We start from the raw sequence: 112,356 nt of genomic DNA, 5'->3' as shown, positions 1-112,356 counted from the left end.
TTTTGATCCAGGTATTTCTCGTAGAGGCCATTCGAGGCCTCGCAGGAAGGCCCGGCAAAGCCATAGTCTTTCTTTAGGTAAGAAAGGTTTTCTTGAATTTTTCTGCAGCAAAAGTGAAGGCTGCGCGGCATTCGCTGATCCAAGATCAAAAACTGTGCGATATCAGACGGCTGGGTTTTCTCACCGTGGGTCATTCGATATCCTCCGCCAGCGCCGACGGAACGGAGAATGCTTTCCCATTGGATGTTGTCCAGTGATGAGCCAACTGAGAAAGCTGTGGGCAGAAGAACGTAGTATTTCACGTCCAGAATGCGTCCGGTATTGTCGGCTCGTTCGACGAACGTACCAATGCGGGTGAAGTCGAAAATGTCATTGCGTAGCATCGTGCCCAATGTAGCGCCACGAACCAGAGCTGCCTGTTGGCGAATAAGCTCCAGCGTCGCAGGCAGGTCCCGCTCATTCACGCGGCGCTTCATGACATCATCAATCTGCATCCAGGTAGAGTTTACTGCGCTCCAAACATCGTGTGTCAGTGCGGTTCGAACAAGACGCGCATTGTCTCTTGCCTGCTTGATGACTGATTTGATCGAGGATGGATTATCCGCATCACGCATCATCCAATCCACCGCGTTGTCTTTCGAAACATCATCGTATTTGGCGTGGTACCCATCCAGAACGCCGGCCGTTTTCAGAACAGAACCCCATTCTTCGGTCGAATTCTTGGTGCGGGTCAACGCCATCCGCTGACCTGTTTCAAGCAGCCTGGCCGTGTTTTCCGCTCGTTCCAGGTAGCGGGACATCCAAAACAACCCACCAGCAGTTTTTCCCAGCATGGTCAGTCCTCCAGAACCCAGGTGTCTTTGGTTCCACCGCCCTGACTCGAGTTTACGACCAATGACCCCTTTTTAAGTGCCACGCGGGTCAGGCCGCCGGGAGTGATCTTGATCCCCTCAGGCGACACTAATACGAAAGGCCGCAGATCGACATGTCTGGGGGCCAGCCCCGAGCGCGCGAAGATCGGAACGGTTGAAAGCGACAGTGTCGGCTGAGCAATATAGTTCGCTGGCCGCGCTTTGAGCTTGTCGCGGAAAGCTGAAATCTCTTTCTTGCTGGCGGTCGGGCCGATCAACATCCCGTAGCCGCCAGACCCGTGCACTTCTTTCACAACAAGGTCGGAAAGATTGTCCAGTACGTAGGACAGAGATTCGGGATCGCTGCAACGCCACGTGGGAACATTTTGAAGCAGGGGCTTCTCACCCGTGTAGAATTCAACGATTTCAGGCATGTATGAATAGATCGCCTTGTCATCGGCTATGCCTGTTCCCGGGGCGTTCGCAATCGTGATACCGCCAGCGCGATAAACGTCCAGAATACCCGGCACGCCCAATGCGCTGTCGGGGTTGAAATTCAACGGGTCCAGAAAGTCGTCATCCACTCTGCGATAGAGAACGTCGATGGGTTTATAACCTCTGGTGGTGCGCATGCAGACACGCCCGTTTACAACCCGCAAGTCGTGACCTTCAACCAATTCCACGGCCATCTGATCTGCCAAGAAGGCGTGCTCGTAGTAGGCTGAATTGTAGATGCCAGGCGTCAACACGGCGACAGTGGGTTCTCCTTCGGCGCAAGCTGGCGCGCATGCAGCCAAGGACCGTCTTAAACTACGCGGGTAATCGGAAACATTCCGGACATTTGTGGCGCTAAACAGTTCCGGGAACATTTTGAGCATCGTTTCCCGGTTCTCGAGCATATAGCTCACACCGGACGGCGTACGCGCATTGTCTTCCAGCACAAAAAACTCGTCCGGCCCGGTTCGCACCAAATCAACACCGACTATGTGCGTATAGACCTTACCAGGTGGCGTGATGCCCAACATCTGCGGCAGGAACGCTTCGTTTGCGGCGATCATCTCAGCCGGCACACGGCCAGCGCGAACAATTTCCTGACGGTGGTATATGTCATGAAGAAACGCGTTGATTGCCCGAACTCGCTGTTCGATACCTCGTTCCAGCCGCTGCCACTCTCGTGCCGAAATGACACGCGGTACGATATCAAACGGTATCAGTCGTTCTTCTGCCTCTGCTTTGCCGTAAACATTAAAGGTGATGCCCGTCAGCCTAAAAACTTCTTCGGCTTCACGCTGTTTCGCCCTCAGCCGTGATACGTCTTCAGCATTGAACCAGCGGCCGATCTCTTCATATGGACCTCTGAGTGATCCATCGCCGTTGAACATTTCATCAAAATACTCACTCATGTGTTAAGTTTCACGCTCAAATCAGAATTTTCAAGTCGTTCAGGCTCGATTTGATACTGTCGTCGTAAGTAACGTCTAATTTTCAGGCGAATTGAATATCGTGGTGATCCTAACAACGTGGCGTTATTCGCGTTTCCAGCTGTTGAAGTACCACGCTGCGAACGGGCAAATGAAGCCTATAGATATTGCCAATTTTCTGTGAAGGATGACCGGCCAAACTCGGATAGAGAGCGTTAAGTTCGCGCCAAGACGCCACGAACTCCTCCAATGGCTTCATCAATCAGCCTAGCCATTTTGAGTAGTCGCTGACCAGAAGATGTGTCGGCGCGACGTCCTCCTGAACCTCGGCAAATCGGCCAATTGGGTCGCGAAAAACATTGTCGGTCTCGTCGTCATTGACGGTCGAGACCTCGCCGATCAGCACATCGCCACCTTCGCCCCAAAACGCGTGCCAATCACCAGGGCGAAGGGTGACGCTTTCACCGGGGGCCAGGCGCAGTTTCTCGCCCGGGCCGTAGTCGCGGCGGATACCATCCAGCCAGACTACGCCGCCGCGATCCTCTGCAAAACCTCCGGCATCATCCGAGCCGAAAAGCTCGACCACTAGGGTCGCGCCACCACGGTTGATGATATCTTCTGCCTTCAGAACATGCGTGTGCATCGGCGAAAGCTGATCCTGCCGTGAAATCAACAGCTTCTCAGCGTAACACATGCCGCCGCCTTTCGCCAAGTCGCTCTGCAGACCGTTGCGCAGAGTGAAAAGAAACAGGCCCATCCGATCAAAATCACCGTCGCCGTAATCAGTGATATCCCAACCGCAACGCGCGTCAATCACGTGACGGGCATCGCTTTCACGAGCCTTAAATTCTTCCGGCGTCCAATAGGCAAACGGCGGCAATGTGAAACCGTGAGAGCGTATTAACTCATCTGCTTGAGCCATAATCTCGTTGATGCGCGAACGTTTCATGCGGGCACTTTTTGAATCTTGAGAATTTCAATCACCATTGCAGCTGTCCAAGTGAAATCTCCACCCCCACACGGTTCACCGCTAATGGGATCATAGTATTCCGCAAAGCCGCTTTTCTCAATGAGGCGTAAGCTGCCAGCAAGGATACGTTGTGCCATTGCTTCCTGTCCTGATTGGATAAGACCTTCGGCAATCATATAGTTCACGACCAGCCATGTCGGTCCACGCCAATAGCGTTTACTGTCAAAGGCGTCATCTGCCGGGTCGTGGCTTGGCACCAGATAATCGCATCGCTCGGACAGCAAGGCGATCCTTCGCACCAGGGCTTCGGCGCGCTCGGGAGGCACCTCAGCAATTGCCGCAAGTAACCCGCCGACCGTTGGCGTGTCTTGCAGAACTCCGGCGGCGCGGTTGTAACACGTGTATTGTCCAAGATTTGCATTCCATAAGCTTTCCAACGCTTCACGGCCCTTGGTGGCCATTTCGCGCGCTTCAGAGGCCATGGCAGGAACACCCAAAATCTCCGCTAATTCCGCAACATCGTCACAAGACCGAATAAGGATGGCATTGAACCCCGGGTCAACCAATCGGAAAGGCGAGGCGTCATGTAGTTTTGTGTTATCCCATCGCAATCCGCGGAAGTGTTCCACCAACCAGATATACCTTTGGTACTGATCATCTGTCGGGCGATGATCGGGATTGGCATGAGTTGTATCGCGTCGCGTGAACGGTGCTATGCCCTCAGTCGGTACAGCATCCAGCCCTTCGTCCCAGTCCACCGAGTTGTCTCGCCCGGATTCCCACGGGTGAATGATGGCCACCAGCCCGGTGTTTTCTGGGTCGCGGTTGCGGTAGAACCACTGATGCCATGCGTGGACCTTGGGCAGAAGTTCAGCAAGCCGCGTCCGGGCGGCGGCTTTGTCTTCGGCGCGATTATAGAGTTTGCGCAGGGCAAGTCCCGCAACCGCCGGCTGGGTGATACCGGTCGTCGGTACAGATTGGCCGGTTTGCCAGACGTCAGGACCGGGGAAATAGCCGTCATCGGGTTCGTGAAATACGATATGGGGCACCATACCGTCTTCCCATTGATGGGCCATTAGGGTCTCGACCTCGACCCAAGCCCTGTCCATGTCAAAATGCGAAAAGCCTAGCGCAGACAATGCGCTATCCCAGTTCCACTGAAAGGGATAGAGACCGTGGGTAGGCACGGTATAACTGCCACGGTCGTTGCCTTCCATTACTTTGCAGGCCTGATCGATCAGCGCTTGGCTCATCGTGGTTCTCCTTTACGCAACGGCCAGAGTTGTTTTGGGGTCAAACCAGCGTCCGCGACCCTCTTGCGGGGCCAAGGTGAGTACGTCACCGGGTTTCACGTCGAGCTCACTATCCAGCACAGCGCGGAATTGGTGCCCGTCCACTTCGCAAGTCACCAGCAAGTGCGCGCCCAGAGGCTCCACAACTTTGGCCCGCGCTCCGAAACCCTGATCTGCAATGCGCAGATCTTCCGGTCGAATCGCCCATTTCAGCTCTTTGCCGTTTGCCGGCCCGTCAAAGTTTTGCCCGGCCACATTCCAGCGCCCGGAACCCGCTGCTTCGGCAGGAAGGAAGTTCATTGGCGGATTGCCGATAAAGCTGGCCACAAACTCGGCCGCAGGATCCCGGTACACCTCGATAGGCGAGGCGGCCTGAACTATTTTGCCCTGATGCATGACGCTGATCCGGTCAGCCATGGACATGGCTTCGACCTGATCGTGGGTCACGTAGATTGCCGTGGTTTTACTTTCAGCCAGAACACCCTTCAGCTCGGCCCGCATCTCCATCCGCAACAATGCGTCAAGGTTAGACAGCGGCTCGTCCATCAGGATCACATCCGGTTCCATCGCCAACGCACGGGCAACGGCGACCCGTTGGCGCTGTCCACCCGAAAGCTCGCCCGAATAGCGCTTCAGAAGCTGCTCGATATGCATCAACCCAGCGGTGCGTTCGACCCGACGTTTGACTTCCTCATCGGGCAGTTTCTGCATCCGCAGACCAAAGCCGATATTTTCGAACACCGTCAGATGCGGGAACACCGCGTAATTCTGGAACACCATCGAGATACCGCGATCCTTTGGCGACAGGTGATCCACCCGGCGGCCACCGATCCAGACCTCGCCGGTGGTCGCTGTCTCGAGCCCGGCAATGATACGCAATAGCGTGGACTTGCCGCAGCCCGAAGCACCCAAAAGCACCATGAATTCCTGATCTGAGATGGTCAGGTTGATGTCGTGCAGAGCCTGGTAGGACCCAAAGTTCTTGGCGATGTTTTTGATCTGTATTTCAGCCATAACAGTTTCCTTTCAGCCACCGCTCAGCGGTTGGCAATACCCCACATGGCAAAGAGATATTTGCGCACGGCGAAGATGAAAATCAGTGCAGGCACCACGAGAATGAACCCGCCTGCAAATTTCAGATGCAGCGGTGCTTCGCCCAGGGTCTGCAACAAGAACGCGGGAAGCGTCCGGTTTTCGATGGTCAGAACGGCGGCTGCGAAAACCTCGTTCCACGAGATTACGAAGGCAAAGATAGCCGAGGCCGTGATCCCCGGGAGGACCAACGGCAGGATCACCTTGGTAAAGGCGGTCAGCCGCGTGCAGCCCAATGTCCAGGCCGCTTCTTCCAGCTCAAGCGGAATGCCTGAGAATAGCGAAAAGGTTATGAGCACCGCAAAGGGGATTGCCAGTGTGGTGTGGACAAGGGCCAGACCGAAGGCTGTGTCATCCAGACCCGTGCGGATAAAGAGAACCGCCAGAGGCAACGCCAGCAGTGGCAGTGGGAAAGCCCGTGTCAGCAGGATCAACAGGCGGAACAGTTCCTTCCCCCGGAAGTCGAACCGTGACAGGGCGTACCCAGCCGGGGCTCCGATCGCGATGGACATCACCATCGTCATCAAAGCAACCACAACTGAATTCCACAGTGCCGCCAGCATTCCCTGGAACCCCGCAAAGAATTCCAAGGATCCCATGTCAAATTCCGGGAGGAAGCTCTTGGGGAAGCTGTTCACAGTATCCGGTGAGGACATCGTGTTCACAAACAATAGGTAGAGCGGGACGATCACCCAGGCGCACAGCAGGATAACCCCGGCCCGGTAAAGCCCCTTCCCCGCCTTACGTGCGTCGGGGGCAACTACGTCTGCAACAGCCGTCATATCGTGGCTCCTTTCGGGACGCGCAAGGCGCGCATAATGATCAGAGTGAAGACGATTGAGATAATCAGAACGATGATCGCGAGTGCTGCTGCTGCACCGCCATTTTGCAGATCAAACTGATAGGCGTAGATCTCGCCCATAAGCACCGGGAAAATCGTGCCCCCAAGGGCGGCGACCACGGCAAAAACCTCAAAGGCAAGGATGACGCGCAGGACCAGGGCCGTTTGCAGCGATGGGCGCAAAAGTGGCAGGGTGATCCGCGTGAATTGCTTCCAGCGCGAGGCTCCAAACACGTCTGCGGCCTCGTAGTATTCCTTGGGTATCAAGCCGATGCCTGCGACAAGGATCACAAGCATAATCGCGGTTGCGCGCCAAATCTCGGCCAGCATAATCGCAAGGAATACAATCCAGGGGGTCTGATAGCTCAGCAAACTCACAGGTTGGTCAGTGACACCCAATCCCACCATCATCGAATTCAGGAAGCCTGACTGCTCGAAGATTGCCAACCAGATGATACCAGCTGCAAGGTCCGAAATGCCCAGCGGGATGGTCCAAATGTACAGAACCAGATCGCGTCCCCTTTGCATCTTCGTGACCATTGTGGCCATCAGAAGCGAAAGGGCCAACTGGATCGGCACCACAGCCGCTGCCAGAAGAAAAGTGTTCTTCATTGAAATCGGGAACTTCCAGTAGTTCACAACCTCGCGAAAGTTATCCAGTGAGAAACCGCTCTCGGTTCCAAAAGCCTGCTGCGCCACCAACGCAAACGGGTAAAGAAAGAACAGGCAGAGAAACAGAGTCACCGGGAGGATCAGAAGGTATGGCAATAGCCGCGCTTCCATCGGACCGCTCCTTCAAGTTGGGAAAATGCTGGGGAGCCGGGCCGCTATTTCAGCGGCCCGACCGTTGGAAGGTCTTACTCGACCGGGCACGCGCCTTCCGAAGGCGCATCAGGTGCCCAGCAGGGCGCGCCGGTTTCAGTCATGATTTTTTCAAGCTGTTTCTTCTGATCATCCAGGACCTGCTCGATGGGCTGGCCAGCCAGAACAATGCGTTCAAACGTATCTACGTAGACACGATTGAAATCACCGCCCATGCTGCCCAGACCTGCGGGCAACAATCCAGGATTGGCATCTGCCGAACCGCTCATCTTGGCAACGGCTTCACCGGCAGCTTTTACCGAAGGCGGCAAATCGTCTGGCAACTCGACGTCAACTACAGGAAAGAAGTTAGTGGCTCTCAGAGTTGCGATCTGCGTCTCTGGCTGCATCAAATAAGTTACCAGAGCTTTGGCACCTTCTGCATCCGGCGCGGTGCGCGGGATGGCAACACCTGCCAGAACAGGCATGAAGCCACGGCCGGTCGGACCTGCGGGTGCCGGGAAGGCGACGAAATCATCGGGGCGCTCATTGAATGCCTGCGCCAGGCGCGAGGTGTGATCGAAGACGATCCACGCATCTCCGTTCAATAGCTGTTCCTGCATAAACGAGAAGTTGGTTGATGCAGGGTTCGTATGGCTCCAAAGCTCTTTGAATTTCTCCCATGCGGTCACAGCCTCGGGCGAAGCAAACGTTCGCACGACACCGTTAGTGTAGGACGGGTAAAGATAGCCTTGGAAGAATCGGTGTTTCAGCCCTTTGGGCCCAGCCGGAAAACCGAATTTCTTCTGACCAGTCGCTTGTTCGACATTGGCTGTCCATGCGATCAACTGGTCATAGGTCAGCGCGTCAATGTCTGCACCTTCTGGCAGGTATTGCAGCGCTTCCTTGTTGGCGGCCATGATATAGCTCGCTTGCATCCACGGCATGTATTGCAGGCTGTCCGTTCCCAGCTCAGCCAGATCGTTGAAAGTGTCCGACGCCGACATCACACCCAGATCGCTGAGATCCATCAGATCATCGGGGTTCATTGCCGAGAAGTTGCCGTGCAAAGAGCCCAGCAGATCAATACTACCCGAGCCCGCCTGCAACTCGGCTTGGAGCCGGGTCAACCAAGGGCCATCTTCGTTTGGCTGGTAATCAACTTCGCCATCAAATCCACCAAGCACCTCGGCCCGCATGGCTTGCGCCTCTTCAGCAGGACGGGCTTGGGTCGACCAGAACAGAGTTTCGGCTTGTACGGCAGCTGCGCCAACAAGAATAGCCAAACCTGATACGGCACCCGCAAGTTTCGAATGAATGGACATGTTTTCCTCCGTTTGTCTGAGGCTGGCCAAATTCTGGCAACCTCCCTCCCTCGCCGACAATCTTGGATCAGTCTATGGCGAATGTTTGCACTATGATATATCGTTTTATCATGAGTCAAGTCGGATGACCCGTTAATATTTCCATATTTTACTTGAAGTATTCGATTTAGACTGCAAAATAGACAAAACGTTATATCTGTAAAAACTCATCAATGGCGAAGAAACCCACCCTTTCCAGCGTTGCCAAAGAAGCTGGCGTGTCAGTTCCAACTGTTAGTCAGGTCTTGCGCGACACAGGTCGAATTTCAGAAAAAACGCGTCAAAAAGTTTTGAGCGCGGCTAAGCGGCTTCGATACGTCCCAAATCACGCTGCGGCCACAATGCGATCGGGCGACAATCGCGAAATCGGCTTTATCCTTAACAAGTTGGCAAACCCGTTCAACGCAGAGGTCGTTAGCGGCGCTGTTAACCTGCTGGAGGCTGAGGGCTTCATGGTTTCGGTGCTCGATGCTCAAGGAGACCTTCAGCGCCAGGACCGCCTTTTGGAAGCCTGCATCAGATTTGGTCGACGTGGTCTGATTTGGGTTCCGGCACTCAACACCAGCGGGGACGCCATGGGGCTTCTGGATGCCCACGGTGTTCCTGCTGTCACATTCATGCGAAAGGTGTCTCAGTCTCTGGATCACGTTGGTGTTCTAAACAAAGAGGCCCTCGTGCAGGCCACACAACACTTGATTGATTTAGGGCACAGGCACATCGCCTACTTAGGCGGAACCGAACAAACGTCTGTGCGCGAAGAGCGCATCGCCGGTTATCTGAGTGCCTTGGAGAAATTGGGCGGCGTGCATCCGGTTATCTGGCCATGCGAAGAAACCAAACGCTCTGGTGTTGAAGCAATCACCGCACTTCGTCAGCGACACCCTGAGGTAACAGGCGTTGTTTGCAATGGCGATGTTGTTGCACTTGGGGCATGCTTTGGCTTGATCCAATCCAATTTGAAACCCGGGCGTGACTTTTCAGTAGTAGGCTTCGACGATATCGAAGATGCCGCTGTCTCGACACCTGGCCTCACAACAATGGCGATCAACCCAAAAAAATTGGGTACGCGATTGGCCGAGATCCTTCTGGACCGCATGCGAACACCTGAAATGCCAGTTCGCCATTTCGAGTATTCTGCAACCCTTACAATTCGAGGAACATCAGGGGCAGCCTCTGACCAATAAAGTGTAAGTCTCGGCTGCTGTTCGCGTCCATTCCGGGTAACGCACTGTACTGTCCGTCTTGCTATGGCCAAGCAACAGTTGGACAAAACGCAAAGTACCCGTTTTCTGATAGATCAACTGAATCAACGCCGCTTTGGTGCGTCTGAGTGAATGGGTTCTCTGGCCTGATGACGCTCATCCAATCGCTTACACCTACTCTCGGACAAGCTTAGCGTATTGGCTCCGGGCCCAAGCTTCGACACCGCACCGACGAACACATTATCCACTGCCATGATTGATCAACCGGTCTGCGGACGATGAAGTCGTCAGCTTGAGCTGATTGCCGCAAGGGGTCGTCTGCGAGGCGCGTGCCTGTGATCATGTTTTCGTTGGTTTTCCAGATGTGCTGTCTTTTTGACTGACCGCCAGAACTTCTTCAAACTCTTGTAAGGGTGCTCAGGATCGGCCGCAGGGAACAGCCACGGGCATTGTGGGGCTCTCTCTTCTTGCGTTTTCGATGACAGCGTGATGGCCGGCGAGGACAAAGGCAGATGCTTGCGCCGCGTCTGTGAGATGGCGGGAAAGCCCCGAAAGCGCCGGACATCCGGCGACCCGATCTGGCCCGCGTTCTGCAACGGGCAGAAAAACCGCGCCGAAAACCGCAGCGGGTGTCAGCCACGCTGCGGCTTTGATCGGGATGCGAAGCACCTAAACCTCGACTTCGACCTTGCCGATCGGGTTCGAGCAGCAGGCCAGAATGTACCCCGCGTCGATGTCGTCTTCCGAGATCCCTCCGTTGTGGACCATATGGACCTCTCCGGCAGTTTTCTTGACCTTGCAGGTACCGCACACGCCGAAGGTACAGCCTGACGGAATGTTCAGGCCAACCGAGCGGGCGGCGGCAAGCACCGTGTCGGTCTCGGCAACCTTGGCCGTCACGCCCGAGGTCGCGAACAGGATCTCGGCGCTGCTGTCGTCGTCCAGAACAACGTCATCCAACTCGGGCTGATCCGCCTCGGTTTCCACCGGCGCGCCGAAGCTTTCCTGATGGTAGTTGTTCATATCAAAACCAAGACCGGCCAGCGCGTCGCGCACCGCTTGCATGAAGGGCTCAGGACCGCAGCAATAGACTTCGCGCTCAAGGTAATCCGGCGCCATCAGGCCCAGCATCAATTGGTTGAACTGACCCTGATATCCCGTCCATGGGCGGTAGCGGTCCGGCTCTTCCACCACGAACTTCAGGTCCAAACCATCCGTGCGGCTGGCCATCTGTTCCAAGCGCTGGCGGAAGATGATCTCGGATGGCCTTTTGGCGCAGTTGATGAAGACAACGTCCAGATCGCGGCTTTCGTCCCACATGCAGGTGGTCATCGACATCATCGGCGTGATGCCCGAGCCAGCCGAGATAAACAGGAACTTGCGCGCATCGCTCAATGCGTTGGTGAACAGGCCCGCAGGCCCAATGGCCTTGATCCGCATGCCGGGTTGAAGATTGTCCAGCATCCAGCGCGTGCCGATACTGTCGGGTTGCGCTTTGGCGGTGATGGTGATCGACCGCGGCCGCGACGGCGACGATGAGATCGTGTAGGTGCGATGCACAACGCCTCCGGGCTGGCCGGGCGCCGGAATCTCGAGCGTCAGGAACTGACCGGGGTGATAGGCGAACTGCGCCCCCGAGGGGGCACGGAACGAAAAGCTGGCAGTGTTCGGCATCTCGGGCACGACCGAGACACATTCCAGCATCTCTCCATCCTGCCAGACGGCTGATGAAAGCGTGTTCAGGTCTTTCATCAGACTTACTCCGCCGCCATGGAGTCAGGGGACAGGCGGGCCGACACTGTGTTGCAATACCAATCCACGAATTGCAGCACGCCGGATTCCTGAATGGCTGAATACGGGCCGGGCACATAGGCCGGGCTGTTGATGCCCTGCTGGTTGTCCTCGACCACCTGACGGTCTTCGTCATTCGTGGCGACCCAGACTTCGGTCAGACGTTTCACGTCATAGTCAACGCCTTCAACGGCATCCTTGTTGACCAGCCATTTGGTCGTGACCTCGGTCTCTGTCGGGCTGATCGGCGTGACGCGGAAAACAATCGAGTGATCGGCAAGAAAGTGGTTCCACGTGGTCGGATAGTGGAATTTCAAAAGCGATCCCGCATCCGCAAAGGGCGACCGGCCCAACCAGCGGCGCACGGCGGATTTCCCGTCCATCGTATAGCTCTCGGCCCCTTCTTTCAGCGGCATCCGCGCCAGACGATATTGGCCGTCCTCGTGCAGATAGAACTGCGACGGCATGCCGGCAGCCTGGCACCTGTCGAAATGGGCTTGCATATAGGCAGGGGTTTCACCGCCTTCGATCCCCGTCACGCCCGGATCATCAGGGAAGGTCCGGCACAGCGCAGGGTGGTTGCCGCCGCAGTGATAGCACTCGCGATTGTTTTCCCAGACCAGCTTCCAGTTGCCGTTCTCGATGATCGTGCTTTCGAAGGCGACCTTGGCATTCGCAAGATCATGCGGCTCAAGATACGGGCGCGCGATATTGGCGAACGTGTCAAAATCCGGGGCGACATCCGCCAGACAGATGTAAACCAGCCCGGCAAGCTCGCGGCAATGAACCGTCTTCAAACCATGCTGTCTGGGATCAAACTCCGGCCCCATGTCGCGGGCCCACAGCAAAGAGCCGTCAAGCTCGTAGGTCCATTGGTGATACGGGCAAACCAGCTTCGGCGCGTTGCCTTTTGCCGCCTTGCATATGATCGAGCCGCGATGGCGGCAGGTGTTGTGAAACGCCCGGATCTGGTTGTCGGCGCCGCGCACGATGATCACGCGATAGGCACCCACGTTGTACGTTACATAGTCGCCGGCTTTCACCAGTTCACAGGCCGGAATGGCAAAGAGCCATTCGCGATAGTGGATGGTTTCCAGGTCGGTCTGAAATATCTCGGGGTCGGTGTAAAAGGCCCGTTCCAGAGCATAGCCCGGGATTCGACGCGCCAACAGGTTTTGGACATTGTTCACTTCTGGCTCTCCTGCCGCGCCCCGCGGCATTGCTTGGGCAGATGACAGGGAGGAACCGTCCGGAGGCGCGCGAGGACCACGTCCGAAACCCGTGCCCCCACCGCCACCCGCGGTTTGACATATCTGCAAGGCTGGTTTCCGGACTTGAAAGGGGCTTGCACCCGGTTGCGACACCTTCCCGGGATCCTCGTCCCAGTGGTTGATTGTCGAACCTGACCTTTCTTACCGTTGCGGGGGCAGTGCCGGAATTCCACCGGCTTCCCAATTCTCCGCTGTCTGAGAATCAAACAGCGGCACCTCACGATGGCAGCCTACTTTTTACCCGCTTGGGCGCTGAAATGCTTGCGACATTTCCGGTTTCAAAACAGACATAGAAATATTCCGGCAGAGTGGACGGTGCCGGGACCACAGTCCTTGGCAAAGGGGCGTGGCAGGCCCGCCAGCATGGCGTTTTGCGGTGGCCGATGGCCTTGCGATGGATGCGGCCACGTCTGACATCGGCGCCGCCAAATTGTCCCCCAACCGCGACGGCGAAGGCCCGGCTGCTCGGATCAGAAACGAAACGCTGCACGTCGCCTGAGCATGGCTGGAAAAGAGAGTGTCGGGCCAAGTGAAGTAGTTTTGCCGCAAGCCCTTTTGGGTGAAGTTGATCCGTTTGGGATAGTGCTGGCTTTCAATGGGGCAGGTGAAGAAGGCGAATATCCGTCATGCGAGAGTTGCCAGTCCACCCTGTCAACGGCCGGTAGAAAACCTCATTTTGTCCATAAAAAATTGTCTTTTTCGGGAAAAACCATTACGTTTTCCGAAAATGGTGGAAAACACCGGAGGCAGTAAGAGAGCAGATGCCAAAACCGAAAACAGGTGTTTTGCGGACAACAGTTCCTTCGCGCCTCATGGGAAAACGGGATGGCCTGTTTTTCCTCTGGGGGCAGATAGAACGCGCGCGCTTGAAGGTCGAGGGCGGCGAACGCGCCGAGGGCGCGGCCTCGGACGGGCCAAGGGCGAACACGGCCGGTGAGGTCAAGGGATCGACGACAGCATTGGTGGACGAGTTTATTTTCTACTGACTTTTGTGATGCAACCGGGCCTGGCGGCCCTATTTTTTCTCGAAGAACAGGATGACTTCACCCAGACGGACGCCATAGCGTGAGACATACGCACGGTTCAGCAGACGGTCGTCATCCAGCAGCCACATCCAGTCGTCGAATTTGACACGCATGGTCCCGTCCTTGATCGGCAGGTCGATCTTGTATTTCCAGTTGAACGTATCCCCGCGTTCAATTCCGCTGGCGGTACCCAGCACGCCAGGCGCCGTACCGGTCCACGTATCCTCTCCGGTTTTGGTCAATGTCCAGATGCGTTGTTCCGTCGCGCCATCGTCGTACACGAAGTCTTCGATCAGGGTCAGGGTTTCGCCGTCCCATGTCCCATCGATATCAACCGTGAATCTGCGGGGGATGTTTCCCAGAACATCCTGAAACTGACCGTAGGCCACTGTTTTGCCGTCGAAAAACTCTTCCAGGTTCAACTGCCGGTCCGACAGAAACGTTTTGGGTACCTTCGGTTTGCCGGAGCAGGCCGCCAGAAGTGCAAGGCTTGCGATTGCGACGCAGGCTATGAAAGAGCGAAAGGTGATCATTGCAACGGCTTCCCTTCCGACGTCGCGTCATACCCGTTTGACCCACTTGGATGCATCGGTTTCGATCTGGGGCTTGGACGCATTGTGGCGATCAGTTCCGCGACCTTGACGCCAAACTTGCGCATCTCGGACCGGTTCATGATGACGCCGGTTTCCGTCAGATACATCCAATCGGTGACATCCAGCGTATGTCCACCAGCGTCATCTGGCAGAATGATGCGATAGGTCAGTTTGACCGTGGACCCCGAGATGATGCCCCGACCTTCGCCCACGATATCATCCGCCATTGCCGTGAATGTGTCTCCGGTTCCCAGCGTCAGGTACCATTTGCGAGTCATCTGTTTTCCGTTGGAATAGGTGAAGTATTCGGTCAGCGTGCCCGAGTTGCCTTGCCATTCGCCGGACATGCGCGCGACAAAGCTGTTCGACATTTTGCCGTTGGGGCCATAGATCAGGCCCTCGGACAAGATCTCTCCGTTCAGGTGTTTTTTCAGGGAAAAATCTGGCCCGGTGCCACTGTAATCGGACGGCGATTGCGCGCGAAAGCTCAGCAGCCTTGCACGGATGAAGACAGCGGTCAGAAGGACCAGAAGGATGATGGTGAGAGCATTCATTTGCTTGTGACCTCGGTGGGCAGGGTCAACACCATCCCGAACGCTCCGACTTTCAGGATGCAGGGCAGCACCGCGTAGGCAAGATTGAGTGTTTCCAGCGCCTGTGCGGAATTGGTTTGACCGGGGGTGAAACCGCTGCGTTCCAGCAGCGGCAGAGTGAAAAAGGCAGCCAGGGCGAGGCCCAGTTTGCCAGCGAAGGACCAGATGCCAAACGCGGCTGATGCGTTCAGCCCGGCCCGGGTAAGGACGATCGAGAACATGGCCGGCAACACGACCATATCCGCGCCCAGCGCCGCGCCCGAGGCGAGACAGATCATTGCAAAACCCGCAAGGTTTCCTGCACTCAGTGTGGCGGCGCCGATAAAGCCGGCGATCGAGAGCGGCATGGCGATAATCAGAGTCTGTTTCGGGCCAATTTTGTTGCTGAGCTTTGCCCAGAGCGGGACGCTCGCGCCTGCGCTCAGGAAGAACAGGATCAACAAAGGACCCGCCTTGCCCGGCAGTTGCAGCCGGTCTTCCACAAAAAACAGAAACAGGGTGGAGGTTATGGCAACCGGGAGGCTGTTGACCAAAGCCAGCGCAAGAAGGCGCAAGCCACCGGCCTGACCCAGACCTGCAAAGGACAGGCCTGATCCGGTGATCGGTCTGCGCCGCCAGATCGGGATTGTTAGTATCAGGGTCAGAACGGAGAGCAGCCCCAGAAACGCTCCGAATGCGGGGTAGCCTTGGGAGTGTGCCCCGAAAGCAACCAACAGGGCCGGAGCGCTGGCTGCGATGACCACCCCGGTCAACTGCCCGCCTTCACGATAGGCGGCCAGTGTCATCAGCTCTTTCGGATCGGTTCGCTTCGCCAGAGTTGCGCTGCGACCATACAGAAGAATGGTTCCCAGGCTGTACGCCGAGAACAGCAAGATCAGGATCGCGACCAGTTCCGGCACGCTGGCACCCTGCGGCAGATTGAAAAGCAGGGGAAACCCGATCGCCAGCCCCAAAGCCGCCATCGCCGCAAATGCAAGCTGGCCGCCGGGCCATCGGTCGATTGCCCAACCGATCAGCGGATCCTGCACCAGATCCACCAAACGGATCACCAGCAGCACCGTACCAATGACCCCAAGGCCAATACCCAGGTTCACGGCTGCAAAGCGCGGCAAGTGGATATAAAGCGGGATACCCGCCGCAGCGAGCATCAACGCATAGAGACTGACCCGGGGATAGAGCATCACCGCCCCTGTAGCCTGCGCGTGAAAGACGCGGACCGCGTGTTGTCTCCCAGGAACACGGACATGAAACTGCGCTTGATGCCCGGATACGCCATGGTGCAGGTCTTTTGTCCGTTCAGCCAGAAACTGACCTTGTCGGGACCATCAGAAACCGCCAGATAACTGTCCCCTTTTGCCACGGCTTTGAAACACCGGTTCAGTTGGTCGCGAACGGGTGCTGAACGGCCGATGCGGTCCATCTCGTCAAGTGTCGAGTTGACCAGCGCTTTCTTCTTGATGTTCTTGCGATAGGTCAGTTGCAGGGCGATATCTTCGCTCCAACTGAACGGCGCACCTTTGGGCGTGTAGAGTTTGGCGTCATAGATTGGCAAACCCAGATAGCGGAACGTCGCGGTTCCGCGCAGTTGGGCATCGTTCAGTTCTTCCGTGACCGGTGACGCGACCAGCCCATTGGGGATCAGCAAGGAAAGTGCAAGAAACGCTGTGCGCCATATCGCCTTATTCAGCGGCAACAGATAGGGCCGGGTCTTTCCCAGGAATGCCATTTTCAGCTCCGATGGTTTGCGGGGCGCCATTTATTCGAGCAACGACATGCATCGCGCTGGCTATCCCGTCTTCGTGAAATCCGTGCCGGTTGTAAGCACCGGCAAACCAAGTTCGGTTCTGTCCCTGCATCTCGCGGATTTGTCCTTGCGCCTTCAGGGCGGCCTTGTCGAAGACCGGATGGGCAAATTCAACCTGGTCATAGATATTTTCCGCGGGAATTTCTGATGAAGCGTTCAGCGTTACAAACAGCGGGTCACTGTCCGGAATGTTCTGAAGCCGGTTCATCCAGTAGGTTACCCCCACATCTCCGGCTTGCGAACGATAGGTCCAGCTTGACCAGCAGGCGCGCCGCTTTGGCATCTGACCTGGGTCACAATGCAATGTGGCCGTATTGGGCTGGTAGCGGATTGCGCCCAATGCAGCGGCTTCCGCGGGGGTCGCGCCATCACCCAAAATGGAAAGCGACTGGTCCGAATGGGTGGCCAGGATGATTTCATCGAACTGATCCACGGCGCCCTGGCTGTGGATGGTGACGCCCATCTCGTCACGGGATACATTCTGAACAGGGCTGGCCAGACGTATTTCTGCCCCCCGCGCACGAAGGGCCGCGTCGATCCGGCGGACATACTCTATGCTGCCGCCTTTGACCGTGTACCATTGATGCTGGTTTGCGCGACCACTTGCCAGCAAAGCGTGATTGCGGAAAAACTGCACCAAAGAGCGTGCGGGGAACTGATCCACGAACTCGACCGGCGTAGACCAGATGGCACCGCACATCGGCATCAGATAATTGTGCCGGAACCAGTGACCCAGCCGCAGCTGGTCCACCAATTCGCCAATCGTGGTGTCATCGTCCTTGGCGGCTTCGGGGGCTTCTTTGCCAAACCGCAGAATATCAGCGATCATTTTATAGTAAGCCGGACGCGCCAGATTGCGCTTTTGAGCGGTCAGTGTGCGCAGATTGTTCAACCCGTATTCAATGCGGCCATTGTCGATTGTCGCGCCAAAGCTCATCTCGCTTTCGATCACGGGCACGCCCAGTTTAACAAACAGCCGGGTCAGGTAGGGATATGTCGCATAGTTGAAGACGATGAAGCCCGTATCGACCGGTTGATCCCCGTTCTTTCCGGCCATCACCGTGCGGGCATGGCCACCAAGCCGAGGTTCGGCCTCATAGACTGTCACGTCGTTGTTTTCTGAAAGATAGTAAGCGGCGGAAAGACCCGAAATGCCTGCACCTACAATCGCGATTTTCTTCCGTACACCCCGGGGTTCGTCGAACATTCCAGCCTCTTTATGTGTCAGTTTACAAAAAGATACGCAGGGTAGGCACAAGTGGATCAATCCGATTAGAAGTTTTTAACAGATGCACTATCTTGTGGCTTCTGGTTTGAGCTTCCGTGACCTGCGCCACCGTTTTGATCCGAAGCGGATGCGAGGCCGTATTATGGTGAAACACAACTGAATCGGCCCACACATGAGCAGCTTTGACGGCAAAACCATTTGGATCATCGGCGCAAGCGAAGGGCTGGGTCGCGCTTTGGCGCGTGCGCTTGGCCAACAGGGTGCTTCCCTGATCCTGTCTGCGCGCAATCTTGAGCGGTTGTCCGAACTGTGTTCTGAACTGCCGGATGCGCGCGCGATCCGGTGCGATGTGACCGAGTTAGACTCTGTTCGTTCGGCTGTTGCCGAGGCGGGGCATGTCGACGGGCTGGTTTACAATGCAGGTGCGTATGACCCCATGCGTTCGGCCGAATGGGACACCGAGGCGTCGCTCAGGATGAGCGATGTGAACTATCTGGGTGCGCTGCGGGTTCTGGGTGAAACCGTTCCGGGTTTTGTCCGAGCAGGCCAGGGAGAGGTTACTTTGATCGGGTCACTGGCCGGGTATCACGGGCTACCCGCCGCCATCGGGTATGGCGCCAGCAAGGCCGCACTGATTTCTCTGGCCGAGACGATGCGGCATGATCTGGCAGGTACGGGCGTGACGGTGCGTATCGTCAATCCGGGCTTCATCAAGACCCGCCTGACCGAGAAGAACGGTTTCAAGATGCCGATGTTGATGTCGCCCGAGGATGCGGCGGATCGCGTGGTCAAGGCGATGGCGCGTCGTCGTTTCCGTACGGATTTTCCGGCACCGTTTTCCTGGTGCATTCGTCTGATCGACTGTCTGCCGGATCTGCTGGTTTATCGTGGAAAATAGACTCTAACAAAACTGCCCCTGACAGAACCAGCCGGCGGACATCGCGCCTCCGTGGCCATAGAACAACCACAGGCGCTCTCCCTGTTCTGTCACCACCACCCAGTAATCTCGTACTCCGCTGCGCCAGTTGGGGTCATCCAGCCACCATTCCGGCGCGATGCGTTCCGGGCCGGTGGCCTGCGCCAGTCGCCAATCTCGTCCACGCCAGCGAAAGGTGCAGGGCACATTCGGGGTTTCCGGGGCCATCACGGGTTCGGGCTGCCACATCTGCAAGGGGCGGGGGCGCGGCGGGGCAGGCCAGTCGCGCGCGGGTTCCGACCAGGCCGCCGCCAGCGTTTGCGCCGTTTTCTCGGGGATATGAGAGGCCGCAGGATGCCGCCGGGTGATCGCGTCCAGCCCGACCCGCGCGCCCAGCTTGGCCGTAAGGTCATCCACGGCTGTATTGCCCTCAAGCCGGTTGCAGGCCACGCGGCGCGCTTCGGCATGACCGGCGATGGTGCGGGCGTGGATGGGTTCTGTCTGGATCGCTTCAAGCCGCAGCAAGTCGATGCCATAGCCTGCGTCGATCTTGTCAACTTTCATCTCTAACAAAGGGCGAATGCGATTTTTGTCATAGGTCGGACGGGCCAGGCCGATCTCGATGATTTCTGCGGCCTGATCCGCACGGTGGGCTTCCAGACGCAGCGTGCGGGCCCCGCGCCCCTTCTCTTCCAGTTTGGTGCAGAGCGTTGGCAGAATCCGATCGACAGCGGCCATCACGTCTTCGACCAGGCCAATCGGGTTGGGCAGAGTCATCCGCACTGCAAAGTGATGTGGCGGACGGGCGGGCGAGACCGGCTCGGGCGCGCTGCCCATGGCCTGATCCAGACGCAACACCAGCCCGCGGCCGAACCGCCGTGCCAAACTGGCACGCGGCTGGCCCAGCAGATCACCGATCCGGCGCAGGCCCAGGCGGTTCAGTTGCGCCACGGTCTGATCGTCCAGCCGCAGCGCCGCGATGGGCAGGGGGCTGAGCGCGCCATAGGCCTGCCCCGGCGTGGCAATCCGCGCGCCACCGCCCAGCGCCATCACCTGTGGCGCGGCCCCGCCCCTGGTCCAGTGCCGCCGCTTGCTTGCCCGGGCGCGGGTGGCGCGGGCCTCTTGGTTGATGGCGTCGCCGTTGCGGTCAGACGTGGCCTCTTGCCCGGCATAGCGGGCCAGCGCCCATGCCGCGCCCAGCGTGTCGGCGATACCCATCTGCACGCTCAGGCCCATGTCGGCGCAGTCCGTTTCAAGCACGCTCAGCAAGGTCTCTTCACCGCCGAACAGATGGGCACAGCCTGACAGGTCAACGATCAGGCCATCGGGGGCCTCTTCGGCCACCCATGGGCTGAACTTGCCCGCCCAGCGGCGCAGCGCGGTCAGAAACGCAGCCTCGGCCGGGGCGTTGCGAGGGCGGGTGATCAGGTTGGCGCACATGGCATGGGCATCGCGCACCGGCTGACCCACGCGCAATCCGGCGGCCTGTCCTTCCGCATTCAATGACGTGACGATCTGCATGTTCGACTGTTCGGCCACAACGGCCAAAGGCCCGCTATGCAGGCCCCGCGCGGCGCGGACCAGCCGTTCGGCCCCCAGACGGGGAAACCACAGCGAAAGAATTCGGCGTTTGGGCATCGGCAGGCATCATTGATGTTCTTATTTTGTTCTTAATTCAGAATCACCTGCCGAGTCCACGCTTACCCGCAGGTCAGACGCTGAATAACACCGGCGTCGCTCACATAGACGTTCAGCCTGTCGATACGGTAATCCTGTGTGGCGATGTCATCCGGGCCCAAAACACGAGACCGTTCGGGAAGATCGGCCTGAATCGCTGAAACGGGCTGACCGACGGTTTCGGCAAAGGGCTCACCTTTGCAAAATGCCAGATCAACAGGTGCGTCTTCTGAGGTGGTGGCGACATCCTGCGGAACGCCTGTGTCTGCGCAGGCCGCCAGAAAGATAAAGATCGGTAAAAAACGGTGCATTGGCGTTCCTCATTCTGGCAATGTCGTTTCTGCAATATCAAACAATTAGCCAACCTGCCAAGAAAGCACAGTTGAAAACACCCTGTATTTGACGCAGGGTCGGGGCAAAAGTGACAGGGAGATAAGTACCATGCGTACCCGTGCTGCCGTCGCCGTACAGGCGGGCAAACCTTTGGAAGTGATGGATGTGAACCTTGAAGGCCCAAAGGCGGGCGAGGTTCTGGTTGAAATCAAGGCCACTGGCATCTGTCATACGGATGAATTCACCCTGTCGGGCGCGGACCCCGAAGGCCTGTTCCCGGCCATTCTGGGCCACGAGGGCGCCGGCGTGGTGGTCGAGGTCGGCCCAGGCGTGACCAGCCTGAAGCCGGGCGATCACGTGATCCCGCTCTACACGCCTGAATGCCGTGAATGTGAATACTGTCTGCATCCCAAGACCAACCTGTGCCAGGCCATCCGCGAGACGCAGGGCCAAGGGCTGATGCCCGATGGCACCTCGCGGTTTTCGACGCTGGATGGCGATCCGATCCTGCATTACATGGGCTGCTCGACCTTCTCGAACCACACGGTTCTGCCCGAGATTGCACTGGCCAAAGTGCGCGAGGACGCGCCGTTCGACAAGATCTGCTATATCGGCTGCGGCGTGACCACCGGCATCGGCGCGGTGATAAACACCGCCAAGGTGGAAATCGGCAGCCGCGCCATCGTGTTCGGTCTGGGCGGGATCGGCCTGAACGTGATCCAGGGCCTGCGTCTGGCCGGGGCCGATCAGATCGTCGGCGTCGACCTGAACCCCGCCAAGGTCGAGATGGCCACCAAGTTCGGCATGACCGATTTCGTCAACCCGTCCGAGGTCGAGGGCGATCTGGTGCCCTATCTGGTCAACCTGACCAAGGGTGGTGCGGATTACACCTTTGACGCCACCGGCAACGTGCAGGTGATGCGCGCGGCGCTGGAATCGGCGCACAAGGGCTGGGGCGAATCCATCATCATCGGCGTCGCACCCGCGGGGGCCGAGATCTCGACCCGTCCGTTCCAGCTGGTCACCGGCCGGTCGTGGCGCGGCACCGCTTTCGGCGGCGCACGTGGGCGCACGGACGTGCCCAAGATCGTCGACTGGTACATGGAAGGCAAGATCGAGATCGACCCGATGATCACCCACACCATGGGTCTGGACGACATCAACACCGGCTTCGACCTGATGCACAAGGGCGAAAGCATCCGGTCGGTGGTGATTTACTGACAACCAGAAATTGCAAGGGCGGGGTTTAACCCGCCCTTTTTGTCTCCTATCTTCAGAGCATTGATAAATACCTGAATAGAGAGACTAAATTGACCACCACCACCACAGAACGCCTTGCCGTTCTGATTGATGCCGAGAATGTTCCGGCAAAACACGTCGCCGAAATCTTCGAAGAAGTCGCCACATTGGGCGAGGCCAGTCTTCGCCGGATCTACGGCGATTTTTCCGGCGGTATCCCACAGGGTTGGAGCGCCGAGAAACTGGCGGAATACGCCATCGTACCGCACCAGCAATTTGCCAACACAACCGGCAAGAACGCCGGAGACATCGCCTTGGTGATCGACGCGATGGACATTCTGCATTCGGACCGGTTCGACGGGTTCGTGCTGGTGTCCTCGGACAGCGATTTCACCCGTCTGGCCAGCCGCATCCGCGAACAGGGGTTGAGCGTGTTCGGGATCGGCGAGGAAGAAAAGACGCCCAACGCCTTCAAGAAAGCCTGCAACCGCTTCATTCTTATTGAGAACATCAAAAGGGAAGAGGCGAATGGCGGCGAGAAGGCAAAGGCAGTTCAGTCCAAAAAAGAGCTGAACCATGCTTATCAGTTGATCCGGAATGTCGTGCTCAAATCCGAGGAACCGGACGGATGGGCGGGCCTTGGCTGGGTCGGCAGTCAGCTCGGCATGAACTATCCGGATTTTGACACGCGAACCTATGGCTTCAAGCGGCTGAGCGACTTGGTACGAGCCACCGGGAAGTTCGAAGAAACAGGCGAAAACGGTGGCCGGAAGATCAGGCTTAAAGATCAGTAGCGGCCGCCCTACGACCCTGGCCGCGCCGAGGCGCCGGTGTCGGAACGCGGCGAGCGGACGCGCAGAACCGGCTTGTTCGGCGATACATTGGCGCGGCTCTCGCGCCAGACAACGAACACACCGGACGCGATGATGATGCTGGCCCCGACTGCGACCCACATGTCGGGCGTTTCGCCAAAGAACATCATGCCGAATATCGTGGCCCAGATGATCTGGCTGTACTGGCTGGGCGCGATGACGCCGGCGGGCGCCGCGCGATAGGCCAGGATGATCAGGTGCTGGGCGATCACAGAAAACACGCCGACCAGCGCCATCATGGCCAGATGCAACAGGGACGGCGGCTGATAAACGGCCGGTTGGGCCAGGCTCATGACCACGATCGCCAGCAGCATCGGATACAGGATCAGGACGGCCGAGCGTTCCTCGTTCCCGATCTTGCGCACCAGCACCGATGCAAAGGCGCTACAGAATGCGGCCATCAGGGCGGCCAGATGGCCGAGCGTGATATCCGTTGCGCCGGGGCGCAGAACGATCAGCACCCCGATCAGACCCACGCCAACCGCAGCCCAGCGCTGAGCCCGGACGACTTCGCCCAGTATCGGAATCGACAGGACCGTGACGATCAGCGGGAAAGAAAACAGCAACGAATAGACCTCGGCCAGGGGCAGGACCGAAAAGGCATAGAACGCGCAGGACATGGCCGTGACCATCAGGCCCGAGCGCAGCAACACCAACCAGGGGTGATGCGGCCGGAAGTTGCCCGTGGTCCGGTCCGTCAAGATCGTCACAGCCATCGGGACAAAGGAAAACAGCGTGGCAAAAAAAATGATCTGCATCACCGAGTAGGTCCCGCCCAGCGTCTTGATCAGCGCGTCATGGGTGGCGAAGACCGCAAAGCCCGCGAATGCATAGCCAAGACCCCGAAGGGTGGTGTTCTGAGTGCTCATGGGTCGGCCTCGGGTGATGTGTCGATGTGAAGGGGCAGCGCAAAAGGGGCTGTCTTGTCTCTGACTAACCCTATTTCCCCGACCCGCATAGCCCCTAATTTACCGCTAACATCGCAAGGCAGCCATGACGTGGGCTCAACGCAGGATCGGTGGCGCGTCCTTGGGCTGGCGGGCCGATTGCACCCCGGCCTTCATCCCAACACCGATGCGGCGCGCCAGAGCGACCCATGGTGTGGCGGTTTCCGGAGGCAGGGTCTGGGTGGCGACTTTTTCGAACAGGTCCAGCCAATGGGCGAACATCTCGGGCTTTACGTCCGGTCGTTCGATATGCACCCGCTGCGGATTGCCGTCATAGCTGCGCTCGAACAGGATGGCGTTGCGCCAGAAGGATGCGATCTTTTCCTCATGCGCGGGCCAGTCGGTGACATGGTTGGCGAATACCGGGCCAAGTACCGCGTCCTGCCGCACACGGGCGTAAAAGGCGCGAACCTGTGCGTTGATCTGCTCGGGCGTCGCGGGAAAGCGCGGCGGAAGGGTTGGTCTGGTCATGGTGGCCTGTTTTCGACTCTGTTTTTTGGCAGATAGGCGGTTCCGGCGTTATGTGACAGAGGTGGTATTGTCGCGCTGCCCCGGCGTCAGCAGGTGCCGCAGCAGGGCCACGGGATGCGCCCGCAGGCTGAGGCGGGTGGCGACGTAATCCTCGACCACCTGTTCGCCCAGCGACATCTGCGGCAGATGGGCGGCGGGTTCGTCCAGCGCCTCGCCTTCCAGATCCTGCGCGAACAGCGGCAGGGGCCTGGCGGTGGCGATCGCCTTGGCCTGCCACAGCGCCTCGCGCCGGGTCAGGCCGCAGGCGGCAAAGGCATCCGCCTCGGCCAGCCGCTCGATCACCGAGGGACCAAGGCCCGCGCGGCGCCAGACGTCGTCAACCTGATGGTAGCCGTTGCCGCGCGCGGCGGTCAGCCAGCTGGCGTCCTCCTCGCTCAGGCCCTTGATCTGGCGGAAGCCCAGCCGCAGGGCCAGCCCGCCATGGCCGTCGGGCTCCATCACGTTGTCCCAGAAGCTGGCATTGATGCAGACCGGGCGCACCTGCACGCCATGTTCGCGCGCATCGCGCACGATCTGGGCGGGGGCGTAGAAGCCCATCGGCTGCGAGTTCAGCAGCGCGCAGGCGAAAATCCCCGGGTGGTGGCACTTGATCCAGGCGCTGGCATAGACCAGCAGCGCAAAGCTGGCCGCGTGGCTTTCGGGGAAGCCGTAGGAGCCGAATCCCTCGATCTGCGAAAAACACCGCTCGGCAAATTCGGCGTCATAGCCGTTGCGCTGCATCCCGCGCAGGAACAGGGTGCGGAATTCGCTGACATTGCCATGCTTCTTGAAGGTCGCCAGCGACCGCCGCAGCCGGTCGGCCTGTTCCGGCGTGAAGCCCGCGCCGACGATGGCGATCTGCATCGCCTGTTCCTGAAACAGCGGCACGCCCAGCGTCTTGCCCAGCACCTCGCCCAGTGCGTCCGAGGGAAAGCTGACCTCCTCCTCTCCGTTCCGGCGGCGGATATAGGGATGCACCATGTCGCCCTGGATGGGGCCGGGGCGGATGATGGCGACCTCGATCACCAGATCATAGAAATTGCGCGGCCGCATCCGGGGGAGGAAGTTCATCTGCGCACGTGATTCCACCTGGAACACGCCCACCGAGTCTGCCTTGCACAGCATGTCATAGACCGCCGGGTCCTCGGGCGGCAGGGTGGCGAGCGTATAGCTGGTCTGATGATGCTGGCCGATCAGGTCGAAGGCCTTGCGGATGCAGGTCAGCATCCCCAGGCTCAGAACATCGACCTTGAGGATGCCCAAGGAATCGATGTCATCCTTGTCCCAGCAGATGACGGTGCGGTCCTCCATGGTGGCGTTCTCGATGGGCACCAGCTCGTCCAGACGGCCCTCGGTGATGATGAACCCGCCCACATGCTGGGATAGGTGGCGAGGGAACCCGTTGATCTGATGCACCAATGTTAGAGTCTGTTTCAGGCGGCGATCCTCGGGGTCGAGGCCGATTTCGCGCATCCGTTCCGCCTCGAGCCCCGAGGCCGAGAAGAACCCCCACAGCTGCGAGGACAGGGCGGAAATCGTGTCCTCGGTCAGGCCCATGGCGCGGCCCACCTCGCGGATGGCGCGCTTGCCGCGATAGTGGATCACGGTGGCGCACAGCCCCGCGCGATGGCGGCCATAGCGTTCATAGATGTGCTGGATCACCTCTTCGCGGCGTTCATGTTCGAAATCGACGTCGATGTCGGGCGGCTCGTCCCGCGCCTCGGAGACGAAACGTTCGAACACCATGGTGCCCATCTCGGGGCTGACCTCGGTGATGCCGAGACAGAAACAGACGACAGAGTTCGCCGCCGAGCCGCGCCCCTGGCACAGGATCCCGCGGCCGCGGGCGAAATGGACGATGTCGCGGACGGTCAGGAAATAGGGTTCGTATTTCAGCTTGCCGATCAGCGTCAGTTCATGCGCCAGCATCTTTTGGGCTTTCTCGGACGCCCCGGCGGGATAGCGCCATTTCAACCCTTCATGCGCCAGCCGATGCAGGCGCTGGGTCGGGGTTTCCTTGTCGCTGCCCTCGCTGGGATATTCATAGCGCAGCTCGTCCAGCGAGAATGTGAGTTCCTGGCTGAGCGCATAAGCGCGGGCCACGGCGTCCTCAAAGCCCTTGAAGATGCGCAGCATCTCGGGTTCCGAGCGCAGGCGCTGTTCGCCATTGGCCAGCGCGTGGCGGCCCAGATCGTCCACCTTGCGGCGCAGGCGGATCGCGGTCAGCACATCACCCAGTTTGCGGCGCGACCCGTGATGCATCATCGGTGCGGCGCTGGCGATTGTGGGCAGGCCCAGATGATATGATTCAGTCTCTAACAAATGGAAAAATGCCGCATCCGCCCCGTCATAGCGGGGATGCATCAGCAGATGCATGCGCCCGGCAAAGCGGCGCGTCAACTGTTGCGCCTGTGTCCGCCACCCGCTCGTGCCGCCGGTCGGACGGCCCGCCTGTGGCCAGAGCAGCAGGTGCAGACCGTCGGAAAATTCCAGCAGGTCGGACAGGTGCAGGATGCAGTCGCCCTTGGCCGCGCGCAGCCGCCCGGTGGACAGGAGGCGGCACAGGTTGGCCCAGCCCTGCCGGTTGATGGGCAGGGCGGTGACGGGCGGGGCGTCGGTAAAGATCAGCCGCGCCGCCGGGATCAGGCGCGGCACCGCATGCACCGGGAACGAGGGCGGTTTCGGGATTTGATCGGGGCAGGGCGGGCCGATGGGCGTGTTCTGCTCCTCCCACGCGCGGCGCTCGCGCACCTTGCGGGCGATCTCGCGCGCCTGGGTATGGGCGCGGACGATGCCGGCCACCGAGTTGTCATCGGCGATGGCGATGGCGGGCAGGCCCAGGGTGACGGCGCGCTCCATGTACTCCTCGGGGTGCGAAGCCCCGGTGAGGAAGGTGAAGTTCGACGTGATCGACAGCTCGGCATACATGGCGATTCCACATTATATTCACGTTTTGTTCTTTTTCGAGTCCTTTGCGCACGAAACGGGTCGTCTGGACCAGGCCAGGCGCGCATGGTTGCAGAAAAAGGAGACCTGATATGTTCAAGATCACCGCTCTGCCCACTGACGAAGTCCGCGCCCTTCAGGCAGGTCAGCCTGATGCATATGGCGCCGCGCCCGAGCGCGCCGTTTCGTTGGGGACTGGCAACCCCTGTCGCCACTGCCTGAAGAACATTCCCGAAGGCGCAGAGATGCTGATATTGGCGCATCGCCCCTTTTTAGAGCCACATCCATACGCTGAAACAGGGCCGATCTTTCTGTGCGCAACGCCTTGCGAGCGCTATGAAGGCGACGCCCTGCCCGAGATCTTGACCACTGCACCCGACTATCTGATCAAGGGGTATGGACCAGATGAGCGGATCGTCTATGGCACCGGGGCAATCACGCCCAAAGATCAGATCGACGCAAAAGTCAGCGACATTTTTGCCCGCCCGGACGTGGCCTATATTCACGTCAGATCGGCGCGGAACAACTGCTACCAAGCGCGGATAGACCGGGCTTAGAGCTTGACCCGGTGCAGGCCCCGGCGAGGCTGGTCCTGATCGTCGGCCGGAGCATCGTCGGCGCGTGAGGAGGTCAGGGCCAGGAACACATCCTCGAGATCGGCCTCTTCGGTGCGCACGTCGCGGATGCGGATGCCCGCCGCCCGGACGGATTCCAGAACCTGTTCGGCGCTGGTCCGGGCGCTGCGATATTGCAGTATAAGGCTGCCGTCTTCACGTAAGCTGGCCTCGACGCCTTCGGTCACCGGCAGGTCGACCACCGGGGTGTCCGGCACAATGACCATGGTCCGGCTGTCCATGCGGCCCAGCAGGTTGGCGGTACTGTCCTGAGCGATCTTTTCACCGTGGTTGATGATGGCGATTTCGTCGCACATCTCCTGCGCTTCTTCCAGATAGTGGGTGGTCAGGATGATGGTCATGCCCTGCTGGTTCAGTTTGCGCACATTGGCCCACAGCATCTGGCGCAGTTCGATATCCACGCCTGCCGTGGGTTCGTCCAACACGAGGATTTTGGGGTGATGCACCAGCGCCTTGGCCAGCAGGAGCCGCCGCCGCATCCCGCCCGACAACGTGCGGGCATAGGCCTCGGCCTTGTCGCTGAGGCCGACCAGTTCAAGGATTTCATCGCTGCGACGTTCGGATTTCGGTACGCCGTACAGGCCTGCCTGTACTTCCAAGGCGCCCCGCGGGGTGAAGAACGGGTCAAGGTTCAGTTCTTGCGGCATCACACCAATCGCGGCGCGGGACTGCCGCGGATTCTGATCCTGATCGAAGCCCCAGATCGACACACGGCCCGAGGACTTCACCACCAACCCGGCCAGAATATTGATCAGGGTCGATTTCCCGGCGCCGTTCGGGCCCAGCAGCCCGAAAACCGAACCCCTCGGAACAGTCAAATCAATGCCTTTCAGCGCGTGTTTCTCAGGCTGACCCTTGCCGCCACGATAGGTCTTGCGCAGACCTTCGATCCTGATTGCCGCATCGCTCATGTGGCTCTTGCCCCCGGATTGCTCATCGCTCATAAACGCACCTATTACATGCCCGCGAGGCCGACAACCGAAGAAGGATCGCCAGCCGTGACCATCGAAGCGCCGGAAACCAAGATCGTCGAAACCGCCCGTGTCGCCTGTGACGGCGGCGAAGGCGCATTGGGCCATCCGCGCGTCTGGCTGCAAATCCCCGAGGATACAGGCTGGGTCGAATGCCCGTATTGCGACTGCAAATATGTGCTGAAGGGCCGTGAACAGGGCTGATTGCCCGACCAGCCGGGTTTTGCCCAAATCTTGCCTCGGTTTTCATGTTAGTGCTTTGGCGCAACCAAAGCAGGGATACGTGATGACCGGAATTTCGGCCACTGACAATGTTAACCCGGTTTTCGGCTGGGTTGGGTTCTGCATCGCATCTTTGGCGTTGTTTGCTGCGTTGTTTGTATTCTGGGCGGGGCCCTTTGCACCTCAGCAGACTGCGGGTGTGTCGCTGGGCGAACTGGCGGCCGAAATCGGCAAATCGACACTGAGGGCCGCCGCGGGGATGGAACAACCCGAGCCCGTTGCCCGCGCCCGCGATCTGGATGATTTCCTGCGGATCGGTGTCGCCATGCTTGGCGGGCTTGCGATCGTCATCTCGGCCGTTGGCATCCTGCGTCACGAAAAGCGGCGCCCTGCCATCGCCGGAATGGTTATAGGTACGGGGGCAATCCTGTTCCAGTTCTTTGCCTTTGCGTTTTTTGCGTTGCTGGGGGTGTTGGTGATCATGGCTTTGCTGAACAGTTTCTCTGACGTCTTCTCGGGATTGTTTGGCGGTTAGGCTGCGTTCTTGGCTGGTCACCCGCGTGACCCTGTGGCAGAACCATCCCTGACCGACAGGGAGCGCGCGCATGAGCAATTTCGGAAAAGGATGTCACCTGCATCTGATCGACGGATCGGCCTTTATTTTCAGGGCCTATCACGCGCTGCCTCCGCTAACCCGCAAGTCGGATGGTCTGCCGATTGGGGCGGTGTCCGGGTTCTGCAACATGCTTCAGAAATATGTCGAAGGGAACACCGGGCCGGATGCGCCAACCCATGTGGCGGTGATTTTCGACAAGGGGTCGCACACATTCCGGAATGATCTGTACGACCTGTACAAGGCCAACCGCGAAGCAATGCCCGAGGACCTGCGCCCGCAAATTCCACTGACCCGCGAGGCGACAAAGGCATTCAATATCGCCTGCAAGGAACTCGAAGGCTATGAGGCCGACGACATCATCGCCACCCTGACCGTGCAGGCGCGCGAGGCTGGGGGCCGCGTGACCATCGTAAGTTCCGACAAGGATCTGATGCAGTTGGTTGGTGACGGCGTCGAGATGCTGGATGCGATGAAGAACAAGCGTATCGACCGGGACGGGGTGATCGAGAAGTTTGGAGTTGCTCCTGAGCGCGTTGTGGATGTTCAGGCGCTGGCGGGGGATTCCGTTGACAATGTGCCGGGCGCTCCGGGAATCGGGGTCAAGACGGCCGCGCTGTTGATCAACGAATACGGTGATCTGGAAACACTGCTGGACCGGGCCGACGAAATCAAACAGCCCAAGCGCCGGCAGACTCTGATCGAAAAGCGCGATCAGATCAAACTGTCGAAGAAACTGGTGCAGCTGGACAAGAACACGCCGCTGGATTTCACGCTGGATGACCTTGAAGTGAGAGAGCCCGATGCAGAGACCCTGCTGGGTTTTCTTGCGGATATGGAATTCCGCACACTGACCAAACGGATCGCCGACAAGCTGGGGGCCGAAGCACCGGCCATCGCCGACGCTCCGGCGCCTGCGGCCAAAGAAGTTGAGGTCGAGACGATCCCGTTTGACGCGGCAAAGTATGAATGTGTCCGTGATGCAGCGGCTTTGCAAAAATGGATCGACCAGGCCCATGAACGAGGCTGGATCGCTGTTGATACCGAAACCACCGGTCTGAATGAAATGATAGCCGATCTGGTCGGTATCTCGCTGTGTGTCGAGGCCGGCGAAGCCTGTTACATCCCGCTGACCCACCGTGATGGTGCGGCGGATGATCTGTTCGGGTCGGACGCGCTGGCTGAAGGGCAAATGCCGCTGGATGAGGCGCTGACGCTGCTGAAGCCGGTGCTTGAGGATCCGTCGATCATCAAAATCGGGCAGAACATGAAATACGATGCCAAGATTTTCAGGCGTCACGGCATCGATGTGGCCCCGATCGATGATACGATGCTGATGTCCTATGCCATGCATGGCGGTGAGCATGGGCACGGTATGGATACACTCTCGGAACGGTATCTCAGCCACACGCCGATCCCGATAAAGCCGCTGCTGGGGTCAGGCAAGTCTGCGATCACCTTCGACAAGGTGCCGATCGACGAGGCCACCGCCTATGCCGCCGAGGATGCGGATATAACGCTGCGCCTGTGGCAACTGTTCAAACCGCAGCTGCACCGGGTGCAGGTGACGACTGTCTACGAGACGCTCGAACGACCACTTGTGCCGGTTCTGGCAAAGATGGAGATGCATGGCATCAAGGTCGACCGTGATGTGCTGAGCCGTATGTCGAACGCCTTTGCCCAGAAAATGGCCGGTTTAGAGGCTGAAATCCACGAGTTGGCGGGTGAGAATTTCAATGTCGGCTCACCCGCGCAACTGGGTGAGATCCTGTTCGACAAGATGGGCCTGGAAGGCGGCAAGAAGGGCAAGACCGGCAAGTACTCGACCGGGGCCGATATTTTGGAAGATCTGGCGACCGAGCATGAACTGCCGCGCCGTGTGCTGGATTGGCGCCAGCTGTCCAAGCTGAAATCGACCTATACCGACGCGCTTCAGACCCATATCAACCCCGACACGGGCCGGGTGCACACGTCTTATGCCATCACCGGGGCGAATACCGGGCGTCTGGCCTCGACCGACCCCAATTTGCAGAATATCCCCGTGCGCACCGAGGAGGGCCGCCGCATCCGCGAGGCCTTTGTCGCCGAGCCGGGCAATGTTCTGGTCAGCCTCGACTACAGCCAGATCGAGCTGCGCATCCTGGCGCATATCGCCGACATTGCGACCCTGAAACAGGCCTTTGCCGATGGGTTGGACATCCACGCCATGACCGCGTCGGAAATGTTCGACGTGCCACTGGACGAGATGACGCCGGACATCCGCCGCCAGGCCAAGGCGATCAACTTTGGTGTGATCTATGGCATCTCGGGTTTCGGCTTGGCGCGCAACCTGCGCATCCCGCGGGCCGAGGCACAGGGTTTCATCGACCGCTATTTCGAACGCTTTCCGGGCATTCGCCAGTATATGGATGACACGGTGGCATTTGCCAAAGAGCACGGCTATGTCCAAACCCTGTTCGGGCGCAAGATCCACACGCCCGAGATCAACGCCAAGGGGCCGCATGCAGGATTTTCGCGCCGGGCGGCGATCAACGCGCCGATTCAGGGCACGGCGGCGGATGTGATCCGGCGCGCGATGGTGCGGATGCCGGGTGCGATCAATGGGCTGCCCGCCAAGATGCTGTTGCAGGTCCATGACGAACTGTTGTTCGAAGTCGCCGAGGATTCCGTGGATCCGCTGATCGACGTGGCGCGCGAGGTGATGGAGGGTGCCTCGGACCCGGCGGTGAAACTGGATGTGAAGCTGAGCGTGGATGCCGGCCAGGGTGCGAACTGGGCCGAGGCGCACTAGCGCCAGGTCGGCCTTCCGGGTCAGCCCTGTGGCCTGACCCACCCTTCGACCATACGTTTGACCGAAGGTCCAAGGATCAGGATCACTGTGAACGCGATGGGCCAGCAAAAGGCCCAGGACGCCATCCAGTCACCCAGCGTTTCAGGATGGAACCCCACTGCCTTGACCGTAGCGATCCCGGTGACAATGCACGACATCAGCCCTGACATGATCAGTCCAAAGATGGCATGGGCAAAGCGGGCAGGAATCATATCGGGCATCCTCGAAAGCGGCTTGCCCGATATGTGCGCCTTTCGGGCAGCGAATTCCAGCCCGATGAACGGCGTCAACGTCGCATCCAAGCCAGGGTCGCATCCGTTCGAGCCGTCGAAGGCGCGTATTCGGCGCTGACCCAACCGGTGTAACCAGCTTCATCCATTGCCGCGAAAAGCTGCGCGAAATCCGTAGGCCCGAGCCCCGGTTCAGAACGTTCGGGGGCGGCCCCGATCTGGGCGTGGACAACACTGGGGTGAAAACGCTCCCAGACGGCCAGCGCGTCGCCGTGGATCATATGTGCGTGAAAACTGTCATATTGCAGACCGACATTCGGGCGATCCACGCGGCCCAGTACCTCGGTCGCTAGATCATAGTCGTTCAGGAAATAGCCGGGTTGGGACATCGGATTGAGGGGTTCGATCGTAAATGTCTGCTGCGGTGCGAAATCGGCGGCCCACTGCAAGTTTTGCACGAAGCAGTCCAACGCATCCGTCCCGGCTGCGTATCCGGACATGATATGAATGAAGCCCGGCCGCAGCACCTGAGCGTAGCGCAGAACGCGGCGGATATCAGACTGAAACCGGGACGCACCGCCGGGGATGGCGGCATAACCCGGCACGCCACCGGTATAATTCGGCGGGGGCGCGTTGATCAGAACCAGTTCGAGCCCGTTGGCCAGCAAGGCACGCCGGGTTTCTTTTGCAGCAAGTTCATACGGAAACAGGATCTCGACCGCCTGGAACCCGGCATCTGCCGCTGCCTGAAACCGATCCAGATACGGAAGTTCGGCAAAGAGCAATGAGATATTCGCGGCGAATTTTGGCATAGGCGGCCCATGGATTTCAGGTGGCCCGACCTTATCCGCGCGTTGATTTCTATGAAAGTGACAGAAAACGACAGTTTGTCGAAATTCGACCAGATCGACCCGATGAAATCGGAAACGCTTCCTGCATTGCGGCGAATCAATTTTCTGACGCCGTGGCAATGGAAGGTTTGAAAACGATGGCGTTGAGCCCAGACCCCGTCCGCGGGAACGGCCTTTCTGCGCCGGCGGGACAGCATTCTGCCTTGTCGGGCAACGGGTTGGCCGTGGCTTCGATGCTGACATGGGCGGCCGGGTTTCCGGCGGCCGAAGTGCTGTTGCAAACATGGCCGCCCGTCGCCCTGTTGGCCGCGCGACTGGCGCTGGCCGTGTTGGTAATGGTGCCGGTCTGGGTGGTTCTGGACGGGCCGCGCCGGGTTGTTTCAGCCCGCTGGGGTCATGCAATGACCGTCGGCGGCCTTGGGATCGGGTTAGGAATGTTCCTGTTGATCTTGGCGCAAAAGCTAACCGACCCGGTAACGGTGGCAATCATCGTCTCTTGCGCACCTTTGGTGGCCACATTGCTTGAATTGGCTGCTGGCACACGCCGGCTGAAGTGGAATTTTGCGCTGGGCGTGGCTGTATCGATTGTCGGCGGGTTGATCGCCACCAGCGCCTTGGCCCCGGCCCAGTTGGGTCTGGGCGCGGCCTGTGCGGTTGGATCAACGGTGCTATTTTGCTGGGCCAGCATGGCAACCGCCCGGGATTTCGCCGAACTGAGCCAGACTGGACGCACGACGATCACCTTTGTCGGAGGGCTGGCCATGGCATCGCTGCTGGTTTTCGGATCGGCGCAGTTTGGTCTGGACGTGATGCCTGCAACTGCGTTCGACATGCAGCAGGCAGGCATGCTGATGATCTATGCGCTTATCTCCATGGGTCTCAGCCAGGTATTTTTCATCACCTCCGTCGGCAAGCTGGGCGTTGCGCTGGCCTCTTTCCACATCAATGTTGCCCCGTTCTACGTGATGCTGATCATGCTGATGCTGGGGGACGAATGGAACTGGACCCGGGCATTGGGTGCGGGCATTGTTGCAATGGCTGTCGTGCTGGCACAGGATCGCGCGCCACGGTCAGCTCAGGTCGGCTGAAGGGATCAGGCCAAAGAACTGCCCGCCTGACCAAACACCGAACCAGCCGTCATGGTGCGTTCCGATCTCGACGAGGCGGTAAAAGCTTTTGCGATCTATGCGGGCTTCGAGGTTGTCGCGGATCAATATGTAGGGTGAGGGTTCGTCTGTCTCCGGGTCGATTACAATTCGGATCGGATGATCAACTCCGGCCACGGCCCTGTCGCCAACATGGGTTGTGAAGGTCAAGGACTGGTCCTTTCCATCCCCGTCCCGGTCGAAATCCACAGCGACAAACGGCGCGTCTTCGACAGTGATTCCCACCTTCTCGACCGGGGTGACGAGGAAGTATTTGCCGCCTTCCTTCTTAAGAATTGAGGAAAAAAGCTTCACAAGCTCGAAACGGTTGATGGGTGAGCCTAAATAACTCCATGTGCCATCTTTTGCGATCTTGATGTCCAGATCGCCGCAAAACGGAGGATTCCAGAGGTGAACGGGCGGTAATCCGTTGGTTTTGGCCGCCTTGACCGATGCCGCCAGACCATCTGGCGACGGTTTCACAGGTTTTTGTCCGCTCATTGCTTTTGCCATTTCCTCTCAGCGCGATACACTTCAATCATAATAGTCCACGGAAGGGAAAGTCATGACCGAACCTGCCGACCTCGTAGCCGAGATCGAAGCGCTGGAAAACAAGCTGCAAGAGGCCAAGGCCTCGATCACCCGCCGCTTCATCGGGCAGGAGAGGGTCGTGGACCTGACGCTGACCGCACTTTTGTGCGGCGGCCATGCCCTGTTGATCGGTCTGCCGGGTTTGGGCAAGACACGCCTGGTCGAGACTCTGTCGACGGTGATGGGCCTGCATGGCAGCCGCATTCAGTTCACGCCCGATCTGATGCCCGCCGATATTCTTGGGTCCGAGGTTCTGGACACTGCCGACGATGGCAGCCGGCATTTCCGGTTCATTCCCGGCCCGATCTTCTGTCAGTTGTTAATGGCGGATGAAATAAACCGGGCAAGCCCGCGGACACAATCGGCACTGTTGCAGGCGATGCAGGAACGCACCGTTACCGTGGCAGGTGAAGATCGTTCATTGGGTACGCCGTTCCATGTGCTGGCAACGCAAAACCCGATCGAGCAGGAAGGCACTTATCCGCTGCCCGAAGCCCAGCTTGACCGGTTCCTGGTGCAGATTGACGTCGAATACCCCGACCGCCAGACCGAGCGGGATATTCTGCTGGCCACGACCGGGGTTGAAGAGGAAGAGGCGCATCAGATTTTCAGCAAGGAAGAGTTGCTGGCTGCGCAGGTCTTGTTGCGCCGGATGCCGGTCGGAGAATCCGTCGTTGAACTGATCCTTGATCTGGTGCGGGCTTTCCGCCCCGAAGAACCCGGTGTGTCCGAACGGGTTGCCGAAACCGTGGCCTGGGGCCCGGGCCCCCGTGCCGCGCAGGCGCTGATGATGACGGTGCGGGCGCGGGCCATGTTGCAGGGGCGCCTGGCGCCCAATGCCGAGGATGTTCTGGATATGGCGCGCCCGGTGCTCAGCCACCGGATGGCACTGAACTTTGCGGCAAGGGCGCGTGGTGACAGCCTTGCAGAGCTGATTGACTCGACCGCTGTCGGGCTGATCCGGACCGAGGCCGCGGCGTGAATGCCGAGCTGACCCTTCGCGAAAGATCCGAGGCCGAGGCATCGCGGCTGCCGCCCCTCTTGGCGCGGGCCGAGCACTTGGCCGGAACCGTTCTTCTGGGCGACCACGGTCGACGGCGGTCCGGAATGGGGGATGATTTCTGGCAATACCGCCCGGCGCAGGTCGGCGACAGCCGTCGCTTGATCGATCACCGCCGCTCGGCGCGGGGGGATCAGCAGTTCGTACGTGAACGGGAATGGCAGATCGCGCAATCCGTGATGCTATGGGTCGATCAGGGGGCTTCGATGCGGTTTGCGTCCGACAAGACCCTGCGGACCAAAGCGGATCGCGCCCGGCTGTTGGGGTTGGCGACATCCATCCTTCTGGTGCGCGGCGGTGAACGCGTAGGTCTGACCGGCACCACCTTGCCGCCCCGGCGCGGCAATGCGCAGATCATCCGGCTGGCACAGGCCTGGACCGAGGATGATCAAGCGGATTACGCCCCGCCCGAACACCGCGCCATGATCCCTCATGCCCGCGCCGTGTTCATCTCGGATTTTCTGGGCCCCATGGATGAGGTTGAACTTGCCCTGACCAAAGCCGCCGACCGTGGCGTGCGCGGCGTGGTTCTGCAAGTGCTGGATCCGGGTGAAGAGTCGTTTCCCTATCGCGGACGCACCATTTTCGAAAGCGTCGGAGGGTCTGTCCGACACGAAACGCTCAAGGCCGCCGAGCTGCGAGACCGTTATCTGGAGCGCCTGGCGCAGCGCAAGGACGCGCTGAGGCAACTGTGCCGAGCGACGGGCTGGCAACTGGGCCTGCACCACACGGGCGACAGCGCACAAGCGGCTCTGTTATGGCTTTATCGGGCCTTGGATGGGGGCACGCGATGACGGTTCTGGCGGGCATCGGCTTTACCGCGCCATGGGTGTTGCTGGGTTTTCTGACCCTGCCGATCCTGTGGCTGATCCTGCGCGCGGTTCCGCCCGCACCGATCCGCCGCTTGTTCCCGGCGGTCACGCTGCTGTTGGGCCTGAAGGACGACGAAAGCGTATCCGACCGCACCCCATGGTGGCTGCTGCTGCTGCGGATGCTGGCGGCGGCTGCGATCATCATCGGGCTGGCAGGGCCGGTTCTTAACCCGTCACGGGATGAAAGCGGAACCGGGCCGCTGCTGCTGGTGCTGGACGCCAGTTGGGCCGGAGCCGCGCGCTGGCCGGCGACACTTGACCAAATCGACACGCAACTGTCGGAGGCCGGGCGCGCGGGCCGAACGGTTGCAATTTTGCGCCTGACAGAACCGGAAACACCGGTATTTCAGGCGGCGGAAGCGTGGCGCGGGCGTTTGCCTGGGCTGACCCCGAACCCCTGGCAGCCGAATGCAGATCAGATTGCTCAGACCGTTGCCGCGTTGAACGCCGTTGACGGCGGATTTGATACCCATTGGTTCAGTGACAGGCTGGACTATGCGGACCACGCTGAACTGGTGTCCAGCCTTCAGGCGCGCGGAGATGTGACGGTCTATCAGGCGGCCTCCCGGCCTGTTGCGATCCGGCCTGCGGCCTATCAGGACGGGCTGATCCAATTGACCGTTCAGCGCGCGGGCCCCGGACCGGAAGACCGTGTGACGGTATTGGCGCAAGGCCGTGATCCGGCGGGCACGGCCCGGGTGCTGCATTCCGTTGAGCTGACCCTTGAAGCCGGCGAAACCACGGCGCAGGCCGATCTGGCGCTGCCATCGGAATTGCGCGCCCGTATCACGCGGTTTGAAATTCAGGGCCAAAGGTCCGCCGGGGCCGTGACCTTGACAGATGACAGCTTGCGTCGGCGTGAGGTTGCGCTGATTGCCGGAACCCGCAACCGTGAAGGGCTGGAGCTGTTGTCACCCCTGCATTACCTGACGCAGGTCCTGGTCCCGACCGCGGATTTTGTCGATGGCGGCCTGCTTGAGGTTCTGCCCGCCAACCCGGATGTGATCGTCCTGTCGGACGTGGCGCAGGTGTCGGAGCCAGAAGAGGCCGCTTTGATCGAATGGGTCGAACAGGGCGGGCTTCTGCTGCGTTTTGCCGGTCCGCGCATGGCGGCCAGCGATCTGGGCAGGGACACCGAAGACACCCTGTTGCCGGCGCGGCTGCGCAGCGGTGGACGATCCGTCGGCGGTGCGATGAGCTGGGGCGAAGCCAAGACGCTGGCTCCATTCCCCGAAAGCTCTCCGTTTTTCGGCCTGGATATCCCAAAGGACGTGGTTGTTTCGACCCAAGTCATGGCTCAACCAGACCCTAACTTGGCGGATCGCGTGATTGCTTCGCTGTCCGACGGGACTCCGTTGGTGACACGCAAGGCTTTGGGGCTTGGGCAGGTGGTGCTGTTTCACGTCACTGCGGATGCCGAATGGTCCAGCCTGCCGTTGTCGGGCCTATTCGTCGAGATGCTGGATCGTTTGGCCGTGGCTTCGGCAGCCAAGTCGCGGCAAGAATCGCAACTGCAAGGCACCACGTGGGAGCCGGTTCAGATCATGGACGGGTTTGGCGCCCTGTCAGATGCCGGAACCCTGGCCGGTGTGGATGGCGTTCAGCTGATCTCGGGCCGGATCGGACCAGATTTGCGTCCGGGTCTCTATGAAAGCGGAAAGCAGAAGCTGGCATTGAACGTGGTCTCGGAAGAAACCGAGCTGCGCCCGGTGACCTGGCCCGCCAATGTGCCGATCAAAGGGCAGGAGGTCAGCACGGAAACCCCGCTTGGTGGCCTGTTACTAAGCCTCGCACTGATCTTGCTGACGGTTGACGTGATTGCCTCGCTGGCCTTGTCGGGCAGGCTGGGTCTGGCGCGAACGGCGGCTGCCGCGCTGGCCGCTTTTCTGCTGGTGCCGGACGTACAGGCGCAGACGCCCGAAGATACCGAATTTGCCCTTGCCGCAACGCACGAGCTTGTGCTGGCGCATGTGCTGACTGGTGAGGCGCAGGTGGACGATATTGCCGAGGCCGGATTGCGGGGCTTGGCGCAAACCCTGTTCTTTCGCACCTCTGTCGAACCGGCGGACCCAATCGGCGTTGATCTGGAACGAGACGAGCTGGCATTCTTTCCGCTTCTCTATTGGCCCATTACGCCGAACCAGCCGCAACCTTCGGCCGAGGCGTATATCAAACTGAACGCCTATTTGCGTTCGGGTGGAATGATCCTGTTTGATACACGCGATGCGGATATTGCCGGTTTCGGCGCTTCCAGTCCGAATGGCCGCAAGTTGCAGCAACTGGCCGGACCGTTGAATATCCCTGCATTAGAGCCGATTCCCCGCGATCACGTCCTGACCAGAACATTTTATTTGCTCCAGGATTTCCCGGGCCGCTATTCCGGCGCAGAAGTCTGGGTCGAAGCTGCGCCCGGGGATGCAGAACAGATCGAAGGTATGCCTTTCCGAAACCTCAATGACAACGTGACACCGGTGGTTATCGGCGGCAATGACTGGGCCGGGGCCTGGGCCGTGGATCGCAACGGCCAGGCCCTTTTGCCTGTCGGTCGTGGGTATGCCGGGGAACGGCAACGCGAACTGGCCAATCGTTTTGGCGTCAATCTGGTGATGCACGTGCTGACCGGGAATTACAAATCCGATCAGGTCCACGTGCCCGCTCTTTTGGACAGGTTGGGACAATGACCGGAACCGTCATATTCGACCCGCTGATCCCGTGGCCGCTTTTGGCTGCTGTGGGGGCGATTGCCGCTGTCGGAGTAGCTCTGGCCTTGTGGCGCGGCTTGTCGGGCTGGGCCCTGCGGGGATTGGCGGCCCTGGTTGTCATCGCGGCGCTGTCCGGTCCGGTCTATCAAGTCGAAGACCGCGCGCCGCTGACGGATATCGTTTTGATGATCGAGGATGAAAGCGCCAGCCAGTCACTTTCGGACCGGGCCGAACAAACGGTGCAGGCCGCCGAAGATCTGGCCGCCGAGATCGAGGCGCGGGACAATACGGAACTGCGCCGCATTCGGGTCGGCGACGGTGACGGGGATGAGGGCACGCAGGTCATGGCCGCCCTGAATGAGGCCCTGGCCGAAGAACCGCGTGCGCGCATCGCAGGCATTCTGGTGATATCGGACGGGATCGTGCACGATGCCGATCAGGCACCGGAATTGCCGGCGCCGATGCATCTGCTGCAAACCGGGCGTGCGGACGACTGGGATCGCCGGCTTATCGTCCGAAATGCGCCTGCTTTTGCCATCATCGGTGAATCGGTGACTTTGACCCTGCGCGTTGAAGACAGCGGAGCAGCCCCCGCGGGTGCCGCAACAGCGCCGTTGGAGATTTCCGTGGATGGTGGTGAGCCTCAGCAACTGAGTATTCCAATCGGTCGGGATGTCGAACTGCCTGTCACCCTGCCTCATGGCGGGCGCAACGTGATCCAGTTTTCCGTGCCCCTGGCCGAAGGCGAGTTGACCGACCGCAACAACACCGCGCTGATCCAGATGAACGGCGTTCGGGATCGCCTGCGCGTACTGCTGGTCTCGGGTGAACCTCATCCGGGCGGGCGCACATGGCGCAACCTGCTGAAATCCGACAGCTCGGTCGATCTGGTGCATTTTACCATCCTGCGCCCGCCCGAGAAGCAAGACGGCGTGCCGGTGGACGAATTGTCTTTGATCGCCTTCCCGACCCGCGAGTTGTTTCTGGAAAAGATCAACGATTTCGATCTGATCATATTCGACCGCTACAAGCGGCGCGGCATCCTGCCTGCGATCTATCTGGACAACGTCACCAGTTATATCAATGACGGCGGCGCGGTTCTGATTGCGGCCGGTCCCGATTTCGCCGGAGCTGACAGCATTTTCCGGTCGCCGCTGGCGCCGATCCTGCCGGCGCAACCTTCCGCGCGTGTCTTCGAGGAACGCTTCGTTCCGAAGGTCAGCGAGTTGGGTCAGCGCCATCCGGTGACAACAAATCTGGGCGATTCCGAGGATTGGGGGGCCTGGTTGCGCCAGATCGATGTGAACCATCGCTCGGGCGAGGTTCTGATGACGGGCATTGACGAACGCCCCCTGCTGGTTCTGGACCGAGTGGGAGAAGGGCGTGTTGCGATGCTGGCATCGGACCACGCCTGGCTGTGGAGCCGCGGCTTTGAAGGCGGCGGCCCGCAACTGGAGCTTTTGCGCAGGTTGGCCCATTGGATGATGAAGGAACCCGAACTCGAGGAGGAGGCGCTGTGGGCCGAAGCCAACGGCCAATCCATGCGCATCATTCGACAGACGCTTGGGGATGATGTGGGTCCGGTGACTGTGACGCGCCCGAACGGCGAAACGCTGGAAATCACCTTGCAAGAGGTCTCTCCGGGGCGGTTCGAAGCGCAATACTATGGGCCCGAAATTGGTCTTTACCGTTTGCAGGAAGGTGACCACATGGCCGTGATCGGGCTTGGTCCCGCCGCGCCGAAGGAGTTTGAACGCACCATCGCAACGGGGGATGTTCTTGAACCGGTTCTGGCCGGCATGCGGGGCGGCGTGATCCGGGTGGAAGATGGGTTGCCGTCGATCCGCAACGTGCGCGCCGGGCGCCCGGCGGCTGGTCGGGGCTGGATCGGTCTGACCCCGCGCGATGCCTACGAGACTCGGGATGTTACCCAGGCGGGTCTGCTGCCACCTTGGCTGGTATTGCTGTTGGCAGGAGGTTTCCTGTTGGGCGGTTGGCTGCGCGAGGGGCGGCGCTAATCGATCCTGATTGACGCCCTGTCGGATTGACCTTGCGCATCCACCACGACAAGTGAGGTGAAGCCGGTCCCCGGATTTGGGATTTCAAACTCTCGTCGCCGCTGCCCGGTCAGCACCGGCACGCCATCTGCCAGTACGAAAAACGGCCCGACGCCGCCACGCAGTTTGACCGTCAGAGGTGCTCCTGACGTCTCTAACACGGCGTTATCGGGCGGGAACAGCAGGTCCGGCGCGGAAGGATCATCCTTGAAAGCTGTCGTGCGGGGGCGAAATCGCTGCAACGGCTGAGGCAATTGGGCCGCGCCCACAAGCAAGGTCGAAGGCGGCGGTGGGCGCAGGGGCGTGAGCTCGGGTTTCAACAGGTTGAAAGCCTCGGCCAACAGGGGTGCGGCAAGGTCGCCCCCGAATGCACCGGGAACAGGCGTTCCATCGGCGCGGCCCAGCCAGACCCCTATGACGTGCTGCCCGTCAAAGCCGATGGCCCAGGCATCGCGGTGGCCATAAGACGTGCCGGTCTTGTAGGCCAGCGACCCTGTTGCACCGCCTGCCGGTGGTGCAAGCCCGGCCAGAATGTCCGAAACCTGCCAGGCCGAAGTTTCCGACAGAACGCGCCGGGTGCGCTGGGCGTCTGCCAGAACGTCATGATGCAGGATCGGGCCTGTTCCGCCAGCTGCCAGAGTGGCGTAAAGCTGTACCAGATCGTGCAGGCTCAACCCCACGCCACCCAAAGAAATCGCCAATCCGGGTGTTGCGCCATTCAGGCGTGGCTCTGACCCGGCCAACCGCAAAGCCGTCATCAACCGAGCGGGCCCCAGCTCATTCGTCAGGCGCACGACGGGGATGTTCAGCGACAGCTGTAGGGCGTCCCGCACCCGGACATCGCCACGGAAGGCGCCGTCGAAGTTGCGCGGTGCGTATCGGTCAAACATTACGGGGCTGTCGCTGATCAGGGTCTCGGGATGGGCCAGCCCCTGATCGAAGGCCAGCCCGTAGACCAGAGGTTTCAGGGTCGATCCGGGCGACCGTACGGCCCGGGTCATATCCACGAACCCCTGACGGGCATCTTGATACCCGGCAGATCCGACCGATGCCAGAACCTCGCCGCTGCGATGGTCGGCCACGATCAGAGCCCCGGAAACGCGTGGTCCGACGCGGGTGGCGGCCTGGGCCACCAAGATTTCCAGCCGGGCCTGCAATCCGGCATCCAGGGTCAGATCGAAGGCCTGGATTGCGGGTGCTTGCCGCCTTGCGCGGTCAGTCAGATGGGGTGCAAAGCGCGGAAACGGATTCATCCGATCCGGAAGGGGTTCGGTCATGGCCGCGCGCGCTTCGGCATCGGTCAGGACGGTGTGGCGCACCAGCCTGTTCAGAACCCGGTCGCGGGCCTGTCGGGCAGCCTCTGGCCTGCGATCCGGGCGCCGCGCCTCGGGGGATTGCGGCAACGCAACCAACAGGGCGCTTTGCGCGGGGGTCAGCCGCGTGGCGTCCTTTCCAAACCACGCGCGGGCGCCGGCACGGAGCCCTTCCAGATTGCCACCATAGGGGGCATGGGTCAGATAAAGGTTCAGGATTTGCTGTTTGCTCAGACGCCGCTCCAACGCCAATGCGACTCGGATCTGGCGAAATTTCCCGCTCCAGCGCCCGGTTGGGCCATCTTCGATCAACCGCGCCACCTGCATGGTCAGGGTGGACCCGCCCGACACGTTGCGCCCGTTCCACAGGCTCTGCCCCGCAGCCCGCAGCATCGCGATGAGGTCCACTCCGGCGTGGGACCAAAACCGTTTATCCTCGTACCGGATCAGCATCGCGATGAAATCCGGGTCAACTGCGCCGGGCCGCAGCCTCCAGATGCCATCCTCGACTGGAAACGCCCGCAGAAGGTCGCCATTACGGTCCCGCATCTCGACCGAAGTTTCAGCCAGAACGGAAGGCAGGGTTGTGGCATCGACCCAGCGGTCAACACCATCCCGTGCCAGTGCCGTCAGGTAGAGTGCTCCGGCCAGCGCAAACAAGAGCTTCGTTCGCTTAGGCATGACGACCACCCAAACAAGGGTATGGCGCAAGGCCGGTCACTGGATCGCGACCCGTCCGGTAGATGTCCGCGCCCGGTTCTGCGGGCGGTACATGTCCTCGACCGAGGCTGCCGGATGATGGAACACGCCAGGTGTCACGGCGCGCGCCACGTAGGCCAGCGTCACGGTTTCACGACCGGATAAATCAACGGCGGCCAGGAACCGGTCCGAGCGGAACTCGGTATGGGTGGCGTCGGACAGATCCAGCCAGTCCAGCGATCGGACATCGCCCGAGCGCAGCAGGCTTGGGTTATCAATCTCGATCCCGGCGGCCAGTGGATCGTTCACCATCAGCCGCGCACCGCCGTTTTCGAACGGTGTTATTTGCAGCACAGTGACGAACCGATCACCCGCGGCAAAGCTGTTTGAATCGATCAGATCGCCATCCATCGAGTAATACCGCCGTTCGATTGCATAGCCGGTGCCGCCTGCCTCGGGCGGAACCTCCGGGATGCCTGTGACCGTCAAGGTGATATCCGTCGCCTGACCGTCGCCGGCCGTGACGTTGATCTCGTCCGCCTGTCCGGATTGCAGAACTTTCACGAACGGACCGGAAACCGGCGCCCCGTTGACCATCAAGCCCGACCCCGTTGGGTCAGACACAAGCGCGTGCGCCGCCAGCAATGACCACGTGGCCTCCTGCGTGGACAGCGGCGTGCGGCCCGTGCTCACCCGTTGGATCAAAGCATCGCGGTCGATCGCCTCGCTGCCCGCGTCCACGGCAAGGGTCAACAGACCGGCCGCATCCCGCAGGTGGGTGCCGTAGTCAGCGCGCCAGACGTTCTGTTGCTGGTTCCGTTGCCGATCATCCAGCATTCGCGCGGCACGGTTGAACATCGCATCCGCGCGGGTCTGGTCGCCGTAAGAGGCCAGAGCTGCGCCCAATTGCGCCGCCGCCAGAGGGGTGTCGAAGGCATCCCCTTTGACATCCGCGTAATAGCGCAGATCGCCCATCGAGGCCGCGCCTTCCCGCGCAAGAACCATCAGGGCATAGGCGATGTCCTGACCGCCTTCGTCGAAATCAGGCGCGTAATTGACCCTGTTCCGAAGATTGTCCATCGCCTGAGCAAACGCCCGGTCCGGCACGGGATGCCCCTGAATGCGGGCACGGGACAGGAAATCGGTCACATAGGCGTCCAGCCAGAAATCCCCGCTGTCTGCGCGCCACAGGCCAAAGGCGCCGTTTGCGGCCTGACGGGTCAGGATACTGCGGATCGAATCGGCGATGCGTTGATCCACAACCGGGCCATCCCCCAGCCCCGTTGCTTGCGCAACGGATGACAGGTACAGCAACGGCAGCGCTTTGCTGGTGATCTGTTCGGTGCAGCCATAGGGGTAATGGTTCAGCTGATCCAGCAGACCGGGCGTGTCGAATTTGGCCAACGCTCCGGCGGACAGGATGGCCTTGGCTGAACCCGGCTGGAACCCGTCAAACACATCCTGAGAAAACAGGAAGCTATCGCCTGCGCCCAAGGCAAAACGCCGCGTCTGTGCAATCACCGGGTCATTGGCCCGCACCGGCATGCGCAGGGTTTGCGACAGGTCGCGCCCATCAGGTGTGGTGATCGATACGCTGATTTCAGGATCGCCGATGGCGCTGGCCGTGATCGGGATCTCGAAAACCGCCTTGCCACCGTCCTCCAGCACAAAGCTGGCCGGTGCCGCGCCCAGTTCCAAACCATCGGAGGCGGTCAGCCCAAGTGCCATTTCTCCGGGTGTGGCATCTGCATGGACGATCTCAAGACGCATCCGGCTTTGATCGCCCGGGGCAAGGAAGCGCGGAAGGCTGGCGGTGACGACCACCGGGTCGCGGACGATCATTTCAGCCTCGGCCTGACCGACGGCTTTGCGCGACCACGCGACGGCCATCAACCGGACGGTTCCGTTGAAGGCGGGAAGGGGAATGTCGATCTCAACCTCTCCATCCGCGCCGATCTCGACCGGGCCACTGAACACGGCCATCAGGTCTTGTGTCGGTGGCGGAGACTGGCGTCGCATCCCGCTGTCATTGTCGCCGCCCGAGCGCACTGTGCCCATGGCTCCGTTCATGCCGTCGATCAGTCGCCCGTAGACATCCCGCAGATCAACACCCAGGCGGCGTTGCCCGAAATAGTATCCTTGCGGGTCCGGGCTTTTGAACCCGGTGAGGTTAAGAATGCCCACGTCGACGGCGGCCAGCGTCAGCCAGACCGGTTCGTCGTCCACGGAATTTTCGACCCTGATACGGGCTTTTTGCGTCTGACGCGGTGCGGTGACCTCGGGCACATCGACAGTTACGGAAAGTCTGCGGTCCCCTGGATCGATGCTGGCATGGGCCACGCCCATCGCCCGCGCGGGGTTCCGACCAGCTGCAACATCCATTGGGCGGATCACGGTTGCGGTGACATAAGCCCCGGCGCCCCAATCCTGGGTCACCTCAATCGGGATCAGAGTTTCCCCTTCGGGCACCTCCACGATCTGGCGATGGATCAGACGGTTCGAAAGGACTTCGATCTGAGCGACACCGGCCATGCGGGGCACGATCCGCAACTGCGCGGTATCCCCGATGCGATAGCTGTCGCGATCCAACGACATTTCCAGCCGGTCCGGCGTGGTCGATGCATCGGCGGCCTGATACCAGCCCGCATAGAAATCGACGGCGGTTTCGGTATATGTTCCGTCAACTCGCTGCACCACCAGTTCATAGCGCCCCCATTCCACCGGTTGGGTCAGTGTCAGAGGGTCAGAGGAGACGTCTACCTCGCCGGTGGCGACACGGCTGCGGCGCGTTGTCGGTTCCCAGTTCCAGTCGCCGTGAAGCTGGTACCACTGATAGCGCGTTTCTATCTTGTTCAGCGTCCAGCGGAGATGCATCGGAATGGGCGTCAACTCAGGAGACAGGCCAACGATCTCGAATGCAGCTTCGGTGCCTTCCGGAATGACTTCGTCGAACAGAGGTTTGACACCAATAACAGGGTGCGGCGGCAGGACGGGCGCGGTCAGGCGACGCTCGACCGGGCGGCCTGAGCCATCGGCAAGCCGGGCGACGATTTCGGCCTCGATTGGCTTTGCTTCAGTCTCTAACACGGGGATTTTGACCGCCATGGTCGCGTGCCCGGTTGCGTCTGTGCGCGTGTCTCCGAAATATGTGCTCTTGATCGAGGTTTCTGCATCATAGCGGCCAAAGCGATACCCGTCGTAGCCCGGGACCGTGTCCGCCGGGCGGGCGATGACCTGCCCGTCAATGCTCAGGTCCGACCCCGGCGCTCCAAACAGATAGCGCGCGTCGATCGCGAGCGGTGGACTGTCGCCGGGGCGCAAGGGTGCGTCGGGCAGGGTCAGTTCGAAATCGATACGCTCGGGCAGGAAATCCTCGACAAGAACGGTCTGACGCGCCAGCGCATCGCCCTTGGGATCGGATTTGATTTCAATCTTCCATGCGCCGCGCGGTACGTCTGCGGCCACGGGCAGGGCAAAGACATGGCCCCCGGCAACACCGCCATCCGAGACAGACCGGCGGTATTCCACCCCGTCCGGGCGATACAGGATCGCCGTCAGAGGCAGGCCCTCGATGGCCTGCGCCTTGCCATCGCGGGACAGGGCGGTGACATGGATCACTTCGCCGGCCCTATAGGCACCTCGGTCGGTGGTCAGGAAGACATCGACCGGCCCCGCCGGTGCGCGCCCTTCAACGCTGCGATCCGACAGGTCAAAGGCAGGATCGGTCAGCGAGAGAAAGCTGAAATCCCTATCATCGATTGCCGCCGTCACCAGAGCAGGCGCGCTGGCCCCTTTGCCGCGTGTCAGGCCGGGATCGAACCTTGCATAGCCGGTTTCATCGGTCTGTGCCGATGCGATGACGGCGTTCGCCCCTGAGATCAGCGAAACTTCGACACCTTCGCGCGGTGCCGCGTCGCTTAGCCCGCGCACGGTCACGTGCAGCCCGTCAGTGCCCAGGGCGGTGCTGATCCCCAGATCAGAAAGCACAAACCATTGCGTTGCGCCGGGATCGTCATAGGGATCGGCCCCCGGAACCCGGGCGGTCAATGCATAGATACCCGCAGGTTGATCCGAGATCGCTTCGGCCATGGGAAGACGTGCCGTCATGGTTTGGTTCAACTGGTTTGAAACCTCGGCAGTACCCGTCCAGATGTCTTGGGCAATCTGGTCCGAGAATTCTTCCTCCTGCCATTCGCTGAGCGGGCGGCCGAAAAAATCCTGTTGCACGGCACGCAAAAGGTTCCGGTCGCTGACCCGCCGCAGGGTCAGGTCAAGTTCGGTGACATTGACCGTTTCGACGGGCAAGGCCGCGTCGGCTGATTTCGGAAGGACATAGCTGCGCCCGGGAAACCGAACCGAAGGCGTCCGGTCGCGTACATAATGGGTCAGTTCGATGCTGCGATTCAGTGCTTCGCCCGAGGCGGCAGGCAAGCCTTCGCGCAATTTCAGGCGATAACGCTGGCCATGCGCGACCCCATCGACGCAAAGCTGGCTGTCCTCGGCCTGCACGACCAGCCCGTCGGCGTCACGTTGAACGAAGGGATCATAGTCGACCCCGGCCTTGACCAGCGATTCCGAGAATTCGATACAGATCCTGGGTGCTGCCGCATCGCTTTCGACCGAGCTGTCGACCACGCGGAAACCGTATTTGCCGATCGCTTTGTCCAATGAGGACAGCACGTCTTCGCGCGGCTGCACCTGCTCGGCCAACCGAAGAACGGGAATCATGTCGCGCCCGCGCTCAACCTCTTCCAGGGCGTCCGCAAGGGTCATCAGGGCAGCGATCTGGGTGCCGGGGGTTTCGGCGCGCAGATAGCCATTGATCGCCGCATTCAGCGCGCGGTTGCGCAGGTCGCGCCGCTCGTTCCAACCCGAAGGGTTCATGGCCAGCAGCAGGTGCGCATATTCCACCCAAAGATCCGCGCTGTCGCTCAGCGATACGGCGACACCGGTCCACTGCATCGCTTGTGCGACACTGCCCGCGTCGCGCGCCGCATCCAGTACGGCCCGCAGATCATACCCCCCTGCCGGGTGCAGGAATCCCAGATCACGGGCTTGTTTTCTTGCGTGCCCCAGATCGTCAGAACTCAGGACGCTCAGCGCTTGTGCGCGCGTTTTTCCCAAGGTTAGGGTCTGTTCGCTGCTTGGCACCTTTTGCGCGGACAATGCGCCTTGATACGCCTCTTGTCGGTTCACGCCACTTTTGGGAAAGCAGGCATCGGATCGAGTGTTGTAGGTGAACGCCGTACATTGCGCGTTGGCCGAGCAGGCCTGAATACAGGACTTCAGATCGGTGTCAAACAACGGATCCAGATCCGACCCGTAAAAATCCGTGTCCCGAGAGGTGACATAGCGGAACTCGGGCACCGCAATCTGCGCCAGAACGGCAGTGGGAAGGATCAGAAGGCAAATTATGTAAGTTATTGAAATAAAAACAAAGCGGTGCATCGTGCTCTCCTCTTTGCGCTCAACCTTGCATGGCGCGCGCCTGTAGCGCAACGGCTTAAGTAGTTTTTCATTCTCTGTCGCGATGCTGAGATCCGAACGTCCCGGAATCGATCAAAATGAGTCTTGCAAACAAACTGGCACAGGAACGGCGTGCGCGTCTGGCAGCCGAACGAATGCTTGCCTTGAAACAGGCCGAACTTTCGGCCGCCAATCGCAAACTGGGCCAACACGCCATGGCGTTGACCAGGCGCATTGGTGAAACTCAGGCCGAAGTTGAAACTGTTCGCGGCGAAAACGAAAAGGTCAAATCCGATCTCACCGTCGCTCATGCCAAGATCGAGATTGCCGAACGCCGCCTCTGGCATTCGATCCAGACCATTCAAGACGGGTTTGCATTCTTTGACGGCGACAGCAGGCTCATCAGCGCAAACGCTGCATATCTCAGCGTGTTTGAAGGGCTGGATGAGGTGGTGCCAGGGATTTCCTACCAGCGCATTCTGCAATTGCTGACCACCGAAGGAATTGTCGATACCGGTGACGAAACTGCCGAGGAATGGCAGGCCAGAATGCAGGCACGCTGGAATCGGGCCAATCCACCTCCGATCGTCATGCAACTGTGGAACGGTCACTACATCCGCCTGATCGATCAGCGTGGCAGCGGCGGTGACGTGGTCAGCCTGGCGCTCAACATCACCGCCTCGGTCCGGCACGAAACAGAACTGAAGGCTGCCCGCGAACGGGCGGAAGCAGCCAACAGGGCCAAATCAGCCTTTCTCGCCAATATGAGCCACGAAATCCGCACGCCGATGAATGGTATCGTGGGTATGGCCGAACTGCTTGATGAATCTCCGCTGGACGAAGAACAGCGGCTCTATGTCAACACGATCCGCAATTCGGGTGAGGCGTTGTTGGTCATCATCAACGACGTGCTTGATTACTCCAAGATCGAGGCGGACAAACTGGTTCTGCACCCTGAACCCTTCGATCTGGAGCGCTGCATTCTTGAAGTCGCAATGCTGTTGCAGCCAAGCGTGCGCGACAAGGGGCTCACGTTGCTTGTGGATTACGACCTGTTCCTGCCCACCCTTTTCGTGGGCGATCCGGGCCGAATACGGCAGGTTCTGACCAATCTGGTCGGCAACGCAGTCAAATTCACCACGGAAGGGCATGTCCTGGTCCGTGTGACAGGCGTTCCGCATGCTCAGGCTCAGACATGCGACATCCATGTTGCCATCGAAGATACCGGCATCGGTATCGATGCGGACAAGATCAACCACGTTTTTGGTGAGTTCAATCAGGTCGAAGATGAACGCAATCGTCAATTTGAAGGTACCGGGTTGGGTCTTGCGATCACCAGGCGCCTGATCACCATGATGGGCGGTTCAGTCTGGGTCGAAAGCGAACCGGGTCGGGGATCCTGTTTCGGGTTCAGGGTGTCGCTGCCCACGGCAGAAGGCCCACAGCCCGAGCCTCCGAAACTGGCGGATTGCGTGAAACACGTCATGGTGGTCGAGGATCTGGCCGTAAACCGGGCCATTCTGGCGAAACAACTTGGCCGTTTGGGGGCCGAAGTGACGGTTTGCGCATCAGGGGCCGAGGCGCTGGCAGAAATGCATGACGCGATTGAACTTGTCCTGTGCGATCATGATCTGCCGGATATGGATGGCTTGGATCTTGCCGTCACCCTCAAAGACCGTGGGTGGGGCGACGCCTCGGTCATCGTGATGTCTGCAAATCCATCTCTGATCCACACGCACCCAGCCCGCGAACTGATCGACGGTGTGTTGCAGAAGCCGATCCCCAGGGCCGAGTTGTATTCCAGGCTCGTGGCTCTCAAGGACATCCCGCCGCCAGAACGTCGTTCGACGCAGCGAAAACCCGTCTCTGACGGCCGAGAAACCAAGGTCTTGGAAACAAGGCGCATGAAGGTACTTGCGGCCGAGGACAATCTTACCAACCAGCTGATCCTGAAAAAGATGGTCAAAGACCTGCATATAGATCTGCGATTTGCGTCCAATGGAATAGAAGCCGTCAAGATCTTTCAGGAATTTGACCCGGACTTGATCTTCATGGACATATCGATGCCAAAAATGGACGGCAAACAGGCCACTGCTGAAATCCGCAGGCTTGAGGTCGAAACAGGGCGTCATGTCCCGATCGTCGCCTTGACGGCTCACGCAATGGCCGGTGACGATCAGGGTATCCTGTCCGCGGGGTTGGATCACTACATGACGAAACCGCTGCGCAAAAACCACATTCATCAAATGATCCTGCAACACCAACCGGATGGCGTATGCGAAGTCATGGACAATCACCTCGCCCAGAAACATGCACCCATGTGTGACCGCAAACAGGATCCCACTTCATCTGGCTGAAAATATCCCGGGGAGCGCGAGGGGCTGGCCCCTCGCCCGGACCCACGGCCCAAAACCGTGGAAGGAAGTATCGATCAGGCTGTCAGGGTCTCAGGCCGAATAAGGTCGAACAAAGACAGGTTTATCCTTTTCCGACAGGTCAGCACGATACGCGTAACCGCCCGTATCGAAATCCAGCAAGGCATCGGGGTCGGTCAGGCGGTGCTGAATGACATATCGCGCCATTGCACCACGCGCCTTTTTGGCAAAGAAACTCACGATCTTCGGTGTGCCGTTCCTGTCTTCCATGAACACCGGCGAGATGACGCGCAATTTCAGCGCGTTCGGGTCCACGGCGCCGAAATACTCCTGACTGGCGCAGTTGATCAGAACGTCGCTGCCGATCATGTTGCCTTGTGCGTTCAGAGCTTTGCTCAGCTGGTCGCGCCAAAACTCGTAAAGGTTTTTGCCGCGCCGTGTTTTCAGCTTGCTGCCCATCTCCAGCCTGTAGGGCTGTATCGCATCGAGTGGCCGCAATACACCATAGAGACCGGAGAGGATGCGCAGATGATCCTGTGCCCATGCTAGTTCGTCAGGATCGAGCGAAGCTGCTTCCAGACCCTGATAGGTGTCCCCCGCAAAGGCCAGCGCGGCCGGGCGCGTTGCATCGGCGTCTGGCATGTCGGAAAAAGCACGATAGCGATCGCGGTTCAGACGCGCCAGATCATCGCTCAGACCCATCAGCTTTTTCAGATCTCCAAGGGTCAGATTGCGCGCGGTTTTGGACAGTCTGATCGCATCATCCTGAAAATCGGGCTGTGTGACTTCAACGTCCCGCTCTGTCCAGTCCAGCCGTTTGGCCGGGGAAATCACTACCAGCATACCTGCCCTCTTTCCTTACCTGTCCCGGCGTATCTAGCCCGCCTCACGCAGCACGTCCAGAAAGGCGGTGCCAAACCTTTCGTGACGCCGGTCGCCCAGCACCTGTTCAAGCCCGCGCAGGTCATCCGGGCGCATCTGTGCCACCTTTGCCAGTTGCGAGGCCGAGCAGGTCAGAGGCTTGTCTATCCCGTCGGGACCGCGGGACAATTGGGACTGTACTTCCAGCAAGCGGTCATAGATGTCGCCCTGATCGCGACCGGCCAGCTTGCGGCGCGCCGGGTGCAACGCCTGGGCCTCGCCCGCGATCACTTCAAGGAAGGTGTCGCCATAGCGCTCCAGCTTCTTGGCGCCGACGCCGCCGATCCGGGCCATCTCGTCCAGCGTCATGGGGCGCTTTTCCGCCATTTCGATCATGGTGCGATCCGGGAAAATGACATAAGCCGGAACCCGGGCGGATTCTGCCAAAGCGCGTCTTTTGGCCTTGAGAGCCGACAGCAAGGGCGCATCTTCTTCGGACACCATGGCTTTCACGGCGGGGCGACGGGTTGCCTTGCGCAGGGCGTCCTTGCGCAGGTTGATCTTTGCCTCGCCCTTGAGAATAGGTTTGGCGGCCTCGGTCATGCGCAAGGCCCCGTGACGTTCGGGGTCGGGGCGCACCAGATCGTGCCCCATCATCTGGCGGAATATCGCCTGCCATTGCGCGCGCGACCAGTCCTTGCCGATGCCCCAGGTGGACAGACCATCATGACGACGGGCGCGGATCTTGTCGGTCTCGTTCCCCAGAAGGATGTCGATCAAATGACCGCTGCCAAACCATTCCTCGGTGCGAAGAATCGCGGACAAGGCCATTCGGACGGGTGTTGTGCCATCAAATACTTCGGGCGGTGTATCGCACAGGTCGCATTTGCCGCAGGGTGCGGCCTGTTCCCCGAAATAGCCCAACAGCGTCTGGCGGCGGCAGTGCAGCGCTTCGGCCAACCCCAGCAGCGCGTTCAGCCGCGCATGATCCGCCATGCGGCGTTCGGGTGGCGCCAGCCCCTCGTCAATCTGGGATCGCCGCAAACGTATATCGTCGGGGCCGAACAGAGTCAGGGTCTCGGCCGGCCCGCCGTCGCGTCCGGCGCGGCCGATCTCCTGGTAATAAGCCTCGATGGATTTCGGCAGGTCCGCATGGGCGACCCAGCGGATGTCGGGCTTGTCGATGCCCATGCCAAAAGCCACGGTGGCCACCACGATCAGCCCGTCCTCGCGCGCGAAACGGGTTTCGACGATGCGGCGGTCCTCGGCTTCCATCCCACCGTGATAGTGGCAGGCGCTGTGGCCCTGTTCGCGCAGCGCCTGCGCCAGCACTTCCGTCTTGTTGCGGGTGCCGCAATAGATGATGCCCGACTGGCCCCGGCGCGCGTCGGCGAAATCCAGGATCTGCCTGCGCGGGCTGTCCTTGGCGGCAAAGGCCAGGTGGATGTTCGGCCGGTCGAAGCCCCGCAGAAACTTGCGCGGGGGTGTGCCGTCGAACAGTTTCTCGACGATTTCGTCCTGGGTTTCCGCATCCGCCGTGGCGGTGAAGGCGGCCAGGGGCACGTTCAGCGCGCGCCGCAGCTCTCCGATCCGCAGATAGTCGGGGCGGAAATCATGGCCCCACTGGCTGACGCAATGGGCCTCGTCCACCGCGATCAGGCTGACATTGATCCGCCGCAACATGCCCAGTGCCGACCCGGCCGCCAGCCGTTCGGGCGCCATGTAAAGCAGTTTCAGCCGCCCGGCCTCAAGCGCCTCCCACACGGCATCTGTTTCCTCGGGGGTGTTGCCCGAGGTCAGCGCGCCGGCTTCGACCCCGGCTTCTTGCAGCCCCCGCACCTGATCGCGCATCAGGGCGATCAGCGGCGAGATCACCACCGTCACCCCGTCGCGCAGCAGGGCAGGCAGTTGATAACAAAGGGATTTTCCGCCGCCCGTGGGCATGATGGCCAGCACATTCTGGCCGGCGGTTACGGCATCTACGATCTCTTCCTGCCCGGGGCGGAATTCATCGAATCCAAAGACATCTCGCAGCAGAGGCGCGGCGTCGAACATGTGCGGGGGTGCCCTGTTTCAAGATTTGACTGCTCTTGAAAGGACAATCACACAGTCGGAATCGGGGAACAAGAGGTCAGTAGAAATAGACCGCGTTGTTGATCAGGATGATCCGCAGCGCATAGACCCCGATCAGCACCACCAGCGGCGTCAGGTCCAGACCGCCCATGTTGGGCAGAATACGCCGGATCGGGCCATAGATAGGCTCTAACAGGCGGTTCAGCCCGTACCAGATTTGCGCGACCAGCTGTTGGTGCAGGTTGAGCACCTGAAAGTTGATCAGCCAGCTCATGATCACATGGGCCAGGATGATGAACCAGACAATGTCCAGGATCAGCAGCAGGATTTGGATCAGCGACAGCATGGGTTCTCCGTATTCTTGTTGGCCGAGACCTAAGCACCATGGCGACAAAGAGCAAGTGTCTGGCACTCAACGCTTGCGATTTGAATTAAAGCCCAGTCATATAATCGCAACGATAAACAGGGGCAGAGATGGCAGAAATATCCAAGCGCAGGCGCATCTGGGGCTGGTGGTTCTTTGACTGGGCCAGCCAGCCCTATCATACCCTTCTGGTCACCTTTGTCTTTGGCCCTTACTTCGCAGGCGTCGCCGCCGGGTATTTCACCGCTGAAGGGCTGGATGCGCAGGCGGCCGCGGCGCGCGCGCAGATCGTTTGGGCCAACTGTCTGACGATCACCGGGTTGATCATCGCTTTTGGTGCGCCGCTGCTGGGGGCGATGGCGGATGTTTCGGGGCGGCGCATCCCGTGGATATTTGCCTTTTCGGTCATGTATGCGGTCGGGTCTGCGGCGCTTTGGTATACGATGCCCGATGGCTCGAACATGTGGCTGATGCTGTCGGCTTTCGGTTTTGGCTTCGTAGGTGCGGAATATGCGCTGATCTTCATCAACTCGCAGCTACCCGATCTGGGCGATGACAGCGAAGTGGGAGAGATCTCGGGCTCTGGCTTTGCCTTTGGCTATTTTGGAGGGCTGATTTCGCTGGCGATCATGCTGGCGCTGTTTGTGGAACAGCCAAACGGCAAAACCCTGATCGGGATGGTGCCCGCCTTTGGTCTGGATGCCGCCACCCGGGAAGGCACGCGTTTTGTCGGCCCATTTACGGCAATCTGGTTCATTCTATTCATGGTTCCGTATTTCCTGTGGGTCCGCGATGATGCGGCGACAGACAGGAAAGGAAGCGTGGGAGAGGCGCTGCGCCTGCTGTCGAAATCAGTGTCTAACTTGCGCTATCGCGTCAGTCTGGCCAGTTACCTCGGTTCGTCCATGTTCTATCGCGACGCACTTAACGGGCTGTACAGTTTTGGTGGTGTCTATGCGCGGCTGGTGTTGGAATGGGATCTGATCAAGATCGGAGTATTCGGGATCGTCAGCGTTCTCGCTTCGGCCGTTTTTGCGTGGATCGGGGGGAAGGCAGACAAGAAATACGGCCCGAAACCAGTGATATTGGTGGCGATCTGGGTATTGATTTTTGTCTGCGTCACAGTGGTGTCGATGGACCGGACGCAGATCTACGGCATCGGCCTGCCTGACGGATCCAACCTGCCTGACCTGGTCTTCTTTGGCTGTGGTGTGCTGATCGGTGGCATGGGAGGCATTCTGCAATCGGCCAGCCGTTCGATGATGGTGCGCCACACCGACCCCGAAACCCCGGTCGAAAGTTTTGGTCTTTATGGTCTGTCGGGGCGCGCGACCGCTTTTGCGGCCCCGTTGTTGATCGGGATTGCAACAACCGCAACCGGCAGTGCGCGTCTGGGGGTGTCACCAATCATTCTGTTGTTTATTCTGGGTCTATTCCTGATGCGCTGGGTCAGACCTGAAGGGGATCAGAGCAGATGATTTTACTACGTTTTTTGGCACTACTGGTAATAACCGCGCTGGCGCATACGGCATCGGCGCAGCCCTTGGCAAAGCAGTTGTTCGGGGCACAGAAGGTAAGCTCGCAACAAAAAGCAGCGGCGTTCGGCAGTTATTCGCGCGGATGTGCGGCCGGATCGGTTCAATTGCCCGAGACCGGGCCCACGTGGCAGGCAATGCGGCTGTCGCGCAATCGCAACTGGGGACACCCCGAAGCGATCGATTACGTGCAGGACCTCAGCCGGTTTGCAGCGAAACAGCCGGGTTGGAACGGTCTCTATATCGGGGATATCAGCCAGCCGCGGGGCGGGCCAATGACTTCGGGCCACCGCTCGCACCAGCTGGGGTTGGATATCGATATCTGGATGCTTCCGGGTGACAACATGCGCCTGTCGCGCAAGGCGCGCGAGAATATTTCGTCCATATCGCTGCGTCGCTCGAACGGTGCCTATGTCAACAGCAACTGGACCAAACAGCACCACGCGGTACTGCGCGAAGCCGCCAAGGACAAGCGCGTGGCACGTATCTTCGTGTTCCCCGGGGCTAAGGTTCAGATGTGCAACGATGAAAAAGGCAACCGGGCCTACCTGCGCAAGATCAGGCCCTGGTGGGGGCATCACTACCACTTTCACGTGCGCCTGAAATGCCCAAGAGGATCAAAGGGATGCGTCAACCAGGATGCACCACCCAAGGGCGATGGCTGTGCCGAGGCGCAACAATGGGTACGTAACATCCTGAACCCGCCGCCGCCCGACCCGAACGCGCCGGCGCCCAAGAAACGCCGGGAATATGTGCTGGCCGATTTGCCGAAACAATGCGCCTCAGTCTTGCAATCCAAGTAGGTGCGGCACTGTTTCTGGCCACGGCGGCCCCTGGAGTGGATGTAAAAACCGCCACACATCAAAGCAGTTTTGCATGGCGTCACAAGGCGGATTGGTTCGGTGGATTCTCGGCGCTGCACATTTCGGACAATGGGCAGCAGATGATGGCGCTGAGCGACCGGGCGCGGTTGGTGACGGCGCGCATTGACCGTCTTGATGGCGAGATCACCGGCATTCGCATTCTGGGGCAATGGCCGGTTCTGTCCAGCAACGGGCACCTTATGTCCGGCGGCGTTGGCGATTCCGAAGGGATTGCGGCGGCTCCTGACGGTGGATTCTATATCTCATTCGAAGGGGTGCACCGCGTCGCCCATTACTCCGCACCGGGCACGAAGGCGCGTGTATTGCCACGCCCGCAGGCATTTCAGCATCTCGCCGACAACGGGTCCTTTGAAGGTCTGGCCATCGACAGGCGCGGGCGGCTGTATACGCTGCCGGAAACGAACCGCACCTCGGACGGAGATATTCCCGTCTATCGCTGGAATGGCCAAACCTGGTCGACCCCATTTGTTCTGCCCCAGCGTGGTTGGTTCAGACCGGTTGCCGCTGATTTCGGTCCTGATGGGCGGTTCTACGTGTTGGAGCGAAACCTCACGGCAATCGGATTTCGCTCGCGCCTGCGGCGATGGGATCTGACAGGCGACGTGCCAAACGCCGAGGAAACCCTGTTCGAAACCGGAACCGGCGCGCATGACAACCTCGAAGGCTTGTCGATCTGGCGGGATGATCGGGGACGTTTGCGGGCCACGATGATCTCGGATGACAACTTTCTGGCACTGCAACGGACCGAGTTGGTCGAGTATCTGCTGCCCGATTGACACGCGGCAGATGAAGGTCTAAACGCACAGCCTGCCTTGGGACGGTCCCTTGGCCAAGTCGCCGCTACCTTGTCAAAACGGGCATCAAAAAATGCAACGCAACTATATTCCCGGCATTCTTGCCATGGCCGCCATCGTCGTGGCCTCGAACATCCTGGTCCAGTTCCTGATCTTTGATGGCCTGTTGACTTGGGGTGCCTTCACCTATCCGCTGGCCTTTCTGGTCACTGACATCATGAACCGCGTCTACGGTGTGGGTCCGGCCCGCAAGGTTGTCTTCGCGGGCTTCGTCACCGGGGTGATCTGCTCGCTGATCGGCAGCCAGATCATGCTTCAGGGCGACGGGTTCACCTATGCCGCCGTGCCGCTGCGCATCGCCGTCGCCTCGGGCACGGCGTTCCTGATCGCGCAGCTGACCGACGTCACCGTGTTCAACGCCATGCGCGGTGGTCAATGGTGGCGGGCTCCGCTGGTCTCGACCTTGGTTGGTTCAGCGCTGGATACCGCGATCTTCTTCACCATCGCCTTCTCGGCCTCGGTCACCTTCTTTGGCGCCGATGCAGATGCGGCCATCAATTGGGCGTGGGAGCCCGTGCCCTTCCTGCTGTCAGGCCCCGAGGCACCGCTGTGGGTAACGCTGGCCTTTGCCGACTGGTTGGTGAAACTGTCGCTAGCCCTGATCGCGCTGATCCCGTTCAAGGTGATCGTTGCGCGACTGACCGCTGCACAGCCTGCGTAAAAAAAGTGCTTTGAGAATGGCGCATCTTGTGTCACGCTTCTTTTCAACCGCAACAGATAGAAAAGGAGGTGATCCAGTGTCGAGAAAGAGATTGGAGAGAGGTGTCGGAACAACCGGGGGGACCGCCTGCTAGGGCAGCCCTTGGCCGAGCGTACGCTCCGGCTGGTCGATTGATCTAACCGACCCGACCTCCTGAACTTTCGAAGGGCCGTCCCACCGGGGCGGCCCTTTCTGTTTTTGACCGCTCCAGCTATGGTTTTGCCCATGTTGCGCATCTCTGACGATATCACTCTGCAAGACTGGGAAATGACCGAGAGCTTCATGCGTTCCTCCGGTCCAGGTGGGCAGAATGTGAACAAGGTCTCGACCGCGGTCGAGCTGAGGTTCGAGGCCGCGCGCTCACCCTCGCTGCCCGATCCGGTCAAGGCGCGGCTGAAACGGCTGGCCGGGCGCCGATGGACCAAGGATGGCGCGATCATCATTCAATGCGAAGAAACACGTTCCCAAGCCCGCAACAGAGAAATTGCGCGAACAAGGCTGGCCGAGCTGATCGGCAAGGCGCTGGTCAAACCCAAGCGGCGCATCGCGACGAAACCCACCTATGGTTCGGTCAAACGCAGGCTTGCGGCGAAAAAGGCGCGGGGCGACGTCAAGGCGCTGCGCGGCAAGGTGTCCGAAGATTGATCTGGCATCTCGTCCGGGCGTTGATAGTCTGGCCTGCAAAAGGTGCAGGAGAGTAACACCATGAGGCTGGAGGGAAAAACCGCAATCGTCACTGGCGGTGCATCCGGGTTTGGTGCGGGGATCGTAAGGAAGTTCCTGGCCGAAGGCGCGCGTGTCATGATCGCTGACATCAATGGCGATGCTGCGCATGAACTCGCAACCCGGCTTGGGTCCGAGGCGGTTGCCCAGCAGGTCGATGTAGGCGAGGGCGCTTCGGTTCAGAAGATGGCGGATGCGGCTTTCTCAACCTTCGGCCATCTGGACATCCTTGTGAACAACGCCGGTGTGACCCACTTGCCGGCGCCGCTGGAGGAGGTAAGCGAAGCGGATTTCGACCGTGTTTTCAACGTGAACATGAAATCCGTCTATCTGACCGCCCGCGCATTGGTTCCACCCATGAAGGCGCGCGGGGCGGGTTCAATACTGAATGTTGCTTCAACCGCGGGCCTGTCACCGCGCCCGAACCTGAACTGGTACAACGCTTCCAAGGGCTGGATGATCACCGCAACCAAAACGATGGCGGTCGAGCTCGCCCCGTCCGGCGTGCGGGTGAACGCGATCTGCCCGGTCGCCGGGGAAACGCCGCTATTGAAATCCTTCATGGGCGAGGATACGCCCGAAATCCGTGCCAAATTCCTGTCGACCATCCCGTTGGGCCGCTTTTCAACCCCCGAAGATATGGCCAATGCCGCCTGTTTCCTGTGTTCGGACGAGGCCAGCATGATCACCGGCGCCGCGCTCGAGGTGGACGGAGGCCGATGCATCTGATCCGCTCTTCATCTGGCCAAAAATATCCCCGCCGGAGGCAGCGCGCGCCAGCGCGCTTTCCCGCTCGACCACCGAGGCTTGCATGATCCCCGGACCCAGAAACCTGATCACGGATGTCCCCGGCCTGAAGGTCGGCAACGCACAGAACGCAACTTTGAAATCAGGCGTCACCGTCCTGACCGGCGCGCAACCACTCCGCGCCTCGGTGCACGTGATGGGTGGCGCACCCGGCACACGCGAGACAGATTTGCTGGCCGCCGACAAGACCGTTGACCAGGTGGATGCGATCGTGCTTTCGGGCGGGTCGGCCTTCGGGCTGGATGCCTGTTCGGGCGTCATGGATGCGCTGCATGCCCTGGGCCGCGGGTTCAAGGTGGGTTCCGCCGTGGTGCCGATCGTGCCCGGGGCAATCCTGTTCGACCTGCTGAATGGCGGCGACAAGGCGTGGCACGAGAATCCCTATCGCGCCTTGGGCCGCGCGGCGTTCGAATCCGCGTCGGACCGATTCGAACTCGGAACTGCAGGTGCAGGAACCGGGGCTTTGACCGCGATGCACAAAGGCGGGTTGGGTTCGGCCTCGGTTGTTTTGGACAGTGGTGTTACCGTTGGCGCATTGGTTGCGGTCAATCCGCTGGGCAGTGTCACCACGCCGGGTGACAGGCATTTCTGGGCAGCCCCCTTTGAAGTGGGCGGCGAATTCGGTGGGTTGGGGCCTGATTCCAATGCCGGACTTGGCCAACCAACGGTCAGTCGCAAAGCGCAGGTGATGCAGTCCGCGAACCCGGACAAGGCCAATACCACGATTGCCATCGTTGCGACGGATGTGGCCCTGACCAAACCGCAATGTAAGAGACTGGCCGTTGCCGCCCATGACGGTATTGCCCGCGCCATTGTACCCGCCCACACGCCGGGGGATGGTGATCTGGTATTCGGGGTCAGTACGGGCGCGCGGGGTGTCGCCACCGACACCGAACCAGGTGTCATCGGGCATGCGGCCTCGCTGTGCCTGGCGCGAGCTATTGCGCGCGCCGTGTATCTGGCGACTCCGGCCGCGGGCGATCTGTTGCCTTGCTGGTCTGAGGTACATGACAAAAGTTAAGGACATCCTATTTGTCGCAGTGGCACATTAAGCGCGCGCGGCAATCTGCGCGTTGACTCTTTTTTGCGCCGACGGTCCATTCGGTGCAGCCAATTTCTATCGGAGCAAAAGCTATGAATCGCATCCTCGCTACCGCAATCGTCGGCCTTCTGGCCCTTCCTGCTTATGCTGAAGGTGACGCTGAGGCGGGCAAGAAAACCTTCAACAAATGCAAGTCCTGCCACATGATCGCCGACCCGGCAGGCGAAGTGATCGTCAAAGGTGGCAAGACCGGCCCCAACCTCTATGGAATCGCGGGCCGCACCGCCGGTACCGTTGAGGGTTTCAAATACGGAGACAGCATCGTTGCCGCCGGTGAGAAGGGTCTGGTCTGGGACGAAACTACTTTTGTCGAGTATGCTCAGGACCCCAAGGCATTTTTGAAAACCTATCTGGATGATACATCCGCCAAATCGAAAATGACCTTCAAGCTGAAAAAGGGCGCCGAAGACGTCTATGCCTATATCGCAAGCGTGTCGGGTGAATAACACCTGATACTGTGCACCACTGCACAAGGACCAAAGGCCGCAGCCCCTGCGGCCTTTGGTGCGATTGATAACAATGTGGAACAGCCGCACTTTGAAGTCAGACGGCGGATTGCCAAGCAACGCCGCAAAGCCAAGCCGGTCCGGCAACAGCTATAATCAAAATCAGGGCTCGTCAGGCGGATTGGCAGCAGGAGAGGACAGATGGGTATCATGATCCCAGCTTGGGTCGATGGTGAGTTGACCCCTGTAGACAAGCTTGAAGTTCACGAGAAGGGGCTCAAGCACAAGGCTGTGTCGGTTTTTGTCGTCCGGGGGACCGAGATCCTGTTACAGCGTCGCGCATTGGGCAAGTACCACACGCCCGGCCTTTGGGCGAACACCTGCTGCACGCATCCCGATTGGGACGAAAGCTCGTCCACCTGTGCCGTGCGCCGCCTGCGTGAAGAGCTTGGGATCACGGGCCTGTATCCCGAATACCGACACCGGCTGGAATATCACGCCGATGTCGGCAACAGCATGGTGGAAAACGAGGTTGTCGACGTCTTTCTGGCCCATGTCCGCGGCCCGCTGAAAATCGCGCCCAACCCGGATGAAGTCATGGATATCCGTTGGATCGACTATCACGATCTGTTGGCCGAGGTGAAACGCCACCCGGACCGGTTTACGCCCTGGTTGAAGATTTATCTTCACAACCACGCGGACACGATTTTTGGCCCGGATCTGATCATTTCTGCCAAATCATGACCGCGGCTGGAAATCCGTGCCTTGCAAGGGCGGCGCAAGCCGCCTAAATCAACGCGTCATGGCCAAGCAGAAGACAGACCCGAATTACAAAGTGATCGCCGAAAACCGGCGCGCCCGCTTCGATTATGCCATCGAGGACGACATCGAATGCGGTATCGTTCTGCAAGGATCCGAGGTCAAATCCCTGCGCGCGGGTGGCTCCAACATCGCGGAAAGCTATGCCACCGTCGATGATGGCGAGCTCTGGCTGGTCAACAGCTATATCGCGCCATACGAGCAGGCCAAGGTGTTCAAGCACGAAGAACGCCGCCGTCGCAAGCTGTTGGTGTCCCGCAAACAGATGTCCGATTTGTGGAATGCAACCCAGCGCAAGGGCATGACGCTGGTGCCGTTGGTTTTGTATTTCAACCACAAGGGGTTGGCCAAGATCAAGATCGGCATCGCCAAGGGTAAGAAAACCCATGACAAGCGCGAAACCCAGGCCAAGCGGGATTGGTCACGGCAGAAACAGCGTTTGTTGAAAGACCACAGCTAGAACGCCATCGCTGCCTGTACCGCGCGTTGCCAACGCTCATAAGCCGCATCGCGTTCGGCTTGTTCCTGCGTTGGTTCGAACCGGCGATCCAGCGCCCAAGTTTCCGCAAACCCGGCCTGATCCGGATAAATTCCGGCTTTCATGCCTGCCAGCCATGCGGCGCCCAGGGCTGTCGTCTCTTGCATGACAGGGCGGTCCACAGGCGCGCCAAGACAGTTCGACAGGCCTTGCATGGTCCAGTCAGACGCGGCCATCCCGCCATCGACGCGCAGGATGACATCGGCATCGGCGCCCCAGTCGCCCTGCATGGCATGCCACAGATCGCGGGTCTGGAAGGCGATACTTTCCAGCGTGGCGCGGGCAATCTCGGCCCGGCCGGAATTGCGCGTCAGCCCGAACAGTGCTCCGCGACAGTCAGGTTTCCAATAAGGCGCCCCGAGGCCGGTGAAGGCGGGCACAAGCACCACATGCTGGTTCGGATCGGCCTGAGCCGCCAATTCGCCGCTTTGTGGTGCCGCGTCGATGATGTGCAACGCGTCGCGCAACCATTGCACTGCGGCCCCCGCGATAAAGATCGATCCCTCCAGCGCATAAGTTCGCTGGCCGTCCAGTTGATACGCGATCGTCGTCAGCAGGCGGTTTTTCGACTGAACCGGCTGCGCGCCGGTGTTCAGCAGCGCAAAGCAACCCGTGCCATAGGTTGATTTCATCATACCGGGCTGGAAACAGGCCTGCCCGATGGTGGCGGCTTGCTGGTCGCCTGCTACGCCCAGAATGGGAATGTCGCCCCCGAGCAAAGTGGTGGTTCCGAAATCCGCGGCGCAATCCTTCACTTCGGGCAAAAGGTTCAGGGGCACATCCAGCAGGTCGCAAATCTCGGCGCTCCACGTGCCCGAGTGAATATCGAACAACAGAGTACGGGCGGCGTTGGTGGCATCGGTTGCATGAACACGGCCTTCGGTCAGCCGCCAGATCAGGAAACTGTCGATCGTGCCGAACAGCAGGTCTCCGGCTTCTGCGCGCTCGCGTGCACCGGAAACGGTATCCAGCAGCCATTTGACCTTGGTGCCCGAGAAATAAGGATCCAGCAGCAGACCGGTCTGAGCTGTGACGTCATCCTCGCACCCGGCCTGTTTGTAGCGCGCGCAGATATCGGCGGTGCGGCGGTCTTGCCAGACGATGGCATTGTGGATGGCCTTGCCGGTCTGTTTGTCCCAGACGACCGTCGTTTCGCGCTGGTTGGTGATGCCGATACCGGCAATCTGATCCGCTGAAACACCGGTGGTTTCCATCACCTCACGGCACACGTGCAGAACGCTGGACCAGATATCCTCGGGGTCGTGTTCAACCCAGCCTTCCTGCGGAAAGTGCTGAGGAAACTCCTGCTGGGCGGTGCCAACAGGCCGCATCTGCGCGTCAAACAGAATGGCGCGCGAGGATGTGGTGCCTTGATCGATTGCCAGAATATGGGTCATTTCCGCTCTCCCCCGGTATCGTTTTGCCGGACTTTAGCGCAAACAATGGCGAAGGGGCCAGTGCAGAAATCAGGCCGGATTGACAGGAATATTGTCGATCAGGCGGACGCCGTCGGCCCAGGCCGTGACAAACAGGCGGGCGGGCTGGGTGGCGCTGGACAGGCTTTCCAGTGTCTCGGCACAGCGCAGGTCGACATACTCGACTTCGGAAAACCCGACATTCAGCAGGGTTTCCTTGGCATCCTGCGCCAGCATGGCAAAGTCCGCGCCCTTGGCCAAATCGTCCGCCACCTGCCGCATGACGCCGTTCATTTGCTCTGCGATCTTCAACCCTTGGGGGGAAAGAAGAAGATTGCGCGACGACATCGCCAGGCCCGAAGGTTCTCGGACGGTCGGGCAGCCGATCACCTCGATTGGGATGTTCAGATCGCGCGCCATCCGGCGGACAACCAGCAGCTGTTGATAGTCTTTTTCCCCGAAATAGGCTCGATCCGCCTGTGTTTGCAGGAACAGTTTGGCGACCACCGTGGCCACGCCTTCGAAATGTCCGGGGCGGAAAGGTCCTTCCATCACGTCGGTCAGACCGGCAACCGATACCGTCGTCGAAAAACCTTCCGGATAGATTTCCTGCGGGTCCGGCACATAGATCGCATCCACGCCATACGGGGCCAGCTTTTGGGAGTCTTCATGTTCGGTGCGGGGGTAATTTGCCAAGTCTTCGGGATTGTTGAACTGCTTGGGATTCACAAAAATCGTCACGATCACCCGGTCGCAGCCCTGTTTCGCAGCCTGCGCCAGTGACAAATGCCCCTCGTGCAGCGCACCCATGGTCGGAACCACGCCGATCACCTCACCGTTTCGGCGCCATGTAGTGGTGTTGGCATGCAGCTCGGCCAGAGAGCGCAGAATCGGTGCGGTCATGTATTTTGTCCTTTGGCCGGAGCCTGATCGGCAAAGACATGTTCGTCCGCCGGGAAGGTCCGCGCGCGGACTTCGGCCGCGTATTCCGCGATGGCCGCTTCGGCCAACGGACCAAGCTCGGCATAGCGTTTGACGAATTTGGGTTTGAAGGCGGTGAAAAAGCCCACCATGTCGTCCACGACCAAAATCTGCCCGTCACAGCCCGCAGATGCACCGATGCCGATGGTCGGGATTGCAATCTCTTCGGTGATCTGGTTCGCCAGACCTTGGGGCACTTTCTCCAGAACGACCGAGAACGCGCCAGCCTCGGTCACGGCGCGGGCATCCGCCATGACGGCTTCAGCCTGCTCGTCACGGCCCTGCACCTTGTAGCCGCCCAGCGTGTTGATCGACTGCGGCGTCAGTCCGATATGAGCCATCACCGGGATGCCTCGTTTCACCAGAAAGCGAATGGTTTCAGCCATCTCCACACCGCCTTCCAGTTTGACCGCGCCTGCATTTGTGTGCGCCATCAGGCGTGCGGCATTGCGAAAGGCCTGTGCCGGGCTTTCCTCATAGCTTCCGAAAGGCATGTCGATGACCATCATCGCACTTTCCAGGCCGCGTGATACGGCCTGACCATGCAGGATCATCATCTCCATCGTGACCCCCAGCGTGGATTCCAGCCCGTGCAGCACCATGCCGACGCTGTCACCGACCAGCACGAAATCGCAATGGGCGTCCATCAGGCGCGCCATTGGCGTGGTATAGGCGGTCAAAGAGACCAGAGGTTCGCCGCCTTTTCGGGCGCGAATGTCCTCGGCGTTCGGGGCTTTCTTGCGGGCGGTGGCGCTCATGGATCGCTCCTGCAGTATTATGTTGCAGTGCGGCATAGCAGATCGGGAGGGGCCGAAGAAACCCCGGTTGCGCGAACATTCCCTTGATTGACCTGAGGTTTACAGGAAGACTGTCAGTAAAATGGCCCTGAAAACAAGGGCACAACCTGTTTCAGTAGGGAGAGTTCACATGACAAAATTCCTGTTCCGGACATTTGCATCGACCCTGGCCGTAGGGGCCAGCCTGCTTGCCACGCAGGTTTTGGCCAAGTCGGACATCACCATTGCGATGCAGCTTGAGCCTCCGCATCTGGACCCGACAAGCGCCGCGGCGCAAGCCATCGACTCGGTGGTTTACACCAATATCTTCGAAGGCCTGACACGTTTCATGGGCGACGGCTCGGTCGTGCCCGGATTGGCGGAAAGCTGGGAGATTTCCGAAGACGGGACGGTCTATACCTTTAACCTGCACGACGGGGTGACCTTCCATGATGGCACCACCATGGACGCCGAGGATGTCAAATTCAGCCTTGACCGCGCAACCGCGGAAGACAGCGCCAATGCGCAAAAGGCCCTGTTTGCCGGTATCGAAACCGTCGAGGTCGTCGACCCGCTGACCGTGAAGGTTACCCTGTCAGAACCGAACGGAAATTTCCTGTTCAACCTGGCCTGGGGGGATGCGGTCATCGTCGCGCCGGAAAGCATAGACAACATCAAGACCAACCCGGTTGGTACCGGTGCCTATACCTTTGGAAACTGGGTGCAGGGCGACAGTATCACGCTGAACCGAAACCCCGATTACTGGGGCGAACAGCCCGCATTAGAGACTGGGACGTTCAAGTTCATCTCGGACCCGACCGCCGCTTTTGCCGCCATGATGGCCGAGGATGTCGACGTGTTTGACAACTTCCCGGCGCCGGAAAACCTGCCTCAGTTCGAGGCCGATCCGCGCTTTCGGGTCCTTGTGGGGTCGACCGAAGGTGAGACGATCCTGTCCACCAACAACAAGCAGCCTCCGTTTGATGATATCCTTGTTCGTCAGGCATTGGCCCATGCCATTGACCGGCGGGCGATCATCGACGGCGCAATGTTTGGCTATGGCACGCCGATCGGAACCCACTTTGCGCCGCACAATCCGGCTTACGTCGATCTGACCGCGCAATCCGCTTACGACCCCGAAAAAGCCAGACAGTTGCTGGCAGAGGCGGGATTCGAAAATGGGTTCGAGACCACATTGCATTTGCCTCCGCCGTCTTACGCCCGTCGGGGGGGCGAAATCATAGCGGCGCAGCTGGCCGAGGTCGGCATCACGGCCGAGATCATCAATGTGGAATGGGCCCAATGGCTGGAATCCGTGTTCAAGGGCAAGGAATTCGGTTTGACCATCGTCAGCCATACCGAGCCTATGGATATCGGCATTTACGCGCGACCTGATTATTACTTTCAGTATGACAGCACGGATTTTCAGGCCCTGATGGACACTCTGAACACCACCACCGACCCCGAAGAACGCACCCGTTTGCTGGGTGAGGCGCAGCGCTTGATCGCAAGCGACTATGTCAATGGCTACCTGTTCCAGTTGGCCAAACTGGGCGTTGCGAAAGTCGGCGTTCAGGGCCTTTGGGAGAACGCGCCCACCGCCGCAATCGATCTGACTCAGATCAGCTGGTCCGAGTAATGTTACAGCCCGGGCCGCGCCGGGCGGCCCGGGCCTTCCATTGTGTCAGGGTGTTCTCACGTATGTTCTTGCTCCGTGCCATTCCCGTCTTGGTTTTAGGTTTTTTCCTAGTGCTCGGTTCCTCTGTCGCGGCCACGGCGCAGAATGTGTTGGGGGGTCGGATGGATGCCCCGCCCGGAACGCCCGAGAACCCGTTGAACGTTGGGATCGGCATTCGCATCGACCAGATCACCGGTGTTGATCAAAAGGCCGAAAACTATGGCGCGGTTGTGGTCTTGCGGGTGGAATGGACCGATCCGGCGCTGGCGTTTGATCCCGAGGAACTGGGGAGGGATGTCCGGGTCTTCAACCCGCCCGACCTTGCAAATCACGCGGCAAGTATCGGGTCCGTTCTGCCGGCTTTTGTCATTCACAATCAGCAGTCCAACAAGTGGATCCACGAATCCGCCGCATCCCTGCGTTACGACGGACGGGTGCTGTATGTCGAAAAATCGTCTCTTACACTCCAGGCGCCTCATTTCGATTTCCGAAAATACCCGTTCGACACGCAGGAGTTTCATTTCGAGGTCGTTTCGGTCTTTCCCTCTGAATACGTCACTTACCATCCGTTGAACGAATTCTCTGGCCTCGGAGATCAGTTGGGCGAAGAAGAATGGATTCTGAACAATGCACGGTTGGAAACATCCAGGGTCCTGGGTCTATCCGGCAAAGAAAGCGATCAGGTCGCGCTTGTTTTTGAGGGCAATCGACATCTGACCTATTATGTCATTCGGGTTTTCCTTCCGATGCTTGTCTTGATCTCGGTCGGCTGGGCGCTGTTTTTTCTGGATGAATACCGCCGGAGGATCGAGATTGCGGGCGGCAATCTGCTGGTCTTCGTCGCGTTCAACTGGGCGATATCCGCAGATCTGCCCAAGCTGGGTTATCTGACTTTTCTGGATTTTGTCCTTCAGTGCATGTTTCTGATGACCGGGGCGCTGATCGTGTTCAACGTCGCGCTGCGACGATTGAAAGTGTCCGGCAAGGAGGGGGCGGCGCGCATCCTGGACAACTATGCGATCAAGTGGATCTATCCACTGGGCTATGCTGCGATCGTTGCCTATGCGGTTTCCGCTTTCCTTCTGGTGCCTTAGACGCTGGACCCATGCCTGATGTGACCCTAACGTGGTGCCAATGCTCCGCTACGTCCTCAAACGACTGATTTCCTTGCTTGTCAGCCTGGCCGTCGCCTCGGTGGTCATCTTCGCCGTGATCGAGGTTGCCCCGGGTGATCCGGCCTCGTTCATGCTGGGCGTCAACGCGCAGGAGGACACGCTGGCGGCGCTGCGGGCCGAGCTGGGCCTGGATGGGTCAAAGATACAGCGCTATTTCCACTGGGTTGGCGGCATGCTGGTGGGCGATTTTGGCACGTCATACACCTATCGCACACCAGTGGCGCAGATGATCGCTGACCGGCTGTGGGTTTCGTTGCCCCTGGCGCTTTACGCGCTGACACTGTCCACGTTGATCGCCTTTCCCGCCGGAATCTATGCCGCTGCGCGTCGGGGCAAACCGGGGGACCTTGCAGTGATGGGGGCGACGCAGCTTGGCATCGCAGTCCCGAACTTCTGGTTCGCGATGATGCTTGTGCTGATCTTCGCCATCAATCTGCGCTGGTTCAATGCGGGCGGGTTTGCCGGTTGGAGCGACGGTCTGTGGGCCGGCCTGCATTCCCTGACCCTGCCTGCCGTGGCTCTTGCCTTGCCACAGGCGGCGATTCTGGCGCGCGTCATGCGGTCGGCCTTGCTGGACATTCTGGGTGAGGATTTCATGCGTACGGCTCGGGCCAAGGGTCTGTCCCGTCGTCAGGCCCTTTGGCGGCATGGGGTGCGAAATGCGCTGATTCCGGTGCTGACCATCATCGGCTTGCAGTTTTCCTTTCTGCTGGCGGGATCGATCATCATCGAACAGGTGTTCTATCTGCCGGGCCTCGGGCGGCTGGTGTTTCAGGCCATTTCTGCCCGAGACCTCATCGTCGTGGAATCGGTCGTGATGCTGCTGGTCTTTGCTGTGATAACGGTCAATTTCCTTGTCGATCTTGCTTATGCGGCCGTGGACCCACGACTTAGGAGCAGGACATGAACCGGAACCTGATCCTTGGGGCCTTGTTGTCGTCGCTGGTGGTTCTGGCCGCGTTGGTCTCGTTCATCTGGACCCCCTACGACCATGCCGCGCTGGACATTCCCAATAAATTGCAGCCACCAAACGGGCAGCATTGGTTTGGGACCGATCATTTCGGCCGCGACATGTTCTCGATGATCATGGTCGGTGCGCGTACGTCAATTGCGGTGGCGCTGGTGGCCGTCGGCATCGGCATGGCTCTTGGCGTTCCTCTTGGACTGGCGGCGGCCGCGCGCAAAGGCTCATGGCTGGATGAGGTCATCATGCGTGGCAATGATCTGGTCTTCGCTTTCCCCTCGCTGGTGATCGCCATCCTGATCACGGCCGTCTATGGCGCCGGAGCGATCAACGCCATTGTTGCGATCGGCATTTTCAACATCCCCGTCTTTGCCCGTATCACCCGCGGGGCTGCTTTGTCGCTTTGGGAGAGAGAGTTCATCCTCGCCGCCCGTGTGTCGGGCAAAGGGGCCGCGCGGATATCGGCTGAACATATTCTGCCCAACGTGGCCAATCTGCTGATCGTGCAGGGGACCATCCAGTTCAGCCTTGGCATTCTGGCCGAAGCGGGCCTGTCATATGTCGGTCTGGGCGCTCAACCTCCGACGCCCAGCTGGGGCCGGATGCTGGCAGACGCGCAGACGATGGTCAGTTTTGCCCCGCATTTGGCTCTGATTCCGGGTCTGTCGATCATCGTCACGGTGCTGGGTCTGAACCTGTTGGGCGACGGAATGCGGGACTGGCTGGATCCCCGGATCAGGGTGGCGCGGGCATGAGTTTGTTGCAGATTGAAAACCTGTCGCTGACGATCCATGGGATACCGATTCTGAAACAGGTCAACTTGTCGATCGACCCTGGCCAGATCGTGGCGGTGACGGGTGAAAGCGGCTCGGGCAAATCGATGACCGCATTGGCGGTGATGCAACTGCTGCCGCATGGGGCCAGCACGGAAGGTGCGATCTGGCTGGACGGTCAGGATCTGTTGGCACGATCAGAGCCCGATTTGTGCGCCTTGCGCGGCGCGTCCGTGGGGATGGTGTTTCAGGAACCGATGACAGCGCTCAATCCGGTGAAAACCATCGGTGATCAGGTGATGGAGACGATCCTGATCCACAAGGCGATGCCCCCGACCCAGGCCCGAACACGCGCCAAAGAGGTGCTGACCCGCGTCGGCCTGCCGCCTGATCGGTTCCCCCTTACCCGCTATCCGCACGAACTGTCCGGCGGGCAACGGCAACGCGTGGTCATTGCCATGGCCATTGCTCTGCGCCCCAGGCTGCTGATCGCGGACGAGCCGACGACAGCGCTGGACGTCACGACACAGGCGCAGATCCTCGACCTGCTCAAGGGGCTGGTGCGCGAATACGACATGGGGCTGCTGATGATTACCCATGATCTGGCCGTTGTCTCTGACATGGCCGACCAGATCATCGTCATGCGCCACGGAGAAGTGGTTGAAAGCGGGGCCACACAGCACCTGCTGCGTCACATGCAACACCCTTATACCCGAATGCTGTTCGAGGCGTCTGGCCATCAGGTCACTTTGCCGGAACCCGCGCAACCGCAAACGTTGCTGGAGGTAACCCAGGTTGTCCGGGACTACCGATTGCCCCGAAAAGGCCTGTTGGACGCGCCGCGCCATCACCGGGCAGTGGATGGTGTCAGCTTCTGCCTCAACCGAGGCGAGCGGTTGGGGCTGGTCGGGGAATCCGGATGTGGAAAATCGACCCTGACACGGGCAATTCTGGGCCTGGAGGAGGTTCAGTCCGGTCAAATCCGGTTGGGTGGTCAGCCGGTATTCACCGGTCACAAATCCAACCTTGCCGTACGTCGAAGGATGCAGGTTGTGTTTCAGGACCCATATGGCAGCTTCAACCCCCGCCATCGTGTCGCGCGCCTGATCACCGAGCCTTTCCACCTGCTGGACACCCCGCCCACCGGATCAGATCGACAGGATCGGATCTCGGAAATACTGACGGCCGTCGGCCTCGGCCCCGACGACGCGGGCAAGTTCATCCACGAATTCTCGGGCGGGCAACGGCAACGGATCGCCATTGCGCGCGCCCTGATCATCCGGCCCGATCTGATCCTGTTCGACGAGGCGGTTTCGGCGCTTGACGTTTCGGTCCGTGCACAGATCCTCGATCTGCTCGCTGAACTGTGCGACGCCTATGACCTGACCTATCTGTTCATCAGCCATGACCTGAGCGTTGTCCGCACGATCACCGACCGTGTGCTTGTGATGCAGTCCGGGCGGATCGTCGAACAGGGTCAGACCAAGCAGGTGTTCGAAGATCCGCAACATCCCTATACGCAAACCCTGATTACCGCTGCGCCCCGGTTGCCCGAGATAAGGCCGCTGACGGCGTAAAGTTCCTTGTTAGAGCCTGATTGGAGGCCCAAAATGACCCAGAACATTTGGTTTGATCCCACCTTGTGCCTGATCGGCGGGCGCTGGATCCGGGCGGCTGCGGGCGACAGCCTGCCCTTGATCAACCCTTCGGACGGGACCGATATCTGCCGGATCGCCCGAGGGTTCGAGGCGGATATCGACGCGGCGGTACAAGCCGCCCGTTCTGCGTTGAATGGTGATTGGGGGCGAAAGACGGCGTTGGAACGCGGCCGCATCCTGACCCGGCTAAGCCAGCTGGTGCTGGAACGGGTGGACGATCTGGCGCGGCTTGAGGCGATGGATGTCGGCAAACCGCTGACACAGGCCCGGGCAGACGCGGTCGCCCTGGCGCGCTATTGCGAGTTCTACGGCGGCGCGGCGGATAAGGTGATGGGTGAGACCATTCCCTATCTCGGTGGCTACACCGTCTATACCCTGCGCGAACCACATGGGGTGACGGGCCATATCGTGCCGTGGAACTATCCGATGCAGATTATCGGGCGTTCGGTCGGGGCGGCGTTGGCCATGGGCAACGCCTGTGTTCTGAAACCGGCGGAAGAGGCCTGTCTGACCGCGTTGGCCTTTGCCCATCTTGCGCAAAAGGCCGGGCTGCCGGCCGGTGCTTTGAATGTCGTGCCCGGTCTGGGGGCCGAGGCGGGTGCGGCGTTGTCCGGACATTCGGGTGTAAACCACATCTCGTTCACCGGTTCTGTTGCCACAGGGGCCCTTGTGCAGCAGGCGGCGGGGCGCAACGTGGTGCCCGTGACGCTGGAACTGGGCGGGAAATCCCCGCAATTGGTTTTCGACGATGCCGATCTGGATGCGGCGCTGCCGTTTCTGGTGAATGCGGGTATCCAAAATGCGGGCCAGACCTGTTCGGCCTCGTCCCGGATCCTGGTGCAGCGGGGCGTTTATGAGCAGGTCAGATCGCGCATGTCCAAGGCCTATGAAGAACTGACCGTCGGCCCGGCGATGCAGGATCTGCGGGTTGGGCCGTTGATCTCGGACCGGCAGAAACAGATTGTCAGGGGTTTTCTGAAAACCGCCACGGACCTGACGATCGCTGCGCAGGGGCAAATTGTCGAAGACGCGCCAGAGACCGGAGCCTATGTCCGGCCCACTTTGTTCGCAGACGTGCCGCCAGATCATCAGTTGGCACAGGACGAAATTTTCGGCCCGGTTCAGGTTCTGATCCCGTTCGACACCGAAGAACAGGCCCTGACCATAGCGAATAGTACAGAGTACGGCCTTGTCGCCAGCGTCTGGACGCGGGATGGCGCGCGGCAGATGCGGTTGGCGAAAGCGCTGCACTCGGGTCAGGTTTTCATCAACAACTACGGTGCAGGCGGCGGTGTTGAACTGCCGTTTGGCGGGGTGGGAAAATCCGGCCACGGCCGCGAAAAAGGGTTCGAAGCTTTGTACGGCTTTTCACAGTTGAAGACAGTTGCCGCGTTTCACGGATAGCATTTACCCAGGCAATTCAGATCAGCTTTGCTTCCAATGTGTGATTGCTCCAAATCTGTGATGTCCGCGTGGCAGAATGCCCGCTGAACCAACCTCCGACGACCTCGTCGGCAACGTTGGCACTGGCGGGGAACTTTTGTCTGCCGCCGTCTGCCAGGATCACCAGGTCAAACCAGACCCGAACTGAATACGGCGCATTGATCCGGCCAGAATTCAGGTTGTACTTGTGCCAGTGTATCGGGCAGCTCAAGAAAACGACCTTGTTGAAATGTGCCCCCATCTCGGCGGCTTTCATGACGACATTGCAGCCGTGGCTGTGGGCCACCACATCGCAGCCGTGATAAGCCTGAAGATCTATCCAGTTTTTCAAGTGTTTGGCAGCAATATGTCGGCCGCGGTCGGACCACCGGCCCTCCCATTCATAGTAGTTTTGCCCTGAATAGATGTCGTTGCGATGCGGCCTGATGTAATTGTGCAGATCTCCGACATGGGGATAGTACCATGTGGGGTCGGGATTGACTTCGAAGTGAGTGCCATGAACCAGAAGCAACCCCGGCGCACCGGCTTTCTGTTGCGCGGGCGCCGGTGGAATCTTCGAACCCGGCGGGTCTGAAATCAGAGCGGACGACAACACAGTAAGCAAATCTTGCGAGAGCGGCTCCAACTGCGCCCAACGTGCCATAAACACACCAAGCCAAAGACGTGGCGGAAAAGATTCCGGCGAATACAGTTTGAGGCACGAACTCAGTGCGGCAAGAGCAACAATTGAATCAGGGGCCGCCAGCCCAAGCTTCAAAGCAGCGTCAATATGTTCGACGCTCGGCTGTTCTTCTGCTGCTCTGATCGCCTCGAACAAACGTTGGTAATACCCCTCAGGCTCTGGCGAAGTAAGCAGGTCAACGGGCCTTGGATCGCCGGGGCCATCAAAGAAACGCATATATTCGTGGGCGGATATTTGGCGGTCGTCAATTGGCCGGAATCCGAGCATGACAAGCTGTTTGGACAGAACGGCATCGTCGGTTTCTTCCCAATCGCGGCCCAACAGTAAAAGGTCGCTGTCATCGCCTTCGGCTTGCAGAAACTGCGCGCGGGATATCAGGTATGCGGCGTAGGAAAAAAGTGAAAGCTCATCCCGGGATCCGCCGGTATCGTAGAAGCTCTTTGGTTCAAAAATCATTGTATCTCAACCTTAATGCTCAATGGGAATGCCTTCCAAAATAGCATCAGGTGAGGTGCCGATAAATGATGAATGCGCCGCCGTGGTTCAGACAATCACCTCGATCGGCTTTTGCGCTCCGACGCCGAACACCCGCTTGTAGCGTTCGATCTGGTCTTTCGGACCCATCGCCTTTTCCGGATTGTCCGACAGTTTCACCGTCGGGCGGCCATTGGCGGATACCGCTTTGCAGACCAATGAGAACGGCGCCAGCGCGTCATTGGGAACAAGCCCGCGAAAATCGTTGGTCAGCAAGGTTCCCCAACCGAAGGAAATATTGGCGCGGCCCGCGAACTGGGCGTGCAATTCCTGAATTTTCTCGACATCCAGACCGTCAGAGAAAATGATCCGTTTCCCTGTCGGGTCTTCGCCGCGAGCGTTCCACCAGCCTATTGCGACCTCGGCCGCCGCTGCCGGGTCTCCGCTGTCGATGCGAATGCCGGTCCATCCCGCCAACCAGTCAGGAGCATTGTCCAGAAACCCCTTGGTGCCATAGGTGTCGGGCAGGATGATGCGGAGGTTGCCGTCATGCTCGTCATGCCAGTCGCTGAGCACATCATAAGGCGCCTGCGCCAACGCTTCATCCGTATCGGCCAGCGCGGAATAGACCATGGGCAGTTCATGCGCATTGGTGCCGATCGCCTCGACTTCGCGTCGCATGGCGATCAGGCAGTTCGAAGTGCCGGTAAAGGATGCGCCCAGCCCTTCGATCATCGCCTGCACGCACCAATCCTGCCACAGGAAGGAGTGCCGCCGTCTGGTGCCGAAATCCGCGATCCCAAGCCCGTTTATCGAGCTCAACTTTTCGATCTTTTCCCAAACCCGGGTCATCGCGCGGGCGTAAAGCACCTGCAATTCGAACCGGCGCATGTCGTTCAGCACCGCGCGCGAGCGCAGTTCCATCAACACCGCCAGCGCGGGGATTTCCCACAACATGACCTCGTGCCACTTGCCTTCAAAGGTCAGTTCAAATTGGTCACCTTTGCGTTCAAGGTGATAGGGCGGCAGGCGCAAATTCTCGAACCACTCCATGAAGTCCGAGCGGAACATCTGCCGTTTTCCGTAGAACATGTTGCCGCGCAGCCAGGTGCTTTCCCCACGGCTGAGGCTGAGAGAGCGGATGTGATCCAGCTGTTCCCGCAGCTCGCCCTCATCGATCAAACGCGCCAGAGGTACGTGATTCGACCGGTTGATCAACGAAAAAACGACATCTGTTTGAGGCTTGTTTCGAAACACTGACTGGCACATCAGCAGTTTGTAGAAATCAGTATCGATCAAAGACCGTACAATCGGGTCAATCTTCCATTTGTGATTGTAGACGCGGGTCGCGATGTCGACCATGGGGAACTCCTGCGATTTCCGTAGTTAGATCAATCGACTCTGGAAATGGCAAGAGTCACTGATTTGGTGACAATGCCAGTTTGACGTCACAATACCGGCATATTGTGCATTGTTTTTACCGGTTAGTGAGAAGAGGGGATGGAAAGTCGAAACTGAGTTTGTGAATGGGTATCGAGTACGATTTTGATATTGTTAACGTAGCGCTGGAAGATCTGGACCCTGAAAAGCTGGGGTCTGCCTCTGATACGGAACGCCTGGTATGTGCGGTGTTCCGCGATATCAGAGCCGCGGACGCGTTGCGTGGAACATCGCCGAAAATCCGCAAGATTTTCATGGATGCCGGATTCAGCCTCGAGTCGCGCAACAGCGGCATCGTGCCGGGTGTTTTTCCGGCCGAGGACCATGCGGATCGGGTGCGAATTCTGCGGTCGCTGTTTGACAACATCAGGACGCGTGGAATTCAGGGTGAATATTGCGGCGATTTCAACCTTTGGGATTTCTTGCACTACGTGCGAACCGCGCAACCCATGGCTGGGATCGTACGCAGCCGACCGATGCGCGTTCCGCCACCTCCGTCAAACCAGACCAATCCGGAACGCCGCACGATTCCAGGGCGCATTGGGTTCGCGCTGGGTCTGGCAGTTGTTCTGTTCGTGATGATCAAGCTTCTGGCCGCCGCGGGCGCCACACCTTAGGTCAATACGACTCCGGCATCCCGCATCGCCTGTTCGGCGGCTGCCAGCGAACCGTCCATATCAATCGCGCGGCACGCGCCCATGCGGACCGTGACATCGAAACCCAACCTGGCGGCATCTACCGCAGAATAACGCACGCAGTAATCAGTGGCCAATCCCACAAGGGTCAAACGGTCGATACCGCGTGTATCCAAATAGCCTTTCAGGCCTGTCGGTGTCTGGTGGTCATTCTCGAAGAATGCGGAATAGCTGTCGATGGCACTGCGGAACCCCTTGCGAAGGATCACGTCGCCATCCGTGCGCAAGTCGGGATGAAAACCGGCGCCGCGCGTGCCCTGCACGCAGTGGTCGGGCCACAGAACCTGTGGGCCATAGGGCATGTCGACCAGGTCGAACGGGTTTTTGCAATCGTGGGAACTGGCAAACGAAGAATGCCCCGCCGGATGCCAGTCCTGAGTCAGGATCACGGCATCGAATTCATCCATCATGGCGTTTATCGGTACGACGATCTCGTCCCCTTCTGCCACGGCCAGTGCCCCACCTGGGCAGAAGTCGTTCTGGACATCGATCACGAGCAGAGCATGGGTCATGGCGGCCTCCTTTTACCGCTCTATCGGTAGGCGGCGGCGCGCGGGGCGTCAATGCAATCCCTTGCGACTCTGGGTCTGCAAAGGTAGATCGCGCGTATGTACACAATCGCTGCCCTCTATCACTTTACACGTTTCGCGGACCCGGCCGCGTTGCGCGACCCCTTGCTGGACCTGTGCCGCGCGCAGTCTGTCACAGGTACGCTGCTGCTTGCCCAGGAAGGGATCAACGGCACGATCGCCGGCCCGCGGGCCGGAATTGACGCCGTGCTGTCACGTATCCGATCCTTGCCCGGTTGCGCTGATCTGGAGTGGAAAGAAGCGACCTCGGACCACCCGCCTTTCGGCAAGATGAAGGTGCGGTTGAAGAAAGAGATCGTGACCATGGGCCAGCCCGACGTGGACCCGCGCGCCCGTGTCGGCAACTATGTCGACCCGCAGGAGTGGAATGACCTGATCCGCTCTGACGATGTGGTTTTGATCGACACGCGAAACGATTACGAAGTGGCAATCGGGACGTTTGAAGGCGCAATAGACCCTGAAACAGCCAGTTTTCGCGATTTCCCGGCATGGTGGGAACAGAACAAGGACCGCTTTCACAACAAGCGGGTCGCCATGTTCTGCACGGGCGGTATCCGTTGCGAGAAATCCACCAACTACCTGTTGGGGCAGGGGGTCGAGGATGTCTATCACCTCAAAGGTGGTATCCTGCGGTATCTGGAGGAAATCCCCGCCGAAGACAGTTCCTGGCAGGGTGAATGCTTTGTGTTCGACAATCGCGTTTCGGTTGGTCACGGGCTTGTTGAAGGGCCGCACAAGCTCTGTCATGGCTGCCGGCGTCCTATCCTGCCCGAGGATATGAAGCGCCCGGAATACGAGCATGGCGTTTCATGCCATCAATGCATCGATGAGACGTCCGATGCTGACAAAATGCGCTTTCGCGAGCGGCAGAAGCAGATCTTGCTGGCGCGGCAACGGGGTGAGGCGCATCTGCGGCAGGATTGAATTCGGGTTGCGGGCGATGCCTTTAGGTCGGATGATTGCCCGAAGACCGGATTGAAGGGGCGTTCATGCACCGCACACCCACGACGTTGGACGAATGGAAATCGACCCTGATTGCGGCATTGGGGCTGGTCCTTGCTAGCTTCCTGGCTTGGTATGGCCTGTCCCGCCTGAGCGAGGCGGCTGCGGGCGATACGATTGGCACAGTCGCCTCAATCGGGCTGTTGATCTGGCTGGTGTCACAGTCCTGGTATTACATGACACAGGTGAAATCGCCCCGCAGGCTTTTGTTTCTGATGGGTGTTTCGTTCATACAGGTTGTTCCATTCCTGTTCGCCGCAGTTTACGGGGCCTTTGGGTATAACGACCACTGTGTCATCGGTGCGCAGGGTCCGGGGGATATCCTGTATTTTTCCTATGTCACCTTTACCACAGTCGGATATGGCGACATGTCACCGACCGGTCTGTGCCGTGGGCTCGCCGTGTCCGAGGCCGTAACAGGCTATATCCTGCTGGGTATGTTTGTTGCCGCAGCAGTTTCGCTTTATGCCCGCAACCACGATCCGGATAGACCCTAATTAGGGGCTATTTGTTGTGATCGATCCATCGCGACATCATTTTCTTGTCGCGGAAACACTCGGATGGGATCGGGCGGCGCTTGCTGCGTGAAATCCGCTCGGCAAACGCGACTTGTTTTCCCGTCGGGTAATTGTCGAACTGCGAGGTCCCGCGTGGTTTGTGGGCTGAAATCCAGTCAGATAAAAGCCGCCGGTCACGCTGTGCCTCAACCGGAATCTCAAGGGCTGACTTCTCGGCAATCGCACGCGCATACCGCATCTGCCGATCGGTGACCGGAAGCAGGTGATAGTCGTTGTTCGGCCCGTTCAGGGCTGTGGGGCGTGTTTGCTGGGTCATCGGTTTGTCCTCTGACTATGTAGAACATAAATAGAACATTAACCAAAAATTTCAAGGTTTGCGGGGTTTGACAGGCGTGAAACCGCCCCTTTGATGATTTTATTGACTGGTCAATCAATAACCGATAGGCCGATTTTCGACTGACCATTTGTCCCGTCCTGACGGGTGCGAAAGAAAAGGACACGGTATGAAGTTTCAGCCCCGGGCCAGCCATTTCATTGACGGCGAATATGTCGAAGATACAAACGGCGCGGCCATCGAAGTGATCTATCCCGCTACAGGCGAAGTGATTGCACGTTTGCATTCAGCGACGCCGGCGATCGTGGAACAGGCTCTAAACAGTGCAAAAAACGCTCAGGCAGCATGGGTGGCCCTGTCCGGGACGGAACGTGGCCGCATCCTGCGCCGCGCCTCTGATATCATGCGCGAACGCAATTACGACCTGTCCGTTCTGGAAACCCATGATACCGGCAAGCCGATCCAGGAAACCACAGTGGCCGATGCCACCTCGGGGGCCGATGCGCTGGAGTATTTTGGTGGATTGGCCGCCTCTCTGACTGGCGAGCATATTCCGCTGGGCGGGGGTGATTTCGTCTATACCATCCGCGAGGCGCTGGGCGTGTGCGTCGGGATCGGCGCCTGGAATTACCCCACGCAGATCGCCTGCTGGAAAGGTGCACCTGCACTGGCCTGCGGCAACACGATGGTATTCAAACCTTCGGAAACCACGCCCCTTTCGGCATTGAAAGTGGCCGAAATTCTTGTCGAGGCCGGAGCGCCCAAGGGTGTCTACAACGTGATCCAGGGTTACGGTGATGTCGGTGCTTCGCTGGTCTCTGATCCGCGCGTGGCCAAGGTTTCTTTGACAGGTTCTGTGCCGACGGGCCGCAAGGTCTATGCTGCTGCGGCGGATGGCATGAAGCATGTGACCATGGAACTTGGCGGCAAATCCCCGATGATCGTCTTTGACGATGCCGACATCGAAAACGCTGTTTCAGGTGCGATCCTGGGCAATTTCTACTCTTCGGGCCAGGTTTGTTCCAACGGCACCCGCGTCTTCGTTCAGAAAGGTATCAAAGAGGCATTCCTGAAACGTCTGTCGGAACGTCTGGCGCACGCGAAAATCGACGATCCAATGGACGAGGACGTCAGCTTTGGCCCGATGGTCAGCGAGAACCAGATGAACATCGCCCTAGGCTATATCGAAAAGGGCAAAGCCGAAGGCGCAAGACTGGTTTATGGCGGTGAACGGATCGAAAGAGACGGCTATTTTGTGCAGCCTACGGTTTTTGCTGACGTCACGGACAACATGACCATCGCGCGCGAGGAAATCTTTGGCCCCGTCATGTCGGTGCTGGATTTCGAGACCGAGGAAGAGGTGATGGCCCGCGCCAATGACACCGAGTTCGGTCTGGCCGCAGGTGTCTTCACGAATCATCTGACCCGGGCGCATCGAATCGTGGCCGGATTCGAAGCTGGCACTTGCTATATCAACACCTACAACCTTGCCCCGGTCGAAGCGCCGTTTGGTGGATCGAAGATGTCCGGTGTCGGGCGCGAGAACTCGAAACTGGCGATCAATCACTTCTCGGAAATGAAAACCGTCTATGTCTCGATGAATGATGTTGAGGCTCCGTACTGAATCAAGGACGGTTGTCCGCTGTTTTTGACGCCTCAGCTCCCGGTGCCCGGCACCGGGAGCTGAGGAAACGCCAGCCAGTGGCGTGCAATACTGCACTGGCAATACCGATGCCTGTCAGCGTGTCGGAAAAGGCGGGTTTGCAGAATTTGTGTCCAAAGACGTTGCCACCCCAAGCCGGTTGGCCAGGTTTGATGAGGAGACACGTCCGCGATTTTTCTGACCACGGAACTCATTGAAGGCGCGGAACTTTGACCGCCGTATTTCGGATGTGGCGTCTCGTTTTCACGCATCTGCCGCAAATTCCACGGCACCGGTTGCTTTACGGCCGGTCAGCCGTCATGACCTTTTTGGTTGAGGAACGTGGCCTGAAGTTCGGCGGCCTGTTCTTCGGTGTCATGTCTGGAACACAACATCCTTGAAAGAAGTTGGAGCTTTTTGCATTCCGCCTGATCGGGCGTTCTGATTGGACCCGCTTTGAAGCAACGGCGCCGGGTTGCCAGCGGTTGAAACGCATCGCAGGGTATACCGGTTTAGGGACCGGCGTTCACTTTGCCGGGTGCGGCCGGAGCAGTCGCGATTTACGTCATTTTACCCCAACTGCGTTCAAAATCTCATCGATCCGCTGGCGGGCCGACTGGCTGTCCTTCAACAGGTTTTCCGCATCCGCCAGCGGTTTTTCCGCCAACCGTTCCGGCAGGTCAGACAAGGCTTGGGTCGTTTGGTTCAATGCCGCGTATTTCCCGCCCGCAGGTTCCAACCTTTCATCCGATACTCCGGCCAGCCAGAAATACCGGTTTGCCACTTCGTTTTGTTCGAGATCTCGGAGCATATCGCCGGCGGCTGCAAATTCTTCTGTTGAAACCATCGCCTGCGCGCGCAAGGCAATCGCTTCTTCGGAATTGTCATCAGCCAGCTCCAGCAGGGCTTGATGAGGGCGCCTCGACAGCAAAGCGGCCCGAGCCCGCAACCGAGCCCGATCCGAGCGCCGAGACTGATCTTCCGGCCTGTTCGCCAGCGCGAATGTCTGCTGAGCAAAGCCCAGATCAGCAAGACGGCTTGCCAATGCAATTGCAGTATCGGTTGTCAGCACTGCCGTCATGTCTGGCTGCATTACCTCCATCGTCTGGCGTAGAAAGGTTGCGTCATCCGATCTTTCAGCAACCAATTGCAGATGCCGATTGATCGCGCCGTCACTATCGGGTCCGGGTGGCTGCGCTTTGATCACGTCAAATGCACGGTCGAATTCCTGGCTCAGGCTCAGAGCGATCGCATAGGTGCGGTTCATCATCGGGCCCAGCTCCGATCGCCTGAACTCGACCGCATAAGATGCCGCCAGATCAAGCTCTTGAGAAGAAACAGCTTTGCGTTCAGACCAACGTTTTTCCACCAGGCGCGCCAAAGCCAGCGGAGATTCAGTGGCGGCGTCGGTAGAGGTTATAACCTCGGTCAACAACTCTTCTTCACGGTCACTGTCCCCTTCCGCCTTGGCAACGCTGGCTTTGGCCTGAGCGACACTGGATGTCGTTTCCGGTTCAATCCGGTCAACCGAACGAAGGATTCTGCGGGCAGCCTCCAGTTGTTGTGCGCTCACCAGTATTTCTGATAACCGCGGCCCCAGCTGGCGGCGAAGATGATCCGGCAGGCTTGAATACGCGTGTTCGATTGCTTCCACGTTTGCGTCAGGTGCCAGTTCCCCTTCGGACAACACAGCCCAAAGCGCGGCATCACTGTCACATCGTTGCAGGTCGTTGAATGGATTCCTGGGCAGCGGCGGCCAGTTATCTACAACTCGGGCAATTGCCGCAACGGGTTCGAAGCCCTCTGGCGGCGTCTCCAACAGCCTCAAGACATTCAACGCTTCGGCTCCGAAGCCGAAAGAGGCGTAGAGCCTGGCCAGGTTCATGGCCTTTTCGCCGTCAAGTTTGTCAAACTCTTTGTACAGCCCTGAGCGGAGAGCTGACACCTGATCCGGAAAAGGCGTGTCCCCTGACCAGGACGCAAAATTCAGCTCAGCAGTCGAGATGCAGGCCGGTCTGTGGTCAATTGGTTGCAGTTCTGCGTTCAAAACACTCTGCAAATCGTCCAGAACCGTGGTCAGACGTAGGTTCGAACGCAATTGGGGCGGCACAACGCTTGTGCCGGACGGGGCGGTATTGCGTGGCCTGACCGGAGCAAGCTTCAAGTCCAGCAGCTTGCGATCGGTCCCTTGCAGAAGACGAGTGGACAGCTGGTCTTTTATTCCCTGCTCAATCATGGTGAGAAGCGGCAGATGCAACCCTGTCTCAACCGATGGCGGTTTGCCTTTGGCCGTTTTTCCGATCAAGGGTGGCGGTACATTCTCAAGAAGCGGCGGCAACAATTCCCCTGGCGCGATGTCCAGTACGATCATCGAGTTTCTGTACAGAAACGCCGACGCCACGCAGTCGCACCCGAACTCCAGCTCCAAAGCGCTGCCGGGGTTTTCCTGCGACAATGAGGCCAGGCGGTTCGTGGTCAAACGCCCAAAAACCGAGCTGGTTTTGAATGTGACATCGTCCAGGGCAATGGTAAGGCTGGCGCCGTTCTTCCGTTGCGCCAGCACCCAGCGGGTATCCGGTGGCACGTCGAAAACCAGACGTGTGAATCCGTCATGCTCACCGGATCGCACCACCACGTCCTGTGCAGTCACGGCAGATGCAGCCATGACCAAAACAGCAATCAGAAACCCGATGCGCTTCATGCCGCAGCCTGCTTGAGCTCTTTCAATGCGTCTTCCAGCTCGGAAAAGCCCGGGCGGTTATGGGTTGGGGTGTTCTGGCGTCCGACTTCAATGCACATGGCGGCATTGTGGTTGTGCAGGTTGGCCACCAGTACTTCTTTGATCAGCTGATAAAAGTGGTTGTCTTCTTCAACCACGGCTTTCAGTTTGCCTGCGAAGGGGCCGACCAGACCATAGGCCAGAAAAACGCCCAGGAACGTGCCTACCAGGGCACCCCCAATCAGCTTCCCCAGCACTTCGGGCGGCTGATCGATTGATCCCATCGTCTTGATCACGCCCAGAACCGCAGCAACGATCCCCAGCGCGGGCAGGCCGTCTGCTACTGTTTGAAGCGCATGGCTTGAGTGCATGGCGTGATGAAAATTCGCCTCCATGCGCTTCTCCAAAACCTCTTCAACCTGATGCGGATCGTCATAATTCATCGCCGCCGACCGCATGGTGTCACAAATCAGGTCGACGGCCTCCTTGTCTGATTGGATCTTGGGGTATGCGGAAAACAAGCTGGAGTTTTCGGGGTCTTCTATATGCTGCTCGACCTCAACAGGGTTGGCGCGGGCAATGCGGATCAACGAAAACAGAAGGCACAGAAGGTCACGATAGTCTTCGGGCTTCCATTTCGGGCCCTTGAAAACCTTGGCCATGTCTTTGATCGTATGTTTCACGCCGCCCATGTCATTGCTGATCAGAAAGGCTCCTACGGCGGCGCCACCGATCATCATCATTTCGAAGGGAAGAGATTTCATGATGATGGTCATCTTGCCACCTGCCGCGAGATAGCCGCCGAAGACCATTACGAAGATGACAACAATTCCAACAATTCCAATCATTTGAGATCTCCAGATGAGTTCTGTGCGTTACCGGGCAACACGGGCGACTACTCCTGTGGGGCAGAGGCGTTACGTCCGGCCATGACAACGCTGATCGTATAGGCCGCTTCGGGGCTCAGGCCCGCCAGTACGCCAGCCGCTGCGTCCGCCGGCATGCGGGACAGGAACCCTGCGGCAAAGGTCGGGTCCATAGTTTCAAACAACGCGGCTGCGTCCTTGGGTTTCATGTTCTGGTAAACATCCGTCAGGCGCGCCAGATCGTTCTCTGCCGCCTTGTCCGCAACCGCCAACGTGGCACGCAGGGCATCTTCTGCTTCCTTCAGGGCCGTCAGACGCGTTTCAACGGCCTGGGTTGCGATCTCCAGTGCTTTTTCCTGATCGCGCAATTCAGCCTCTCGCTGTTTGACGCGTTCCTCCCGGCGCAAAAGCTCTGCCAGCACAACCTGAACATCGCGTGTTTCGGATGCGGCAGGCTTGTTTTCCACGGCTTCGGGTGTCGCCGGTTTGGCGAGCGCGGGTCCTGCCTCCAAGCCAACGCGAATGGCTGCCGAGCCGATCATCAGCAATGAGATGACAGCAAGCACACCGCCGCGCGGGCGTGTATCGTGTTTGGCGTTGCGCGCAAGGCTCATGCCTGCGCCCCGTTCTGCTTGCGGTCATGGCGGAAGAACATCAGGCCCTCTGGCGCCTTGGGTTGCTCTTCACGCGCACCAGTTTCGGCCGGTTCCGCTGCTTTCTCGTGCTTGGTGCCCTGTTCCTCTTCAGGCTGGGGATCGTCTTGGACAGGCTTTGCCGTTTCCGGGGCAGCAGTTTCTTCTTCGGGGATGACATCATGCAGAGATGCCATCATCAGCTCTAGGTGCTGAGCCACGGTCTCAGCCCTTTGCGTCAGCGCCTTCAGCTGATTCCCCGATTGATCAGAGGCATTTCGCGCGCTGTCCAGGGATTTCTTCAGCTCTTCCGCCTGGGTCGACAACACGGCCACCGCGCCACCGACGCCTTTTTCAAGATCGGTGAACCGCCTGAGGCGGCGCGACAGCACAAAACAATAAAGACCCGCGCCCAACGCACCGGCGACCAGCAAAATATCCGCAATCAGCTCCAATTCCGCCTCCTAATTCAGTACAAATTCCATCACCAGCACATCGCGAACGCGCCCTTCGCCAACAACAATTTCAATGCGTCGCAGCAGGTGACCTCGGATGCGCGTCAATGCCAGCGAATCCTCCAGGTCCTTCAATTCAACAGCTCGCAGGTATCCGTTCAGGACATCCATGATTCGTGGCTGCATTTTTTTCACATCAGCTATGTACGGCGCGTTAACTTCGAGCTGAGCGTGGAACTTCAAATGTCGCGAATTGCCGGAATTCACCGATACAACAACCGGCGGCAGATCAATGAACCCGACATCCGCCAGCGCTTTGGCAGGTTCCTCTTTCGCCTCGTCCTTGCCGGCCTCAACCGCGGCCTTGCCACCCAGCGGAATCACTCCGGATGACGTCAGGAAATACCCGCCCGCAGCGCCGGCGATGGCAAGAAGCATCCCGATCAGCATTCCCTTTTTCCCTTTTTTCCCGGTGGGTTCCGCCAGTTCGTCGGTTGCGTCCGTCATGACGTCCTCATTCATCCGTTCCGACCCCGTCATAACCGCGCAGGGACTAACCGATTGTTAAGAGCAATCGTCCAAACAGAGGGTGCGCCGGGCAGAATGCCGGCGAGTCGGAGGTGAGCGTGCAGCAGATCGGAACTGTCTGGGCTAATTTGGACAGGCGTAAACAAATCATCGTCGCCGGTGCGGTTGCGCTGGTGTTTCTGGGAATCCTTGGCATGTCGCGCCTCGTGACGGCTCCGTCCATGACGCTGCTTTATGCGGGTCTGGAAAGCGGTGCCGCCGGGGAAATAGTACGCGCGCTGGACCAGCGCGGCGTCACATATGAAATCCGGGGCGGATCGATCTACGTATCCGGCGCGCAGCGCGACGAGCTGCGAATGACCCTGGCCAGCGAAGGCCTGCCCGCAAACGGCAACAAAGGGTACGAACTGCTTGATTCGCTAAGCGGGTTTGGCACCACCTCTCAGATGTTCGATGCTGCCTATTGGCGCGCGAAAGAGGGTGAACTGGCGCGGACGATTGTCGGTAGCCCGCATATTAGTCAGGTGCGCGTCCATATTGCCAACGGGACGGCAAACCCGTTTCAGCGCAGCGTGTCACCAACGGCTTCGGTCTACCTGGTGCCATCCGGGACCGAAATTACCGGGGATCAGGCCAAGGCCATCCGGTTCCTTGTTGCCTCGGCCGTCAGCGGCCTGACGCCCGAGAACGTTACGGTGATTGATTCGCACGGGGCCGTGATAGGCGGGCAGGATACCGCAGCGCCTTCGGACACCGCGGACGACAAGGCGCGCCAGTTGCGGGAACGCGTTCTGCGTCTGGTCGAGGCGCGTGTCGGCACCGGCAACGCCGTGGTCGAGGTCAGTGTGGATACCGAAACCAAGACGGAATCCATTCGCGAGCGGCGCTTTGACCCCAAGGGCCGCGTGGCGATCAGCACGGATGTCGAAGAACGTTCGGACAGCGCCCGAAACCAGTCATCGGATGTCACCGTGGCGTCGAACCTGCCGGATGGCGATGCGGCGGGTGGCGACGAATCGAATTCGACGGCTACCCAGACTCGTGAGCGGGTGAACTACGAAGTCTCCGAGACAGAGCTGGAAGTTCATAAGGCTCCCGGCGCGATCAAGCGTCTGACGGTTGCAGTTCTGGTCAATGGGAAAAGATCAGTGGACGCCTCCGGTGCCGAAGTCTTCACGCCTTTGCCCCAGGAAGAACTGGCCGCTCTGGAAGAGCTCGTGGCGTCGGCAGTCGGGTACGATGCGGCGCGCGGGGACGTTATCACACTGAAATCCATGGATTTGCCGTCGGTCGAACCACAGGGCACTCTGGTTTCGTCGTCGCTCTGGCAGAACATCCATCTGGACGTCATGTCCTTGCTACAGATGGCTGTGCTGGCGTTGGTTTCGCTCGTGCTGGCCCTGTTCGTGATCCGCCCGATCCTGACGAATGCAACACCGACACCGGCGCTGCTGGCGGCGGCAGGAGGGGCGGATTCGGATACCCTGGCGCTGACAGGTGAAATCGCACCGGAGGAACCGGCAGAGCTCTCGACCCTGCCGGCAGAGCGTGGTGTTCCGGCCCTCGGCTCGAACGCCACGGAGGATCCTGTCGACCGGCTGCGCGCCATGATCGGTGACAAGCAGGAAGAAACTGTCGAGATCCTGCGCAGTTGGCTTGAAGAAGGTGAGGAGCGGGTATGATGTCGATTGCTCATCTTCTTGAGGATTTCACCACCCAGACCGGTACGGGGCCTGTTCTGATCTTGAATGAGGACACGCTGGAAGAACAACGGCTCGCTGCCTTCGAAGACGGGTATGGGGCCGGTTGGGAAGATGCCTCGCGGGCGCAGGAGCAAAGCCGCGGCCGGATTTCGGCTGAATTGGCAAGGTCGCTTGAGGATATGTCTTTCACCTATCACGAAGCTATCGCGCGCATGACCCTGTCTTTGGAGCCCATGCTCACCAGCCTGGTTCAGACCGTACTGCCTGAGATGGCCGAGCGCGGCCTGGCAGCCCGCATTGTGGAGCAACTCTGTGAAATGGCGCGTTCGCGGATAGAGCAGCCGATGCAGATTTTGGTGCCGCCGGGATGTGCCGAGAATGTCGCAGCGCTGTTGCCGCAAGATCTGCATTCCACTCCTCAGGTGATCGAACGCTCGGACCTGGAGCCGGGCCAGGCCCGCCTTCAGGTCGGCACGAGCCGACGTGAGGTTGATTGCACCGCTTTGCTCGCCGCCATCGAACAGACCTTTGACGCTTATGTCTTTGAGACAAGAGAGGCTTTGTCCAATGAATGACACCCAGATCCCGAAATCTGAAAAACCCAACCCATTCGACTCGGTCCCGATTGAAGTGACCGTTTCCGTTGGTCGTGCGCGCCCATTGATCAAGGACCTGTTGAACATGGGAGAGAATGCCGTGCTGACCCTGGACAAACGGATCGAAGATCCGGTTGACCTCTATGTTGGGGATCAGTTGGTGGCGCGCGGGCTGTTGGAAGAAATGGACGGCGATCAGGCAGGGCAACTTGCAGTGCGCTTGACCGAGATTGCGGATTTGCACAACGGAATCGGTTGATGCGCTATGTAATCTGCCTGGCTTTGGTGGCCATGTTGACGCCCTCACTGGCCGCTGCCCAGGATTTGACCTTGTCCCTGGGCGAGGGCGGGTCGATTTCCGCCCGGACGATCCAGCTGATTCTGCTAATCACAGTGCTGAGCATCGCTCCGGGGTTGGCGATCATGATCACCTGCTTTCCCTTCCTGATCACCGTTCTGTCGATCCTGCGGCAAGGCATCGGCCTGCAACAGTCTCCGCCCAATATGCTGTTGGTCAGCCTGGCGTTGTTCCTGACCTATTTCATCATGGACCCGGTGTTTTCAGAAGCATTGGCGACAGGGATACGACCGATGATGGAAGAGACGATGGAAGTGGAACCTGCGTTGGAGCGCGCGTTGCAGCCGTTCCGCGCCTTCATGGCGGCCCGACTGGATGCGGACACGTTCTATGCCATGGCGGCTTTGCGCCCCGGTGGTGAGGCTATGGAGTTGTCCGCACAAGCGCCGTTGTCGGTCTTGATGCCGTCCTTCATGCTGTCGGAAATCGCACGGGCGTTTCAGATCGGGTTTCTGATTTTCCTGCCGTTTCTGATCATCGATCTTGTCGTGGCTGCTGTATTGATGTCGATGGGCATGATGATGGTGCCTCCGGCCATCGTATCCTTGCCATTCAAGCTGGCGTTTTTCGTGATCGCCGATGGGTGGGCTTTGATTGCAGGGGCTTTGGTGCGCAGTTACATGCCGTGACCTCGACATGTAGCCGCGGCGCGCTGAAAAAACAGGCGGTCAGGCGCCTCTGTCCCACTGGTGTCAAAGGCGTAACTCAATGCCCGGCCGCAAGCGAAACGGATCAACCCGTCTTTTTCAGGTCTTTGATCAACTGGTCCAGGTTGCCTTTGCGGGCGTCCAGCATCGCGCCGATTTCGGTGCGTTCGGTCAGCAGCAGGTTCACGCCTTCGATGAACATGTTGTAGAATTTTTCACGCCCCGACTTGTCCGAAACAAGGAACGTCACATCAAACGGCGCCGAGCCGCGCAGCTTGACCATTGTGCGCACTTCATATCCGGCTTTGATCTTGCGGGCATTGCGCACATTGACCTCACCGCCGATGAACTCGCGGAAGCGGCGACCATATTTGCGGGAGATATAGCCCTGAAAAGCCTTGGTGAATTGCTTCAGCTGGGATGGGGTGGCCGTACGGGCATCGGCACCGAGGGCATAACGCGCCATGATCGGGACGTCGGCATATTGCACAAAGATCTTTTCGAAATCTCGCAGCATCGCATTTTCTGACTTGCCCGAATCGATAACCCTGTTGATGTCGTTGACCACACTGTTGACCAGTGCCTTGGCTGATGCCTCGGTTTGGGCAAACGCGGATTTGGGCAAGACGACCAAAGCCAGGCCAGCTGCGACAAAGTTACGGCGGTTCAACTCGTTATTCAGCATAGGGGTCCTCGTAGGGGTCTAAATAGGGGTCCCTGACCGGGTCTGTACCGGTTTCTGCATAGGGGTCAGAATACAAATCCAGATAGGCGTCTTCGTCATCTCTTGCCAGTTCGAAGCGGCGATTTTGCAGATAGATCAGGCGGGCCTGCGCATAACTGTCTGCGCTTTCATACAGAATCGAGTCCACGGTGTCCGAGAACCGCCCACGATCGCCCATGCGGCGAACGACTTCGGCATAAACGCCCAGATTGTCGGCGGGCCGGACCGGGGTAAAATTGATCGGATTCGAGAACAGGTTGATCACGACCCCGATGGCATCCCTTTGGGTCGACGGGCCATAGAAAGGCAGTTCAACATAAGCCCCTTCACCGACCCCCCAGACATGCAGGGTCTCACCAAAATCAGTATCGACGGGAGGCAGGTTCAGCTCATCTGCGGGCGCGGACAGGCCAAAGCCGCCCACGGTCATGTTGATCACAAAGCGCAGCAGCGCATTACCCATCTGTTTCGGGTTGCCCTGAAGCAGGTAGTCGACCGCTTGTCCGGGCAGCGAGATGTTTTCGGCGAATGTGCTGAAACTGGTGACCATGGGATCAGGAACGATCTTCACGTACCCTTTCGACGCAGGTCGAAACAGAAACCGGTCAACGCCCAGATTGAACTTGTGAATTCCCCGGTTCGCGTTTTCGTAAGGGTCGAACACGTCGCTGCGTGCGGCGCCCTCGGGCGGTGTCGTTGCACAGGCGGACAGAATGGCCATGAGTGACAGGACAACCAGGTGTTTCAGGCAAAATCTGCTCGACACGATCTTTGCTTCTCCCAAATGCCCGACATCCGTTCTGTCGGGCCAACAATCACAATTCACCAATACTAACACGCCGGTAAGGCACAAGTTCTTGTCACATAGTCGTTTCAGGTCTCAAATGAAACACCTAGCGTTTAACCTGTTCGTCAGGTCCGGGTAAAGCAATTGAGCATCTGCAAGTCATAATAAGTAAAGATATGCTCAGATCGCATGCAAGCCGGAATTTGCCGCATTCCGTCTTTCCACGGATGTGCTTCCCGGTTAGCGTCCGGCAGAGTCAATCAGGGAAGGACCCTCTCAATGAGCATCGCTGCAAAATTGGAAAGCCTCGGTGTCACGCTGGGCGACGCACCCGCGCCAGCGGCAAATTATGTGCCGTATGTACGTGTGGGCAATATCGTGTACGTCTCCGGCCAGATATCGAAATCAGACGAGTTGATCACCGGCAAGCTGGGCGATGACATGGATGTCGAGGCCGGAGCCGCAGCGGCGCGGGTCTGCGCGATCAATCTGCTGGCGCAGGTCAAGGCGGCCTGTGGCGGAGATATCGACAAACTGGTGCGTGTCATCAAGCTGACCGGTTTCGTGAACTCGACCGCAGATTTCACTGCGCAGCCGCAAGTGATCAACGGCGCATCCGACTTTCTGGTCGAAGCGCTGGGCGACGCCGGTCGCCACTCGCGCTCTGCCGTAAGTGCCGCGTCGCTGCCTTTGGGCGTGGCGGTCGAGATAGAAGGCATTTTCGAGATCGAATGATACCGCCCCTGCCAGCTGCGTTTTTGCAGGCCCCGATTGCTCATCGGGCGCTGCATGACGTCTCGAACAACCGCCCGGAAAACAGCCGGGCGGCCATTCGTGCCGCCATTGATGCCGGATACGGGATCGAGATCGACCTTCAGCTGACATCTGATGATCGTGCCGTCGTGTTCCATGACTATGATATGGGGCGTCTGACCGGCCAGCCCGGGCCGATCCGGCAGGTGTCGGCGGCGGCGGCGTCCGAATTGACCCTTCTGTATGGTGATGACGGTATTCCAACGCTGGATGAGGTGCTGGATATGGTCGCAGGCCAGGTGCCGCTGCTGATCGAACTGAAGGATCAGGACGGCGTTATGGGTATGAATATCGGTGCCCTCGAGCACGACACCGTGCGCGCGTTGCAGGGCTATGACGGCCCGGTGGCCCTGATGTCTTTCAATCCAAACTCGGTTGCGGAACTGGCGCGGCTGGCCCCGCACCTGCCGCGCGGCATCACGACTTGCGCCTATGAGCCCAGTGTCGAGCTTCTGCCGCAAGACGTCTGCGACACCCTGCGCGATATTCCTGATTTTGAACGTGTCGGGGCCGGTTTCATCAGCCACGAGGCGGAAGATCTTTCCCGCCCGCGCGTGGCCGAACTGAAGGCGCAGGGCGTGCCGATCCTGTGCTGGACCGTCCGAACGCCCGAACAAGAGGCGGAGGCCCGCATGGTTGCCGACAATGTGACCTTCGAAGGGTATCTGGCTGCGCATTCAGCTTGAACCTTGCTGCTTCGGTCACAGATAAAGGGCTGGTGCGGAGGAAACATGGATCAGGCCCAAATCGAAGTTCAGGTCATTGGGTCTCTGTCGCGGATTTCAGCGGCCGAGTGGGATGCCTGCGCCTGCCCCGAGGCCGCCGATGGTGGGCGGCCCCTTGATCCCTTCACCACGCATCGTTTTTTGCTGGCGCTTGAGGAAAGCAGCTCGGTCGGGCGCGGTACGGGTTGGCAGCCGCAATACCTGACCGCCTTTCTTGACGGGATCCTGATCGCAGCGGCCCCGATGTATGCCAAATCGCACAGCCAGGGCGAATACATCTTTGACCACAGCTGGGCCCATGCCTATGAAAGCGCAGGCGGGCGGTATTATCCCAAGCTGCAAATTGCGGTGCCGTTCACACCCGCCACCGGGCGGCGGTTTCTGGTGCGCCCGGGCTATGACAGGATCGGAATGTCGGCTTTGGTGCAGGGTGCCGTTCAACTGGCGGCCGACAATCAGGTTTCTTCGGTTCACGTGACCTTCTGCACAGAAGCCGAGGCGTTGGCCGGTGAGCAGATGGGGCTGATGCTTCGCAGCTCGCAACAGTTTCACTGGCTGAATGATGGCTACGCCGAATTCGATGACTTCCTTGCGGCCTTGTCCTCACGCAAGCGCAAGAACATCCGCAAGGAACGGGCGCAGGCCAATGGCTTTGGCGGTGAAATCCAGACATTGACGGGCGATGACCTGCGCCCGGAACACTGGGATGCGTTTTGGCGGTTCTATCAGGACACCGGGGCGCGAAAATGGGGCTCACCCTATCTGACGCGCCGGTTTTTTGACATCGCACAAGAGACGATGGCGAATGACATGGCCCTGGTTTTGGCTGAACGGGATGGTCACGCCATTGCGGGTGCGCTGAACTTCATAGGTCGCGAAACGCTTTTTGGGCGGTATTGGGGCTGCATCGAACATCATGCCTGCCTGCATTTCGAACTGTGCTACTATAGGGCGATAGATTTTGCCATTGCCCACGGTCTGGCCCGGGTGGAAGCGGGCGCTCAGGGCGAACACAAGCTGGCGCGGGGCTATTTGCCGACGCGCACGCATAGCTTGCACTGGGTCGGCGATCCGGGTTTTGCCGATGCCGTCAAAAAATATCTGGACGCCGAAGGCCGCGCAGTGGGAGAAGAGATCGAGATTCTGACGGATTACGGCCCGTTCAGGAAATCGAACCCGGAGGAACAGCAATGACTGAACTTTTGTCCGCCGAGACCCGTGGCCCGCTGCTGGATCCGCTGTTCAAAAACGGCTGGACCATGGTCGAAGGCCGCGACGCGATCACCAAGACCTTCATATTCGACAACTTCGTGCACGCATTTGGCTGGATGACGCAAGTGGCGATCTGGGCCGAGAAATGGAACCATCATCCAGAATGGTCCAACGTCTACCGCACGGTTGAGGTGGTCCTGTCCACCCATGATGTAGGCGGCCTGTCGTCACTGGACGCCAAGCTGGCCCGAAAGATGGACAGCCTGTGCTAGCGGTCGTTGCCTGACCCCTGGCCACCGGCAAGCGACGCAGCCGTGCCCATCTGCTTGAATTCCGCAGGTGTGACGGTGCCATCGCTGACATCGATGGACCTTGGGATGCCCGTGGTCTTGTTCCCGATCTGGCGCACGCTGCGCGCCGCTGGGTTGATATCCAGACACCGGTTTTCATAGCAGGTCAGGCCAGACGGATTGATCTGGATGCGGGCCTGTCCGTCCGGCCCCGTCACCACGGGAGCTTGCGGAACGTCACAGGCCGCGGCCAGTGCCAAAGCACCCATTCCGATCCATTTCTTCATAGCAAGCTCCTTCAAGCGGGCTTAGTCCAGTTGGCCGTTGCCATTCTGATCTGCCGCGCCGAAATCTTCATTCATCTGTGCATCATATTCAGATCTCGAGATAAAGCTGTCCTTGTTGCGGTCAACATTCTGGAACTGCTTTATGTCCAGAAACGGCTTGGCCTCGGCCTGACCCAGTGTACCGTTCTTGTCTTCGTCCATGGCCTGAAACGCATAATCCGAAAAAGCGTCGAATTCGTCTTTGGACAGGAACCCGTCATTGTTTGCGTCGATGGCATTCAATTCTTTTTCATGCAGTTCGGCCACGGTTTCGGCATTGGTCGCCGAGGCCAGGAATGCAGCTGTGAATACAAAAATCGCCCGTTTCATGTCCAATCTCCTCAGCATGCAAATCTTTGGCCTTCAAAGCCACCGGCGGCAGCGCCGGCTGCGGTCAGGATCGTCTTGCCCGATCCGCCGCCGAACTGGTTGCCGATTGCGCCGCCGATCAAGGCGCCGCCCAGTGTGCCGCTGAGGCAGGCAATCTCGTGCTGTCGTGCGGCTTGCTGTTGCGGGGTTGGGGCCGGACCGCAGGCTGCCAAAAGGGCTGCGCCGGTCAGGATGGATGAAAATACCTTAAGTTTCATAAAAATCTCCCCATTTTGTGCGACGAGTATTCGCGCATTGAGGCAGTGCTTCAAGTTAAATTGGGTTCACGCGGCCCCGGACAGACCGGGGCCGGCCAAATTCAGATCACCTCCAGCAGGCCTTCACCCGCCGAGATCCCGCAGGCACCGGGGTTATCTTCCAGGTTCAGGGCCGTGACCTTGCCGTCCTCGACCAGCATCGCATACCGTTTCGAGCGCGCGAACAGGCCAACGGGCGGGGCGTCGAAATCCATGCCGATGGCTTTGGTGAATTCTGAGGCCGCGTCTGAAACCATGGTCAATCCGGCCGCGGTGGCGCCGGTGGATTCACCCCAGGCCTGCATGACGAACGGGTCGTTGACCGATAGGCACATAATCTCGTCTACCCCCTTGTCATCGAACTGCTTTTTGGTGCGAATGAAGCTTGGCACATGTGCGGTGGTGCATGTGCCGGTATAGGCGCCGGGCACAGCGAAAATGACAACCTTGCGCCCTTTGGTCTTGTCTGAAATCCGAACTTCCTCTGGCCCGTCGGCGCCCATCTGGATCAGTGTGGCCTCGGGCAGGGTGTCTCCTGTTGAAATCATTTTTCAGCTCCTGTCGTTTGGATTTGCAGAATTGGGCTAAGCCGCAATATAGGTGGTCAAATCAGAGAGACCACGGGAAAACTGCAGGGTGGGCAAAGCATGAGCCATATTGTCGTGATTGGCGCAGGTCAGGCAGGAGCGTCCTTGGTGGCGCGGCTGCGCAAGGACGGGTTCGACGGAGAGATTACTCTGATCGGGGCCGAGCCGCATCTGCCGTATCAGCGCCCGCCTTTGTCCAAGGCCTATCTTCTAGGAGAGATGGAACTGGAGCGCCTTTTCCTGCGACCGGAAAGCTTCTATGCCGAAAACAACATCACTCTGCGGCTTGGCGAGCGCGTAACCGGCATCGACCCCAAGGCCAAAACGGTCACTGTTGGGGATGAAGTCATCCCGTATGACGAACTGGCGCTGACCACCGGGTCAGATCCGCGCCGCCTGCCTGCCGCCATCGGAGGCGATCTGGATGGCGTGCACGTGGTGCGCGACCTGGCCCATATTGACGAGATGGAACCCAAAGTGACCGAAGGCGCCCGCGCGTTGATCGTGGGCGGCGGTTACATCGGGCTCGAGGCCGCCGCCGTCTGCGCGAAACGCGGCGTCAAGGTCACCTTGGTCGAGATGGCCGACCGCATCCTGCAACGGGTCGCGGCGCCCGAAACCAGCGCGTATTTCCGCGCGTTGCACAGCGAATACGGTGCCGACATCCGCGAAGGCGTCGGGCTGGATCGTCTGATCGGCGAAAATGGCAGGGTTGTGGGGGCCGTATTGACGGACGGCACGACGCTGGACGTTGATTTCGTCGTGGTCGGTGTGGGCATCACCCCCTCTACCCAACTGGCCGAGATGGCGGGGCTTGAGCTGGACAACGGCATCAAAACCGATGCCTATGGTCGCACGTCTGATCCGTCGATCTGGGCGGCGGGCGATTGCGCCTCTTTCCCGCATGGCGAAGGGCGTATCCGTCTGGAAAGCGTCCCCAACGCGATCGACCAGGCCGAAATCGTGGCGCAGAACATGCTGGGTGCGGCCAAGGATTATGTGGCGACCCCATGGTTCTGGTCGGACCAGTACGACGTCAAGCTTCAGATCGCGGGCCTGAACACCGGATATGACCGCGTGGTGACCCGCAAGGGCGAGGGTCAGACCGTGTCCTTCTGGTATTACAAAGGCGACAGGCTGATTGCTGTGGATGCGATGAATGATCCGCGGGCATACATGGTCGGCAAGCGATTGATCGAAATGGGCAAGACCGCTGATCCCGAAGTTGTGGCAGACCCGAACGCGGACCTGAAACCGCTGCTCAAGGCGTGAGGATCATAGCCGGAGAATTCCGGGGCCGCGCCCTCGCCTCGGTCGGCAAGGGTGATGCGGGCGCGCATCTGCGCCCCACCACCGACCGCGTACGTGAAAGCCTGTTCAATGTGCTCAACCACCAGATCGATTTTGACGGTCTGCGGGTTCTGGATCTGTTCGCGGGAACCGGGGCGCTGGGGCTCGAGGCGCTGTCGCGGGGGGCGTCGCATGTCACCTTCGTCGATGACGGGCGGGTGGCTCAGGGGTTGATACGCAAGAATATCGACCTGACCCGCAGCGCCGACCGAACCGACTTGGTCCGCCGCGATGCGACCCGGTTGGGCGACAATCCCAGCGCGCCTTATGATCTGGTTTTTCTGGACCCGCCTTACGGGAAATCCATGGGGCAGAAGGCCGTCGCCGCCTTGGCCAATGGCTGGATTGCGGATGATGCCTTATTGGTTTGGGAAGAAAACGCCCCGATGCAGGCGCCGGCGGGGTTCACATTGCAAGACAGTCGCAAATATGGCGACACGCATATTTCCCTGATGTGGAAAGGTATGCCAGGCTGAGACGTTCCGCGCGGTTTCGCCGGCGGCCTGTGTTTGCAATGACCGGACAGCTTGGATAGGCCGAGCGCGAGGCACAGCAGGAATCCCAAATGCACGATCTTGTCATTTTCGATTGCGACGGCGTTCTGGTGGACAGCGAGGTGATCTCGAACCAGGTGCTGGTGGACAATCTGGCGCATCATGGCCTGCATCTGGCACTGCGTGAATGCATGTCCCTGTTCGTGGGCGGAACCATGGTGGGTGTGCGGGACAAGGCCCGCGCGATGGGTGCCGTTCTGCCCGAAGACTGGATAGATCAGGTCTATGCCGAAACCTATGACCGCCTGCGCGCAGGCGTGCCATTGGTCCCCGGTATCGCAGATCTGCTTGCGGGGCTGGATCAAAAGGGTATCCCCTGTTGCGTCGCGTCGAATGGCAGCCCGGACAAGATGAAGATCACTCTGGGTCAGAACGGGATTTGGGACCGCTTCAAAGACGTGATGTTCTCGGCCCATGTGCTGGGCACCGGAAAGCCGGACCCAAAGATGTTCCGCCTGGCCGCCGAGCACTTTGGCGCAACGGCTCCGGTGGTGATCGAAGACAGTCACAGCGGTGTCACGGCGGCGATCCGCGCCGGCATGCGTTGCCTTGCTTATGCGCCTCATGGCGGCGGTGAAAAGCTGGCGGATCTGGGGGCCGAGGTGATCACGGACATGTCACAGGCGCATGGGTTGTTGGGACTTTGACCCGCGGTTGTGCTAGTGTGCACGCATGGACCGCACCCTGACACCTTTTGCCTGGACCTTTTCCAGTGACTCCGAAGCCTCAACCGGCCCAGAGCGCAAACCCATGCGCGCGCCGGTCTTCATCCACGACGCGGTCACGCCGTGGGCGGACGAAACGATGCTGCTGAAACTTCTACGTGAGCAGGCCGCTGATCAGGACGAATAAGTCGGGTGAAACTTGCCAGCGGGTGACAGGGTAAAGATATCGACCCCATCCGAGGTGACGCCCACCGAATGTTCGAACTGTGCCGACAGCGATTTGTCGCGGGTCACGGCTGTCCAGTCATCGGCTAGAGTCTTGGTTTCCGGGCGACCCAGATTGACCATGGGTTCGATGGTAAAGAACATACCCTCTTCCAGCACGGCACCGGTGCCCGGGCGACCATAGTGCAACACGTTCGGTGGCGCGTGAAACACACGACCCAGACCATGACCGCAGAAATCACGCACGACGCTCATCCGGTGTGCTTCGACATAGGACTGGATGGCATGGCCGATGTCACCAAAGGTATTGCCCGGCTTGACCATCTCGATGCCCTTGAACAGCGCGTCATGGGTCACCTGGATCAGCCGTTCCGCCTTGCGCGGCAGCTTGCCCGCCACATACATGCGTGAGGTGTCGCCAAACCAGCCATCGACGATGACGGTGACGTCGACATTCAGGATATCGCCGTCCTTCAGCTTTTTCTCACCGGGAATACCGTGGCAGACCACGTGGTTCACGCTTATGCAGCTGGCGTGCTGATAGCCTTTATAACCGATGGTGGCCGAGGTCGCACCGGCGTCTTCGACCATCTGCGTGATCAGCCCGTCAAGTGCGCCGGTGGTTTGACCGGGAAACACATATTCTGCAATATCATCCAGAATCCGCGCCGCCAAAGCCCCTGCCGCGTGCATCCCGGCAAAGTCACCTTGTTCATAGATGCGAATGCCGTCCTTGGTCAGGCGGCCACGATGCTCTTTCATCGACGCTAAGCTCCAAATGTTGCGCGCAGCATTCCTTTTACGCTGCTTGTGCAGAAAGTACCAGAGGGCGCGCGTTCAGACTGCGTAAACCATGCGGGAAACTTGGTTCCGTTGGCTCGGGATTCAAGAGTAGGGGCTGCATTGCAGCATCTCGGACCCCACCGCCTCGACCGCAATCCGTACGGCTACTGGCTTGGACACTTTTCACGGCAGGTGGATCAGTATCTAATGATTGCACTTTTTCTTGAGAAAATCAGGGAGCCGGACGTATGTCACAGAAACGAGAATTGATCTCTAACGGAAACCCCATGGAAAGCATCGTTGGGTTCAGCCGAGCGGTTCGGGTCGGGAACTTCATCGCGGTCGGGGGAACCGCACCAGTCGATGCTGAGGGCAACACTGTGGGTGTCGGCGATGTCTATCTGCAAACCAGACAATGTTTCGAAATCATCAAAGATGCGCTTGAGCGTGCCGGGTCAGGGCTGCATGATATTGTCAGAACGCGTGTCATCCTGACCGAAATCGAAAACTGGAAACAGGCGATCGAAGCCCGAAAGCTGTATTGTCTGGATGCTCGCCCTGTAGATACTATCATGGCCATCGAACGATTTGTGAATCCCGAGTGGCTGGTCGAGATCGAGGTTGATGCTGTCGTTTCGGACTGACTCAGCCGGCCAAAATCCTCATTTCAGTCTGCACCCAAACCCCCGACGGCGTTATCCGCGTCCCGTAAACGATCCGTTCCACCCCTTGCGCCTGCGCCGCCTCAAATGCCGCCGCGTAGGCTGGATCAATATCGGCCGCCAAAGCAAACCGGTCGCAATCGGTTCGCTGAACCAAATACAGCATGATCGCCCGGTGCCCTTGTGACGCCATTGCGGCCAACTCGGCCAGATGCTTGGTGCCACGGGCTGTGACGCTGTCGGGAAACTCGGCCAGTCCGGGCTGGCGTGACAGTGTCACGCTTTTCACCTCGACATAGGCATCCGGCAGGCCCGGCCCCGTCAGCAGGAAATCAATGCGGCTGTTGTCGCCGTATTTCACCTCGGGCCGGACGGTGCCATAGGCGGCCAGTTCGGGGATATCACCGGCTTCCAAAGCGGCCCGCAGCGCCCGGTTCGGAACCGAGGTATCGACCCCGGTAAAATGCCCGTTTTCATGATCCACCAGCCGCCATCCGAATTTCAGCTTTTTCTTCGGATCGTCGTTTGGCTCCAGCCAAATCTTTTCGCCGGGCTCGGCCAGCCCCATCATCGACCCCGGATTGGCGCAATGGGCCGTTACCTCACTTCCGTCCTCAAGCCTGCAATCAGCCAGAAAGCGTTTGTAGCGGCGGATCAGCCGGGCGGGGACAAGAGGGGTTTCAAATCGCATGGTTCAGGGCCTATACCTGCCCCTGAGAACGATCAAGAGGGGACAGCGCCATGGCCAATCCAACCGCAGCGATGCTGGTGATCGGGGATGAAATCCTGTCGGGTCGCACCCGCGATGCGAATATGCATTTTCTGGCGCAGGAACTGACCAAACACGGCATCGACCTGAAAGAGGTCCGCATTGTCAGCGACGATGCCCCTGCCATCGAAGCGGCCGTCAAAGCGCTCTCAGACGCCTATGACAATGTCTTCACCAGCGGCGGCATCGGCCCGACCCATGACGATATCACGGCCGATTGCATTGCCCGCGCTTTCGACACACCCATTGATGTGCGCGATGACGCGCGCGCGCTTTTGCAGGCCCATTACGACAAATCCGGGCTGGAACTGAATGCCGCCCGCCTGCGCATGGCGCGTATTCCGGACGGGGCGACGCTGATCGAAAATCCGGTTTCGACGGCGCCCGGGTTCACGCTTGCGAATGTGCATGTCATGGCAGGTGTGCCGTCGGTTTTCCAGGCGATGGTGGCGAGCGTGTTGCCAACATTGACCGGAGGCCGCCCTTTGCTGTCGCAAACTCTGCGTGTGGACCGCGGAGAAGGTGATATCGCCGCAACCCTGGCGGCCTTGGCCGAAGATTTCAGCGACCTGTCCATCGGGTGCTACCCGTTTCAGATCAACGGTGCCTTCGGGGCCAATGTGGTTGTGCGCGGCACCGACGGGGGCCGGATCGACGCGGCCACCACCCGCCTGGCGAAAGAGCTTGAGCTTTGAGCAATAGCTGGGCGGAAATAGTCGACGGAACATGGCCCGCCGCACGCTATCAGCGGCTTGGCCCGTTTCTGTTGCGTGAGGGGCAGGGCGGAGGGTCGCGCGTATCAGCGGCCAGTGCATTGGGCCCGGCCAATGAAGACGACATCGACGCCGCCGAGGCCGCGATGTTGTCCATGGGGCAAAAACGCATCTTCTGCCTGCGGCCCGGGGATGAAGCCCTGGATGCAATGCTGGCCCAGCGGGGATACGACATTCTTGACCCGGTCAACATATATGTCTGCCCCGTCTCTCGGCTGATCGATCAGCCGATCCCACCGGTCATGGTGTTTTCGATCTGGGAACCGCTTGAGATCATGCGCGAAATCTGGGCCTCGGGCGGGATCGGACCCGAGCGGATCGCGGTGATGGAACGTGCCAAGGGACCCAAGACAGGATTTTTGCTGCGTCACAACGACAAACCCAGCGGCGTGGCTTTTGTGGCGATGCATGCAGACACTGCGATGGTCCACGCGCTGGAAGTGTTGCCCGAACACCGTCGTCAGGGGCTGGGCCACTGGACCATGCGCGCGGCGGCATTCTGGGCGCGTGATCACGGTGCGCAGAACCTCAGCGTGATCTGCACCAAGGCCAATGAGGGCGCCAACGGTCTTTATCGTGCCCTCGGGATGGAGATCGCGGGCGAATACCATTACCGTCATCTTGTCTGAACCGAAGAGGCCGCCGTGATACAAAAAGACATGCCTACCGCGCTGAACCTGCCCATGGTCGATCCGCTGCCGCCGGAAACGCAGAAATACTTTGATATCTGTGTCGAAAAACTGGGCATGGTGCCGAATGTGCTGAAAGCCAACGCATTCGACATCGACAAGCTGAACGCCTTCACCGCGATGTACAACGACCTGATGCTGGCTGACAGCGGGCTGACCAAACTGGAACGCGAGATGATCGCGGTCGTCGTCTCTTCGATCAACAAATGCTTCTACTGTCTGGTCGCCCATGGGGCGGCTGTGCGTCAGCTTTCGGGCAATCCGCAACTGGGCGAAATGCTGGTGATGAACTATCGCGTCGCCCCGCTGGAGCCGCGTCAACGGGCGATGCTGGACTTTGCCGCAAAGATGACTACCGCCAGCGCCGAGATTGAAGAGCCCGACCGCCAGCGCCTGCGCGATGCAGGCTTTTCCGACCGCGACATCTGGGACATCGCCAATGTCGCCGGGTTTTTCAACATGTCAAACCGGGTGGCCAGCGCGACGGCGATGGTGCCCAACGAAGAATATCACGCACAGTTTCGATGATCCGCGCCGCCGCCCTTGTTGCCCTGCTGATGACAGGGCCTGTTGCCGCGCAGGACCTGACCCTGCCGGCCAGTGCCCGACAGATCAGCGACCGAACATCGCCACTGGACAGCTATGATCTGCCGACGGGGCCTTATGCAAATGGCTCGGTTCCCGCAGAAACGCGCGAAGGGCGCGTGGAGCGCTATACGTGGCGGCTTCAGGCGGGGTCGAGCACGACATTGCAGCTGCTGGCACCGTTGCGGGATCAGATCGAGGCGCAGGGCTACAAGATCCTGTTCGAATGCGACGCGCGGGTATGCGGTGGTTTCGACTTTCGCTTTGGCACCGAGGTCGTGCCAACCCCGGACATGTATGTCGCCATTCAGGATTACCGTTTTTTGTCGGCCACCAAGGGGCCGGTTGCCCTTAGCCTGCTGGTCAGCCGCAATCCCCCGGATGGCTATGTTCAGATGATCCGGGTCACACCCCAGGACGCGCCGGACCCGGACCCTGTGGTGGTCGAGCAAGCCGTGGAAGGCTCGGTCGGGGTGTTGGAGGCCTTGGCGACAACGGGCCACGTGATCCTGGATGATCTGCATTTTCCGACGGGCGAGGTTGCCCTGGGCGAAGGGCCGTTTGACTCGCTGACCTTGCTGGCCGGATACTTGACCGACAACCCGAACACACGCCTGGCGTTGGTGGGGCACACTGACGATACCGGTGCGTTACAGGCAAATATTGCGGTCAGCAAAAGCCGGGCCGAGGCGGTGCGAACCCGCTTGATCGATGCGCATGGCGTGGCACCCGAACGGATCGAAGCGCAGGGTGTTGGCTATCTGTCTCCGCTCACATCGAATGCAACCCCGGAAGGGCGCGATCTCAACCGTCGGGTCGAAGCCGTATTGCTGGTCAACTGACCCACCACAGGTACAGCGGCAATCCGACGGTGATGTTGAACGGAAACGACACCCCCAGCGACAAGGTCAGATAGATCCCGGCCTCGGCCTTTGGAAGGGCGATCTTCATCGCGGCGGGAACCGCGATATACGAAGCCGAGGCTGACAGCACCATGAACAGGAACAAGCTGCCCTGTGGCAAGCCGATCAAGGCACCTACCGCCCAAGCCATAAATGCGCCGATCAGGGGCATCAAAACACCAAAGGCGAACAGGCCAACCGACAGCTTGTCTCGGTTGCTGATCAGGCTGCGCCCTGCCGACAAGCCCATATCCAGCAGAAACAGGCACAGAATTCCGGTGAAAGGCGTCACGATGAAAGGCGCGATCATCTGCATGCCTTCACCACCGGTGATGGCTCCGATCAGGAAGGCACCGGTAAGCAGAACGATCGAGCCGTTGGCCAGCAGATCGCGCCACAGCTTGTCATCCTTGACGCCATTGCTTCCGGTCTTGTGTGCCAACCAAAGCGCCGACAGGATTGCGGGCACCTCCATCGCAGCCGCAACGGCCACCATGAATCCGTCATGGGTCAGCCCCACCAGATCCAGCAGGCTGGTGGCTGTAACAAAGGTGACGATCGAGATCGAACCATAGTGCCCTGCCACCGCTGCCGCGTTCAGCGCATCCAGCCGTGTCATCACCCTGAGCAGGCCAAAGGCCACGAAGGGGATGGCAAAGGACAAGGCGACACCGCCCAGCAGCGTCAGGAACAGTTGCAGGTGAATGCCATGCGCGGCCAGACTGGCACCGCCTTTGAACCCGATGGCCAGCAGCAGGTAAAGCGACATGAACTTGGCCGCGCCCGCCGGAATGGACAGGTCACTGCGCACAAAGGCCGCCAGAAGCCCAAGAGCAAAAAACAGTATGGTCGGCACCAGCAGGTTGCTGGACAGTGTCTCGATCACTCCGGGCATAATTGACTCCTGATCCCTCGTTTTCGGGTTAGGTGCCTTGCAAAACTGATTTCGCCAAATACTATCTTTCTAAGTTATAAATAGTTTTAGGCTATGAAATGCGCCCGACATTACGACAGTTGGAATACATCGTTACGGTCAGTCGCCTTGGGCGATTCAGTTTGGCAGCCGAGGTGCTGAATGTCAGCCAGCCCAGCCTGTCGACGCAAATTGCGACTGTAGAACAAGAGCTTGGCGTTCGGATCTTTGAGCGTAACCGTGGTGGTATCCAGGTGACGGCGAAGGGAGAAGAGTTCATCTTGCGCGCACAGAAGATCCTGGCAGAGGTCAAGGACCTGCGCCACGCCATGTCGAACGATATGCCCGTCGGAGGAAGGTTGCGACTGGGGGTTTTGCCTTCGATCGGGCCTTATCTGTTGCCGCAAGCCATCAAACAGGTGCACCGGATTCGCCCCGGATTGCGCATTGCGGTGCGCGAGGAAAACACACTGGATCTGGAACAGGGTCTGAAATCCGGTCGATTTGATCTGATATTGTCCACGCCCGAAGACCATCCGAATACCGTGCAACACCGGTTGTTCAACGAACCTCTTTGGGTCGCGGTTGCCGTTGATGACGTTCTGGCGCGGGATTTGCAGGGTGTCAGTGCCACCGATCTTCAGAACCGGATTTTCCTTACCCTGGATCAAAGCCACCGCCTGTCGCGCATCGTCTATGCATTGGCGGCGGAATGCGGTGGGGTTGTTTCGGATGAGTATGAAGGCACGACGCTTGATTCCATTGTTCTGATGGCGGCTTCGGGTGTTGGTGTTGCGGTACTGCCTGATCTTTATGCTCGCAGACAGGGGATCTACCGCGACGAGGTGCGATTGCGACCGCTGTCCATCGCCAATGCAAATCGCGATATCGCCCTGTTGGCACGCAGTTCCGAAACCCCACCGCCGGGTCAGAATGTGCTGACGGACAGCTTGCGCACTTCCGCCCGGTCCATGGGACTGTCAGTAATCGACCCGTAAAAAAAGGCCCGCACTTTTACATGCGGGCCAAAGGTTGGTCTTCAGGGAGAAATTACCAGTCCATCGGACCCTTCCCGTGGAAGGAATCGACGAGGAAATCGATGAAGGCCCGTACTTTGGGTTGCGTAAAGCGGCCCGGCGGGTAGACGGCGTAAACGCCTTGAACTTCGTCAGGCAGGGACGGCATTGCATCGACAACCAGCCCGGCCTTCAAGGCTTCAGCGTAAAGATAGCTGGGCAGATAGGCGATACCCAGGCCGGAAACCGCCGCGTTCAACAGGGATTGGCCATCATTGACACTCAACCACCCGGCGGTACGAACCTGACGTTTTTCGCCGGATGGCGCGGTCAGTTTCCAGACATTGCCCGAGGATTGGCTGGAATAATGCAGCAGCTTGTGTTCGTTCAGATCATCGATCTTCTGCGGCCGGCCGAACCTTTCGACATAACTGGGCGCGGCGACCATGCGTTTGACCGTCTCGGTCAGTTTGCGGGCGCGCAGTGTACTGTCTTCCAGCTCACCAATACGCACGGCCACGTCAAATCCTTCGGAAATCAGCTCGACATAGCGGTTGTTCAAAACCATGTTCACAGTGATGTCGGGGTAGGCTGCAAGGAACTCGGACAGAACAGGCGACAGGTGATTGACGCCGAAATCCGTGGCAACGCTGATGCGCAAAAGACCAGACGGGGCCGATTGCATTGACGTGACCAGTGAATCCGCTTCTCCGGCATCATTCAACACGCGCCGCGCGCGGTCATAATAGGCCAGCCCGATTTCCGTTGGTGAAACCCGGCGCGTGGTGCGGTTCAACAGCCGCGCTCCCAGGCGCGCCTCAAGGCTTGATACGTGTTTGGACACAGCTGATTTGGAGATGCCCATCTTTTTGGCCGCATCGGTGAAGCCACCCTGGTCCACCACATTGGCGAAGGCTTCCATTTCGGTCAGTCGGTCCATACTCGTTCCCCAGATCTTGATTTCCGTCCTGACTATGGCGCTGAATCTGGGCGGAAACGGGGCAGACATGGGATAATATCAGGGATTTGAATCGGATCGTTTGCGTATGGGAAACGTAGAAACAGTGGTTTCCAAACGCGCCGCAGGCATTGTGACGCTGTGTTTTTCAGGCAATCGCGCTAAGATCTCACATTGAGAATGGCATTTTTGTGACCAGGGAGGAGTTCATGAAACCCTTTTTCGCCATTGCTGTGCTTTGCCTTTCCGTGGGCTTTGCGCATGCCGGAGGAGAGACCCCGTCGAATCCTGATGCAAAGGTCTATTTCGTCAACCTGTCGGATGGCGACACCGTGCAATCACCGGTCACGGTTGTCTTTGGCCTAAGCGGCATGGGCGTCGCACCCGCCGGAACCGAGAAAGAAAACACCGGGCACCACCACCTGTTGCTTGACCGTCCCCCGCTGGGTGAGGGCGAGGATGGCGCGGATGAGTTGGCAAATGGTTTGCCCGCCGACGATAATCACATGCACTTCGGAGGCGGTCAGACCGAAGTAACGCTGGATCTGGCGCCGGGCCAACACACCCTGCAATTGGTTCTGGGCGACGCCGGGCATGTGCCGCATTCCCCGCCGATTGTATCCGAGGTGATCACGATCACCGTGGAATAGCCGCAGGCCTTTGAAACCGTCCGTTCGGTTCATGTGATGGAAAGGCGTTTACATTTTCGGCGCACTTAGTGAATCTGCATGCATTTGCAGGGGGTAATAATGTCGCTGGAATTCTTCATCACATCATTGATTGTTGTTTTGCTGCCGGGTACCGGCGTCATCTATACTTTGGCTGTCGGTCTTGGGCGCGGGTTTCGCGCAAGTCTCGCCGCAGCCTTCGGATGCACATTTGGGATCGTTCCGGCGGCCTTGGCCAGCATCATCGGACTTGCAGCCTTGCTGCACACCAGTGCCGTCGCGTTTCAACTCATCAAATATCTTGGCGTCTTGTACTTGTTCTACATGGCATGGGGAATCCTGAAGGACGGCGGTGCCATGGACGTCGCGGCGGAGAAATCCGCAAAAAGCGACTTTAGAATTGCCGTGACAGGAACGCTGATCAACGTTTTGAACCCAAAGTTGTCGCTATTCTTCCTGGCCTTTCTGCCGCAATTCCTGCCGGCGAATGCAGCAAATGCAGGAATGGAACTGACCAAACTGGCGCTGGCCTTCATGGCCATGACATTTGTTGTTTTTGTCGGGTATGGCGCATGCGCCGCACTGGCGCGGGACTATGTGATCCGGCGCCCTGCTGTGATGGCGTGGATAAAGCGGTGTTTCGCAACCGCTTTTGGTGCCTTGGGTGCAAAACTCGCGCTGTCGGAGTGAAGACACTCTGAACGAGTGGCTTCAGAACTCTGCGGCCAGCCGCGTGCCCTGATTGATTGCGCGTTTGGCGTCCAGTTCGGCCGCCACATCCGCCCCACCGATCACATGCGGGGTGATTCCGCGTTCGATCAGCGCGTCGGCCAGCGACCGCTCGGGCACCTGCCCGGCACACAGAACGATCGTGTCCGCCTTGATGACGGTCGGGTCGGCGCGCTCTTCTCCGAACGAGACATGCAGCCCCTCGTCGTCGATGCGCTCATAGTTCACGCCGCCAACGAAGTTGACATCCTTCATCTTCAGCGCCGCACGGTGGATCCAGCCGGTGGTCTTACCCAGCCCCTTGCCATGCGCCTGTTTCTTGCGCTGCAGCAGGGTGACCTGCCGCTTGGGCGCCTCGGGCTGCGGGCCTTGGGGCGCCAGGCCTGCGCGGTGCTGTTCAGGGTCGGCAACGCCCCATTCCTTCATCCACAAGGGCAGGTCGGTGGTGGGCGAGTGGCCCTCCTCCAGCAGGTATTCCGACACGTCAAAGCCGATGCCGCCCGCGCCGATCACGGCCACCGATTTGCCCACCGGGGCCTTGTCGCGCAGCACGTCGATATAGTTCACGACATTGTCGCGGTCCTCGCCCGGGATCTTCGGATCGCGCGGGTTGACGCCGGTGGCGATCACCACCTCGTCGAACCCGACCAGATCGTCGGCGCCGACTTTGCGGCCCAGTTCGACCTTGACGCCCAGATCGTTCAGCATGGTGCGGTACCAGTCCACCAAGCCCCAGAACTCTTCCTTGCCCGGCACCTGCTTGGCCATGTTCAGCTGGCCGCCGATCTCGTCGGCTTTGTCAAACACGGTCACGTCATGGCCGCGCTCCGCCGCCGTCATCGCCGTGGACAGGCCCGCCGGCCCTGCGCCCACGATGGCCACGCGCTTGGGCGTGGCGGCCTTTTCGATCACCAGCTCGGTCTCGTGGCAGGCGCGCGGGTTCACCAGGCAGGAGGTCAGTTTGCCGCTGAAGGTGTGATCCAGACAGGCTTGGTTGCAGGCGATGCAGGGCGCGATCCTAGCCGCGTTACCTGCCATCGCTTTGGCTACGAAATCCGCATCCGCCAGCATCGGCCGCGCCAGAGAGACCATGTCGGCACAGCCCTCGGCCAGCACCTGCTCGGCCACTTCGGGCGTGTTGATCCGGTTCGAGGTGATGACCGGAATCCCCACCTTGCCCATCAGTTTCTTCGTCACCCAGGCAAAGGCCCGGCGGGGCACCGATGTGGCGATGGTCGGAATCCGCGCCTCGTGCCAGCCGATGCCGGTGTTGATGATCGTCGCCCCGGCTTCTTCGATCCGCTGCGCCAGTTGCACCACCTCTTCGAAGGTCGAGCCATTGGGCACCAGGTCGATCATCGACAGCCGGTAGATGATGATGAAATCGGTTCCCACCGCCGCGCGGGTCCGGCGCACGATTTCCAGCGGCAGCCGCATCCGGTTCTCATAGGACCCGCCCCAGCGGTCTGTGCGCTTGTTGGTGTGGGTCACCAGAAACTGGTTGATGAAATACCCCTCGGACCCCATGATCTCGACCCCGTCATAGCCCGCCTTTTGGGCCAGCACGGCGGCGTTGACGATGTCGCTGATCTGCTTCTCGATGCCGTCCTCGTCCAGTTCGTTGGGGGGGAAGGGCGAGATCGGCGACTTCACCGGGCTGGGCGCCACGCATTTCGGCCCATAGGCATAGCGACCCGCATGCAGGATCTGCATCGCGATCTTGCCGCCCGCCTGATGCACACGGTCGGTGACGACGGAATGATTGGCCACGTCCTTGTCGCTGGTCATCATTGCAGCCCCCGGCAGGACCGAGCCTTCGAGGTTCGGCCCGATGCCGCCCGTGACCATCAGCGCCACGCCACCGCGCGCGCGGGCGGCATAGAACTCAGCCACCCGGTTCCAGTCGCCGGTTTCCTCCAGCCCGGTATGCATCGAGCCCATCAGGACCCGGTTCTTCAACGTGGTAAAGCCCAGATCCAGTGGTGCCAGCATGTTTGGGTACACAGTCATGGCAAAACTCTCCCTCCTGAATTTGCGTGATAGATTGACGTTCGCGTAAACTTTGTCACGCGAAACCCCACGTCACCCTCTTTGCTGTTGCGACGGTGATTGCTAGAGGTGGGTGAAACAACACGATGAGGCCGTGCATGACCCCCGAAGAAATTGCCAAACTGCCCTATCGCCCCTGCGTCGGGCTGATGCTGATGAACGATCAGGGCCAGATCTTCGTCGGCCAGCGCAACGACCGGTTCGAGGACGCGTGGCAAATGCCACAAGGCGGCGTGGACAAGGGCGAAGACCCTCGTGATGCGGCCTTGCGAGAGCTGTGGGAAGAAACCGGTGTAACCGGTGATCTTGTGGAAATCGTGGCCGAGACCGAGGGCTGGCTGCCCTATGACCTGCCGCATGACATCGTGCCCAAGATCTGGAAAGGCCGGTATCGTGGGCAGGAGCAGAAATGGTTCCTGATGCGGTTTCTGGGAACCGACGACCAGATCGACATCGAAACCGACCACCCCGAGTTCACCCGCTGGAAATGGCAGGACCCCGAGCGCCTGATCGCCGAGATCGTGCCCTTCAAGCGCGAGGTCTACGAGCAGGTGATGAAGGCGTTCGACGCCTATATTCGTCGCACTTGACGCGGTCTTGAAAAAGGCGCAGGTCCGGCATGTCTTTTTTGGGCCGCCCGGCAGAGTCCGGCCCAAGCAATGGTGGATGTCATGCGCCAGCCAAAGATCCTGACGACGCTCAAAACCTATGACATGACCCAGTTCACGGCGGATCTGATCGCCGGGATCTCGGTTGCAATGGTGGCCCTGCCGCTGAGTCTGGCGATTGCCATCGCCTCGGGTGCCGACCCGGCGCAAGGGTTGGTCACGGCCATCGTCGCCGGTTTCATCATTTCGGCGCTGGGGGGCAGCCGGGTCCAGATCGGAGGCCCGACCGGCGCCTTCATCGTGGTGGTGTTCGGCGTGATTGCCGAACACGGCTATGACGGGTTGGTCATGGCCACCTTCATGGCGGGCTTCATCTTGCTGATCGCGGGTTATTTCCGGGCCGGGCGGTTGATCTCGTTCGTGCCCGAAGCGGTCGTCAACGGCTTTACCATCGGCATCGCCGTCATCATCGCCGCCAGTCAGATCAAGGATTTCTTTGGCCTGTCGATTCAGAATCTGCCCGCCGAATTCCTTGAAAAAGTGCCCGCGCTGTGGGCTGCGCGCGACACGCTGAACCTGCCGGCCACGGGAATCGCCGTGCTGGCGGCGGTGTTGATCGTGGCCCTGCGCCGGATCGCGCCACGTTTTCCGGGGCTCATCATCGCGGTCGGCGTTGCCTCGGCGCTGGTCGCGCTGATGGGGCTGGG

Annotated in this window: 111 protein-coding genes, 1 pseudogene and 1 riboswitch (2 of these 113 only partly in view); of the genes and pseudogenes, 59 read left to right on the top strand and 53 right to left on the bottom strand. The window is 59.5% G+C overall.

The annotated features are described in order from the left end of the window. The 8 genes from GOW60_RS15785 to GOW60_RS15750 all read right to left on the bottom strand — a co-directional run. A protein-coding gene (locus GOW60_RS15785; RefSeq protein WP_171230007.1) for an alpha-E domain-containing protein crosses the window boundary here: on the bottom strand, positions 1–833 show its 5' portion. It extends 109 nt beyond the left edge of the window; the window shows 833 of its 942 coding nt (coding positions 1–833); the start codon lies at positions 831–833; its stop codon lies off the left edge, out of view. A 2-nt stretch (positions 834–835) separates the two neighbouring features. Beyond that, positions 836–2,254 carry a circularly permuted type 2 ATP-grasp protein gene (locus GOW60_RS15780; protein ID WP_171172167.1) on the bottom strand — a complete coding sequence of 473 codons (1,419 nt, stop codon included), beginning with the start codon at positions 2,252–2,254 and terminating at the stop codon, positions 836–838. Positions 2,255–2,534: 280 nt separating this feature from the next. Continuing rightward, positions 2,535–3,221 (bottom strand): D-lyxose/D-mannose family sugar isomerase, encoded by a 687-nt coding sequence (locus GOW60_RS15775; RefSeq protein WP_171230006.1) that lies wholly within the window; start codon positions 3,219–3,221, stop codon positions 2,535–2,537. After that, a complete protein-coding gene (locus GOW60_RS15770; RefSeq protein ID WP_171230005.1) occupies positions 3,218–4,495 on the bottom strand; it encodes an amylo-alpha-1,6-glucosidase in 1,278 nt (425 codons plus the stop codon). Before GOW60_RS15770 ends, GOW60_RS15775 begins: the two co-directional genes overlap by 4 nt. A 12-nt stretch (positions 4,496–4,507) precedes the next feature. After that, positions 4,508–5,548 (bottom strand): ABC transporter ATP-binding protein, encoded by a 1,041-nt coding sequence (locus GOW60_RS15765; protein WP_171230004.1) that lies wholly within the window; start codon positions 5,546–5,548, stop codon positions 4,508–4,510. A gap of 23 nt (positions 5,549–5,571) precedes the next feature. Beyond that, positions 5,572–6,408, bottom strand: coding sequence for a carbohydrate ABC transporter permease (locus GOW60_RS15760; RefSeq protein WP_152459493.1), 837 nt, complete (start codon positions 6,406–6,408; stop codon positions 5,572–5,574). After that, positions 6,405–7,250, bottom strand: coding sequence for a carbohydrate ABC transporter permease (locus GOW60_RS15755; RefSeq protein WP_152459492.1), 846 nt, complete (start codon positions 7,248–7,250; stop codon positions 6,405–6,407). Before GOW60_RS15755 ends, GOW60_RS15760 begins: the two co-directional genes overlap by 4 nt. A 74-nt stretch (positions 7,251–7,324) precedes the next feature. Then, positions 7,325–8,593 (bottom strand): ABC transporter substrate-binding protein, encoded by a 1,269-nt coding sequence (locus GOW60_RS15750; RefSeq protein WP_171230003.1) that lies wholly within the window; start codon positions 8,591–8,593, stop codon positions 7,325–7,327. Positions 8,594–8,805: 212 nt separating this feature from the next. On the opposite strand from GOW60_RS15750, the gene GOW60_RS15745 reads away from it, so the two are divergent. Continuing rightward, the gene (locus GOW60_RS15745; protein ID WP_152459490.1) at positions 8,806–9,816 is read left to right on the top strand and encodes a LacI family DNA-binding transcriptional regulator; all 1,011 of its coding nucleotides are present in this window, start codon (positions 8,806–8,808) and stop codon (positions 9,814–9,816) included. On the opposite strand, the pseudogene GOW60_RS21180 reads toward GOW60_RS15745, so the two are convergent. From GOW60_RS21180 to GOW60_RS15735, 3 genes and pseudogenes are all read right to left on the bottom strand, one after another. Next, a pseudogene (locus GOW60_RS21180) lies at positions 9,793–9,984 on the bottom strand (hypothetical protein); the annotation flags it as partial. The gene GOW60_RS15745 and the pseudogene GOW60_RS21180 overlap by 24 nt on opposite strands. A gap of 519 nt (positions 9,985–10,503) precedes the next feature. Further along, complete coding sequence (locus GOW60_RS15740) at positions 10,504–11,586, bottom strand: hybrid-cluster NAD(P)-dependent oxidoreductase (RefSeq protein WP_171230002.1); 1,083 nt, start codon at positions 11,584–11,586, stop codon at positions 10,504–10,506. A 5-nt stretch (positions 11,587–11,591) separates the two neighbouring features. Continuing rightward, positions 11,592–12,845: an aromatic ring-hydroxylating dioxygenase subunit alpha gene (locus GOW60_RS15735; protein ID WP_171230001.1), complete on the bottom strand. Its 1,254-nt coding sequence runs from the start codon at positions 12,843–12,845 to the stop codon at positions 11,592–11,594. A gap of 81 nt (positions 12,846–12,926) precedes the next feature. Further along, a riboswitch (cobalamin riboswitch) is annotated at positions 12,927–13,131 on the bottom strand. A gap of 111 nt (positions 13,132–13,242) precedes the next feature. On the opposite strand from GOW60_RS15735, the gene GOW60_RS15730 reads away from it, so the two are divergent. Genes GOW60_RS15730 through GOW60_RS15720 form a run of 3 tightly spaced genes read left to right on the top strand, consistent with a single transcriptional unit; the run spans position 13,243 to position 13,882 of the window. After that, complete coding sequence (locus GOW60_RS15730; protein WP_171230000.1) at positions 13,243–13,395, top strand: hypothetical protein; 153 nt, start codon at positions 13,243–13,245, stop codon at positions 13,393–13,395. Between the two features lie 2 nt (positions 13,396–13,397). Beyond that, positions 13,398–13,649, top strand: coding sequence for a hypothetical protein (locus GOW60_RS15725; protein ID WP_171229999.1), 252 nt, complete (start codon positions 13,398–13,400; stop codon positions 13,647–13,649). A gap of 8 nt (positions 13,650–13,657) precedes the next feature. Further along, positions 13,658–13,882, top strand: a complete 225-nt coding sequence (locus tag GOW60_RS15720; protein WP_152459486.1) for a hypothetical protein — start codon at positions 13,658–13,660, stop codon at positions 13,880–13,882. 29 nt (positions 13,883–13,911) lie between these two features. Here the strand turns inward: GOW60_RS15720 and GOW60_RS15715 are convergent, their stop codons facing one another. Genes GOW60_RS15715 through GOW60_RS15695 form a run of 5 tightly spaced genes read right to left on the bottom strand, consistent with a single transcriptional unit; the run spans position 13,912 to position 18,118 of the window. Further along, positions 13,912–14,454 (bottom strand): DUF3833 family protein, encoded by a 543-nt coding sequence (locus GOW60_RS15715; RefSeq protein WP_171229998.1) that lies wholly within the window; start codon positions 14,452–14,454, stop codon positions 13,912–13,914. Continuing rightward, positions 14,451–15,068, bottom strand: a complete 618-nt coding sequence (locus GOW60_RS15710) for a DUF3833 domain-containing protein (RefSeq protein WP_171229997.1) — start codon at positions 15,066–15,068, stop codon at positions 14,451–14,453. Before GOW60_RS15710 ends, GOW60_RS15715 begins: the two co-directional genes overlap by 4 nt. Continuing rightward, a complete protein-coding gene (locus GOW60_RS15705) occupies positions 15,065–16,288 on the bottom strand; it encodes an MFS transporter (protein ID WP_171229996.1) in 1,224 nt (407 codons plus the stop codon). The genes GOW60_RS15710 and GOW60_RS15705 overlap by 4 nt, the downstream gene beginning before the upstream one ends. After that, a complete protein-coding gene (locus GOW60_RS15700; RefSeq protein ID WP_253283522.1) occupies positions 16,288–16,833 on the bottom strand; it encodes a hypothetical protein in 546 nt (181 codons plus the stop codon). Before GOW60_RS15700 ends, GOW60_RS15705 begins: the two co-directional genes overlap by 1 nt. Then, positions 16,787–18,118, bottom strand: a complete 1,332-nt coding sequence (locus GOW60_RS15695) for an NAD(P)/FAD-dependent oxidoreductase (RefSeq protein ID WP_171229995.1) — start codon at positions 18,116–18,118, stop codon at positions 16,787–16,789. The genes GOW60_RS15700 and GOW60_RS15695 overlap by 47 nt, the downstream gene beginning before the upstream one ends. A gap of 193 nt (positions 18,119–18,311) precedes the next feature. Between GOW60_RS15695 and GOW60_RS15690 the strand changes: the two genes are divergently transcribed. After that, positions 18,312–19,037, top strand: coding sequence for an SDR family oxidoreductase (locus GOW60_RS15690; protein WP_171229994.1), 726 nt, complete (start codon positions 18,312–18,314; stop codon positions 19,035–19,037). 3 nt (positions 19,038–19,040) lie between these two features. Here GOW60_RS15690 and GOW60_RS15685 read toward each other — a convergent pair whose 3' ends face one another. Together GOW60_RS15685 and GOW60_RS15680 are read right to left on the bottom strand one after the other, a co-directional pair. Next, positions 19,041–20,693: a DNA polymerase Y family protein gene (locus GOW60_RS15685; protein WP_171229993.1), complete on the bottom strand. Its 1,653-nt coding sequence runs from the start codon at positions 20,691–20,693 to the stop codon at positions 19,041–19,043. A 62-nt stretch (positions 20,694–20,755) separates the two neighbouring features. After that, the gene (locus GOW60_RS15680; RefSeq protein WP_171229992.1) at positions 20,756–21,043 is read right to left on the bottom strand and encodes an I78 family peptidase inhibitor; all 288 of its coding nucleotides are present in this window, start codon (positions 21,041–21,043) and stop codon (positions 20,756–20,758) included. A gap of 130 nt (positions 21,044–21,173) precedes the next feature. Here GOW60_RS15680 and GOW60_RS15675 point away from each other — a divergent pair, with 130 nt between their 5' ends. Next, positions 21,174–22,286 (top strand): S-(hydroxymethyl)glutathione dehydrogenase/class III alcohol dehydrogenase, encoded by a 1,113-nt coding sequence (locus tag GOW60_RS15675; RefSeq protein WP_171117014.1) that lies wholly within the window; start codon positions 21,174–21,176, stop codon positions 22,284–22,286. A gap of 89 nt (positions 22,287–22,375) precedes the next feature. Beyond that, positions 22,376–23,098 (top strand): NYN domain-containing protein, encoded by a 723-nt coding sequence (locus GOW60_RS15670; protein WP_171229991.1) that lies wholly within the window; start codon positions 22,376–22,378, stop codon positions 23,096–23,098. A gap of 8 nt (positions 23,099–23,106) precedes the next feature. Here GOW60_RS15670 and GOW60_RS15665 read toward each other — a convergent pair whose 3' ends face one another. The 3 genes from GOW60_RS15665 to GOW60_RS15655 all read right to left on the bottom strand — a co-directional run bounded on the left by GOW60_RS15665 (position 23,107) and on the right by GOW60_RS15655 (position 27,561). Then, positions 23,107–24,045, bottom strand: a complete 939-nt coding sequence (locus GOW60_RS15665) for a DMT family transporter (protein ID WP_152459476.1) — start codon at positions 24,043–24,045, stop codon at positions 23,107–23,109. A 135-nt stretch (positions 24,046–24,180) separates the two neighbouring features. Then, the gene (locus GOW60_RS15660) at positions 24,181–24,594 is read right to left on the bottom strand and encodes a group III truncated hemoglobin (protein ID WP_171229990.1); all 414 of its coding nucleotides are present in this window, start codon (positions 24,592–24,594) and stop codon (positions 24,181–24,183) included. A gap of 48 nt (positions 24,595–24,642) precedes the next feature. Then, a complete protein-coding gene (locus GOW60_RS15655; protein ID WP_171229989.1) occupies positions 24,643–27,561 on the bottom strand; it encodes an error-prone DNA polymerase in 2,919 nt (972 codons plus the stop codon). 110 nt (positions 27,562–27,671) lie between these two features. Between GOW60_RS15655 and GOW60_RS15650 the strand changes: the two genes are divergently transcribed. Then, positions 27,672–28,136, top strand: a complete 465-nt coding sequence (locus tag GOW60_RS15650; RefSeq protein ID WP_171229988.1) for a DUF1203 domain-containing protein — start codon at positions 27,672–27,674, stop codon at positions 28,134–28,136. On the opposite strand, the gene GOW60_RS15645 is transcribed toward GOW60_RS15650, so the two are convergent. Beyond that, complete coding sequence (locus GOW60_RS15645; RefSeq protein ID WP_171230057.1) at positions 28,133–29,125, bottom strand: ABC transporter ATP-binding protein; 993 nt, start codon at positions 29,123–29,125, stop codon at positions 28,133–28,135. The genes GOW60_RS15650 and GOW60_RS15645 overlap by 4 nt on opposite strands. An 87-nt stretch (positions 29,126–29,212) precedes the next feature. Here GOW60_RS15645 and GOW60_RS15640 point away from each other — a divergent pair, with 87 nt between their 5' ends. The 3 genes from GOW60_RS15640 to polA all read left to right on the top strand — a co-directional run bounded on the left by GOW60_RS15640 (position 29,213) and on the right by polA (position 32,811). Further along, on the top strand, positions 29,213–29,389 hold the full coding sequence (locus tag GOW60_RS15640; RefSeq protein WP_152459472.1) for a zinc-finger domain-containing protein: 177 nt from the start codon (positions 29,213–29,215) through the stop codon (positions 29,387–29,389). 82 nt (positions 29,390–29,471) lie between these two features. Further along, positions 29,472–29,942, top strand: coding sequence for a hypothetical protein (locus GOW60_RS15635; RefSeq protein ID WP_152459471.1), 471 nt, complete (start codon positions 29,472–29,474; stop codon positions 29,940–29,942). A 70-nt stretch (positions 29,943–30,012) separates the two neighbouring features. Beyond that, positions 30,013–32,811, top strand: a complete 2,799-nt coding sequence (gene polA / locus GOW60_RS15630; RefSeq protein WP_171229987.1) for a DNA polymerase I — start codon at positions 30,013–30,015, stop codon at positions 32,809–32,811. A 20-nt stretch (positions 32,812–32,831) separates the two neighbouring features. Here polA and GOW60_RS15625 read toward each other — a convergent pair whose 3' ends face one another. After that, entirely contained in the window at positions 32,832–33,152 is a 321-nt protein-coding gene (locus GOW60_RS15625; protein WP_371813367.1) for a DUF2798 domain-containing protein, read from the bottom strand. Next, entirely contained in the window at positions 33,137–33,892 is a 756-nt protein-coding gene (locus GOW60_RS15620; RefSeq protein ID WP_171117033.1) for a hydroxypyruvate isomerase family protein, read from the bottom strand. The genes GOW60_RS15625 and GOW60_RS15620 overlap by 16 nt, the downstream gene beginning before the upstream one ends. A gap of 182 nt (positions 33,893–34,074) precedes the next feature. Between GOW60_RS15620 and GOW60_RS15615 the strand changes: the two genes are divergently transcribed. Continuing rightward, positions 34,075–35,019 (top strand): DMT family transporter, encoded by a 945-nt coding sequence (locus tag GOW60_RS15615; RefSeq protein WP_254443985.1) that lies wholly within the window; start codon positions 34,075–34,077, stop codon positions 35,017–35,019. Here GOW60_RS15615 and GOW60_RS15610 read toward each other — a convergent pair. Continuing rightward, positions 35,002–35,577 carry a DUF1285 domain-containing protein gene (locus GOW60_RS15610; protein WP_171229985.1) on the bottom strand — a complete coding sequence of 192 codons (576 nt, stop codon included), beginning with the start codon at positions 35,575–35,577 and terminating at the stop codon, positions 35,002–35,004. The genes GOW60_RS15615 and GOW60_RS15610 overlap by 18 nt on opposite strands. 64 nt (positions 35,578–35,641) lie before the next feature. Here GOW60_RS15610 and GOW60_RS15605 point away from each other — a divergent pair, with 64 nt between their 5' ends. The 4 genes from GOW60_RS15605 to GOW60_RS15590 are packed head-to-tail and all read left to right on the top strand — an operon-like array spanning position 35,642 to position 42,319. Next, positions 35,642–36,649 carry a MoxR family ATPase gene (locus GOW60_RS15605; protein ID WP_152459465.1) on the top strand — a complete coding sequence of 336 codons (1,008 nt, stop codon included), beginning with the start codon at positions 35,642–35,644 and terminating at the stop codon, positions 36,647–36,649. After that, positions 36,646–37,521, top strand: a complete 876-nt coding sequence (locus GOW60_RS15600; protein ID WP_171229984.1) for a DUF58 domain-containing protein — start codon at positions 36,646–36,648, stop codon at positions 37,519–37,521. Before GOW60_RS15605 ends, GOW60_RS15600 begins: the two co-directional genes overlap by 4 nt. Then, positions 37,518–40,280 (top strand): DUF4159 domain-containing protein, encoded by a 2,763-nt coding sequence (locus GOW60_RS15595; protein ID WP_171229983.1) that lies wholly within the window; start codon positions 37,518–37,520, stop codon positions 40,278–40,280. The genes GOW60_RS15600 and GOW60_RS15595 overlap by 4 nt, the downstream gene beginning before the upstream one ends. Continuing rightward, entirely contained in the window at positions 40,277–42,319 is a 2,043-nt protein-coding gene (locus GOW60_RS15590) for a hypothetical protein (protein ID WP_171229982.1), read from the top strand. Before GOW60_RS15595 ends, GOW60_RS15590 begins: the two co-directional genes overlap by 4 nt. Here GOW60_RS15590 and pbpC read toward each other — a convergent pair. Further along, a complete protein-coding gene (gene pbpC, locus GOW60_RS15585; RefSeq protein WP_171229981.1) occupies positions 42,316–44,352 on the bottom strand; it encodes a penicillin-binding protein 1C in 2,037 nt (678 codons plus the stop codon). The genes GOW60_RS15590 and pbpC overlap by 4 nt on opposite strands. A gap of 36 nt (positions 44,353–44,388) precedes the next feature. Then, the gene (locus tag GOW60_RS15580; protein WP_171229980.1) at positions 44,389–49,818 is read right to left on the bottom strand and encodes an alpha-2-macroglobulin family protein; all 5,430 of its coding nucleotides are present in this window, start codon (positions 49,816–49,818) and stop codon (positions 44,389–44,391) included. A gap of 116 nt (positions 49,819–49,934) precedes the next feature. Here GOW60_RS15580 and GOW60_RS15575 point away from each other — a divergent pair, with 116 nt between their 5' ends. Beyond that, complete coding sequence (locus GOW60_RS15575) at positions 49,935–52,193, top strand: response regulator (protein WP_171229979.1); 2,259 nt, start codon at positions 49,935–49,937, stop codon at positions 52,191–52,193. Between the two features lie 90 nt (positions 52,194–52,283). Here GOW60_RS15575 and yaaA read toward each other — a convergent pair whose 3' ends face one another. From yaaA to GOW60_RS15560, 3 genes are all read right to left on the bottom strand, one after another. Continuing rightward, positions 52,284–53,054: a peroxide stress protein YaaA gene (gene yaaA, locus GOW60_RS15570; RefSeq protein ID WP_171229978.1), complete on the bottom strand. Its 771-nt coding sequence runs from the start codon at positions 53,052–53,054 to the stop codon at positions 52,284–52,286. A 33-nt stretch (positions 53,055–53,087) separates the two neighbouring features. Continuing rightward, positions 53,088–55,127, bottom strand: coding sequence for a DNA helicase RecQ (recQ, locus tag GOW60_RS15565; RefSeq protein ID WP_171229977.1), 2,040 nt, complete (start codon positions 55,125–55,127; stop codon positions 53,088–53,090). A 76-nt stretch (positions 55,128–55,203) separates the two neighbouring features. Continuing rightward, entirely contained in the window at positions 55,204–55,491 is a 288-nt protein-coding gene (locus GOW60_RS15560; RefSeq protein ID WP_005980077.1) for a YggT family protein, read from the bottom strand. Positions 55,492–55,619: 128 nt separating this feature from the next. Here GOW60_RS15560 and GOW60_RS15555 point away from each other — a divergent pair, with 128 nt between their 5' ends. From GOW60_RS15555 to smpB, 10 genes are all read left to right on the top strand, one after another. After that, on the top strand, positions 55,620–56,987 hold the full coding sequence (locus GOW60_RS15555; protein ID WP_171229976.1) for an MFS transporter: 1,368 nt from the start codon (positions 55,620–55,622) through the stop codon (positions 56,985–56,987). Further along, positions 56,984–57,847 carry a penicillin-insensitive murein endopeptidase gene (mepA, locus tag GOW60_RS15550; protein ID WP_171229975.1) on the top strand — a complete coding sequence of 288 codons (864 nt, stop codon included), beginning with the start codon at positions 56,984–56,986 and terminating at the stop codon, positions 57,845–57,847. The genes GOW60_RS15555 and mepA overlap by 4 nt, the downstream gene beginning before the upstream one ends. After that, the gene (locus tag GOW60_RS15545; protein WP_171229974.1) at positions 57,820–58,704 is read left to right on the top strand and encodes an esterase-like activity of phytase family protein; all 885 of its coding nucleotides are present in this window, start codon (positions 57,820–57,822) and stop codon (positions 58,702–58,704) included. The genes mepA and GOW60_RS15545 overlap by 28 nt, the downstream gene beginning before the upstream one ends. A gap of 91 nt (positions 58,705–58,795) precedes the next feature. Then, entirely contained in the window at positions 58,796–59,443 is a 648-nt protein-coding gene (locus GOW60_RS15540) for a queuosine precursor transporter (RefSeq protein ID WP_171229973.1), read from the top strand. A gap of 264 nt (positions 59,444–59,707) precedes the next feature. After that, a complete protein-coding gene (gene arfB, locus GOW60_RS15535) occupies positions 59,708–60,127 on the top strand; it encodes an alternative ribosome rescue aminoacyl-tRNA hydrolase ArfB (protein ID WP_171229972.1) in 420 nt (139 codons plus the stop codon). Between the two features lie 60 nt (positions 60,128–60,187). Then, positions 60,188–60,934 carry an SDR family oxidoreductase gene (locus GOW60_RS15530; protein WP_171229971.1) on the top strand — a complete coding sequence of 249 codons (747 nt, stop codon included), beginning with the start codon at positions 60,188–60,190 and terminating at the stop codon, positions 60,932–60,934. Positions 60,935–61,016: 82 nt separating this feature from the next. Then, the gene (locus GOW60_RS15525) at positions 61,017–62,033 is read left to right on the top strand and encodes a P1 family peptidase (protein WP_171229970.1); all 1,017 of its coding nucleotides are present in this window, start codon (positions 61,017–61,019) and stop codon (positions 62,031–62,033) included. Positions 62,034–62,146: 113 nt separating this feature from the next. Next, positions 62,147–62,560 (top strand): cytochrome c family protein, encoded by a 414-nt coding sequence (locus GOW60_RS15520; RefSeq protein WP_171172089.1) that lies wholly within the window; start codon positions 62,147–62,149, stop codon positions 62,558–62,560. A gap of 201 nt (positions 62,561–62,761) precedes the next feature. Continuing rightward, positions 62,762–63,304: an isopentenyl-diphosphate Delta-isomerase gene (gene idi, locus GOW60_RS15515; RefSeq protein ID WP_171172087.1), complete on the top strand. Its 543-nt coding sequence runs from the start codon at positions 62,762–62,764 to the stop codon at positions 63,302–63,304. 58 nt (positions 63,305–63,362) lie between these two features. Beyond that, positions 63,363–63,839 (top strand): SsrA-binding protein SmpB, encoded by a 477-nt coding sequence (gene smpB, locus GOW60_RS15510; RefSeq protein WP_152459447.1) that lies wholly within the window; start codon positions 63,363–63,365, stop codon positions 63,837–63,839. Here the strand turns inward: smpB and glpK are convergent. The 3 genes from glpK to panB all read right to left on the bottom strand — a co-directional run bounded on the left by glpK (position 63,836) and on the right by panB (position 67,071). After that, positions 63,836–65,314, bottom strand: coding sequence for a glycerol kinase GlpK (glpK, locus tag GOW60_RS15505; RefSeq protein WP_171229969.1), 1,479 nt, complete (start codon positions 65,312–65,314; stop codon positions 63,836–63,838). The two genes, smpB and glpK, sit on opposite strands and share 4 nt — an antisense overlap. 69 nt (positions 65,315–65,383) lie before the next feature. Further along, positions 65,384–66,235: a pantoate--beta-alanine ligase gene (gene panC, locus GOW60_RS15500; RefSeq protein WP_171229968.1), complete on the bottom strand. Its 852-nt coding sequence runs from the start codon at positions 66,233–66,235 to the stop codon at positions 65,384–65,386. Continuing rightward, positions 66,232–67,071, bottom strand: a complete 840-nt coding sequence (panB, locus tag GOW60_RS15495; RefSeq protein WP_171229967.1) for a 3-methyl-2-oxobutanoate hydroxymethyltransferase — start codon at positions 67,069–67,071, stop codon at positions 66,232–66,234. The genes panC and panB overlap by 4 nt, the downstream gene beginning before the upstream one ends. Positions 67,072–67,240: 169 nt before the next feature. Here panB and GOW60_RS15490 point away from each other — a divergent pair, with 169 nt between their 5' ends. The 6 genes from GOW60_RS15490 (at position 67,241) to GOW60_RS15465 (ending at position 74,741) form a co-directional block, all read left to right on the top strand. Continuing rightward, positions 67,241–68,728, top strand: a complete 1,488-nt coding sequence (locus GOW60_RS15490; protein WP_171229966.1) for an ABC transporter substrate-binding protein — start codon at positions 67,241–67,243, stop codon at positions 68,726–68,728. 161 nt (positions 68,729–68,889) lie between these two features. Continuing rightward, positions 68,890–69,861, top strand: coding sequence for a hypothetical protein (locus GOW60_RS15485; RefSeq protein ID WP_254443984.1), 972 nt, complete (start codon positions 68,890–68,892; stop codon positions 69,859–69,861). A gap of 40 nt (positions 69,862–69,901) precedes the next feature. Next, the gene (locus GOW60_RS15480) at positions 69,902–70,849 is read left to right on the top strand and encodes an ABC transporter permease (protein WP_171229965.1); all 948 of its coding nucleotides are present in this window, start codon (positions 69,902–69,904) and stop codon (positions 70,847–70,849) included. Next, the gene (locus tag GOW60_RS15475; RefSeq protein ID WP_171117081.1) at positions 70,846–71,661 is read left to right on the top strand and encodes an ABC transporter permease; all 816 of its coding nucleotides are present in this window, start codon (positions 70,846–70,848) and stop codon (positions 71,659–71,661) included. Before GOW60_RS15480 ends, GOW60_RS15475 begins: the two co-directional genes overlap by 4 nt. After that, a complete protein-coding gene (locus GOW60_RS15470; RefSeq protein ID WP_171229964.1) occupies positions 71,658–73,256 on the top strand; it encodes an ABC transporter ATP-binding protein in 1,599 nt (532 codons plus the stop codon). The genes GOW60_RS15475 and GOW60_RS15470 overlap by 4 nt, the downstream gene beginning before the upstream one ends. A 33-nt stretch (positions 73,257–73,289) precedes the next feature. Beyond that, positions 73,290–74,741 (top strand): aldehyde dehydrogenase family protein, encoded by a 1,452-nt coding sequence (locus GOW60_RS15465; protein WP_171229963.1) that lies wholly within the window; start codon positions 73,290–73,292, stop codon positions 74,739–74,741. 16 nt (positions 74,742–74,757) lie between these two features. Here the strand turns inward: GOW60_RS15465 and GOW60_RS15460 are convergent, their stop codons facing one another. Together GOW60_RS15460 and pncB are read right to left on the bottom strand one after the other, a co-directional pair. Further along, entirely contained in the window at positions 74,758–75,597 is an 840-nt protein-coding gene (locus GOW60_RS15460; protein ID WP_171229962.1) for a hypothetical protein, read from the bottom strand. A gap of 408 nt (positions 75,598–76,005) precedes the next feature. Beyond that, complete coding sequence (gene pncB / locus GOW60_RS15455) at positions 76,006–77,298, bottom strand: nicotinate phosphoribosyltransferase (protein ID WP_171229961.1); 1,293 nt, start codon at positions 77,296–77,298, stop codon at positions 76,006–76,008. 164 nt (positions 77,299–77,462) lie between these two features. Between pncB and GOW60_RS15450 the strand changes: the two genes are divergently transcribed. Continuing rightward, the gene (locus tag GOW60_RS15450) at positions 77,463–77,993 is read left to right on the top strand and encodes a hypothetical protein (RefSeq protein ID WP_171229960.1); all 531 of its coding nucleotides are present in this window, start codon (positions 77,463–77,465) and stop codon (positions 77,991–77,993) included. On the opposite strand, the gene pncA is transcribed toward GOW60_RS15450, so the two are convergent. After that, a complete protein-coding gene (pncA, locus tag GOW60_RS15445; protein ID WP_171229959.1) occupies positions 77,990–78,583 on the bottom strand; it encodes a bifunctional nicotinamidase/pyrazinamidase in 594 nt (197 codons plus the stop codon). The two genes, GOW60_RS15450 and pncA, sit on opposite strands and share 4 nt — an antisense overlap. Before the next feature lie 96 nt (positions 78,584–78,679). Between pncA and GOW60_RS15440 the strand changes: the two genes are divergently transcribed. Both GOW60_RS15440 and GOW60_RS15435 read left to right on the top strand, forming a co-directional pair. After that, positions 78,680–79,585 (top strand): rhodanese-related sulfurtransferase, encoded by a 906-nt coding sequence (locus GOW60_RS15440; RefSeq protein ID WP_171229958.1) that lies wholly within the window; start codon positions 78,680–78,682, stop codon positions 79,583–79,585. Positions 79,586–79,650: 65 nt separating this feature from the next. Next, the gene (locus GOW60_RS15435; RefSeq protein ID WP_171229957.1) at positions 79,651–80,160 is read left to right on the top strand and encodes a potassium channel family protein; all 510 of its coding nucleotides are present in this window, start codon (positions 79,651–79,653) and stop codon (positions 80,158–80,160) included. Between the two features lie 7 nt (positions 80,161–80,167). Here GOW60_RS15435 and GOW60_RS15430 read toward each other — a convergent pair whose 3' ends face one another. Next, complete coding sequence (locus GOW60_RS15430) at positions 80,168–80,497, bottom strand: hypothetical protein (RefSeq protein WP_152459432.1); 330 nt, start codon at positions 80,495–80,497, stop codon at positions 80,168–80,170. A 187-nt stretch (positions 80,498–80,684) separates the two neighbouring features. Here GOW60_RS15430 and betB point away from each other — a divergent pair, with 187 nt between their 5' ends. After that, the gene (gene betB / locus GOW60_RS15425) at positions 80,685–82,139 is read left to right on the top strand and encodes a betaine-aldehyde dehydrogenase (RefSeq protein ID WP_171229956.1); all 1,455 of its coding nucleotides are present in this window, start codon (positions 80,685–80,687) and stop codon (positions 82,137–82,139) included. Between the two features lie 583 nt (positions 82,140–82,722). Here betB and GOW60_RS15420 read toward each other — a convergent pair. The 5 genes from GOW60_RS15420 to fliL are packed head-to-tail and all read right to left on the bottom strand — an operon-like array spanning position 82,723 to position 87,336. Next, positions 82,723–84,858, bottom strand: a complete 2,136-nt coding sequence (locus GOW60_RS15420; protein ID WP_171229955.1) for a hypothetical protein — start codon at positions 84,856–84,858, stop codon at positions 82,723–82,725. Next, complete coding sequence (gene motA, locus GOW60_RS15415; protein ID WP_152459429.1) at positions 84,855–85,724, bottom strand: flagellar motor stator protein MotA; 870 nt, start codon at positions 85,722–85,724, stop codon at positions 84,855–84,857. Before motA ends, GOW60_RS15420 begins: the two co-directional genes overlap by 4 nt. Positions 85,725–85,771: 47 nt before the next feature. Further along, positions 85,772–86,356, bottom strand: a complete 585-nt coding sequence (locus GOW60_RS15410; RefSeq protein ID WP_171172053.1) for a MotE family protein — start codon at positions 86,354–86,356, stop codon at positions 85,772–85,774. Continuing rightward, positions 86,353–86,829 (bottom strand): hypothetical protein, encoded by a 477-nt coding sequence (locus GOW60_RS15405; protein WP_171229954.1) that lies wholly within the window; start codon positions 86,827–86,829, stop codon positions 86,353–86,355. The genes GOW60_RS15410 and GOW60_RS15405 overlap by 4 nt, the downstream gene beginning before the upstream one ends. Before the next feature lie 9 nt (positions 86,830–86,838). Continuing rightward, positions 86,839–87,336: a flagellar basal body-associated protein FliL gene (gene fliL / locus GOW60_RS15400; protein WP_171229953.1), complete on the bottom strand. Its 498-nt coding sequence runs from the start codon at positions 87,334–87,336 to the stop codon at positions 86,839–86,841. A 119-nt stretch (positions 87,337–87,455) separates the two neighbouring features. Between fliL and fliF the strand changes: the two genes are divergently transcribed. From fliF to fliP, 4 genes are read left to right on the top strand one after another with little or no spacing between them, the layout of a single operon-like run. Beyond that, positions 87,456–89,039 carry a flagellar basal-body MS-ring/collar protein FliF gene (fliF, locus tag GOW60_RS15395; RefSeq protein WP_171229952.1) on the top strand — a complete coding sequence of 528 codons (1,584 nt, stop codon included), beginning with the start codon at positions 87,456–87,458 and terminating at the stop codon, positions 89,037–89,039. Then, entirely contained in the window at positions 89,039–89,635 is a 597-nt protein-coding gene (locus GOW60_RS15390; protein WP_171229951.1) for an ABC transporter ATP-binding protein, read from the top strand. Before fliF ends, GOW60_RS15390 begins: the two co-directional genes overlap by 1 nt. Further along, positions 89,628–89,915: a FliM/FliN family flagellar motor C-terminal domain-containing protein gene (locus GOW60_RS15385; RefSeq protein WP_171229950.1), complete on the top strand. Its 288-nt coding sequence runs from the start codon at positions 89,628–89,630 to the stop codon at positions 89,913–89,915. The genes GOW60_RS15390 and GOW60_RS15385 overlap by 8 nt, the downstream gene beginning before the upstream one ends. Continuing rightward, positions 89,915–90,643 (top strand): flagellar type III secretion system pore protein FliP, encoded by a 729-nt coding sequence (gene fliP, locus GOW60_RS15380; RefSeq protein ID WP_171229949.1) that lies wholly within the window; start codon positions 89,915–89,917, stop codon positions 90,641–90,643. The genes GOW60_RS15385 and fliP overlap by 1 nt, the downstream gene beginning before the upstream one ends. Positions 90,644–90,746: 103 nt before the next feature. On the opposite strand, the gene GOW60_RS15375 is transcribed toward fliP, so the two are convergent. Further along, the gene (locus GOW60_RS15375) at positions 90,747–91,346 is read right to left on the bottom strand and encodes a phospholipid-binding protein MlaC (RefSeq protein ID WP_171229948.1); all 600 of its coding nucleotides are present in this window, start codon (positions 91,344–91,346) and stop codon (positions 90,747–90,749) included. Next, entirely contained in the window at positions 91,336–92,106 is a 771-nt protein-coding gene (locus tag GOW60_RS15370) for a VacJ family lipoprotein (RefSeq protein ID WP_171230055.1), read from the bottom strand. The genes GOW60_RS15375 and GOW60_RS15370 overlap by 11 nt, the downstream gene beginning before the upstream one ends. 345 nt (positions 92,107–92,451) lie before the next feature. Between GOW60_RS15370 and GOW60_RS15365 the strand changes: the two genes are divergently transcribed. From GOW60_RS15365 to GOW60_RS15350, 4 genes are read left to right on the top strand one after another with little or no spacing between them, the layout of a single operon-like run. Beyond that, positions 92,452–92,907 carry a RidA family protein gene (locus GOW60_RS15365; protein WP_152459420.1) on the top strand — a complete coding sequence of 152 codons (456 nt, stop codon included), beginning with the start codon at positions 92,452–92,454 and terminating at the stop codon, positions 92,905–92,907. Continuing rightward, positions 92,904–93,671: a glycerophosphodiester phosphodiesterase family protein gene (locus GOW60_RS15360; RefSeq protein WP_171229947.1), complete on the top strand. Its 768-nt coding sequence runs from the start codon at positions 92,904–92,906 to the stop codon at positions 93,669–93,671. Before GOW60_RS15365 ends, GOW60_RS15360 begins: the two co-directional genes overlap by 4 nt. 45 nt (positions 93,672–93,716) lie before the next feature. Continuing rightward, a complete protein-coding gene (locus GOW60_RS15355) occupies positions 93,717–94,904 on the top strand; it encodes a GNAT family N-acetyltransferase (RefSeq protein WP_171229946.1) in 1,188 nt (395 codons plus the stop codon). Beyond that, positions 94,901–95,194 (top strand): 4a-hydroxytetrahydrobiopterin dehydratase, encoded by a 294-nt coding sequence (locus tag GOW60_RS15350; RefSeq protein ID WP_152459417.1) that lies wholly within the window; start codon positions 94,901–94,903, stop codon positions 95,192–95,194. The genes GOW60_RS15355 and GOW60_RS15350 overlap by 4 nt, the downstream gene beginning before the upstream one ends. Here the strand turns inward: GOW60_RS15350 and GOW60_RS15345 are convergent. The 4 genes from GOW60_RS15345 to GOW60_RS15330 form a co-directional block, all read right to left on the bottom strand. Continuing rightward, on the bottom strand, positions 95,191–95,499 hold the full coding sequence (locus tag GOW60_RS15345) for a hypothetical protein (protein ID WP_171172040.1): 309 nt from the start codon (positions 95,497–95,499) through the stop codon (positions 95,191–95,193). The two genes, GOW60_RS15350 and GOW60_RS15345, sit on opposite strands and share 4 nt — an antisense overlap. 21 nt (positions 95,500–95,520) lie before the next feature. Beyond that, the gene (locus tag GOW60_RS15340; protein ID WP_170346724.1) at positions 95,521–95,868 is read right to left on the bottom strand and encodes a hypothetical protein; all 348 of its coding nucleotides are present in this window, start codon (positions 95,866–95,868) and stop codon (positions 95,521–95,523) included. A gap of 11 nt (positions 95,869–95,879) precedes the next feature. Then, positions 95,880–96,125, bottom strand: coding sequence for a glycine zipper 2TM domain-containing protein (locus GOW60_RS15335; RefSeq protein ID WP_171229945.1), 246 nt, complete (start codon positions 96,123–96,125; stop codon positions 95,880–95,882). A 101-nt stretch (positions 96,126–96,226) separates the two neighbouring features. Next, the gene (locus GOW60_RS15330) at positions 96,227–96,712 is read right to left on the bottom strand and encodes a peroxiredoxin (RefSeq protein ID WP_171229944.1); all 486 of its coding nucleotides are present in this window, start codon (positions 96,710–96,712) and stop codon (positions 96,227–96,229) included. A 99-nt stretch (positions 96,713–96,811) separates the two neighbouring features. Here GOW60_RS15330 and GOW60_RS15325 point away from each other — a divergent pair, with 99 nt between their 5' ends. From GOW60_RS15325 to GOW60_RS15310, 4 genes are all read left to right on the top strand, one after another. After that, entirely contained in the window at positions 96,812–98,023 is a 1,212-nt protein-coding gene (locus tag GOW60_RS15325) for an NAD(P)/FAD-dependent oxidoreductase (protein WP_171229943.1), read from the top strand. Then, positions 98,020–98,577 (top strand): 16S rRNA (guanine(966)-N(2))-methyltransferase RsmD, encoded by a 558-nt coding sequence (gene rsmD, locus GOW60_RS15320; protein WP_171229942.1) that lies wholly within the window; start codon positions 98,020–98,022, stop codon positions 98,575–98,577. The genes GOW60_RS15325 and rsmD overlap by 4 nt, the downstream gene beginning before the upstream one ends. Before the next feature lie 89 nt (positions 98,578–98,666). Continuing rightward, entirely contained in the window at positions 98,667–99,302 is a 636-nt protein-coding gene (locus tag GOW60_RS15315) for an HAD family phosphatase (protein ID WP_171229941.1), read from the top strand. Between the two features lie 25 nt (positions 99,303–99,327). Further along, positions 99,328–99,507, top strand: coding sequence for a hypothetical protein (locus tag GOW60_RS15310; protein ID WP_171229940.1), 180 nt, complete (start codon positions 99,328–99,330; stop codon positions 99,505–99,507). Here the strand turns inward: GOW60_RS15310 and map are convergent. Next, positions 99,495–100,307 (bottom strand): type I methionyl aminopeptidase, encoded by an 813-nt coding sequence (gene map, locus GOW60_RS15305; RefSeq protein WP_171229939.1) that lies wholly within the window; start codon positions 100,305–100,307, stop codon positions 99,495–99,497. The two genes, GOW60_RS15310 and map, sit on opposite strands and share 13 nt — an antisense overlap. A gap of 269 nt (positions 100,308–100,576) precedes the next feature. Between map and GOW60_RS15300 the strand changes: the two genes are divergently transcribed. After that, positions 100,577–100,972, top strand: a complete 396-nt coding sequence (locus GOW60_RS15300) for a RidA family protein (protein WP_254443983.1) — start codon at positions 100,577–100,579, stop codon at positions 100,970–100,972. A gap of 1 nt (position 100,973) precedes the next feature. Here GOW60_RS15300 and sfsA read toward each other — a convergent pair whose 3' ends face one another. Then, positions 100,974–101,681: a DNA/RNA nuclease SfsA gene (sfsA, locus tag GOW60_RS15295; protein ID WP_171229938.1), complete on the bottom strand. Its 708-nt coding sequence runs from the start codon at positions 101,679–101,681 to the stop codon at positions 100,974–100,976. 50 nt (positions 101,682–101,731) lie between these two features. Here sfsA and GOW60_RS15290 point away from each other — a divergent pair, with 50 nt between their 5' ends. Genes GOW60_RS15290 through GOW60_RS15275 form a run of 4 tightly spaced genes read left to right on the top strand, consistent with a single transcriptional unit; the run spans position 101,732 to position 104,648 of the window. Next, positions 101,732–102,454, top strand: coding sequence for a molybdopterin-binding protein (locus GOW60_RS15290; RefSeq protein ID WP_171117137.1), 723 nt, complete (start codon positions 101,732–101,734; stop codon positions 102,452–102,454). Next, positions 102,451–103,161 carry a GNAT family N-acetyltransferase gene (locus tag GOW60_RS15285; protein WP_171229937.1) on the top strand — a complete coding sequence of 237 codons (711 nt, stop codon included), beginning with the start codon at positions 102,451–102,453 and terminating at the stop codon, positions 103,159–103,161. Before GOW60_RS15290 ends, GOW60_RS15285 begins: the two co-directional genes overlap by 4 nt. 30 nt (positions 103,162–103,191) lie before the next feature. Beyond that, positions 103,192–103,749 carry a peroxidase-related enzyme gene (locus tag GOW60_RS15280; protein WP_152459932.1) on the top strand — a complete coding sequence of 186 codons (558 nt, stop codon included), beginning with the start codon at positions 103,192–103,194 and terminating at the stop codon, positions 103,747–103,749. Positions 103,750–103,778: 29 nt separating this feature from the next. Continuing rightward, a complete protein-coding gene (locus GOW60_RS15275; protein ID WP_254443982.1) occupies positions 103,779–104,648 on the top strand; it encodes an OmpA family protein in 870 nt (289 codons plus the stop codon). Here the strand turns inward: GOW60_RS15275 and GOW60_RS15270 are convergent. Continuing rightward, positions 104,641–105,603: a sodium-dependent bicarbonate transport family permease gene (locus GOW60_RS15270; protein ID WP_171117141.1), complete on the bottom strand. Its 963-nt coding sequence runs from the start codon at positions 105,601–105,603 to the stop codon at positions 104,641–104,643. The genes GOW60_RS15275 and GOW60_RS15270 overlap by 8 nt on opposite strands. A 98-nt stretch (positions 105,604–105,701) precedes the next feature. Between GOW60_RS15270 and GOW60_RS15265 the strand changes: the two genes are divergently transcribed. Beyond that, positions 105,702–106,619: a hydrogen peroxide-inducible genes activator gene (locus GOW60_RS15265; protein ID WP_171172024.1), complete on the top strand. Its 918-nt coding sequence runs from the start codon at positions 105,702–105,704 to the stop codon at positions 106,617–106,619. Between the two features lie 52 nt (positions 106,620–106,671). Here the strand turns inward: GOW60_RS15265 and GOW60_RS15260 are convergent, their stop codons facing one another. Further along, a complete protein-coding gene (locus GOW60_RS15260; RefSeq protein ID WP_152459401.1) occupies positions 106,672–107,577 on the bottom strand; it encodes a LysR family transcriptional regulator in 906 nt (301 codons plus the stop codon). A 227-nt stretch (positions 107,578–107,804) separates the two neighbouring features. Here GOW60_RS15260 and GOW60_RS15255 point away from each other — a divergent pair, with 227 nt between their 5' ends. Together GOW60_RS15255 and GOW60_RS15250 are read left to right on the top strand one after the other, a co-directional pair. After that, complete coding sequence (locus GOW60_RS15255) at positions 107,805–108,245, top strand: DUF4399 domain-containing protein (protein ID WP_171229935.1); 441 nt, start codon at positions 107,805–107,807, stop codon at positions 108,243–108,245. 99 nt (positions 108,246–108,344) lie between these two features. Continuing rightward, a complete protein-coding gene (locus GOW60_RS15250) occupies positions 108,345–108,953 on the top strand; it encodes a LysE family translocator (RefSeq protein WP_171229934.1) in 609 nt (202 codons plus the stop codon). A 21-nt stretch (positions 108,954–108,974) separates the two neighbouring features. Here the strand turns inward: GOW60_RS15250 and GOW60_RS15245 are convergent, their stop codons facing one another. Next, on the bottom strand, positions 108,975–111,002 hold the full coding sequence (locus GOW60_RS15245; protein WP_171229933.1) for an NADPH-dependent 2,4-dienoyl-CoA reductase: 2,028 nt from the start codon (positions 111,000–111,002) through the stop codon (positions 108,975–108,977). A gap of 137 nt (positions 111,003–111,139) precedes the next feature. Between GOW60_RS15245 and GOW60_RS15240 the strand changes: the two genes are divergently transcribed. Together GOW60_RS15240 and GOW60_RS15235 are read left to right on the top strand one after the other, a co-directional pair. Next, positions 111,140–111,631, top strand: a complete 492-nt coding sequence (locus GOW60_RS15240) for an RNA pyrophosphohydrolase (protein WP_171229932.1) — start codon at positions 111,140–111,142, stop codon at positions 111,629–111,631. Positions 111,632–111,712: 81 nt separating this feature from the next. Further along, on the top strand, positions 111,713–112,356 hold the 5' portion of the coding sequence (locus tag GOW60_RS15235; RefSeq protein WP_171229931.1) for a SulP family inorganic anion transporter. The gene runs 622 nt beyond the window's last position; 644 of the gene's 1,266 nt are visible here — the first part of the coding sequence; the start codon lies at positions 111,713–111,715; its stop codon lies beyond the right edge, outside the window.

Origin of the sequence: Ruegeria sp. HKCCA4008, assembly GCF_013033125.1 — a bacterium.
Classification (GTDB): Bacteria; Pseudomonadota; Alphaproteobacteria; order Rhodobacterales; family Rhodobacteraceae; genus Ruegeria.
This window is presented reverse-complemented; position numbering and strand designations above follow the sequence as displayed.

Excerpts from the sequence above, each read along its gene's own strand:
- GOW60_RS15780 (WP_171172167.1), bottom strand. The coding sequence starts at position 2,254 with ATGAGTGAGTATTTTGATGAAATGTTCAACGGCGATGGATCACTCAGA.
- GOW60_RS15775 (WP_171230006.1), bottom strand. The coding sequence starts at position 3,221 with ATGAAACGTTCGCGCATCAACGAGATTATGGCTCAAGCAGATGAGTTA.
- GOW60_RS15770 (WP_171230005.1), bottom strand. The coding sequence starts at position 4,495 with ATGAGCCAAGCGCTGATCGATCAGGCCTGCAAAGTAATGGAAGGCAAC.
- GOW60_RS15765 (WP_171230004.1), bottom strand. The coding sequence starts at position 5,548 with ATGGCTGAAATACAGATCAAAAACATCGCCAAGAACTTTGGGTCCTAC.
- GOW60_RS15760 (WP_152459493.1), bottom strand. The coding sequence starts at position 6,408 with ATGACGGCTGTTGCAGACGTAGTTGCCCCCGACGCACGTAAGGCGGGG.
- GOW60_RS15755 (WP_152459492.1), bottom strand. The coding sequence starts at position 7,250 with ATGGAAGCGCGGCTATTGCCATACCTTCTGATCCTCCCGGTGACTCTG.
- GOW60_RS15750 (WP_171230003.1), bottom strand. The coding sequence starts at position 8,593 with ATGTCCATTCATTCGAAACTTGCGGGTGCCGTATCAGGTTTGGCTATT.
- GOW60_RS15745 (WP_152459490.1), top strand. The coding sequence starts at position 8,806 with ATGGCGAAGAAACCCACCCTTTCCAGCGTTGCCAAAGAAGCTGGCGTG.
- GOW60_RS15740 (WP_171230002.1), bottom strand. The coding sequence starts at position 11,586 with ATGAAAGACCTGAACACGCTTTCATCAGCCGTCTGGCAGGATGGAGAG.
- GOW60_RS15735 (WP_171230001.1), bottom strand. The coding sequence starts at position 12,845 with ATGCCGCGGGGCGCGGCAGGAGAGCCAGAAGTGAACAATGTCCAAAAC.
- GOW60_RS15725 (WP_171229999.1), top strand. The coding sequence starts at position 13,398 with ATGGCTGGAAAAGAGAGTGTCGGGCCAAGTGAAGTAGTTTTGCCGCAA.
- GOW60_RS15720 (WP_152459486.1), top strand. The coding sequence starts at position 13,658 with ATGCCAAAACCGAAAACAGGTGTTTTGCGGACAACAGTTCCTTCGCGC.
- GOW60_RS15715 (WP_171229998.1), bottom strand. The coding sequence starts at position 14,454 with ATGATCACCTTTCGCTCTTTCATAGCCTGCGTCGCAATCGCAAGCCTT.
- GOW60_RS15710 (WP_171229997.1), bottom strand. The coding sequence starts at position 15,068 with ATGAATGCTCTCACCATCATCCTTCTGGTCCTTCTGACCGCTGTCTTC.
- GOW60_RS15705 (WP_171229996.1), bottom strand. The coding sequence starts at position 16,288 with ATGCTCTATCCCCGGGTCAGTCTCTATGCGTTGATGCTCGCTGCGGCG.
- GOW60_RS15700 (WP_253283522.1), bottom strand. The coding sequence starts at position 16,833 with ATGGCATTCCTGGGAAAGACCCGGCCCTATCTGTTGCCGCTGAATAAG.
- GOW60_RS15695 (WP_171229995.1), bottom strand. The coding sequence starts at position 18,118 with ATGTTCGACGAACCCCGGGGTGTACGGAAGAAAATCGCGATTGTAGGT.
- GOW60_RS15690 (WP_171229994.1), top strand. The coding sequence starts at position 18,312 with ATGAGCAGCTTTGACGGCAAAACCATTTGGATCATCGGCGCAAGCGAA.
- GOW60_RS15685 (WP_171229993.1), bottom strand. The coding sequence starts at position 20,693 with ATGCCCAAACGCCGAATTCTTTCGCTGTGGTTTCCCCGTCTGGGGGCC.
- GOW60_RS15680 (WP_171229992.1), bottom strand. The coding sequence starts at position 21,043 with ATGCACCGTTTTTTACCGATCTTTATCTTTCTGGCGGCCTGCGCAGAC.
- GOW60_RS15675 (WP_171117014.1), top strand. The coding sequence starts at position 21,174 with ATGCGTACCCGTGCTGCCGTCGCCGTACAGGCGGGCAAACCTTTGGAA.
- GOW60_RS15665 (WP_152459476.1), bottom strand. The coding sequence starts at position 24,045 with ATGAGCACTCAGAACACCACCCTTCGGGGTCTTGGCTATGCATTCGCG.
- GOW60_RS15660 (WP_171229990.1), bottom strand. The coding sequence starts at position 24,594 with ATGACCAGACCAACCCTTCCGCCGCGCTTTCCCGCGACGCCCGAGCAG.
- GOW60_RS15655 (WP_171229989.1), bottom strand. The coding sequence starts at position 27,561 with ATGTATGCCGAGCTGTCGATCACGTCGAACTTCACCTTCCTCACCGGG.
- GOW60_RS15650 (WP_171229988.1), top strand. The coding sequence starts at position 27,672 with ATGTTCAAGATCACCGCTCTGCCCACTGACGAAGTCCGCGCCCTTCAG.
- GOW60_RS15645 (WP_171230057.1), bottom strand. The coding sequence starts at position 29,125 with ATGAGCGATGCGGCAATCAGGATCGAAGGTCTGCGCAAGACCTATCGT.
- GOW60_RS15635 (WP_152459471.1), top strand. The coding sequence starts at position 29,472 with ATGACCGGAATTTCGGCCACTGACAATGTTAACCCGGTTTTCGGCTGG.
- polA (WP_171229987.1), top strand. The coding sequence starts at position 30,013 with ATGAGCAATTTCGGAAAAGGATGTCACCTGCATCTGATCGACGGATCG.
- GOW60_RS15620 (WP_171117033.1), bottom strand. The coding sequence starts at position 33,892 with ATGCCAAAATTCGCCGCGAATATCTCATTGCTCTTTGCCGAACTTCCG.
- GOW60_RS15610 (WP_171229985.1), bottom strand. The coding sequence starts at position 35,577 with ATGAGCGGACAAAAACCTGTGAAACCGTCGCCAGATGGTCTGGCGGCA.
- GOW60_RS15605 (WP_152459465.1), top strand. The coding sequence starts at position 35,642 with ATGACCGAACCTGCCGACCTCGTAGCCGAGATCGAAGCGCTGGAAAAC.
- GOW60_RS15595 (WP_171229983.1), top strand. The coding sequence starts at position 37,518 with ATGACGGTTCTGGCGGGCATCGGCTTTACCGCGCCATGGGTGTTGCTG.
- GOW60_RS15590 (WP_171229982.1), top strand. The coding sequence starts at position 40,277 with ATGACCGGAACCGTCATATTCGACCCGCTGATCCCGTGGCCGCTTTTG.
- pbpC (WP_171229981.1), bottom strand. The coding sequence starts at position 44,352 with ATGCCTAAGCGAACGAAGCTCTTGTTTGCGCTGGCCGGAGCACTCTAC.
- GOW60_RS15580 (WP_171229980.1), bottom strand. The coding sequence starts at position 49,818 with ATGCACCGCTTTGTTTTTATTTCAATAACTTACATAATTTGCCTTCTG.
- GOW60_RS15575 (WP_171229979.1), top strand. The coding sequence starts at position 49,935 with ATGAGTCTTGCAAACAAACTGGCACAGGAACGGCGTGCGCGTCTGGCA.
- yaaA (WP_171229978.1), bottom strand. The coding sequence starts at position 53,054 with ATGCTGGTAGTGATTTCCCCGGCCAAACGGCTGGACTGGACAGAGCGG.
- recQ (WP_171229977.1), bottom strand. The coding sequence starts at position 55,127 with ATGTTCGACGCCGCGCCTCTGCTGCGAGATGTCTTTGGATTCGATGAA.
- GOW60_RS15560 (WP_005980077.1), bottom strand. The coding sequence starts at position 55,491 with ATGCTGTCGCTGATCCAAATCCTGCTGCTGATCCTGGACATTGTCTGG.
- GOW60_RS15555 (WP_171229976.1), top strand. The coding sequence starts at position 55,620 with ATGGCAGAAATATCCAAGCGCAGGCGCATCTGGGGCTGGTGGTTCTTT.
- mepA (WP_171229975.1), top strand. The coding sequence starts at position 56,984 with ATGATTTTACTACGTTTTTTGGCACTACTGGTAATAACCGCGCTGGCG.
- GOW60_RS15545 (WP_171229974.1), top strand. The coding sequence starts at position 57,820 with ATGCGCCTCAGTCTTGCAATCCAAGTAGGTGCGGCACTGTTTCTGGCC.
- GOW60_RS15540 (WP_171229973.1), top strand. The coding sequence starts at position 58,796 with ATGCAACGCAACTATATTCCCGGCATTCTTGCCATGGCCGCCATCGTC.
- arfB (WP_171229972.1), top strand. The coding sequence starts at position 59,708 with ATGTTGCGCATCTCTGACGATATCACTCTGCAAGACTGGGAAATGACC.
- GOW60_RS15530 (WP_171229971.1), top strand. The coding sequence starts at position 60,188 with ATGAGGCTGGAGGGAAAAACCGCAATCGTCACTGGCGGTGCATCCGGG.
- GOW60_RS15525 (WP_171229970.1), top strand. The coding sequence starts at position 61,017 with ATGATCCCCGGACCCAGAAACCTGATCACGGATGTCCCCGGCCTGAAG.
- GOW60_RS15520 (WP_171172089.1), top strand. The coding sequence starts at position 62,147 with ATGAATCGCATCCTCGCTACCGCAATCGTCGGCCTTCTGGCCCTTCCT.
- idi (WP_171172087.1), top strand. The coding sequence starts at position 62,762 with ATGGGTATCATGATCCCAGCTTGGGTCGATGGTGAGTTGACCCCTGTA.
- smpB (WP_152459447.1), top strand. The coding sequence starts at position 63,363 with ATGGCCAAGCAGAAGACAGACCCGAATTACAAAGTGATCGCCGAAAAC.
- glpK (WP_171229969.1), bottom strand. The coding sequence starts at position 65,314 with ATGACCCATATTCTGGCAATCGATCAAGGCACCACATCCTCGCGCGCC.
- panC (WP_171229968.1), bottom strand. The coding sequence starts at position 66,235 with ATGACCGCACCGATTCTGCGCTCTCTGGCCGAGCTGCATGCCAACACC.
- panB (WP_171229967.1), bottom strand. The coding sequence starts at position 67,071 with ATGAGCGCCACCGCCCGCAAGAAAGCCCCGAACGCCGAGGACATTCGC.
- GOW60_RS15490 (WP_171229966.1), top strand. The coding sequence starts at position 67,241 with ATGACAAAATTCCTGTTCCGGACATTTGCATCGACCCTGGCCGTAGGG.
- GOW60_RS15485 (WP_254443984.1), top strand. The coding sequence starts at position 68,890 with ATGGATGCCCCGCCCGGAACGCCCGAGAACCCGTTGAACGTTGGGATC.
- GOW60_RS15480 (WP_171229965.1), top strand. The coding sequence starts at position 69,902 with ATGCTCCGCTACGTCCTCAAACGACTGATTTCCTTGCTTGTCAGCCTG.
- GOW60_RS15475 (WP_171117081.1), top strand. The coding sequence starts at position 70,846 with ATGAACCGGAACCTGATCCTTGGGGCCTTGTTGTCGTCGCTGGTGGTT.
- GOW60_RS15470 (WP_171229964.1), top strand. The coding sequence starts at position 71,658 with ATGAGTTTGTTGCAGATTGAAAACCTGTCGCTGACGATCCATGGGATA.
- GOW60_RS15465 (WP_171229963.1), top strand. The coding sequence starts at position 73,290 with ATGACCCAGAACATTTGGTTTGATCCCACCTTGTGCCTGATCGGCGGG.
- pncB (WP_171229961.1), bottom strand. The coding sequence starts at position 77,298 with ATGGTCGACATCGCGACCCGCGTCTACAATCACAAATGGAAGATTGAC.
- GOW60_RS15450 (WP_171229960.1), top strand. The coding sequence starts at position 77,463 with ATGGGTATCGAGTACGATTTTGATATTGTTAACGTAGCGCTGGAAGAT.
- pncA (WP_171229959.1), bottom strand. The coding sequence starts at position 78,583 with ATGACCCATGCTCTGCTCGTGATCGATGTCCAGAACGACTTCTGCCCA.
- GOW60_RS15440 (WP_171229958.1), top strand. The coding sequence starts at position 78,680 with ATGTACACAATCGCTGCCCTCTATCACTTTACACGTTTCGCGGACCCG.
- GOW60_RS15435 (WP_171229957.1), top strand. The coding sequence starts at position 79,651 with ATGCACCGCACACCCACGACGTTGGACGAATGGAAATCGACCCTGATT.
- GOW60_RS15430 (WP_152459432.1), bottom strand. The coding sequence starts at position 80,497 with ATGACCCAGCAAACACGCCCCACAGCCCTGAACGGGCCGAACAACGAC.
- betB (WP_171229956.1), top strand. The coding sequence starts at position 80,685 with ATGAAGTTTCAGCCCCGGGCCAGCCATTTCATTGACGGCGAATATGTC.
- GOW60_RS15420 (WP_171229955.1), bottom strand. The coding sequence starts at position 84,858 with ATGAAGCGCATCGGGTTTCTGATTGCTGTTTTGGTCATGGCTGCATCT.
- motA (WP_152459429.1), bottom strand. The coding sequence starts at position 85,724 with ATGATTGGAATTGTTGGAATTGTTGTCATCTTCGTAATGGTCTTCGGC.
- GOW60_RS15410 (WP_171172053.1), bottom strand. The coding sequence starts at position 86,356 with ATGAGCCTTGCGCGCAACGCCAAACACGATACACGCCCGCGCGGCGGT.
- fliL (WP_171229953.1), bottom strand. The coding sequence starts at position 87,336 with ATGACGGACGCAACCGACGAACTGGCGGAACCCACCGGGAAAAAAGGG.
- GOW60_RS15390 (WP_171229951.1), top strand. The coding sequence starts at position 89,039 with ATGTCGATTGCTCATCTTCTTGAGGATTTCACCACCCAGACCGGTACG.
- GOW60_RS15385 (WP_171229950.1), top strand. The coding sequence starts at position 89,628 with ATGAATGACACCCAGATCCCGAAATCTGAAAAACCCAACCCATTCGAC.
- fliP (WP_171229949.1), top strand. The coding sequence starts at position 89,915 with ATGCGCTATGTAATCTGCCTGGCTTTGGTGGCCATGTTGACGCCCTCA.
- GOW60_RS15375 (WP_171229948.1), bottom strand. The coding sequence starts at position 91,346 with ATGCTGAATAACGAGTTGAACCGCCGTAACTTTGTCGCAGCTGGCCTG.
- GOW60_RS15370 (WP_171230055.1), bottom strand. The coding sequence starts at position 92,106 with ATGGCCATTCTGTCCGCCTGTGCAACGACACCGCCCGAGGGCGCCGCA.
- GOW60_RS15365 (WP_152459420.1), top strand. The coding sequence starts at position 92,452 with ATGAGCATCGCTGCAAAATTGGAAAGCCTCGGTGTCACGCTGGGCGAC.
- GOW60_RS15360 (WP_171229947.1), top strand. The coding sequence starts at position 92,904 with ATGATACCGCCCCTGCCAGCTGCGTTTTTGCAGGCCCCGATTGCTCAT.
- GOW60_RS15355 (WP_171229946.1), top strand. The coding sequence starts at position 93,717 with ATGGATCAGGCCCAAATCGAAGTTCAGGTCATTGGGTCTCTGTCGCGG.
- GOW60_RS15350 (WP_152459417.1), top strand. The coding sequence starts at position 94,901 with ATGACTGAACTTTTGTCCGCCGAGACCCGTGGCCCGCTGCTGGATCCG.
- GOW60_RS15345 (WP_171172040.1), bottom strand. The coding sequence starts at position 95,499 with ATGAAGAAATGGATCGGAATGGGTGCTTTGGCACTGGCCGCGGCCTGT.
- GOW60_RS15340 (WP_170346724.1), bottom strand. The coding sequence starts at position 95,868 with ATGAAACGGGCGATTTTTGTATTCACAGCTGCATTCCTGGCCTCGGCG.
- GOW60_RS15335 (WP_171229945.1), bottom strand. The coding sequence starts at position 96,125 with ATGAAACTTAAGGTATTTTCATCCATCCTGACCGGCGCAGCCCTTTTG.
- GOW60_RS15330 (WP_171229944.1), bottom strand. The coding sequence starts at position 96,712 with ATGATTTCAACAGGAGACACCCTGCCCGAGGCCACACTGATCCAGATG.
- GOW60_RS15325 (WP_171229943.1), top strand. The coding sequence starts at position 96,812 with ATGAGCCATATTGTCGTGATTGGCGCAGGTCAGGCAGGAGCGTCCTTG.
- GOW60_RS15315 (WP_171229941.1), top strand. The coding sequence starts at position 98,667 with ATGCACGATCTTGTCATTTTCGATTGCGACGGCGTTCTGGTGGACAGC.
- GOW60_RS15310 (WP_171229940.1), top strand. The coding sequence starts at position 99,328 with ATGGACCGCACCCTGACACCTTTTGCCTGGACCTTTTCCAGTGACTCC.
- map (WP_171229939.1), bottom strand. The coding sequence starts at position 100,307 with ATGAAAGAGCATCGTGGCCGCCTGACCAAGGACGGCATTCGCATCTAT.
- GOW60_RS15300 (WP_254443983.1), top strand. The coding sequence starts at position 100,577 with ATGTCACAGAAACGAGAATTGATCTCTAACGGAAACCCCATGGAAAGC.
- sfsA (WP_171229938.1), bottom strand. The coding sequence starts at position 101,681 with ATGCGATTTGAAACCCCTCTTGTCCCCGCCCGGCTGATCCGCCGCTAC.
- GOW60_RS15290 (WP_171117137.1), top strand. The coding sequence starts at position 101,732 with ATGGCCAATCCAACCGCAGCGATGCTGGTGATCGGGGATGAAATCCTG.
- GOW60_RS15280 (WP_152459932.1), top strand. The coding sequence starts at position 103,192 with ATGCCTACCGCGCTGAACCTGCCCATGGTCGATCCGCTGCCGCCGGAA.
- GOW60_RS15275 (WP_254443982.1), top strand. The coding sequence starts at position 103,779 with ATGACAGGGCCTGTTGCCGCGCAGGACCTGACCCTGCCGGCCAGTGCC.
- GOW60_RS15270 (WP_171117141.1), bottom strand. The coding sequence starts at position 105,603 with ATGCCCGGAGTGATCGAGACACTGTCCAGCAACCTGCTGGTGCCGACC.
- GOW60_RS15265 (WP_171172024.1), top strand. The coding sequence starts at position 105,702 with ATGCGCCCGACATTACGACAGTTGGAATACATCGTTACGGTCAGTCGC.
- GOW60_RS15260 (WP_152459401.1), bottom strand. The coding sequence starts at position 107,577 with ATGGACCGACTGACCGAAATGGAAGCCTTCGCCAATGTGGTGGACCAG.
- GOW60_RS15255 (WP_171229935.1), top strand. The coding sequence starts at position 107,805 with ATGAAACCCTTTTTCGCCATTGCTGTGCTTTGCCTTTCCGTGGGCTTT.
- GOW60_RS15250 (WP_171229934.1), top strand. The coding sequence starts at position 108,345 with ATGTCGCTGGAATTCTTCATCACATCATTGATTGTTGTTTTGCTGCCG.
- GOW60_RS15245 (WP_171229933.1), bottom strand. The coding sequence starts at position 111,002 with ATGACTGTGTACCCAAACATGCTGGCACCACTGGATCTGGGCTTTACC.
- GOW60_RS15240 (WP_171229932.1), top strand. The coding sequence starts at position 111,140 with ATGACCCCCGAAGAAATTGCCAAACTGCCCTATCGCCCCTGCGTCGGG.